The sequence below is a fragment of the Pseudomonas sp. LAMO17WK12:I1 genome (assembly GCF_900177315.1).
GTDB classification, from domain to species: domain Bacteria; phylum Pseudomonadota; class Gammaproteobacteria; order Pseudomonadales; family Pseudomonadaceae; genus Aquipseudomonas; species Aquipseudomonas marginalis.
Map to the genome: position 1 here is coordinate 1 of NZ_FWZV01000002.1, position 112,315 is coordinate 112,315.

The window sequence follows — 112,315 nt, forward strand, 5'->3', positions numbered from 1 at the left end:
CGGTCGCCCTGGATCATCAGGCGGTTGCCGGCGACGATATCGGGGCCGGGGCGGTCTTGCATGAGCAGGTTGCCGGCCGGGGTGTGGCCGAAGCGTTCCTGCAGGTCTTGGGAGTGGTCGGCGCGGGTGAGGCGGCCTAACGGGTCGTAATGGTAGTGGTGTTCGCCTTTGCGCGTATCGAGCAGGCGGGTGAGGTTGCCGGTTTTGTCGTAGTCGTATTGGCGTTGGTAGAGGTGGTCTTGTTGCTGGGTGATTGCGTGGGCGTGCAGGCGGTGCTGGTCGTCGTAGTGGTAGTGGCTGAGGAGTTGGCCTTGTTGGCGTTGGTGTTCCTGGCCGGCCTTGAATAGGTGAGACGTCAGTAGCGTGCCATTTAACTCGACGGTGGCGAGGTGGCCGCCTTTGCTGTGGTTGAACACCAGGCGGTTGTTGTCCGGCAGGCGCAGGTGTTGAAGCTGGCCGCAGGCGTCGTAGCCATAGCGCGAGGTGCCCCAGCCCTGATGTTCGGCGGTGAGGCGGTTTTGGCGGTCGTATTCGTAGGCCAGCGCCCAGTGGCCGTCGTCGACGCTGAGGAGGTTGCCCTGGCGGTCGTAGGCGTAATCGACCTTGTTGCCATCAGGCAGGTTTTTTCGTACGAGGCGTCCGGCGTGGTCTCGCTCGTAACGGGTAACGAGCTGACTACCATCGTCACCGTGTTCGGTTTTTTCCTGCAGGTTGCCATTGAGGTCGTAGACGTAGGCCGTACGCTGCCCGTCAAACCCGGTTTCCTGCTGGATCAGGCCGTTGGGGTGATAAGCAAGTCGGTAGGTCTCGCCAACCTCGTTTTCGATCTCGGTCAGCAGTAATCGCGCATTGTCGTAGCGGTACTTGACCTGGCTACCGTCGGCGTTGATACGGCGGCTGATCAGGTGCAACCCGTCGGCGTATTCGTAGCGGGTGACGTGGCCCAGTTCGTCGCGTTCGGCGGTGATTTTTCCGTAGGGGTTGTAGCTGTATTCCCGACATGCACCGCCTGGTAATACGACGCGAACCAACCGGCCCACGCTGTCCCACTGATACTGGGTCAGCGCGCCATGCTCATCCTCGCGGGCCACCGGCCGGCCAAGATCGTCATAGCGATAACGCTTGATCCCGCCATTGGGCAACTGCTCCTCAATCAGTTGCCCCCGCTCATTCCACACCAGCCGCTGACAACTGTGGTCCGGGGACCAAACCCCAACCAGTTGCCCGTATTTGTCGTAGCTGTAGTCGGTGATATTGCCGTCGGGATCGGTCTTGCGGATGACATCGCCCTGGTCGTTACGCTCGTACTTCCAGACCGCCAGACCCCGCCTTACAACCCGTACGAAGCCATTGTCATGCTCGTAGGACGTCGGCTCATCATCCCCGGGAAACAACGCCACCAAGCGTCCGGCTTCGTCGTACTGATACGCCGTCACCGCCCCCAGCGGATCCTGCTCAACCGTCAGCCGGCCTTTGGCATCGTAGGATTTGAAATGCTGTGCACCGTCCGGATCAATCCGCTGCACCAGCCGCGCCCGGTCGTCATGGACGTACACTTCCTGACTGCCATCGGCGTTATGCAGCGTGACCCGGCCGTCGTCCCCCCAGGCATACCGCGTATCCATCTGGGAAAAACTGGCCCAATGCCGGACACATCGCGCCGCTTTGCCGGACCGTTCCCACGCCCAGAAGAAACTCGCCCCACCGGCCAAGCCCCGCTCAAGAATGACGTGCTGATCGTCGTAGCGATAAACCTCGCTTTCACCTACCGCATTGGTCGCCGAGACCAGTCGGCCAGCGTCGTCATAGGCGTAGGAAACGACGTTCTGCTCCGTCACCCATTCGTAAGGCTCATACCCCTTGGCCCGCTGCACCTGGTAGTCCACCGCGACGATGCGTGCCGACGCATAGCGCAGGAACAGCGCACACCCCGCACCGTTATCCAGCCGCTCAATCCGCCCCAGAAAATCCCGAGAAATCCGCAGCCGGTTGTCGTACGCATCACTGATCGAGACCAGCACACCGTCGCGAAAGTGATAAAACCGCGACGCCTGGGCCAGCACCAGTTCATCCGGCGACGCGCCCAAATAGATCGCGGCTTCGGCCAAACTATTGGTGATGGCGGGTCGAGCAACAGTCGGCAGTGGAAACCCAATCGAGCGGTTCTCATGGTCCGTCCACACCACCGAATCGCCCGACACCGCAAGCCGATGCGCCAGCGAATGACTCCAGCCAAACCCCAACCCGCCATCCACTTCCACCGCACTGGTGCGGTACAACCGTGTCCACTCGAACGGCAAGATTCCATCCAACGTGCCGTCGGTGAGGGTGAGCAATTCCTCCCCGGTAACCATCGACACCGGGCAGCCGTTGGTGACGGTCTTATCCGAAGGGGCCGCCGCATCCCCATTCGGGTTTTTCCCTGAAACCGGCACATCATCGACAGGCTCCTGGCGGACCAACACCGTCTGCTGAGTCTTCCTGCGAGCCGCCGGCACCGGGTTCGAAACCACATGCTCCCCAACCTTCAACGGCGCAACCGGCACAGTCTTGATCGCTGTCGCCGGGCCACCGAGCAGCAAAGGTTTCACCGCTTCGACATGCGGCGCCAACCCCGGCTCTACAAGCTGCCTGGCCAGCAACTCCAACAACTCCCGCGCGCGCTTGGATTTGATAGCGCTCAGCACTTGAGCCCCCAGCCGCGCCACCACCCCCATCGCACCCAATACACGAATCAACAGCAGATTGATCAGGACCTCGCCAGTGATCTCACCCCACAGTTCATTCATCTGCGGCGGTGGCAGAAGGCGCATCCAACTGACCATCGCCGACAGGTAGATAAACAACAGCGGCTCATCGCTGAGCACCAGCAAACCGTTGGCAATCGTGTCGTTGCCGAGCTTCAGCAGTTCATCGAGTTCGGCCTGGGAGAGGTAGGCCAACAGCTTTTCGCTGTTGGGCTTGAGGTCCGCCAGCAGGTCAGACAACTGCGTAACGTTGTCCCACACATTGAAGAGGGCTTTTCCAAGGCCGCTGAAAAACGCTGCTTCCAGCATTCGGCGCCGATCGAGGGGCTTGGCTTCGGCATAGTCTTTCCACTCATCCTGGAAAGTGCGGGCCCACTCTTCACGCAGGCGAGCCTCCAACCCCGCGATCACCGACTGATAAGACCCATACAGCGCCTTGACGTGATCCCTGGAAACGTTGGGGTAGAAACTGATTCGGTACGGCTGGTTGCGATCACACTCGGTGATTTCGAGAAGGCCGCTGGGGCCGATGGTCTTGTGGATCGGCTCGCCCAATGGGCCGCCATTGGGATCGACGCGCTGCAGCATCACCGGCGTGTCGCCGATGGGCACGAAGCGCGTGCTTTGGAACATATGCACCAGCGTCAGGGTGCCATTGGCCGGGCACGTGGCGACGGTGCTGCTGGGGATGATTGAGCGATTGATCGGCGCGACCAGCGCCACCTCATCGCCGACCTTGAAGACCTGCTCGACCTCCAGCGCCGAGAAGCGCCAGAAGCTTTGCGCCCAGTCATCGAACGTATTCAGGCATTCGCGAAAGTCACGGAAGACGCTTTCAACGTCGACCGTCTTCACATCCATCGGGGTCAGGGCCAGCCTGCCAATGGCCGGGTTCAAGAGGCCGCCCCTTCAACCAGGGCTTTAACGAAAACAACCATCTGCAATCCCTCGCACTGTGTATTCAGGCGAGGGACTTTGCAGCGGTTTTCAGGCAGGGGCTGTAGAGCTTATCTTGCCGTTACGTGGGAGCTTTCAGCGGCTATCGTCCCTTTTTGGCGACGTATCAAAAAGCCTTCAGCGCTGCGCGAACGCCAGGTTCAACCCTGGCTGGCGAGAAGGTGAGTTGGCGAACCCGCGTTAGACTTACTGGTCCATATCCGCAACGCCTGGCCCATCGTCCTCAAGGAAGCCCCATGTCCCCACGCTGCCTGATCCTCTGCCTCACCTCATTGGTGGTGCTGGCCGGCTGTTCCACGTCACGCGGTCCGCAGCAACCAGCGCGCAGCGAAGCCGAGGTGAAGGCCGAGATCGTGCGTTTGCTCCCGGCGAAGGTTCCAGACCGCAACGGCTGGGCCCAGGACATCTACACCGCCTTTGACACTCAAAAGATCTACCCCAGTACCGAGAATATCTGTGCCGTATTGGCGGTGACCGAGCAGGAATCCACCTATCAGGTCGACCCGCCCGTGCCCAACATGGGCAAGATCGCCCAGGATGAAATCCTGCGCCGTGCCGCCAAGGTGCATGTGCCCGCTTTTGTGGTGCGCAGCGCCCTGCAGCTGCGCTCGCCCACCGGCAAGTCCTATGCCGACCGTTTGAGTGCCGCGCGCACGGAGAAGGACCTGAGTGGCATCTTCGATGACTTCATCAGCGTGGTGCCCCTGGGCAACACCCTGTTTGGCGGTTTCAATCCGGTGCACACCGCCGGTCCCATGCAGGTCAGTATCGACTTCGCCCAGAAACAGGCGCGGGGTTATCCCTACACGGTGGATGGCACGATTCGTCGGGAAGTCTTCACCCGGCGCGGCGGCATGTACTTCGGTATCGCCCATTTGCTCGGCTATCCGGTGAGCTATGACCAGCCGTTGTATCGCTTTGCCGACTTCAATGCGGGGTGGTACGCCAGCCGTAATGCGGCGTTCCAGGCGGCGGTCAGCCGCGCGTCGGGCACTGAGTTGGCGCTGGACGGGGATTTGATTCGCTACGGCTCATTGCTGCCCGGCACCACCGAACTGGCGGTGCGCTCATTGGGCGCGAAGCTGGACATGCGCAACCCCAGCATTCGCAGCCAGCTGGAACAGGGCGAACAGCTGGATTTTGAAGACACCACCCTCTACAAGCGCGTGTTTGCCCTGGCCGACCAGGCCGCCGGCAAGCCGATGCCCCGTGCGATCCTGCCGGGCATCGTGCTCAAAAGCCCGAAGATCACCCGCAACCTGACCACGGCATGGTTTGCCAAGCGCGTGGATGAGCGATACCAGCGCTGCATGAAGCGCTGATCAGCTGCGGCGCCGGACAAATGTGCGCCACAGCCACACCCACAACCACACCACCGGAAACGCCAGGATCACGAACGGCAGCACATAGCTGGCGCGTTCCAGGGCGTCTGCGGTGCCGTCCACCAGGTTGGTCCCCAGGTTGCTGAACATCCGGCTGAAGCGTGACGGTTGGTTGGCGCCGTCGGCAGAGCGGAAGTTGAGGGTGACGCGGTTGGTATCCAGGCGACGCTGCTGGCCGGCGGCGACCTGGGCGAGTTCCTGCAGTTCGTTTTCAATGCCTGCCTGCTCCTTGCTCAAGGCAATCAGGTCGCTGACGCTGATATCCTTGCGCTTGGCCAGTTCATCGAGGCGCTGTTGCTGGGCTTGCAGGCGATCCTGGCGGCGACGTACATCGGCGACCGCGTCGGCCAGGTCTTCGGCGGTGGTGATGCGCTGGCCGAGTTTGCCGCCTTCAGCGGCCATGGCGACCATCGGTTCGACCCCGGTGGGCGCGATCCGCAGGATGATCTCGCCGCCGTTGCTGTCTTCGGTGATGCCAAGGATATTGCACGCGCCAAACCGCGCCGACTCACAGGCCTCGCGGGTGGCCTGCATGCGCGGCGCGAGCAGGGCGCCGGGCAGGGCCAGGGTCAGTTCGTGCTCATAGGCCAGTTGCGCACCGGCCCGGCCTTGTTCGCCATTGATCACCGTGGCGCGGGAGTGGTCCTTGGGTGAACAGCCGACCAGGGCCAGGCCGGCCAACAGGATCAACAGGGGCGCGCGAAGCGATTGAAGGGTGCCGTCCGGATGGCGCATTGCGGTTCCTTGAGGTGTGCGGGGCATTGGCGGCGATTAAAGCGGGTCCGGCGAATTAACGCAAAGTATCCTGCAGGATTTGCAGGGCTGATGGTGGTCGCGGAGTGGATTACCGTGCGCCTAAAGAAGAACGCGGTGTATCAGACACTCTGTAGAGGCTGGTTTTGGGGCTGCTTCGCAGCCCAACGCGGGACAAGCCCGCTCGCCACAACAGCGCTTTCTGCCGGGGGAGGCAGCGTTTAGACAAAGTTGTGTAGATACCTATGCTCATCGGGGGCAAGCCCCCACACATTTGGACTGTGTTTGTTCAGGGAAACCGCATAAAGAAAAGGCCTGGCTTTTCGTGGAGCCGGGCCTTTTCCGTGTTGCTCGTTTATCAGCTGCGCTCGAGGGCCAGGGCTACGCCTTGGCCGCCACCGATGCACAGGGTCGCCAGGCCTTTCCTGGCATCGCGCCTGATCATTTCATGCAGCAGGGTGACCAGCACGCGGCAGCCTGACGCGCCGATGGGGTGGCCGATGGCGATGGCGCCGCCGTTGACGTTGACCTTGTCCGCATCCCACTCCAGCTCTTTGCCTACCGCCAGGGATTGCGCGGCAAAGGCTTCGTTGGCTTCGATCAGGTCCAGGTCGCCCAGGCTCCAACCGGCTTTGTCCAGGCAGCGGCGGGTGGCCGAGACCGGGCCGATGCCCATGATTGCTGGATCCACGCCCGCGTTGGCGTAGCTGGCGATACGGGCCAATACCGGCAAGCCGAGGGCCTTGGCCTTGTCGGCACTCATCAGCAGCACCGCAGCGGCGCCGTCATTCAGGCTGGAAGCATTACCGGCGGTGACGCTGCCGTCTTTCTTGAACGCCGGCTTGAGCTTGGCCAGGGATTCGGCGGTGGTGCCGGCGCGAGGTTGCTCATCGACGGCGAAGGCAATCGGGTCGCCCTTGCGCTGGGGAATCAGGATCGGCGTGATCTCATCGACAAAACGCCCGGCCTCGATGGCGGCGGTGGCTTTCTGCTGGGAGGCGGCGGCGAAAGCATCCTGGGCTTCACGGCTGATACCGTATTTGTCCACGAGGTTCTCGGCGGTGATGCCCATGTGATAGTCGTTGAACGCATCCCACAGGCCGTCGGTGATCATGCTGTCGATCATCTTGGCGTGGCCCATGCGCAAGCCCGTGCGCGCAGCAGGCAGTACGTAGGGTGCCAGGCTCATGTTCTCCATGCCGCCAGCGATGATGACCTCGGCGTCACCGCAACGGATGGCCTGGGCGCCCAGGTGCAGGGCTTTCAGGCCCGAGCCGCAGACTTTGTTCAGGGTCAGGCTCGGCACGGCGTGGGGCAGGCCGGCGAGGATCGAGGCCTGGCGTGCGGGGTTCTGGCCGGAACCCGCGGTGAGTACCTGGCCGAGGATGACTTCATCCACTTCGGCCGGGTCCAGGCCGGTCTGCTCCAGCAGGCGACGGATCACGGCGGCGCCCAGCTCCGGTGCCGGAATGGTGGCCAGTGAACCTTGAAAGCTGCCCACGGCGGTGCGGGTGGCAGCAACAATCACGACGTCTTGCATGGAATCTGTCCTCACTGGAAGTGCATTTCTGGAACGTGGTCCGGGACGATCAGTTTACCGGCGGTCTTGCTCACAATCTCTTCAACGCTGACGCCAGGTGCGCGTTCCTTGAGGACAAAAGCGCCATTTTCGATTTCCAGGTACGCCAGGTCCGTCAGTACGCGCTTGATGCAATTGGCGCCGGTCAGCGGCAGGCTGCATTGGCTGAGCAACTTGGACTCACCGTCCTTGGAGGCGTGGGTCATGATCACGATGATGTTTTCTGCACCGGCCACCAGGTCCATGGCGCCGCCCATGCCTTTGACCAGTTTGCCGGGGATCATCCACGAGGCGATGTTGCCGTGTACGTCCACTTCAAAGGCGCCGAGCACGGTGAGGTCGACGTGGCCGCCGCGAATCATCGCGAAGGATTCGGCGGAGGAGAAGATCGAGGCGCCGATGCGCGCCGTCACAGTCTGTTTGCCGGCGTTGATCATGTCGGCATCGATGGTGTCTTCGGTAGGAAACGGACCCATGCCGAGCAGGCCGTTTTCCGACTGCAGCATGACTTCCATGCCTTCGGGGATGTAGTTGGCCACCAGGGTCGGAATGCCGATGCCCAGGTTGACGTAGAAACCGTCCTGCATTTCGCGGGCGACGCGTTGAGCCATTTGTTCGCGGGTAAGAGCCATTTTATGAGTCCTTATTGTTCGGGCTGGAGGCGGATTATTTGCGCACGGTGCGCTGTTCGATGCGCTTCTCGAACGTGCCGCAGATGATCCGGTCGACGTAGATGCCAGGGGTGTGGATCTGCGCCGGGTCCAGCTCGCCCGGTTCGACGATTTCCTCGACCTCGACCACGGTGATCCTGCCGGCGGTGGCGGCCAGCGGGTTGAAGTTCTGGGCGGTGTGGCGATAGATGACGTTGCCGAAGTGGTCGGCTTTCCAACCTTTGACGATGGCGAAGTCGCCGGTGATGGATTCTTCCATCAGGTACGGGCGACCGTTGAATTCGCGGGTTTCCTTGCCTTCGGCCACCGGAGTACCGACGCCGGTGGCGGTGAAGAAGGCGGGGATACCGGCGCCGCCTGCGCGCATTTTTTCCGCCAGGGTGCCTTGGGGGGTGAGGACCACTTCGATTTCGCCGCTGAGCAACTGCTTCTCGAACAGGGCGTTTTCACCGACGTAGGAAGCGATCACCTTGCTGATCTGCTTTTCTTCCAGCAGCACGCCCAGGCCAAAGCCGTCGACGCCGCAGTTATTGGAAACCACGGTGAGGTCACGGGTGCCTTTGCGCTTGATCTCATTGATGAGGTTTTCCGGAATGCCGCACAGGCCGAAACCACCGGAGAGCACGGTCATGCCGTCTTCCAGGCCTGCCAGTGCTTCCTCGTAGGACGCCACGCGTTTATCGAAACCTGCCATATGCACCTCTTTTATTGTTTGTGGGCCAGCCAATGAATCGAGTGTTGCGCCGACGGATTGATTTGTTAAGTTGTTTTTTAAGGTTGATTGATTTAGAAAACAGCATAGTCAACCCGCCGCCCGGAGTAGCGCCATGACCGTTAAACAGATGCGTGCCTTTCTGGCCGTGGCCCAAAGCCTGAGTTTTGCCGCCGCCTGCGAGCGCCTGCACCTCTCTCAATCGGCGTTGAGCCTGACCATCAAAGGCTTGGAGGAAGGGTTGGGCGGGCGCTTGTTCAGCCGCAATACGCGCAACGTGGCGCTCACGCCCGAGGGCGAATCCCTGCTGCCCCTGGCCCGTCGGCTGATGGCCGATTGGGACAATGCCGAGGACGAGCTGCGTCAGCTGTTCACCCTGCAACGCGGGCGGGTGACCGTGGCGGCGATGCCGTCGTTTGCCGGCAACCTGCTGCCGCCGATCCTGAAGATATTCCGCGCACGTTACCCCCAGGTGAACGTGACGGTGCATGACTTGATCAACGAGCAAGTGCTGGAGATGGTTCGCGACCGCCATGTGGAACTGGGCGTCGCGTTTGAACCCTCGGAAGGCTCGTCGCTGGCCTTTACGCCGTTGTACCTGGACCGCTTCATTGCGGTGGTGCCCGGTGATTCACTGCTGGCACAGTGTGCCGAGGTCGACTGGAAAACCTTGCTGGAGCACCCGTTCATTACGTTGCAGCGGCCTTCCACGGTGCGGGTGATGCTGGAGGAGCACCTGGGGGCCTTGAAGATGAAGCTGCCGGTGGCCTTGGAGAGCCATCAATTGGCAACCGTGGGCAAGATGGTCGCCAGCGGCCTGGGTGTCAGCGCCGTACCGGCCTTGTGTGCGCAGCAGATGCAGGAGGCGGGGGCGCATTGCATCACCTTGACCGATCCGGTGATCGAGCGGCCGATTGGTGTGCTGACCAAGCCTGGGCATGAACTGTCAGCGGCGGCGCAGGTGTTGTTTGATATTTTTCGGGATGAGGCGGGGAAGGGCAGGTTTCCGGCGGTGTTATAAAACAGGTATTAAAAAGCCCGCTCGAATAGACCAGCGGGCTTAAATTTAAAGGTGCACTGTTATCAGCAGTATCTATCAATCACTTTAACGTGCGATTGGCCTTTGAGGTTCTGCCATTCGGTATTAAGTGTGTGGAATACTTGCTCGATAAAGTTGCGATCGGCCGCGGCCTTCTTGCCGACATAACCCTGGCCACGGCGGTACATCTTCAGGCGCGCCGCCAGTTCACGGTTATTGCGGTCGAACTCGGCTTCTTCAGTGTGGGGCGCCAGGCAGTCGATTTGCACTTCGCCCGATTTGCCAATCCACAGGATATGGTCGTCGAGTGTGTCTTTCTGCGCTGCGAACATCTCAGCCAATTCATCGATAGTTGGTTGGTTGTTCAGATTCATGTGTAAGCCCCTTGACCAGTTGGCGATCTATCAGTTGATTCCGTTAAAACTGCCTAGTTGTCTCCGGCTTGGAAAACCGGGCGTCAGTGACGGTCTGCCGAATACGGGCAGGGTCTTGAACCTGATGCATGTAGTCTTGCTGATGAACTGCTACGCAATGGTTTCATAACGAAGACAAGCCGCATTTGAGCGCCTTGTACCGATCCTTTCGGGTCGGTCAGCTTCATCAATCTGCCTTGTGGGCAGTGCACATCCGGAAAAAACAGCTCGGCGGTCAGACGAGCTTGTTCAAAACGCTTGTTACCAACGCTCCCGATCCGGGAGACGTCTAGATCATGCAAGGACAAAAAGGTTACGTCAACGCTTATGTAGTGATTATTTTTGATCACTACATAATTCGTCGTGGCTATGGGGAGATACGGCAAATGCGTGACTCGAGCGTCATTTTTTGCGCTGGACGGTCGCTATGGCTGAGGAGGGGTTGACTGCAGGCGGTCTGCCAACAAGGGCAGAAGCTGTTCGCACGAGGTTTCGATCTTTACCTGCAACAACTCATCACCCCGGGTCTTGCCCAGGTTGATGGCGATCACCGGCTTGCCCTGTTCGACCATTGCCTTGCACAGGCGAAATGCGGAGTAAGCCATCAGCGATGAACCTACCACCAGCAGCCCCTCGGCATGCGCTACCGCCGCCATCGCCCTGGCCGCCGTCGCCGGTGCGACGTTCTCGCCAAAAAACACCACGTCCGGTTTCAGTCGCTCACCCTGGCAATGGGGGCAGCGGGGGACCTGGAAGCGCTCTTCAAACGCGGGGTCGAGCAAGGTGTCACCATCAGGCGCCTGTACCGCATGGACTTGCGCCAGGTACGGGTTATCGATTTCCATCTGGCGCTGGATCAGGTCGCGCGTGCTGTGCAACTGGCAATCCAGGCACAGCACCCGGTGCAGGCTGCCGTGCAATTCGATCACGTCATGGCTGCCGGCCTGGTCATGCAAGGTGTCGACGTTTTGCGTGATCAGGCCGCTGATGTGCTGGCGTTGTTGCAAGGTCGCCAGTGCCCGGTGAGCGTTGTTCGGCTGGGCGATACGTACCCTCGGCCACCCCAGCATCGCCCGTGCCCAATAGCGCCGCCGCGCCTGGGCAGTGGCGAGGAACTCCTGGTACATCATCGGCGCCTTGCCCCGGCGCACGCCTTCGCTGTCGCGGTAGTCGGGGATTCCCGAGGACGTGCTGATGCCCGCACCGGTCAATACCAGGAAGCGCCGTTCGGACATGGCGCGGTGCAGGGTGTCGAGGTGGTCCTGTTGATGTTCCAGGGTGTCGAGCATGGGGGCCCCTATTCGCCGCGGATGTACTGCTCCAACTGCTTGATCAGGTCTGCCTGTTCGGCGATGGCTTCCTTGACCAGGTCACCGATGGAGAGCAGGCCCAGCAGTTTGCCGTCTTCGACCACCGGCAGGTGGCGCAGGTGACTGTCGGTCATGATGTTCATGCACGCTTCGACACTTTTATGGGTATCGACGGTTATCACCGGCGAGCTCATGACCTCATGGACCTTTGTAGTGACCGACGACAGGCCCTTGAGCATGATTTTGCGTGCGTAATCGCGTTCGCTGATGATCCCTACCACCGTGCCTTCCTTGACCACCGGCAAGGCGCCGACGTTTTTCTCCGACATCCGCACCAGCGCCTCAAACACAGTGTGGTCCCATTGGATGGTGTGGACGTCCTGGTTTTTCTGGTCCTTGGCTTTGAGCAATTGTGCGACGGTTTTCATGGCGGCCACTCCGGTGTTGTTGTTATCCCCTACAGAATCCTAGACGGCCCGCGTCGGGGCAAGGTCCAATGCGGCGTTAAACCCGTCGAAAAACGTCATTCGCCGGTTTTTTTCGCCTTTCACCCGGTTTTTTTCGGTTTCCTGGCGCGCTCTGGGCCAGTGGCGGTCTTGCGAGGGGCCGCCTTGCGCTTCTTTTTCCACGGCGCAGCACCTCGGCCCGGCGGGCTGGCCGGCCCGGTGATGGTCATGCGCATGCCGTTGCAACGCGCCACTTGCTTGCTCATCCACGCCGCTTGCTTGGCGACGAATTCTTCCAGGCTCATCTCACCGCTTTGCACCATGTCCAGCGCCTGCTCCCAGATCGCGGTGGTGCCAGGGTCGGCAATGGCGCGGGGTACCGCGTCGATGAGGCTGAAGGCTGCCGGGGTGGCCGACAGCGCCTTGCCGTTCTTCACCAGGTAACCGCGGTCGAGCAACCCCTGGATAATCCCCGCACGGGTGGCTTCGGTGCCGATGCCGGTGGTGTCCTTGAGCTTTTGCTTGAGCAGCGGGTCTTCCACCAGCTTGGCGACGTTTTTCATCGCCTTGATCAGGTCACCTTCGGTAAAGGGCTTGGGTGGTTGGGTCCACAGGTCCTTGAGGTTGACCTTGGCCACCGCGTAATCCTGGCCCTGCACCAGTGTCGGCAAGGCCTGGGGTGCCGGTGCTTCACGGCCCTTCGCCGGAGCCAGGGCTTCGGGCAAGGCACGTTTCCAGCCTGGTTCGATCACCACTTTGCCCACCGCACGCAACGCCTGGCCCGCACAGTCGAAATCCGCCTGGGTGCGATCGTATTCATGGTTGGGCAGGAACTGCGCCAGGTAACGCGCGCGAATCAAGGTGTAGACCGCACGGTGCTTGCCGTTGAGTTGGCCGACGTCCTTGCCGGCGCCGGTGGGAATGATGCCGTGGTGCGCGCTGACCTTGGCATCGTTCCAGGCCCGTGAGCGGCGTTGGGGATCGATATGCGGCATCAGCTCATGGACTGCCGCATCCCCACGGCCCAATGCGGCGAGAATCTTCGGCGCCTCGCTGTGCTGGCTCAATGGCAGGTAACCACAGTCACTGCGGGGGTAGGTGATGACCTTGTGGGTTTCGTAGAGGGATTGGGCGATATCCAGGGTTTCCTGGGCGCCGAGGCCGAGTTTCTTCGAGCAGATCTCCTGCAGGGTGCCGAGGTCGAAGGGCAGGGGGGCCACCTCGCGCATGCGTTCGGTGCGCAGCTTGATCAGGCGTGCGCCGGCGGCGTTGGTCATGGCGTCGGCAGCGTCCCGGGCCAGCTGCGGGTCAAGGCAGCGGCCCTGGTCGTCACAGGCATCTTCAGTCGCGCGCCATTGTGCGGTAAACGTCATGGATTGGTGGCGCAGGTCCACATCAATGGCCCAGTACGCCACGGGCACGAAGTCGGCGATGCTGCGGTCGCGGTCCACCACCAGGCGCAAGGTCGGTGTTTGCACCCGGCCCACCGGCAGCACGCCCTGATAGCCGGATTGACGCCCCAGCAGGGTAAACAGGCGACTCATGTTCATGCCGATCAGCCAGTCGGCGCGGGAGCGGCCCAGGGCCGAGTGGTACAGGCTGAAGGTTTCGGCGCCGGGCTTGAGCGCCGCCAGGGCCTTGCGGATGGAGGCATCGTCCAGCGCCGACAGCCACAGCCGCTGGATCGGCCCGCGATAGCGGCAATGCTCGACCAGTTCGCGGGCGATCATCTCGCCTTCACGGTCGGCGTCGGTGGCGATCACCAGTTCCTGGGCTTCCCCCAGCAGGCGCTTGACGGCCTTGAACTGGCTGGCGGTCTTGGGCTTGACCAGCATCTTCCATTTTTCCGGGACGATCGGCAGGTCGGCCAGCACCCAGCGTTTGTATTTGGCGTCGTAGGCGTCGGGTGGGGCGGTTTCCAGCAGGTGGCCGATGCACCAGGTGACGGTGACCCCATTGCCCAACCAGCAACCGTCGCCACGGCGACCGGCGCCGAGCACGGCCGCAATGTCCTTGGCCTGGGAGGGTTTTTCACAGAGGTACAGCCGCATGGTCATCACATCAGATCGGGTTGATGCTTTGCAGGATGCTCAGTCAGAGGAATTTGAGCAACTATTATCTGTATGGATGTACAGCAATTCGTGTAAGCGTTGCGGAAATAAATGTGGGAGGGGGCTTGCTCCCGATAGCGCCATATCAGTCAACGCAACTGTGACTGAACCACCGCTATCGGCAGCAAGCCCCCTCCCACAAGGGATCTCCTGTGTTCAGGCGATCGGTTTAATTGTTGTCGAGATCCACATGCCGCGTTTCTTTAAGGCAAAACAATCCGACAATCAGGCTCACCCCCGTCACCACCACCGGGTACCACAAGCCATAGAAGATATCCCCGGTGTACACCACCAGCGCAAACGACACGGTTGGCAGGAACCCGCCAAACCAGCCGTTACCGATGTGGTAGGGCAGGGACATCGAGGTGTAGCGAATACGCGTTGGAAACAGTTCCACCATCAGCGCCGCCAGCGGGCCGTAGCACATGGCGGCGATCAGGATCAGCACCACGATCAGCACCACCACCATGACCTTGTTGACCTGGGCCACATCCGCAGAAGTCGGGTAGCCGGCCAGGGCCACTGCACCGCGCAGCGCTGCCTCGTCGAAGCCGTCGATGCGCACTTCACCCACGCTGACCTGCACCGGGCTGCCAGCTGGGGCGGCGGCACTGCTGTAGGGCAGGCCTTGCTTGACCAGGAAGGTCTTGACCTTGTCGCACGGGCTGTCAAATTTTGCCTTGCCTACCGGATCGAACTGGAAAGTACAGGTGGCCGGGTCGGCCAGCACGGTGATCGGTGCCTGGCGGCTGGCCTGGTCCATCGCCGGGTTGGTGTAGTGTGCCAGGCCTTTGAAGATCGGGAAGTACAGCGCAGTGGCCAGCAGCAAGCCAAGCATCAGCACCGGCTTGCGACCCACCTTGTCGGACAGCCAGCCAAAGAAGATAAAGAACGGCGCGCCGATCACCACGCTGATAATCAGCAGCATGTTGGCCAGGGCAGGGTCCATCCGCAGGAACTGCGTGAGGAAGAACAACACGTAAAACTGCGCCGCGTAGAAGGTCACCGCCTGGCCGCCGTTGATGCTGAACAAGGCGATCAACACGACCTTGAGGTTTTCCCACTTGCCGAAGGATTCACGGATGGGCGCCTTGCTGGCCTTGCCTTCCTCTTTCATCTTCAGGAACGCCGGCGATTCATGCAGGCTCATGCGGATCCACGTCGAGATGCCCAGCAGCACGATGGAGAACAGGAACGGTATACGCCAGCCCCAGACTTCGAACTGATCGCCGGTGAAGTACCGGCATGCCAGCACCACCAGCAACGACAGCAGCAAACCGAGGGTCGCGGTGGATTGAATCCAGCTGGTGTTGAGGCCGCGTTTGCCGGCCGGCGCATGCTCGGCCACATAGGTGGCCGCACCGCCGTACTCGCCGCCCAATGCCAGGCCTTGCAGCATGCGCAGCACGATCAGGATGATCGGCGCCGCGATGCCGATGCTGGCGTAGGTTGGCAGCAGGCCGACGCAGAAGGTCGCCACGCCCATCAGGATGATGGTCACCAGGAACGTGTACTTGCGCCCGATCATGTCGCCCAGGCGGCCGAACACCAGCGCGCCGAACGGGCGCACCACAAAGCCGGCCGCGAAGGCCATCAAGGCAAAGATAAACGCCGTGGTGTCGTTGACCCCGGCAAAGAACTGCTTGCTGATTACCGCCGCCAGGGCGCCGTAGAGGAAAAAGTCATACCACTCGAACACCGTCCCTAGGGACGAGGCGAAGATGACTTTTCTTGATTCGTTACCGGTGCTCGCGTTGGTGGCCGAGCCCAGGGTTTGAGCATGTTCTGACATCGGGAAGCCCTCACAGTGATTATTTATTGTTGTTCCACTGTCGGCGCCAGGTTTGGCGCCGCTATTCAGATTGCATGAACCAGTTCTTTCTCCGGGGCGAGACTCCTTGTGTTCGGCGAAAGGATCAGCTGCGCGGCTTTTTCCGCGATCATCAGCGTCGGTGAACAGGTATTGCCGGAGGTAATGCGCGGCATGACCGAGGCATCGGCGATACGCAGGCCGGGCACGCCATGCACGCGCAACTGGGCGTCGACCACCGCGTCTTTATCGCTGCCCATGCGACAGGTGCCGACCGGATGGAAGATCGTCGTGCCGATACGCGCGGCGGCTTCGTGCAGTTGTTCTTCGGTTTGCAGCGAATCACCCGGCAGGTATTCCACCGGCTTGAACTGGCTCAGGGCCGGTGCGGCGACGATGCGTCGGGTCAGGCGAATCGCGTCGGCGGCCACCCGCAGGTCCTCCGGGTGGCTGAGGTAGTTGGGGCGGATCAGCGGCGCATCCGCCGGGTTGGCCGAGCGGATATCGATGCGGCCACGGCTTTGCGGGCGCAGGTCGCAGACCGAGGCGGTAAACGCCGGGAACCCATGCAGCGGTTCGCCAAAGCGCTCCAGGGACAGCGGCTGTACATGGTATTCAAGGTTGGCCGAGGTCTGTTCCGGGCCCGAGCGGGCAAACGCGCCGAGCTGGCTGGGCGCCATCGACAGCGGTCCGCTGCGGTCGTACAGGTAGCGCAGGCCCATGCCCATCTTGCCCCATACGGTACCGGCGATCTGGTTCAGGGTGCGGGCGTTTTCCAGCTTGTAGATCAGCCGCAATTGCAGATGATCCTGCAAGTTGCCGCCGACCCCTGGCAGTTCATGCAGCACATCGATGCCCAACGGCTTGAGCACGCTGGACGGGCCGATGCCCGAGCGTTGCAGGATGCCCGGCGAGCCCACGGAGCCGGCGCACAGCACGATTTCCTTGCGCGCCTTCCAGCTCACTGGCTGGCCGTTTTGACGCCCGATCACGGCCGAGGCGCGGCCGTTTTCCAGGACCACGCGGTCTACCTCGACCTCGGTCAGCACGGTGAGATTGGGACGCTGGCGAATCGGCTTGAGAAACGCCTTGGCCGCGTTCCAGCGCACCCCGGCCTTCTGGTTGACCTGGAAGTAGCCGCAGCCTTCGTTATCGCCTTGATTGAAGTCGCTGATACTGGAGATGCCGCTTTGCGCTGCCGCCTCACGAAACGCATCGAGGATCGGCCAGGACAGCCGTTGCTGCTCAACCCGCCATTCGCCGCCATCGCTGTGGAATTCCGAGCTGCCGGCAAAGTGGTTTTCGCTCTGCTTGAACAGCGGCAGCACGTCTTTCCAGGCCCAGCCATCGTTGCCTGCCGCCGCCCAGCCATCGTAATCCTGGGCCTGGCCGCGCATGTAGATCATGCCGTTGATGGACGAGCAGCCGCCGAGCACCTTGCCCCGTGGGTAGCTCAGCGCACGGCCTTGCAGGCCTTCCTGGGCTTCGGTCTTGAAGCACCAGTCGGTGCGCGGGTTGCCGATGCAGAACAGGTAGCCGACGGGGATATGGATCCAGGGATAGTTGTCGCGGCCACCGGCTTCAAGCAGCAGCACGCGGTGGGCGGGGTTGGCGGACAGTCGATTGGCGAGCAGGCAGCCTGCGGGGCCGGCGCCTACTACCACATAATCGTATTCAGCAGCTGCAATGGGCATCTGAGGTCTCGCTTGTTTTTCTTATTGGCTCCATCCTAGTTGTTAGTTTTCGTCTTAAAAATGTTAGTTTTTACCCAGCTGCTGTGCGTTTTTAAACAGCGCTGTCCAGGCCATGCAATGGAGGCGACATGTTCGACTGGAATGACCTGCGGTATTTTCTGGAGTTGCAGCGCAGCGGCCGCCTGCTCACCGCCGCGCAGCGCCTGAAAACCACGCATGCCACGGTGGCCCGGCATATCGAAGCCATCGAGAAGAGCCTCGGCACCGCGCTGTTCGTGCAGCACGCCCAAGGCTACGAACTGACCCCCGCCGGCGAAGCCCTGCTCAAACACGCCGAGGCCATGGAAAACGTCGCGCTGCTGGCCGAGGACGAATTGACCCACGCCGCTGCGCCCCTGGGCAAGATCCGCCTCGGGGTGGCCGAAGGGTTGGGGGTGATGTTCCTTGCCGGCCGCATGGGCGGGCTGTTCGAACGTTATCCCGGCCTGGAAGTGGAACTGCTTGCCGTGCCGCGTTTCGTCAGCATCCTCAACCGCGAGGCGGAAATCAGCATCCACCTCGAACGCCCCAGCGTCGATCAACTGGTCACGCGCAAACTCACCGATTACCGCCTGGCGCTCTACGCCAGCCGTGCCTACCTGGCGCGCACCCCTCCGATAGAAAAACGCGAAGATCTCGCGGCCCATTCATGGATCGATTATGTCGACGACCTGCTGTTCAGCCAGGAGCTGAAGTTCCTCAGCAGTTTCTGCCGTAACCCCAAGGTGGTGTTCCACAGCACCAGCGTCATCGCCCAACACCAGGCCGCGCGCTCCGGATTGGGGATTGCGGTGTTGCCGTGCTTCATGGCGTCGGGCGACCCGCAGTTGGTGCCGTTGCTGCCGGGGGAGGGGATCCAGCGCAGCTACTGGATCAGCTCGCGCCGGGAGTTGCACAAGTCGGTGCGGTTGCGGGTGCTGTGGGACTACGTGGTGGAATTGTGCGCGCGGGAGCAGCCACTGTTGCTGGGCGAATCCAACGGATGAAACCCTTCCATAGTGATCTGCGGTGTTGGTTGAATCGGGTTAATCCCTCAATTCGAATTCGGCACTGCCCAATCGCTCTCCATTTACCAGCACATGCACTGCATGCCTGCCGGGATAGTGCTTGCGTGTGGTCAACGCGCGAATATGCTGCTCGCGGCGGAGGTTCTGTCGTTCACCCGCGCCCAGCGTAAACGCCTTGAGCTTGAACACCTTGGCCGCGCTGTGCCCGGCGCTTTTGACGTAATCGATGGCGTAGTCCACCACCAGTTTTTGCGCCGTGGCGGCGGTGGATTCCAGGCTGAACGACAGGGTGATCCGCTCGCCCAGGGTGATCACCGCCGGCGTCACGCTCAGGTGATGGAGCTTCACCTCGGCCTTGGCGCCTGCGCCCATGATCGTCAGCGCGCGGGTGTTGCCCTGCTTGATCAGGCTGCGCAGCGCATGGCGGACGATCCAGGCGGTGTGCGGGTTATCCAGGTTCCAGCCTTCGATCAGGCTGAGCACCCAATCCGGGTGGTCCTTAGTGATGTCGTTGAGGTGGTTGGCCACGGATTTACGTACGTAGAGGCTGCTGTCGGCCTTGAGGTTGTCGAGGATCGGCGCACACAGTTCGGGGTTGGCCTGCACCTTGGCCAGGCGAAACGACCACGGCAAGCGCGGACGCGAGCCTTCGCTGGCGAGGCGGCGTACGTGATCGTTTTCATCCAGCGACCAGGTTTGCATGACCGCCAGGGTGCGTTCGAAGTCGTGGAGCAAGAAGGGTCTTATGGCGAACTCAGCCGAGCCGAAGGGGGTGAAGTATTTGAGCGCGGCCATGGAGCGCGTGAAGTCAGCCAGGCCGTAGCTCGCCACGTAGTGCGGCAGGCACAGGCTGACAAACCCGCTGTTCAGGCGCGGCGCCAGGGCGTAAAGCAGCTTGAGGGTCTGGGCATAGTCCAGCGGGATCACCGCGTGCAGGCTTTCGCTGACCCGCGCCACACGCTGCATTACCGATAATTCGGCGAGCCCGGCCTTGGCGTGCTGGAGAAACCCCTTGGCGTCGAACGCCGGGTACACCGCTGTCATCTCGCTGGCGATGTGTTGCAGGCGTTCGAGGTTGAAGATGTCCTTGAGGGCCGGGGCGCTTTGGTCGGTCATCGGTTATTCCGTCGTTAGAGAAACCAGCGGTATTCCCGCGCATGGATCTCTTGTTGAAAGGCCAGGTGATCCTGGCGTTTGTTCTCGCAGTACACGTCGACAAATTCGGCGCCCAGCTTATCGCGCACTACCGGCTGATGCTGCATGGCGCGCACGGCATCGAGCATTTCCACAGGGAAATCGGTGCCGCTGCTGCGGTCCTCGTTCAGTGGCGCGATAGGTTCTTGCCTGGCTTCAAGACCATGTTCAAGGCCGACCAGGATCGCCGCCAGCACCAGATACGGATTGGCGTCGGCACTGGCCAAGCGATGCTCGATCCTCAGGTTGCGCGGGTCTGACTCGGGGATGCGCACGCACGCATCGCGGTCTTCAAACCCCCAGCAGGCGCGGGTGGCCGCGTTGACCGTACCCCCCAGGCGGCGGAAGGCATTGTGGTTGGGCGAGAAGATCGGCATGCAGTGGGGCAGCAATTCCAGGCAACCGGCCACGGCGTGGCGCAGGGGTTGCTGCTGGTGCGCCGCGAGCAGGTTGTTACCCGCGCCGTCATACAGGCTGACATGCACATGCATGCCGCTGCCGGGAAATTGCAGGTAAGGCTTGGCCATGAAGCTGGCGCGGTAGCCGTGCTTGAGCGCCACGCCGCGGGTGCTGCGGCAGAACAGGGCCGCCCAGTCGGCGGCGCGCAGGCCGTCGTCGAGGTGGCCGAAATTGATCTCGAACTGGCCGGGGCCGAGTTCGGCGGTGATCACTGTGATGTCGATGCCCTGGTCCTTGGCGGTCTGCGCCATGTCGTCCAGCACCTCGCTGAAGCGCGACAGCCGTTCGATATGCAGGTTGGGCTGGTCGTCGGAGTCATCGCTGAGCGGGTCGCGGGCGAATTGCGGCAGGCCGTTGTCGAGTTTTTTGTCGAACAGGTAGAACTCCAGTTCGAAGGCCACCACCGGGTGAATGCCTTTGTGGTGCAGGCGCTCCAGCACCTTGGCCAGGACTTCGCGAGGTTCGAATTCGATCGGCGCCTCGGTGCCGTCCGAGGTGATCAACATCTGTCCCAGCGGCTGCGACTCCCAGCTCACCGGCTTGAGCGTGCCCGGTACCAGGCGGCGGTTGGCGTCCGGGTCGCCATCGTGGAAGCAGTAGTCGCCGATCTTGAACAGCCCGCCCTGAACCCCCAGCAGCACGGCGTTCTGCGGCAGCTTCAAGGGGCTGCCGGCGGCGACCTTTTCCAGCATCTCGATGGGGTAGCGCTTGCCGTAGAAATGCCCGGGGATGTCCAGGGCGATCAGGTCGACATAGCGCACGTCGGGATGGTTCTGGCGAAAGGTCCGTACTTCGGCCAGTAACGTGGAGGCTTGGCTTTTCACGGGTGTTGCTCCTAGTTGTAAACCCACAGCACGCGGGCGGGCAGGTCGGTGAGGTTGGCGTAGCGGCAGTGGGCGAAACTGGCCAGGTGGAAGCTGTCACCGGGGCCGAGGGTGACCGAATCGGCCTCGCCCTCTACCCACAGCGTCAATTCGCCTTCCAGTACAAATCCGGCCTGCTCGGCGCGGTCGCTCATGGTCTGTTCACCGCTGTTGGCGCCGGGTGCCAGCAGGCTGTCGAGCATCGAGAAGGCGCCATTCATGCTGGGGGACACCAGGATGTCGGTGATGCCGTTGGCGTAGTACACCGTACGACGTTCGTTGGGGCGGGTGACCCAGCTCACGGCCTTGGGTTTGGACAGGCTGTAGAAATAGGTGGTGGGCACGTCGAGGGCATGGCTGATGGCGGTGAGATCCGCCACGGTCGGACGCGACAAACCCCGTTCCACCTGGGACAGGAAGCCCACCGAACGCTCGATCTTCTGTGCGAGTTGGGCGAGGGTAAGCTTCTTGTACTTGCGCAGGTCGTGGATCAGGATCGCCAGGGCGTCGAGTTCTTCTTGCTGGTTCATGAAATTTATATCTAATAATTTCATGAAAAATTACAGGATTAATTTCATAAGGGCAATGGGGGCACGCGTAAGTCCGCTCACCACAGGGAGATTTGTCAGGGTCTGAAAAGTTGTGTAGATACCTATGCTCATCACAGGGGATCAAGGTTCAGCAGGCTGAATGATTTCATGCGCCTGCGGTCGGAACCTGGGTACGCATCATTCATTGAAGGAGCACCCATGAAGTCCAAAACCCTCGCTGCCTGTGTCCTGGTCGCCGCCAGCCTGTCCACCGCCAGCTTTGTCGTGCAGGCCGGCGATACCCCCCAGGAAACCGTGCAGCCTTCGAACATCAATACCCGTGATTTGAAAGAAGGCGACCGTGCCCCGGACATCCTGATGCGCAAGGAGTCGGCGGTCAGCGACTGGAAGAAACGCGGTCTCAAGCAGCCTGAAGCCGACAGCCAGTGGGCCCGTGTGGGCGACAGGTTCGTGCTGCTCAAAACCACCAACGGCACCATCCTGGAGATCACGCCCGTCAAGAAATGACCCGCGTTTTTTTTCGGCTCTTGCGGTAAGGTAACCGGCCATCAAGACCGTGTTACCTTCAAAGAAAGAGAGCAGGATGCTTGCCACAATAAGAAACTACCCCCGCGCCGTGAACCTGCTGTTGTCCGCCACGTTGCTGCTGACGCTGGCCAAGGCGATTACCTTTCCCTACCTGGTGATCTACCTCACCCGCCAATTTGCCCTCGACATCACCCAGGTCGGGCTGGTGATCGGCAGCTCGTTGATCCTTGGCTCGCTGCTCAGCGTATATGGCGGTTTTCTGGTCGACCGCATCAACAGTTATCGGCTGTTGCTGGGGTTGAGCGTACTGTTTGGGCTGGGGTTTATCGGTACGGTGCTGGCGCAGAACATCTGGGCGTTCTACAGCTGCCTGATCCTGATCAACCTGGCCTACGCGGTCATCGATATTGCGGTAAAGGCCGGTTTTGCCAGCTTGCTGCCGGAAGATGCACGCAGCGAAGTTTTTTCCATCAAGTACACCCTGACCAATATCGGCTATGCCGCGGGGCCGTTCTTTGGGGCGATGGTGGCCAAGCTGGACATCAGCCTGCCGTTCATCCTGTCGGCGTTGTTGGGGGCGGGGTTTTTCCTGCTGTACTGGCGCTGGGGCGATCGCACCCTGGCGACCATCGATGTGACGCAAAAGCCGGTGCCGTTCCTGGCCGTCGGCCGCGTGCTGCTGCGTGACCATCGCCTGGTGTGCTTCACCCTTGGGGGTGTGCTCAGCGCCGTGGTGTTCGGCCAGTTCACCGCTTACCTCTCGCAGTACCTGGTCACCACCACCAGTGCTGAATACACCTACACCGTCATCAGCGCCGTGCTCACCACCAACGCCGTGCTGGTGATCGCCTTGCAGTACGTGATTGGTCGACGTATTTCCCACCGTTACCTCAGCCAATGGCTGATCGCGGGCCTGGGTATGTTCATGCTGGGCTTGATTGGTTTTGCGTTGTCCACCAGCGTGCTGTGGTGGGTGCTGGCGATGGCGGTCTTTACCGTGGGGGAAATCATCGTGTTTCCGGCCGAATACATGTTTATCGACCGGATCGCCCCGGACCACCTGCGGGGCATGTACTACGGGGCGCAGAACCTGTCGAACCTGGGGGCGGCGCTGGGGCCGGTGTTGTGCGGGCTGGTGCTGGCCAGCCTGCCGGCCCACTACATGTTCTACATGCTGGGGGCGTTCATCGTCGCGGGCGGGGTGTTCTATTTCATTGGTTCGTCGTTGAAGGCGCGTCTTCCAGCGTGACCTTGCCCATGTTGTTGCTTTGCAGTTCGTAGCGCAGTTCTTCCACCATCTTTTCCACGTCTTGCGGGGTCTGCAGCCGGTTGGTGCTGATCCCCGTCACCACCAGGTCCACCCGGCCGGTGTCGGCGTCGTAGACCTTGAGGGTCAACGACGCATCCCGGCACAGGGTGAACTCGCATGTCAGCGGCGCGAGGCCTTCTTCGATGCAATTTCGCAGTTGAGAGAGCGTAAACATGTGGGTTCCTTCAAGGTGTCGTTTTACGACGGCACAGGTTGAAAGCCCTGTACTCACACCTTGAAGGTTAGGGATTGGGACTGCGCGGGATAAGGCGAATTCGCACTAGCCGCACTAGTGCATTTGCACTTTTATCGGGTTTTCTTAACCCGCAGTTCACCGGCAAACAGCCCGCGTTCACGGGCCCAGACAATCGCTGCACTACGGCTATGCACCCCCAGTTTCGAGTACACCGTGGCCACATGGTTACGCACCGTGTTGGGCGCCAATTTCAGGCGTGAGGCGATCTCCTTGTCGGCCAGGCCCTCGCAGATCAGGCCGAGTACATCGCGCTCGCGGGCGGTCAGGTCGGTGAAGGCCACGTTCGGCAGGTTGGGGCTGTTGACGCTCTTGGCATTGGCCAGTTTCTCGATCAGGGTCTGGCTGAACCAGGACGCGTCCTGCATCACTTCCTCGATGGCCGCCACCAACTCCAGCTCCGAGCGCTTGCGTTCGGTGATGTTCATCATCACCAGCAGATAGCAGGGCACATCCTCAATGATCACCGTGTCCGCCGAGACCACGCAGTCGATGACCTCGTTGCCTTTCTTGCGCACCTTGAGGTCCTGGCCATCGAGGTTGCCGGCTTTCTCCAGGGTGGCGAACAACTGGGCGGCCGCCTCCTGGCTGTCGATGAAGTTGATGTCTTCGATGGATTTACCGATCAGCTCTTCGCTGGTGTACCCGGTAATGGTCATGAACGCTTCGTTGACATCCACCACCTGGCGGTTGGCGGCGCTGCACACCAAGGTGGGCACCGGCGTCAGTCGAAACGACTTGGCGAAGCGCTCTTCACTCTGGCGCAGGGCAATCTCGGCCTTGCGGCGTGGCTCTAGGTCGGTGAAGGAAAACAGCATGCAGTCTTCCTCGTTCATGTCCAGCGGCTGGCCGGCGACAATCACCAGTTTGCTGCCGCCTCCAGGCAGTTTCAGCTCGGCCTGCATCTGCGGGATGGTCGCGCCTTCCCCCAGGCGCTGAATGGCCAGCTCCCTGCGTTCGGCATGCTCCAGCACGTCCAGTTCATACACGGAGCGGCCGATCACCTGGTCACGGGTGTAGCCGGTCATCTCCAGGAAGCCCTGGTTCACTTTGATATAGCGCAGGTCGCTCAGGCGGCAGATCACCGCCGGCGCCGGGTTGGCGTTGAAGGTTTTCTCGAAGCGCTGTTCGGCGCTGGCCCATTCGGTGGCGTCGCTGAGGATCAGCACCAGTAATTCAGGCGTGCCGTGGGAATCGCTGATGACCAGGCTGCGCAGGCGGTGCACCCAGGTTTTGTCTTCATCGGCGGTGGGCATGACCTCCACTACCACGTCACTGAATTCATCGCCTGCCGCCGCGCGGGCGAGGGGGTAATTCTCCAAGGGCAAGGGATGATTATTGCGATAGCGCAGGCTGAAGCGTTCGGCGTATTCCTGGGTATTGGCACCCAGTGCCGTGACGTCCTCCACACCGTGCATGGCCAGCGCGGCTTCATTGGCCCAGAGAATGGTCTGGTCGACTTCGGCCAGGATGATCCCGTCGGACAGCCCGGAGATAATCTGCTGCAGCTGGCGGCGGTTGGTTTCTTTGGCGAGGACATCCTGGGTCATGGTTTCTCCGGGTTTTAGACGCATGAAAGTACGACAGCCCGGTGTCAGGATAGTGCAGGGTAATTGCGCGGCGTGGGGTGCGAATGCACCAGATGGCCTGGTGCCTTTGCGCGAGGATGAGGAGTTGAAGCAACAGGCCGAGTATAAAACCCGTGAAGTGGCGCCCAAGCAGCTGTCGCGTGCGACGTTGAGTTTCTTTGTGGGGCGAATGGCACTGACGATGCGTCGGGTGCCGTTGGCTTGATCGATTATTGTTGTGTTCAAAAGTGGTTAGGGGGGCCCTAACCACACCTTTCAAGTTGCCAGCCAACCTACGATCGGCACAATCATCAACGTACTCAACGCCATTGAAACTACATTGCCAATGTACGGATGAAAATGGGCAGGCAGTCTCGCCGCAATTGCACAGGCCAACGGCGGTGCGATCAGTGCACCCAGCAATGCACTTGAAGTCACCACCATCCAACTGCCACCGTGGGTCAACACTGCTGCCGGTACCACAGATACCAACGGTACATAGGTGGGATACCAACCCCGTTTTATCCATTGATGGCGCCAGATCACTACGCCAAAAGCCGACGTCAGTGCCTGTGCTCCTACCATGTGCAAAAGCAGGCCGGCGCCATAAGCCGGGCTCATGGGGTTGAGGGCATAGGCAAGCAACACGCCTGCCAACAGTCCGAGACTGGCCAGCTCATTTCCAAAAAAAGGTGCTTCGGAAAAGTCCGCCAGCACTCGGCGCAGGCTCCAGAACACTCCGTAACTGGGCGGGGTAACAGGTATCGGTCGGTCTGGAGCGATAGAGTCCGAACGCACCAGCGAGGGCACCCGACGACACAGTGCAAATGCAATGACGCTTCCGATAGCCATGCCCAGCACATTACCGACCACGGCTGGTAAACCCAGTGGCACACACACCAGATTGACGATCAACAAGCACAGTGGAGTAACCAGTAAAGCTCCCAGCACTGCACCATTGAGGGCGACCTTCCAACCGCTGCCAAACATGAGCACCATCGCTGCTGGCAATGAAACAAACGCCGCAAACGTAGGCTGCCAGGTTTCGGCGGTAACGCTCCAACCCCACAGCAGGTTGCTCAGCAACAGCCCGATCAACGAACTGGTCACCACCCAAGGCCACAATCCGGTGCCATAGCAAATGGAAAAGCCCTGCCAGGCTTTGCCACGTTTGTTTGCCCACCATGCCAGATAGGCACCACTCAATAGGCCCAGTGACGCGAGTTCATGCTTGTAAAAGGCAACTTCGCTTATATCCCCCACTACCCACCGCAACCACGCTAAGGGTTGGGGGAGGGCCGTCACCATCTCGTTGTATCCTGGCCATGAACCTTGATGACTGGATACAACCCATACCGCGAGCAAGGTAGCGACGAGTCCCAGTACAACAACTGTGATATCCGCTCGTGAGCGGGTTGGCGTTTTCCTGGCAAACAACGTTTCCATAGATTGCCCTCCTCTCAGCGAGGCAGGGCAGGGTGCTGGGAATACCCGAGCATCTGATCATAAAGATCATTGCGACGGTCCCGTTGCAGATCATTGAGGCTGTTCCAGATCGGCGCGCTGCGGGCGCTGGTGATGTCAATGTCGGCGAACAGGATCTCCTGGCGATTGGCCGAAGCCACGGCGCCGATTGGCCAGCCATTTGTCCCTGCAATCAAGGAGCATCCGAGATAGCGGGCATCCCGCTCTTCACCAATGCGGCTCGCGGCCGCGATAAATACGTTGTTCACATGTGCAGCAGTCATCGTCAGGTACGACGCCATGCACTTTCCTGCCTCATCGAACAACGGCGGAGGTGTCCACACCCAATTGTTCAAGCTGCAAATGATATCGGCGCCTTGCTGGCTCAAAATGCGCGGTACCTCCGGAAACCAGATGTCCCAGCAGATCAGCAGGCCGATACGACCGATCGGCGTTTCAAACACTGGAAAGCCAGAATTCCCCGGGGTGAACCAAAGCTTTTCCAAGTTCCATAAATGGGCTTTTCGGTATTTGCCTATGAACCCGTCGGGCCCCAGCAATACGGCTGTGTTGAACAGCTGCATACCATCGATTTCGCTAAGACCGGCGACCAGATACACCTGGTGCTTGCAGGCAAAATCGATCCATTCCCGCACACTCGGTCCGTTCGGCACTGCCTCTGCATGATCAAACGCGTCCTGGCGGCTGCTGAAGAAATAGCCGCAGTTGGAAAGCTCCGGCAGCACGATCAGATTGGCGCCGCCGTTTGCTGCTTCAGTCGCCAGTAGAAGACTTTGATGCAGGTTGTCGCTTCGGTTGGCTATGCCGACCTGTGGGTTGAACTGAATGACGGCGACGCGGGCAGGGCTTGTTGGTTCGTTCATGGGGGTGACCTCTTATTGTTATGCAACCAGGTTTGGTTGGATGTTTATAAGAGGTGACGAAATGTTCGAGGAGAAGTCGGACGGTTCCTGCTGCGTTGTAGTTAAATTCTCTAACGCTGCTTTAGCTGTTTGTGCTGAAACACCATGCCGAGCAGTGAGGCCCTAAGGTTAGAGAGGTCGTTGCTAAGTAATGGGCTGCTGTGCAGCCCAACGGGAGCAAGCTCCCTCGCCACAGAAACCGACTGTGCTTTTAGCGTGGCAGCACACACTCCAGTGACCGGTCCACCATCACACTGGCCATGTCCACCAAGTGCATGACCGAAAGCACCAGCGTGCGCGAAGGACCGTCCAGTTGATCACCTGCCGTCTGTGCGGCAACGGCGGCGCAACGCAGCACACTGCTGGCGTGGGCCAGGGCGTCTTCGAAGCTGAGGTCTGGGGTGGTGGTGAAAAATTGCCGTTCTGGGGCGGGTGGCGCGGGGACGAGTTTGTCCATTTTGAAGCTCCTCTAGTCAGTAGGAGCCGACACCATCGCTGCTAAACGATTTGGGGTGGCGGCCATGCGCAGGTTAGCAGACCGGTGACTAGGAACCCGGTGCACCCGAAGGTGCCCTGCGCACGGCCACCATGAAGCACGGGCCGAAAAAAAGCGCCCTGCAAAAGGTGGCGCTTTGCGCCTAGTCATATCGGCGGGCTGCTAAACCCGGTCACTGAATTGGCAGTGACCGCCGAAGACTAGCCACGTGATTTGAGCGGCGCAAGCGCTTGGGATTCTCTCGGAAACGTCCTGCAAGTTAAAGGGAAATGTCACGGCTGCGACTGTTCCTACACTTGCCAAACCCCACCGATTCTGGGAAAACCCCAGCCTTTACGCCTTCAACGAGAACCACCATGAGCCCCGACGAACTCCAGATCACCGACACCCGCCCAGGCACCGGCAAAGCCGTGGTCAAGGGCGCGCTGATCACCACCCAATACACCGGCACCCTGGAAGACGGCACGGTCTTCGATTCGTCCTGGGAGCGGGGCAAGCCGTTCCAGTGTGTGATCGGCACCGGGCGGGTGATCAAGGGCTGGGACCAGGGTTTGATAGGCATGCAGGTCGGCGGGGTGCGCAGGTTGTTTGTGCCGGCGCACCTGGCCTATGGCGAACGGTCGATGGGCGCGCATATCAAGCCCAACAGCAATCTGCGCTTTGAGATTGAGTTGTTAGAAGTGCTGACGCGGGATGATTGAGTCGTTTCGACGCAAGGAGGCTGCATGAACATTCTTCACGCAATACGCGACAGCTGGGGTTGGGCGGGCATTGACCCTGTTGAGGTCGTAGGCGCTACGGCGTTTGGCAATTTGATGGTCGAGGACGAACAGGGTCGCTACTGGCGAGTGTGCCCCGAGGCACTTTCCTGCGAAGTGATCGCCCAGACCCGTGAAGCCTTGGACGAGGTCTCCAGGGATCAGGCCTTTCTGCACGACTGGTACCTGCAATCGATGGTGGATCAGGCCGAGGAGATGCTGGGGCCGTTAGCGCAGGGCGAGGTTTACCATTTCGTTATTTCGCCGGTTTTGGGCGGCAAGTACGCCATCGACAATGTGCGTCAACTTGATCATATCGAGCAGCTTCGGTTCTGCGGTGATCTGGCACGTGAGATCAAGGATTTGCCCGACGGCGCGCAAGTGAAACTCAAGATTGTGGATTAGTCGCTTGTAAGGACAGCACCTCATGGATGTGGATTGCATGACTCAACTTCCTCTGAGCACCTTCCCCGATATTCGAGTCGTGGCGCTTACCCTGGCTGACGAAGCTGAGCTACAGCAGTTTTTTGAGCAGGCGCCGGATTACTTCATCGCGGTCAACGGCGAGCCTGCCACGCTGACCGAAGCGTGCGACGAATTGTAGGTGCAATTGCCGGCGGGGTGGGCGTGCAGTCGGATGCACTGGCTGGGTTATCGCGGTACGGACGAGGCGCTGGTCGCCGTGGTGAATATCGCGGCGGATCTGCTGGCTGATGGGGTGTGGCATATCGGTTTGCTGCTGGTCGATTCGCGCTGGCATGGCACCGGGCTTGCCCAGCAGCTGCATTCAGACCTTGAACGATGGGCGGTGGAAAATGGCGCCCAGTGGCTGCGGCTGTCGGTGGTGGTCGGCAATACCAAAGCCGAACGCTTCTGGCCCAAGCTTGGGTATGTATCCGTGCGCACGCGGGACGGGATCACGATGGGGCGGCAGGTGAACAAGGTGTCGATTCAGGTTAAGGCGTTGGCGGGTGGACAGGTTAAGGATTACCTGGCGTTGGTTGAGCGGGATCGACCCTGTACACCGTAAGTGTGGGAGGCCCCGCTCGCCACAGGAATGCGGTCGACTGAAATGGCTGACCCTCCTTTGATCTTCGCCAGGTTCAGGATGACCGCTTCCTGAACCCTCCCTGAAGAATCCTCTTATTCACCATATGGAAACTTTCCTACGGTTTACTCTCCTTAAATCGGGGCGTAAGCTTCGCGCGTTTTCATCAATAGCGGAGACCCTCAGTGGGTACTTGTTCGAGTGACAGTTGTCGGCCGGTCTCGGTAACCGGCACATACTTGGCAAGATAACGCGCATTTTTTGATGCCGTTGTCTCGCCACCTAGCGAGAAGCGGCATCTCGACAGTGGCCAGTCCTGGCCCCTGTCCGATCCCTCTCATCGACGCTGACCAGCACCCGGTTGACCTCGGGATGCTACGGACGCGCCTGCCTTTTACGGCAGGCGGGCCGGGCTGACTGTGCCTATGAAGCGGGCACGGTGGGGCAGGCAGTACCTGCACGAAGGTTTTTTCCTCGCGCAGGAGTAACACACCATGAACCTCACTCTGTTGAAAGAGTTCTTCGCAGGCTTCCTGCGGACCCGGCATATCGCCCGGCATTTTCGCCGCCTGGCGATGCTCGAAACGGTCACCGATGCCAGCGTCAGCCGCGAAGTGCCGCCCACCCTGGCGCAGACCCTGGTGGTCGCGGCCAACAGCAGTGCAGTGCAATTGCTCGGTAGGTTGGGCAGCCATACCGAGGGCTTGAACAGCCTGGAAGCCGACGCCCTGCGCGTGCAATACGGCCTCAATGAAGTCGAGCACGAGCAGCCGCTGCCGTGGTGGGTGCACCTGTGGCATTGCTACAAGAACCCGTTCAACCTGCTGCTGACCTTGCTGGCGGTGATCTCCTGGCTGACCGAAGACATGAAGGCCGCCACGGTGATTTTCTCCATGGTGGTGCTCTCGACTCTGCTGCGCTTCTGGCAGGAGGCCAAGTCCAACAAGGCCGCCGATGCCTTGAAAGCCATGGTGAGCAACACCGCCACGGTGCTGCGCCGGGAGGATGCCAAGCGCATTGAATTGCCCATCAAGCAGTTGGTGCCAGGCGACCTGATCGTGCTCTCGGCCGGGGACATGATCCCCGCCGACTGCCGCGTGCTCAGCGCCAAGGACCTGTTCGTCAGCCAGGCGGCGATGACCGGTGAATCGATGCCGGTGGAGAAGTTCGCCCAGCAGCACGACACCAACACCCGCAACCCGCTGGACCTGGAGAACATCCTGTTCATGGGCACCAACGTGGTGTCCGGCGCCGCGACGGCGGTGATTCTGACCACTGGCAACAGCACCTATTTCGGTGCGCTGGCTCAACGCGTGACCGCCACCGACCGTGCGACCACCTCGTTCCAGCAGGGCGTCAACAAGGTCAGCTGGCTGTTGATCCGCTTTATGTTCGTGATGGCGCCGCTGGTGTTGTTCATCAACGGTTTCACCAAGGGCGACTGGACCGAAGCGCTGCTGTTCGCACTGTCGATTGCCGTGGGCCTGACCCCGGAAATGCTGCCGATGATCGTCACGTCCACCCTGGCCAAGGGCGCGGTGTTCCTGTCGCGCAAGAAGGTCATCGTCAAGCGCCTGGATGCGATCCAGAACTTTGGCGCGATGGATGTGCTGTGCACCGACAAGACCGGCACCCTGACCCAGGACCGGATTTTCCTGGCGCGTCATGTGGACGTGTGGGGCGAGGAGTCCGACGACGTGCTGGAGATGGCTTACCTCAACAGCTACTACCAGACCGGCCTGAAAAACCTGCTGGACGTGGCGGTGCTCGAGCACGTGGAAGTGCATCGCGAACTGAAGGTCGGCACCGCGTTCCAGAAGGTGGATGAAATCCCGTTCGACTTCAACCGCCGCCGCATGTCGGTGGTGGTGGCCGAGCAGGGCCGGCCGCATCTGCTGATCTGCAAAGGTGCGGTGGAGGAGATCCTCTCGGTGTGCAACAGCGTGCGCCATGGCGAGGTCAACGAAGCGCTGACCGACGAGCTGCTGGCGCGCATTCGCCAGGTCACTGCCGCGTTCAACGAAGAAGGCCTGCGGGTGGTGGCCGTGGCTGCGCAACCGATGGCCCCGGGGCGCGACACTTACAGCCTGGCGGATGAAAACAACCTCACGCTGATCGGCTACGTCGCGTTCCTCGACCCGCCCAAGGAAAGCACTGCGCCCGCTCTCAAGGCGCTGAAAGCCCATGGTGTGGCGGTCAAAGTGCTGACCGGCGACAACGAGCTGGTCACCGCCAAGATCTGCCGTGAAGTGGGCCTGGAACAACAGGGCCTGTTGATGGGCAACGACATCGAGGACATGACCGACGCCCAGTTGGCCAAGGCCGTGGAAACCACCAATGTGTTCGCCCGCCTGACGCCCAGCCACAAGGAACGCATCGTGCGCCTGCTCAAGGCCAACGGGCATGTGGTGGGCTTTATGGGGGACGGCATCAATGACGCACCGGCGCTGCGGACGGCGGATATCGGGATTTCGGTGGACAGCGCGGTGGATATCGCCAAGGAAGCCGCCGATATCATCCTGTTGGAAAAGAGCCTGATGATCCTGGAGGAGGGCGTACTGGAGGGCCGGCGCACCTTCGCCAATATGCTCAAGTACATCAAGATGACCGCCAGCTCCAACTTCGGCAACGTGTTCTCGGTGCTGGTGGCCAGCGCGTTTATCCCGTTCCTGCCGATGCTGCCGATGCACCTGCTGGTGCAAAACCTGCTGTATGACATCTCGCAGATCGCGATCCCGTTCGATAACGTCGACGAGGACATGCTCGCCAAACCCCAACGCTGGCAGCCGGGGGACGTGGGGCGGTTCATGCTGTTTTTCGGGCCGATCAGCTCGATTTTCGACATCACCACGTTCGCACTCATGTGGTATGTGTTCGATGCCAACACCCCTGACCACCAGACGCTGTTCCAGTCCGGCTGGTTCGTGGTGGGGCTGCTGACCCAGACGCTGATCGTGCACATGATCCGCACCCCGAAAATCCCGTTCCTGCAAAGCCGCGCGGCGCTGCCGTTGATGGTGATGACCGGCGTGATCATGGCCGTGGGGATCTTCCTGCCGATGGGGCCGCTGGCGCATTACTTCAAATTGCAGGCGCTGCCGTCGCTGTACTTTGTGTTCCTGCCGGTGATCCTGCTGGCGTACATGGCGCTGACCCAGGCGGTGAAGGGCTACTACATCCGTAAGTTTGGCTGGCAGTGAACAGGGACGGTTTCCCATGCAAGCAATCGACAACATCAACCTCAACTCTCTGGTCGATACCCTGGTCAGCCTCACCGCCGCGTTTATCCTCGGTGGCCTGATCGGCTTCGAGCGCCAGTACCGCCAACGCACGGCGGGCCTGCGCACCAACGTACTGGTGGCGGTGGGGGCGGCGATTTTCGTTGACATGGCCAACCGCCTCGGCGGTGCGGAAGGCGCCGTGCGGGTGGTGGCGTATGTGGTGTCGGGCATCGGCTTTCTGGGGGCCGGTGTGATCATGCGCGAAGAAGGCAATGTGCGCGGTCTCAACACCGCCGCCACGCTCTGGGCGTCGGCGGCGGTGGGGGCGTGCGCCGGTGCCGACCTGGTCCTCGAGGCGTTGTTGGGCACGCTGTTTGTGCTGGCGGCCAATACGCTGCTGCGGCCCATCGTCAATAACATCAACCGCCAACCGCTGGATGTGGTGTCGGCGGAGGTCACCAACGTCCTCTATGTGATTGCCCGGCGCACCCAGCAAACCGCGGTATTGGCGTTGCTGGAAGCCGAACTGGCGCGCTGTAACTACCCGGCCAGCGATGTCGATGTGCGGCCGTTCGGCACTGAGGAAGTTGAAATCGAAGCCACCCTGGCGGTGACCTCGGTAGACGGTGACGAGTTGGACGCCCTGGTGGCGCGAATTTCCAGGTCGACCCTGGTGGTTCAGGCCTTCTGGAGCCCCAGCACCACCGAGTAGCTTTGGAGAGTTCCGAGGAAAAGTCCTACATTTAGTCGAGATTATCCCTTCATTGGCAAAAACACGCGGTTGCTAAGGTTGCGCGCTTGCGCCTGTTCAGGAATCAAGGCGTGGCTTCACATGTTTACTGTGTTTTTCAAAAGGAGGGGCCTGTACTGCCTGAGGTGTTTGACTGAGTAATCAGTGCCGCTTGTCGGAACTGTTACTTTTCACAGGTAGTGGGGTCTCGAGTGATATGTAAGCGTACTGATCTTCCCAGGGGAGTCTTATGAGCAACAAAGCTTTAATCGTGGATGATCACCCTTTTATACGCGCTACCGTGAAGTATCTATTGAGGCAGGAAGGTTTCGATACTATCTACGAAGCGGGTAATGGCGCTGATGCCATGCAGATTGCTCGCGAAGAACGTCCGGACCTGGTCATTCTCGACCTGGCGATGCCCAAGCTCGGTGGGTTGGAGGTGATCAGCCGGATCAAGGCGCTGGAGTTGCCCTGCCGGATCCTGGTGCTGACCTCGTATCTGGCGGTGTTTTTTTCCACTCGCTGCATGCGCGCCGGGGCGATGGGTTTTGTTGCCAAGACCGGTGAACTGGATGAGCTGCAAAAGGCGATCAGGGCGATCAGGTCCGGCTACAGTTGCTTCCCCAGCCTGCCCACCAGTTCGGTGCGTCGCGACGACCTGCAATCGACCGAGCAGGAGTTGGTGGAGGCGTTATCCGATCGCGAATTGACCGTGCTGCAGAAGCTGGCCCTGGGCCTGGGCAACAAGGATATTGCCGAGGACATGCTGTTGAGCCACAAGACTATCAGTACCTACAAGACGCGGCTCAAGGAGAAGTTGCGTATGTCGTCGGTGGTGCATCTGTCCAAGTTCGCCCAGCGCAATCATCTGATCTGAAATGCTCACCTCCCGGCGGGTGAAACGCGCGGCCATCCTGCTGATGGGGCTGTTGCCCTGGGCGGTGATGGCCTTGGAGGAATCCCACGATCTGAAACTGCTGGGTCACTCCACTCTTGAAAATCCCTCGGTGGTGTTGGACGAAGCCGACTGGCGCTGGCTACGCGAGCGCCGCACGCTCCTGATGGGGGTGTCGGCCCCCGACTACGCGCCCTTTGACTTGAGCAACAATGACGAGCTCGAGGGCATCACGGCCGATTTTGCGGCACTGGTTGCCGAGGCGCTGAATATCACCATCGACGTGAAGCGCTACGACACCCGTGATGAGGTGATCGAAGCCCTGAAGACCGGCGCCGTGGATTTTGTGGGATCGGCCAATGGGTTCGAGGCGGCCGACCCGGAGCTGGTGCTGTCCCGATCCTACGCCAATGACCAACCCGCGCTGGTGACACGCGCGGGGGAGAATCAGGTGCTGAAGGCTGACCTTGCCGGCAAGCGCCTGGCGATGCTCTACCACTACATGCAGCCCGAGGCCGTCCAGGCCTTTTACCCCGATGCGCAATTGCTCTTGTTTGCCTCGACCTTCGAAGCCATTGGTGCCGTTGCGTTCGGCCAGGCGGATGTGTACCTGGGTGACGCCATCAGCACCCGCTACTTGATCAACAAGAACCACCTTAATAACGTGCGCATGGCGGATTTCTCCGCATTGGAGGTCAACCCTTTCGGGTTCGCATTCGCCAAGGACAATACCCGCCTGTTGGGCATCATCAATAGCGCACTGGCCGCCGTTCCGGCCAACCAGCAGATGGAAATCCTGCGCCGTTGGAGTGCCGGCGGCAGCGGGTTCCTGGAGGCGGAGCAACTGCGCTTGAGCGCAAGTGAACAGCGCTGGCTGGAGAAGCACCCGCGGGTGAAAGTGGCGGTGCTCGATAAATTCGTGCCGTTGTCTTTTTTCAACGAACAAGAGCAATTCGAGGGATTGAGCTCCGAGGTTCTCTCGCGTATCAGTCTGCGTACAGGCTTGCGGTTTGATGTGGAACGGGGCAGTTCGCTGCCGCGGCAAATTGAACAGGCCAGTGCCGGTCGCGTGGACATGCTGGCGGTCGTCACCCCCAGTGTCGAGCGGTCCGAAAAGATCCGCTTTACTCGCCCTTATCTGTCCAGTCCCTATGTATTGGTGGTGCGCACCCACGACGAGCATCTGGTGACCCTGGAAGATATGCCTGGCAAACGCATGGCGCTTATTCGCGGCAACAGCCTGGCCGGGCAAATCAGCCGGGACTACCCGGGCATCGGGTTTGTCGACGTGGAGAACCCGGAGCAGGCCATGGAATTGGTGGTCAACGGCATCGTCGATGCGACTGCGGTTTCACTGATGAGCGCGCGCTACATGATCGCCCGCAATTACCGCAAGCGGCTGCGCATCACCAGCACTGTCGGGAGTGAGCCTGCACGCATTGCCTTTGGGGTCAACCGCAGCCAACTGGAGCTGTACTCGATCCTCGACAAGGCGTTATTGAGCATTACTCCAGAAGAAATGGACGAGCTGACCAATCATTGGCGCAGCGAGATCATCATCGAAGACAACTACTGGATACGTCACCGCAACATCATCCTCCAGGGGTTTGGCTTGGCCGCGCTGCTGCTGCTGGTCACCCTGGGATGGGTGTTCTACCTGCGCAGCCTGATTCGCAAGCGCACCCAGGCCGAGCGTGCGTTGAGCGACCAGATGCGGTTCATGAGTGTGTTGATCGACGGCACGCCGCACCCGATCTATGTGCGCGATCGCCTGGGGCGCCTGATGGCCTGCAACAATGCCTACCTGGATGTGTTCGGCTTCAAGTTGGAAGACGTCATCGGTAAGACCGTGGTGGAAACCGACACGGGGAACCCGCCCCAGGCCCAGTCGTTCCACGCCGACTATTTGCGTTTGATGGCGTTGGGCGAGCCGCAGGTTCATGACCGCGTGCTCAAGGTGCCCGGCGGCGAGGTGTTGACCATCTACCAATGGATGCTCCCGTACCGTGACAGCAATGGCAGCGTGGTGGGCATGATCGCCGGCTGGGTGGATGTCAGCGAGCGCCAGCGCTTGCTGGGGCAGTTGCAGGAAGCCAAGGAGGAGGCCGACGCCGCAAACCGTGCCAAGACCACCTTCCTGGCGACCATGAGCCATGAGATCCGTACCCCCATGAATGCCGTGATCGGCATGATCGAGCTGGCCCTGAAAAACGCCGAGCAGGGCGTGGCTGACCGCGATGCGCTGGAGGTTGCGTCGGTGGCGTCCCGGAGCATGCTGGAGTTGATCGGCGATATTCTCGACATTGCGCGAATCGAATCCGGCCACCTGTCCCTGAGCCTGGAACCGGCCAATCTGCACGAACTGCTGGCCTCAGTGGCGCGGGTGTTCGAGGGGCTGGCGCGGGACAAGGGCCTGGTGCTGCAGGTGGAACTCGACCCGTTGATCGACCGGCCGGTGCTGGTTGACCCGCTGCGCTTCAAGCAGGTGGTGTCCAATGTGTTGGGTAACGCGATCAAGTTCACCGCCTCCGGCCAGGTGCGCCTGGGCGCCCAGGGTGCACCGGTATTGACCGACGACCAGTTGCACCTGCGGTTGTGGGTGGAGGACACGGGTATTGGCATCAGTGCCGAAGATCAGCAGCGTTTGTTCAACCCCTTTATCCAGGGCAGCAATAACGAACAGCCGGCGCGAAGCGGATCGGGCCTGGGGTTGGTGATCAGTCGCAACCTGTGCGAGATGATGGGCGGTCAATTGCACTTGAGCAGTGTGCTGGGCAAGGGCACGCGGGTGGATGTGACGTTGACGCTGGCGCTGACCACGGCCATGCCTGCCAATGTACCGGTCCCCCACGTTCCGCCAGCGCGCGGGTTGAATATCCTGGTGGTGGATGACTACCCGGCCAACCGCTTGTTGCTGGCTCGACAGCTGAGTTTCCTGGGACATCGCATCACCTTGGCCGAGGACGGCGCCCAAGGATTGTCACTGTGGCAGGCCGGGCATTTTGACGGCGTGATCACCGATTGCAATATGCCCTTCAAGGACGGTTACGCATTGGCGCGTGATATTCGCGCACAGGAACGCCAGCGTGGGCTGGCGCCGTGCCTGGTCCTCGGGTTCACCGCCAATGCCTTGCCGCAGGAAGCCGAACGCTGCCGGCAAGCAGGCATGGACGGTTGCCTGTTCAAGCCGACCGGGCTTGAGGACTTGCGCCTGGCCCTGGCATCACGGACCGCTGGCGCGCTGACGGATGAAGTGGAAGTGGCGTTTGATTTAAGTTCACTGATCATGCTGACGCAGGGTGATAAGGATGCTCTCAACGAGCTGCTGACGCCGTTGCTCAAGAGCCTCGAGGAAGACCGTGCGCTGTTGCCGTCCCTGACATCGCCGGCTGATTTCGCCAAGCTCCATGACTTGGCTCACCGCGTTAAAGGGGGCGCGCGCATGGTCAAGGCTCAGGTGTTGATCACGTGCTGCGAGACATTGGAAAGCGTGTGTGAGCGGCATGACAGCGATGCATCGGACGCTGCGGTAGAGGCGGTAGCTTCGGCCATCGAACAGTTGCATCACAGCCTGGGCCGGTATGGCAATCAGGCTTGACTGCGGGAGCTGGCCATTCGGTTGATTTGGGAGAACTCCTACGCGAAGGGGGAACATGCCTGATTTTGTCTTCGGGATATGTCTGGAAAATGGGCCTCGCTCACTGACGAGCGCTGCCTGCCCAGGGGTTTGCCATGCCGAACAAAGCACTGACCATCCTGATTGCCGATGAACAACACCTGCAACGGTTGTATATCGAAAAAATGCTCAATCAGTTGGGGTACCACCGGATCGTGCCGGTACAAACCTTCGAGGAAGTCCAGATACTCACGGCCATCCCGGCCGAACCCTTCGACGTGCTGATCATCAATGCGGGGCTGACGGCCCAGGCCCGTGGGCCCCAGCCCCAGGTGCGCCATGTATTGGTCTACGATCACCTGGATGTGGGCGCACACCCCGGCGTAACGCCGGCGGTGCTGGTGCGGCTGCCCGGCGTGCCGGACAACGTCAATCTCGAACACTTCATGGACATCATCGATCCCCCCGAGGCCACTGCCGGCCTGCGGGTGTTGCCATGGCTGCGCGAGTTATCCCGCACACCGGTGGCGGGGGGTTAATCCCACTTCGGCGCGATGCCCTTGGGGCTGGTCAAGCGCTGGCCCCGTTCCAGCCCGGCAATGTGCGCCATGTCAGCAGCGCTCAAGGTCAGTTGCAGGGCCTTGAGGTTGCTTTGCAGGTTGGCACGCTTGGTTGAGGACGGGATGACCGCATAGCCCAATTGCATGGCCCAGGCCAGGGTCACTTGCGCCGGGGTGGCCTGATGGCGCTCGGCGATCTGCTGGATCACCGGGTCCTTGAGCACTTCACCGTAGGCCAGGGTCATGTACGAGGTGATCTGGATACCGTTGGCGGTTGCGAAATCCACAACCTGCCGGTTTTGCAGATAAGGGTGCAATTCGATCTGGTGGGTGGCGATGTGCTCGGCACCCACGGCTGCGATGGCCTGCTTCATCAGGGCGATGGTGAAGTTGGAAACACCGATCTGGCGTGTCAGGCCCAGGCGTTTGGCTTCCAGCAACTGCCCCATGAATTCGGTGACGGGCACCTGGTCTTCCGGCGATGGCCAGTGGATCAGGGTCAGGTCCAGGTAATCGGTCTCGAGCTTGCGCAGGCTTTCCTTGAGGCTTGGGATCAGCCGGCCTTCAGCAAGGTTGGCGATCCAGATCTTGCTGGTGACAAACAGCTCGTCCCGCGGGATGCCGCTGGCGGCGATGGCCCGGCCAACGTCTGCTTCATTCTCGTAGATCTGCGCGGTGTCGATGACACGGTAGCCCAGTTCCAGGCCGGTGCTGACGGAATCGATCACCACCTGGCCTTGCAGGCGAAAGGTGCCGAGGCCGAAGGCAGGGACTTTTGGCGTGAGGGTAGACATCGGTAACTCCAATAGGGCCGTAGGCAATGGCGTTGAGTATCCCCTCGTCGTTGCTTCGGAAACACCGTCGACGCCGAAAAGGACTCTTGCCTGCACGTCACGAATGGCCTGTGTGCCGCAGGTTCTCATGAGGCGCTGTACCTGCGGCAGCAGCGCCTCGATCCATCAGCCTTAAGCGCGCAGGCGCTCGGCAGCCGCACGCAGCAACTGCTCGGTGGCGGTCCAGCCCAGGCAGCCATCGGTCACCGACACCCCGTATTTCATCGACGGGCTCAATGGCTGGCAGCCTTCGAACAAATGGCTTTCGAGCATCATGCCGATCAGCGAGGTATCACCCTGCAAGCGCTGCTCCAGCACATCGTTGAACACGGCCGGTTGGCGCAACGGGTCCTTGTTGCTGTTGGCATGGCTGCAGTCGACCATGATCCGCGGGGTGACCTTGGACTTGGCCAGGTCGTGTCTTACCCGCGCCACGCTCTGCACATCGTAGTTCGGCCCGTGATGCCCGCCGCGCAGCACCAGGTGGGTGTCGGGGTTGCCCGGGGTCTGGATGATCGCCGGATGGCCTTGGCTATCGACGCCGAAGTGGCGGTGCGGGTGAGACGCCGAGCGCATGGCGTCACAGGCAATCGCGACGCCGCCATCGGTGCCGTTCTTGAAGCCCACGGGCATGCCCAGGCCGCTGGCCATCTCGCGGTGGATCTGCGACTCGGTGGTACGCGCGCCAATCGCCACCCAACTGAGCAGGTCATCGAAGTAGCCGGCGGCCATGGGTTGCAGCAACTCGGTGGCGACCGGCAGGCCCAGGCGCAGCATTTCGCGCATCAGCTCGCGGGACAGGGTCAGGCCGGCGGCCATGTCATCGCTGCCATCCAGGCGAGGGTCGTAGGCCAGGCCTTTCCAGCCGATCGTCGTGCGGGGTTTTTCGACATAGGCGCGGATCACCAGCAGCATCTGGTCGCCGACGTCGAGGGCCAGCTTCTTCAGGTTACGGGCGTATTCCATGGCCGATTCCGGGTCATGGATCGAGCACGGACCGACAATGACCAGCAAGCGTGAATCTTCGCCATTGAGGATGGCGCGCACGGCTTGGCGGTGGGCGTGGATCTGTTCGTTGAGGAACGGGCTGAGGGGCAACTGGTGCTTGAGCTCAAGCGAGCTGGGCAGGCGCTGGGTCAGGGCTTCATTGGCACTGTTCAAGGCAGAGAGGGGCAGAGCGGCGACGGAGGAGTTCATATTCAAGGTTTCCTGGGCAAGCGGCGGGCTATTCCCGCGCGCTCGGCCTACTGGGGTGTTCGACAATTCGCCGTATCGGCGACGTGTGTTGGTTTGCCACCGATAGGTGACCGATCGGAGGCGGCAGGCTGTCCCGAGCGGAGCTGGCTAAATCGCCATGCAGTGCACATGTCGTAGCGGTAATAGGTGGCGTAGTTCATGTCGTGATTCCTCTAAGTGTTCTTGATCAAGTTGAAAAGTTTATGGAGACCTGAAAAACAAAACCCCCGGTCGGGGAGCCGACCGGGGGTTAGATTTCTCTGGTAGGCGACCCCTTGGTAAGTGGGCGCTGATTTCAGGTATCAGGCGCGCCAGTGGCTAAACCAATACCCAAAATAAAAGCTGACCAGTGCGCTCGAACCGTTCACACGGGTAGCCGACACCGAGCGCTGGGCGCTGGCAGCAGGGCAAACCTGAGTGTGGGTGAGTTGCAACATGGTGTGTCTCCAAATGTATGGGGGAGCTTACTCGAGGCACGCAGGCAGATTCAATCAGTAATTTCTATTGCGGTGGGGGACTTACGGCTATGGGGGGAGTGCCGATATGCTGTTTGCACTTTGATACTGATTGCTTGGACGCGACCATGACTGCCTTCACCCTTGCTGCTGCTCAATCCATTTCCATCGCGGGCGATGTCCCAGCCAATATTGAACGGCACCTCGTATTTATGCGCACGGCGGCGGAACAGGGTGTGCAATTACTGGTGTTCCCCGAGTTGTCGTTGACAGGGTATGAGCCGTCGCTGGCCGCTGAATTGGCGATTGCGCCGTGGGACAAGGTGCTGGCACCCCTGCGCGAGATGGCGCGTGAGTTGCGACTGACGGCGGTGGTGGGAATGCCGATCCGACTGACGCCAGAGGCGGGCGTGCTGATCGGTGCGTTGGTGCTGGGAGCGGATGGCTCCCTGGCGGTCTACACCAAGCAGCATCTGCATGCCGGCGAAGAGGCTGTGTTTGTCCCAGGGCAGGGCGGTGCGGTCCTTGAGCGTGGGGATGAACGGATTGCGCTGGCGGTGTGCGCAGATTTTTCCCAGGCCAGCCATCCCCGTGCCGCGGCGCGAGCGGGCGCCACGGTGTATGCCGCCGGGGTGTTGATCAGTGAAGGCGGCTACGCCACGGACAGTGCGCTGCTCCAAGCCTATGCCGCTGAACATGGCCTGCTGGTGTTGATGGCCAATCATGGCGGCCCGTCGGGTGGCTGGGCCTGCGCCGGTCGCAGTGCGATCTGGGCCGCCAATGGCCGTTTGCTTGCTGCTGTACCTGGCGTGGGGGATGCGTTGCTGATTGCCCGTCGCGATGGCGGGGGTTGGGTCAGCCACGTGATGGCTGTCTAATGGCTTTTCACCTGCGCGCTGCAACGGACCAGGACCTGCCCTTTGCGCGGAAGTTGACCCACGAGGCCATGGCCCGCTACTACGTGCAGTACGGGTTGTGGTGGTCCAACGACGGCTTTGATACGGCCTGGGCCGATCGGGAAAACTGGCTGATTTGCCGGGACGACAGTGTCTTGGGCTTTATCAGCCTGAGCCGCGACAGCCGGGCCCTCTATATTCGCGAGTTGCATCTGCTCGAGGCGTATCGCGGGTTGGGTGCGGGTGGCTGGGTGTTGGAGCAGATGGCGCTCAGGGCGCAAACGTTGGGACTGTTGCGTTTGACCGTATTCAAGACCAACCCGGCCAGGAGGCTCTATCAGCGCATGGGGCTCAGCATCGTAGGTGAAGAAGACTGCTTCTGGCGTATGGAGCGTGTTTGTCGCTCAAGCTAAAACGTGCACCCACTCCTTATAAGCGCATACTGGCCTCAGGCGCCGACTTCCTGATCGTTGTTCAGGTCTCCCGTCTCAGCAAGGATGATCCCTTCTTTCATGCCCAAAAGGACCGCTACCTTATGGGCTTCCCCACGCCGTCCCTTTTTGCGCCCAGCGAGCACTTGATAGGTGGTTGCCGGATCTACGCCATGTTCACGGGCGAACGCTTGAACTGACTTTCCTTGATGTTCCAGCCAGGCCTTGGCTTGTGCAGCGGTACGGATTCCGGGCATAGTTCAAAACCGTTCAAGTTTGTTTAATAAGAGATGAATGTGTCACCTCTTGGGGTGTGCCAAATAGGATCATACATCCAAATGAGTGGAATCGGTTCGCGTTTACGGCAAGAAAGGGAGCGACTTGGCCTGTCGCAAAAAGTGTTTGGTGAAATCGGAGGCGTTGAAGCCAACGCACAAGGTAAATATGAAAGTGGAGGGCGTGCGCCTAAAGCGGATTACCTGTCTCGTGTCGCCGAAAGAGGCGTGGATGTACTTTACGTGTTGACCGGCGCAGCCACGCCGATTCAATTGGAGAATCTGAGCCAGATTGAAGAAAAAGTCCTCGGGGATTATCGCGCAATGTTCAAGGAAGACCAGGCTGCGATCCGTCGCCTGACCTCGACGTTGGCCGAGCACTCGATTGCGATGAATGGAAAACCCAAGCCACAGCCCCAGGATTCCTGACCCTTCGCCCAGCAAATTGAGCCATCTGCCGCCCGGCGGATGGCTGTCGCTCAATCAATCTCTCTCTATATGACGCGTGCTATTAGGTCTGTGCCTTGGTTTTTTGCTAAGGTGTTCAGCAACCTATAAGACCATTTCGCGAGGTGTCTGCTTGATTAGGGTGCTAGTAGTCGATGACCATGATCTCGTTCGTACAGGCATTACACGAATGCTGGCTGACATCGATGGCCTGCAAGTAGTCGGTCAGGCCGAGTCAGGCGAGGAATCCCTGATCAAGGCCCGGGAGTTGAAACCCGATGTGGTGTTGATGGACGTCAAGATGCCTGGTATCGGCGGTCTTGGCGCGACGACCAAATTGCTGCGCAGCCATCCGGACATCAAGGTCGTGGTGGTGACTGTGTGCGAGGAAGACCCGTTTCCGACACGCCTGCTGCAGGCTGGCGCTGCCGGTTACCTCACCAAAGGTGCGGGCCTGGCGGAAATGGTCCAGGCCATTCGGCTGGTGTTTGCCGGCCAGCGCTATATCAGCCCGCAGATCGCCCAGCAATTGGCTATCAAGTCCTTCCAGCCCACCAGCGACTCGCCGTTTGATGCGCTGTCGGAGCGGGAAATCCAGATTGCCCTGATGATCGTCGGTTGCCAGAAGGTACAGACGATCTCCGACAAGCTGTGCCTGTCGCCCAAGACCGTCAACACCTACCGCTATCGCATCTTCGAGAAGCTCGCCATCAGCAGTGATGTTGAATTGACCCTGCTCGCGGTGCGCCACGGCATGGTGGACGCCAGCGCCTGACATGACCACACCGTTTGATCCGAGTGCCTTTCTCTCAACCTGCAGTGGCCGCCCTGGCGTGTACCGCATGTTCGACAGCGAGGCACGCCTGCTGTATGTCGGTAAGGCCAAAAACCTCAAGAGTCGTCTGGCGAGCTACTTTCGCAAGACCGGTCTCGCGCCGAAAACCGCCGCCCTGGTGGCGCGTATCGCCCAGGTCGAAACCACCATCACTGCCAACGAAACCGAAGCGCTGCTGCTTGAGCAGACGCTGATCAAGGAATGGCGACCGCCCTACAACATTCTGCTGCGTGACGATAAATCCTATCCCTATGTGTTTTTATCCGACGGCAACTTCCCGCGCCTGAGCATTCACCGTGGGGCGAAGAAGGCGAAGGGCAAGTACTTCGGGCCTTATCCCAGCGCCGGGGCCATTCGGGAAAGCCTGAGCCTGCTGCAAAAAACCTTTTTTGTACGCCAGTGCGAAGACAGCTTCTATAAGAACCGCACCCGGCCCTGTCTCCAGTACCAGATCAAGCGCTGCAAGGCGCCCTGTGTGGGGTTGGTTGAGCCGGCCGAATACGCCGAGGATGTGCGCCATTCGGTGATGTTCCTCGAAGGGCGCAGCAATGCCCTCACCGATGAGCTTTCCACCGCCATGGAGCAGGCGGCCAGCACCCTGGATTTTGAGCGGGCCGCAGAGCTGCGCGACCAGATTTCGCTGCTGCGCCGTGTCCAGGACCAGCAAAGCATGGAAGGCGGCACCGGCGACGTCGACGTGATCGCGGCCTTCGTCAATCCGGGCGGTGCCTGTGTGCACCTGATCAGCGTGCGCGGTGGGCGAGTGCTGGGCAGCAAGAACTTCTTTCCGCAGACCGGTATTGACGAGGAGGTCGCCGAAGTCATGGCCGCTTTCCTGGGCCAATACTACGTGAGCAGCCCCGAGCGCGACCTGCCGTCGGAGTTGATCGTCAATGTGGTGCACGAAGACTTCCCCGCGTTGATCGAAGCCATCCACGAACTGCGCGGTCGCGAGCTGGACATCAGCCACCGCGTGCGTGGCACCCGCGCACGCTGGCAGCAACTGGCGGTGACCAACGCCGAGCAAGCCCTGAGCGCGCGCCTGGCCAACCGACAGCACGTCGCCGCCCGCTTTGACGCCCTGGCTGAAGTCCTTAACCTGGAGGAGCCGCCCCAGCGCCTGGAGTGCTACGACATCAGCCACTCCAGTGGCGAGGCCACGGTGGCATCCTGCGTGGTGTTCGGGCCGGAAGGGCCGATCAAGTCCGATTACCGGCGCTACAACATCGAAGGCGTCACTGCCGGCGATGACTACGCCGCCATGCACCAGGCCCTCACGCGCCGCTTCAGTAAGTTGAAGGACGGCGAGGGCAAGTTGCCGGATATCCTCCTGGTCGACGGCGGCAAGGGCCAGCTGTCCATGGCCCGTGACGTGCTCAATGAGCTGGCGGTGCCTGACCTGATCCTGCTGGGCGTGGCCAAGGGCACGACGCGCAAGGCGGGTTTCGAGACGTTGTACTTGAATGATGCCGCCCATGAGTTCACTTTGAAGGGCGACTCACCCGCGTTGCATTTGATCCAGCAGATTCGTGACGAAGCCCACCGTTTCGCCATTACCGGCCACCGCGCCCGCCGTGGCAAAACCCGACGAACCTCAACCCTGGAAGGGGTGGCAGGGGTTGGCCCGACGCGACGTCGCGACTTGCTTAAACATTTTGGTGGCTTGCAGGAGCTGTCCCGTGCCAGCATTGACGAGATAGCCAAAGCACCCGGTATCAGTAAAAAGCTCGCTGAGTTGATTTATGCGAATCTGCATAGCGAATAGAATGCCTTTCCACCTCGTAGCCAGTTGTGCCGATGAATATCCCTAATCTGATCACCGTTCTACGCGTCCTGCTCATCCCTATTTTCATTTTGTTGTTCTATTTGCCGTACGAATGGAGTTATCTGGCGTCCAGTTCAGTGTTTGCCTTTGCCGCCGCCACCGACTGGCTCGACGGCTACCTGGCGCGCCGCCTGGAACAGAGCACGCCCTTCGGCGCGTTCCTCGACCCGGTGGCCGACAAGCTCATGGTGGCCGTCGCTTTGGTCCTGCTGGTGCAGGAACACGGCAACCTGTGGCTGACCCTGCCGGCAGCGGTCATCATCGGCCGCGAGATCGTCGTCTCGGCCCTGCGCGAATGGATGGCCGAAATCGGCGCCCGCGCCCACGTGGCCGTGTCCAACATGGGCAAATGGAAAACCGCCGCGCAAATGCTCGCGCTGGTTATCCTGCTGGCCAACCCGTCGGACTTCTCGTTCTGGGTCCTCACGGGTTATGCCTTGCTGCTGATCGCCGCGGGCCTCACCCTGTGGTCGATGCTCCAATATCTGCGCGCCGCCTGGCCGCATCTGCGCACCACCGTTGAAAAGAAATAAAACTTTTTTGAATCAAGGGGTTGACGGGTGCTGAGGATTCTATAGAATGCGCATCACCAAGCGGGAATAGCTCAGTTGGTAGAGCACGACCTTGCCAAGGTCGGGGTCGCGAGTTCGAGTCTCGTTTCCCGCTCCAAATATTGCGCTACAGAGTTCCATTGAATTCTGTAAGTGATTGAAATTAGGGCCTTTAGGCCCTTTTTTCGTTCCAGCGGAAACCACAGAAATCCAGTACTATCCGGTGCGTTTAAGTCCAGAATTGAGTCCAGGATTCTGATGAGTACCGAATCGGTTTAATGCTGGAGCAGATTGTGTAGCGAGATGAGCATCTGGCCCTGACTCTGTTCAGGAGCTCGCGATGGCACTCTCAGAAATGACAGTTCGGCATGCCCGAATCACTGGTAACGACTACACCCTCGGCGACAGTGATGGTCTCACACTCAATGTGACGGCCAGAGGCGGCAAAGTCTGGCTCTTCCGTTACTACTGGGCAGGCAAGCAGAAGCGCATGTCCCTCGGTAGTTACCCCCAAATTGGGCTTAAAGAGGCCCGCACCCGTCGTGATGAAGCCCGTACCTTGGTTGCCCAGGGCATCAACCCCTACGAGCATCGTAAACAACAGCGACTTGCTGTTCATGCTGCGAAGGAACACACCTTCGAGGCCGTGTTCAATCAGTGGGTAGAGTTCCGCAGGCTAAGCCTGAAGGAAGGGCGCCAGAGCACGCTCTCGCAGATCTTGCGAATCTTCAATAAAGACGTCCTGCCCATCCTGGGTGGGCGTTCTATCTACGATATCAATCGTCACGATTTGCTGGATTTGTTAAGCAGGATCGAACAGCGCAAGGCCTTAACGACAGCCGAGAAATGTCGGACCTGGTTCAACCAATTGTTCCGCTATGCGCTGGTGAAGATCGAGGGGTTGGAACACAACCCGGCTTCAGACCTCGATGTGGTCGCACTTCCCAAGCCTCCCGTGACGCACAATCCGTTTCTCCGAATGGACGAACTCCCGGGGTTAATGGCTGCGCTTCGAAACTACGGCGGTGCCGACCAAACTCGGCTTGGCCTTCGGTTGTTGTTGCTGACCGGTGTCCGTACGGGCGAATTGCGATTGGCGACACCCGACCAGTTCGATCTGGAGAAGCGCTTGTGGGTCATACCGGCGGAAGTGGTGAAACAACTCCAGCTAGCTATGCGGAAGCCAGGTAAGCAGATTCAAAATGTACCACCCTACATTGTCCCGTTGTCGGTTCAGGCGCTGGAGATAGTGCGTCGCTTGTTGGATCAAGTTGTCCCCGCTCAACGTTACTTGTTTACGCATCGAAGCGACCTAAGCAAGCGCATCAGCGAGAACACGCTGAATGGCGCGTTACGTCGGATGGGGTATGCCGATCAACTCACCGGTCATGGCATGAGAGCGACGATCTCGACGGCGTTGAACGAGATCGGATATCCGAAGGTGTGGGTGGATGCCCAGCTTTCTCATGCTGATCCGGATAAGGTGAGTGCGGCTTACAACCACGCGGAGTACGTTGAACAGCGCCGGACCATGATGCAGGACTGGGCGAATCGTCTGGATCTGTGGGGACAGGGCCAGCTGAAGGCGGCAAGCTCTCCGTTGACTATCCGTTTAGAGGGTGCAGCTTCGTTACCTTCGTTGGAAAGCGCGAACGCAAACGCCGTTCTATACAACGAAGGCCTTCCATCGTCGGCCACTTCGGCGACGATGGTGGTCAATAGCGCGCATGTCCACATTGGGTCCAAGTATTCGCCAGTCGAGCCGGAACCGGTTCAGGCCGGGAAATCTCAGAACTCTTACGTGTCCGATATTCAGCGTGAGCGTGCCGAAATGCTGGCCGCGTTTGAGACGCAGAGTAACTTGCCCCTGCTGGTTTTCGCCAGATTAGCAGGCAAATCCAGAGATCAAATCAACCGCGATATCAAGGCTCGGCGCTTGCTGTCCCTGAGCCTGGGTAATCGTGGCCAACGTATCCCCGACTGGCAGCTTGATCCGTTGCGGCACAAGTTGGTTCTTGAAATCTTAATGCGATGTCCCGAGGTGGATGCATGGAGGCTTTATCGGACGCTCTGTGAGCCTCACCAGCGACTGAAAGGTCATTCGCCAATCAATGGGCTCACTATGGATAATTTCGAAATTACTGCACGGATTGTTTGCAGGGCCCTAGATGCGAGTTTGAGTAAATGCGTATGACCAACATTATTTTTTTCCTTGCTGGCTCTTCACTGCTCCGGGCTCGCGTCAAATTCAATTGGAGCCTAGGATCATCGTTGCGCCAGCCGCCGCAGGAAGGCAGCTTTCATGGATCCTAGGCAAGTGAACCCCAACCTAGACAGGCGATCTCGCTGACGGTTGGTTTCATCTGGGTGGACCTCCGTTTGGTGCTTTACCCTTCGGAGACAGAGAGATGGCGGTTGTGCACTATGGTAGGATAGCTGATTTTTGGGTCGCGCTGCCGCCTAAGGGCCTTTGATGATCGAGTTTGATAATGTTTAGATATTTTGGTTCCAAAGCATCGACAGCTTCGCTAGTAGCCGACTTGGCTTTAGATGGTATGGGGCTAGCAACAGCGGCAGACGCTTTTGGCGGGCTTGGTAATATAGGAGCCGAATTCAAAAAGCGAGGTTGTGCGGTAACAACGTGCGACGTATTAAGCTTTCCTAATGCATTTCAGCATGTGCGAATTTCATGCATGTCTGAGCCTGACTTCAGCTATCTGAAGCGAAAATTGGGTGTGTCACACAATAATGAACTATTGATGCAGCTGAATAATACCGTTTCTACCTCGCCTTGGTTTGTACGAGAGTATTCGTCAAAGAGGGCGTTCTTTACTGCTGGGAATGCCGCAAAAATTGGGGGGGCATGGCGACAGATTGGCATTTGGAAGAAGATGCAATGGATCAATCTCAATGAGGAGAAATATTTGGTTGCGTCTCTTCTTAATAGCATGGATTCTGTTGCAAATACGGCAGGGACTTACTATGCCTACTTGAAAGAGTGGGATCGAAAGTCTCTCAGGAATTTTTCTTTTCAATGGTTTGATGGTGTTACGGATGGGATTCCTGGTACCGCTGTACAAGCGGATGCTCTGAGCTATTTATCAGGGAAAAGTTTTGATGTGTTATATCTTGATCCTCCGTACAACAATAGGGACTATTCGAGATACTACCATCTGCCAGAAACACTTGCCAAATTGAAGCCCGTCAAAATTGATGGAGCAAGTAAGTCGGGGCTACCTTTGGTCCGACCTTCTGAGGGGAAAGAAATAAGAGATGCTATGAAGCTGCCGTATCTCCTTGAATTGATAAACTCAGTTTGTTGGTCTCGTCTTGTGTTGCAGTATGCTGATGGTGCCTATATATCAATTTGCGATTTAGAGAAAGCACTATCGCAGCTTGGAAGTCTGAGAATTCATCAAGTTTCAGCTCTTGGTTATCAGTCAACTAACGGAACAAGGCAGCAGGTCCATCATGTATTCGTTATTGACAAATAGTCCAAAACCTCTTCCGGACGCCCTATGCGATCCAAGCGAGTTGTTGCCATTTGCAAAGGTGAAACTAATCGCGTTTGATTTGGATGGAACGTTGATATTGCGACCTCAGGATCCACTAGGAAATCGCTTAATAAAATTATTCTCGTTGCTAAGCGGGCCCGGCCGAAACTTACATTTGACATTGGCGACTGGGCGCACTCTCACTGGAGTATCTGCGACCGTAAAACAATTGGGTGGCTTTAGTAAGGTTCCTCTTGTTTTATATAACGGGAGTGTCGTGATGCAACCTGAAAAACAAGCGCTTGTTGCTCATGAGGTAATAGCCCAAGACGTTGTAGCTAATATTCTCCAATTGATTTGCGAGTTTCATAGTGCTGCGCTATTTATTTATACGGTTGATCCAGAAGCGAAGCTTATAAGCGATTATTCATCTACAGAAAGCGTCTTCTTTAAAGGTAAAGCCCCAAAGCCTGAGCTGGATTTTAACGGAATGTCAGTGAGGGATTTCTCAGAAATAGATTTCTCTTCTGATAAAGTGGTAGCTATGTTGATAGCGGTCACATTGCCCGAAGAGAAAAAAATCATAGTATCTCGATTGAATTTACTACCTGGCGTTTCAGTCACGGCTAGCGGGTCCGTCTATATTGAATTGCGACCTATAAGATCTTCTAAAGCGCTGGGTCTGAAGGTGCTTTGTGATAGATACGGAATATCACCTCAACATGTATTAGCTGTTGGCGATAATGATAATGACGTTGAATTGCTGACCTGGGCAGGACTCAGTGTATGTGTAAAAAATTCCTCTGATGCGGCCAGGGCGTCGAGTAAGTTTTACTCTGTGCATGGCGCAGGTAAGGCCGCAATTGATGTACTTGAAATTGTCCGTCGCGCTCAGCGCTTATTTGGGAAGGCAAGGAAAGCATGATTCTGAAAAGTCGTGGATCGAGAGACCCAATCGCGAAGCTGAAAAGCGACGCAGTAAATTATTTTATTTCTCCCGCCGAGCTTGAGCAGCGTTTAAATGAGGTTGAACAAGCGTTAGGTTTATCTAAACTAGGGCTCAAGGTTACGATACAAGACGTAGCTCACGAGTGGGGAGAGTGCAGTGGTAGCCCTTTTGTTATAGATCGCATAAACAGTGCTGGCGTCACTATTGAGTTGTACATCACTGATAAGTCTCAATCGGCCGACCTCAATGTACAGCAGAAACTGCATCAGCTTTTTGGTTCTCTAGTTGAAGTTTGGGGGAGTGAATACAGGAATAATCATGGTGGCCTTTATTTGAAAGCTGCCGGTGCAGAGGAGATGTTTAAAAATTCCATTGTGCCTATGTCCAGTCTAAGTAATGTCCCTCGGCTGTCTGTAGTCTATATTGATTTGGATAAATTTAAGTCTGTTAACGACCAATGCGGCCATGACGAGGGTGATAGAGCAATACGTCAAGTATACGCTGAAATGCACAAAGTGTGTCGAGCGTTGGGCGGTTTAGCGTTCATTGATGGAGGTGATGAGTTTATTTTAGTGTTGCCGTGCGATAGGCCTATGGATATTAGCGCACGGCTTTGGGAGTTAAGGACAAAAATACATAGCCTGTCTTTTGGGGAGCAAAAACTCAAAATTGGAATGACGGCTGGAGTGATCAGCAAGAGTATCGATGAGGTGTCTAAGGATATTCATGGTATTAAAAAAACATGTGAGGCCCTGACGAAATCAGGAGGTGACCATAAAGAAAAAAAGCGAGGAACTATTAGTTTTGAGCGTTCAGAAGAGCAGTTTGATTCCGTAAAGTATCCAGTCTCACTATCTGATTTTTTCAAGCTCGGTTTGTGTTTGTCAAAAAGTCGGCAGTTCTTTGAGAATTGCTTTGTTGACGAGCGACTTAATCTCATAGTGCATCAGGTGTCTTTGCTGACGAGTTTTCCGCCGCAGCCTAAGGAAGTCGAGGCAGCAGTCGCTGATGTGATCTCGTGGTTTGGTGTAACTATTACCAGTGAGTGTGACGAAAGATATTTGTTGAATCGATCGGGGGACGGACTTTGTATTTCTCAAAGCTCCATTACCCTAGCGGTGATGCATGCCTTATCTAGAGCAGCGATAAATCATAAGTGGCCAGCAAGTGCGGGCGAAACCCTATCAGTGATGTTTGATGAGTCCTCAGTACGTTGTGCCGTGCATATCGATGAGATAAAGGTTTGGGGTGATCTGAATGAGTGCGGCCACGACAGTATTTTATTCGGGAGTCTAGTAGGAAAGGGCTCCGACAATGAAAAGGAGGGTGTAGCTGTAGGAGTGCAAATCGGCTTTGATCAAAAGCCGAGGACGCCCGGTGGTGCTAAGCTACCACCCGATTTTTTTATTGACCATGTCAGGGTTGATATTAGGCCTCGGACGGGTGGAGGACTGCCAGATTTTTGGCAGGCAGCCCTCGCTCAGGTAGTATCAGCGTTAAATAAAGCTAAAAATCCTGCGCCTGTCTTGGTGTGGGGAGATACGCCTGAAAGCACCGAAATTTTCAAGCGCCTCAATGATCTTGGAGCTTGGTCGAATGACGAGATTGCCAGTCTAACCGGTCTTGCCACTAGCCAGGTTGCCAAAATAAAGGAGCGGCTGAACGGCAACGTCTTAATTGTCAATAATAGTGCGCTGCTTGATGCCTTATATAACTGCTACTTGTCCTTTTCTGGTGAGGAGCGTTTAGATGCTAAGGTTGCGCATCGAGACGATTACTCTCTCAAGAGGCCAATGATTTCTGCCGCGCCGCTTGATCAGAGTGAGGGTATTGTTTGCAAAACTTCGCGCGAAGGCTACCCGATTATTATTGATACGCTTAGAAAGACCGAGAAAATTCGGTTTGCAATAGATGATTCAGGGCAAGAACAAAGAGAACTGATCGCCTTTAAGCTTAAGTTGATGTTTCCTCTTATTGATCGTGTTCCGGACTATCTAGCCGATCAATTGCCAAATTTGGAGCAATATGCGAGCACGGTACTACTGTCTGATGATGGAATTATCCGTAAAGGGCTTGAAAGCTCTGGACAGATCGATGCTTTCGTATCGTATTTAGCTCGCTATGTTGGTCATCACAAAAAATCCAGATCTACTCGACGTGCTTGCATAGTCGTTCCTCATGTCCCAGATGAGCATGGTGAGCCTAGGCCTCTTGGTTTGATATCCGTTTGGGCCACGCCACGATTTGCCTCTCCATCCGCAACTTTCTTAGATTTTGTTTTTGTTTGGCGAACAGTTGAGGCGTTTATCGGTTTCCCTTACAGCCTCTATGGGTCGATTAAATTGGCCGAAGACTTGATTAACAGAATAGCGAGTACTGCCGGAATAGCGGTATCTTCAGACGGACTCCAGTTGGGTGAACTTAATTATGTTGCTTTAAGCCTGCACATCGGTAGCGATGAGTTCCACACCCGAGTAGCTAAACAGATTGTCGACTCCGCGAGCGACTGATGCTTGCTTTTTTTGGTGTGCGCAAAAGCAGAGTTCCATTGCTAAAATGGATTCCTTTGTTCGATCTTCAGAAAGCAGGTCAAAGTCAAAATTTTTATCTTTATCAGATTCCCGTCAGTAAGAGCGGTTTGCCTCTGGAGTGTCTTGTACAAGTAGCAGAAAGTGGGTTTGTTAGAATATTTGAATCCTGCTATATAGACTGCATGGATGAAACTGATCTGCAACAGGAGGTCGTTCATTTGTTGTTCTCTATAGTAGCAGGTGATGTCTACAACGATCTGATAGATGCGAAAAGAAATGTCTCTTGCTACAACGAGCTATTCGATGGTGCGCAGAGTAGAAGTGCGCGACCTCTGAAATCTATTTTAGATTTTGGATGTGGGCCTGGGACAGTGATGGCTAGCTCTCTTGCTCGCGAAGGAGTTTTGCTGCGAGGTTACGATTTTGTTGCTGAGAACAGAGAGTTGGCCAGAACGAACGGTCTTGATGTCTTTGAGGTAGCAGAACTTGAGAATCTATCTATTGGAACGTTCGACCTAATATTGAGTTGTTATGTCATGCACTATGAGACAATTGCCGCTGCGGAAATAATAAAGCTTTCCGAGTTGATTCGAGCAGGTGGCCTGTGGGCGGCGAATTTTCATAAATCAAAAGGGTTTACGTCTTTTAAAAAAACGCTTAATAAGGCAGGCTTGTATGAAATCGAAACTTGCATGTCACCTTTTGGATTGTTGGTGTTTGCGACTAAAATAGGTAATAGAGATGAGTGAGTGCCATCATATTTCACCCGTCAACGTCAAATCACTTGAGCATCCTCTCACTGAGGATGAGAGTATTTGGCTTTCGAAAAAGATACTATGCACCATTTTAGGTACTGATCGAGCATTGTACCCTGTGGCTCAGGTTAAGATTTTATCTGCTCTTACTAATTATGCGAGGACGTTGAACTATAAGAATCCCCACCCCACAAGCCTGTTTCCGTCTACTGAAGACTTACCGTTAGGAACGGGCACAGTTATAAGCGCTGGACTAGCTGGAGAGGATGTTGAAGTAGAAGGGGATGAAGTTTTTCTTCAACTTCTCCCTCATTGGATTGAGCAAGCTGAAAAAAACAGCAGTGATTTTGAGTCCGATAGTTGGCAGCAAGAGTTACTGGGTGCTATTGAGGTGACAACCAAGTCGAAAGAATTAATAAAAAGGATTCGTCTGGCCAAGTCACGTGTATCCTTATCTCTTAGCTCGCGTGTCACTCAGTTTTCACGATCAGCACACTACATGGGGTCAAAAGCATTTTTGGGACCATATCTTTCTGAAATTATGCACACCTTTTTTTCTCCAGAAACTATAGTTTTGGATTTGATGTGTGGTTCCGGTGCTACTTCTGGGATTTTTAGTAGAGAGTGGCGCACATACGCTTCTGATGCTCAGAAGTTTTCAACTCATCTAGCGATGGTGCAAGGTGGCGGTCTTGGAGCGGACGAAGCAACCGGTATTGCGGAAACTGTTTTAAGTGTAGCTAGAGAGCACTACGAGTTGGTTCCTGAATATATAAAAAATCAGATTGATTTGGAGAGTGATTTCTTATCGTCTGAGCTTTCCTCGGAAATGCTGGCTGATTTCGGTCGATGGATAGTCGGCTATCCTCGCATAAATAACGCTGAAGCTAAGCCTGATGAGTATTTGGAGGCTTTAATCGAAGCTCGTAAAATAGCGCCAGCCACACATCCATATATGTTATTTAGTATGTATTATGCAAACCTTTTCTTTGGCGTGCGTCAAGCAGCGGAAATTGATAGTTTGCGATACGCTATCGATCAAATTCAAGATGATTCGCAAAGATCTTGGGCGCTAGGTGCTCTTATTTGTGCTGTCAGCTCTTGCGCTTATTCTTATGGGGGGCATTTTGCTCAACCTAAATTTGATGGTAGTGCCTCCGATAGGCTTGAGGCTCTAGCGCCTGACCTTGTCGTTTGTCGAGGCTTGTCGGTCGCACACGAATTTTTCATTCGACTCACGAGTCTTGGGGCTGAGAGCTCTAATATAAAGTATCCAGTTATTCCAATTAAGGGGCCTTGGCAGGAGGCTGTTGCTACCGCAGATGAGCTTTTCCGAGGGGAGCAAGTTTGCGTATATCTGGATCCTCCATATACTCGTGACGAATATAGTAGATATTATCATATACTAGAGACTTTGGTTCGTTATGATTATCCAGAGGTTAGAGATAAGGCCTCAATGCCCAAAAGAGGTGATCCTGGGCGATTTGCATCTGCATTCGCGACAAGAAATACTTCACAGATAGAGGTTTTAATAGCTCAGATAATTTCTGAGTGCTTGGGTAGGGGGTGGAGTTGTCTTTGGAGCTATTCAAGTACTGGAGTTGCCTCGATAGAGGTGGTCATTGACTTGGTTTCTCATTTAACCCAAGAGGTTGAGTTCTTTGCTGTAAATCATGTATACAAAGGCCAAGGTAAGCATAAATCTAAGGGTGTTAGAGAGTATGCGTTGTTGTTCAGATCGTAAGTAACTAAACAGATGTTTGCGTCGTCATTAGTCAGAGGCTTGATGAAGAGTAAGAAACGGATTGTCAGGATATGGCATATTTGGTAAGAGGTCGGATCGCTCAAGGATGTAACCTTTGAGTGTCGATTTTTTACGATTACCTGCTACCTGACAGGTCCAGATGTTCAACCCGCTTTCAGTCTTTCTATGGAGTTGTAACCTTTCAAACTGTTTCTGGACTTGCCGCCAACCAGCGCTTGCACCTCGGATGCCTGGGGCATCTGGGAACTCTTGGACGTAGCATTGGAATAGACTAGGGCTTACCAGAAATAAGTTGCCGTTGACCGTGTGGATTTTGGCCTTGCTGTCATTGATGATCAGCTTGTGGCTCAGAATGCCTTCCTTGACCCAATTCAGGAATGCCTGGCCTGGGTTATCCGATTGAAGCGTTGAAGTATCGTCAGCACTTTCTGACAGTGCGTCGCTGGCCTCAGGCTCTTCCAACTCGAACATGTCCAGTAGCGTGCCGAGGTGATCGGCATCCTCTAGCTCCATCGGATCCGGCTGCGGTTGGCTTTGACATGATTCTGCGCTGACTGCGTCGGGCGCTGGTGTCGGTACCGGGGTGTCAGCTGAGTGTTCATGAGCCGCAATACTCACCGTTCCGCTGAAAGCCTCAGGCCGGTCTTCGTTCCCCCAGATCAACGCCGGTTGAAGGCGCAGAAAGGTAAAGCTGTGCTGCCAGTCTCCCTGGGCGACTAATGCAGTCCAGATCGCTTTACCTTCTGGAGTCGACTCGACCAGCCCATGCGATTGCAGTTCATCAAACACCGCGAGATTGGACGAGGGAATACCCTCAATCGATTGCGACAGCAGATAGGCTCGCAGCTTGTCTGTGACCGTCTTGCTGACGAGCCACAGTGAATCGTGGGTCAGCCATCCCGCGGCGCCTGGCTGGTTGAGTTTCAGTTCGTGTTGAACCAGATGACGCAGCCCGCTAATCAAATGGTGTTGCAGCGAATGAGTTGGCGCTTGCAGTGCCTTGCTCGGATTACCACCGATGTTCTGTGCGGTGGAAACACGGTCTGCCTGCATCACCAGCTCCCCCAGCACGCCGGCACGTTCGTACTGACCCGCCAGGACATACAGCAGATTGGCCCACAATGGCGGAAATCCACTGAGCCAATCAAGGATTGGCCGGTCGAGAATCTGGGTGTAGAGCAAGCCCGCGGCCGCGCCGTGCAGGTGGTAGTCGCGACCCTTGAGGTAGCGAAAACGGTAGGGCTGATCCAGGGATCCCTGCCAAGGATGCCAGACGCTACCGTCTTGGCGTTCGACCAGCAAGTCCACGGCGATCTTGCCGATGTCATGCAGCAACGCGCCATAGGCGATGCCAGCGGACCAAGCGTCGGTTTGGGCTGCTTGGTCTTCGGGCGCAGCGCCCGTGGGAAGCAGATACGACTGACGCAGTTTCAAACTACAGGCGACCAGCTCCAGACCATGGTCGAGCATGCCGCCGAGATAAGCATGATGGTGCGTCTCGCTGGCTGGAAGCTGCTGGACCAGCTCGGCGTATCGATGGATCGGATTTAAATAGAGCTGGCTGAATTGCGGATGGGAGAGGGCGGTGTACTGCCAAATGCGATCAAGCAACTGGCGGCGATGCTCGGCTGCTAACAAGCTCTGGGACGATTCGATGGACAGGTACCCATCGGCGACGTTTACGGTGGGTGGCGGAGGAGGCTTTTGCCTTTTGTGCCGAAACAGACTGAGCATCATGGTCCTCCTGGGAACTGGCAGAGTCAGTGGCCTTTTAGCCTTTTCGGATAGGGCTCTTACCCTTGCCTCCCCCATTCCCTTCCAACCCTTACCGGTCCTTTTGACGCGTTTCCCTTTGTGCGGCAATCGGAATATCGATTTGTCCTGGTGCCGTTTTGTTGGATGCGCATGCTGGTACGAAAAAGGAAAGTGTCGGTACACTGCGGTGCGAATTTTATTGGGTCTTGTCATGAATCTCACTGACGCCACGCTCGTGCTGCTGCTCGCGGCACGTATCCATGGGACAGACGAAGCTGTCAGGGCCTCGGCGAAGAGCGTGGTCAAGAAGCTGCCGCGCAGCAAACGCGATCTGATCTACAAGGTGATCGACAGCCGAAGTCCACTCGAGCTGGTGGATTACCTGGCTGAGAATCTGGATACGTAACGGTGTACTGCGGTTACGGGATTACCTCATGTTCTTTGCGTCAGAGCTCCGCAGTGTGGGGATTTTTCTGGGCATAGAAAAAGGGTCCAACTCGTGTTGGACCCTGTGAAGCGATTGCAGCAGTGAGGTAACGATCAAGCTCCATCGTTCATGCACAGCGAATTATCCATTACCGTCTGCTTCTGTTGCTGCTCCAGGTCGAGCACATACTCCGAGGCGCATCGGGCCTGGCCACTGGCGCGGAAAATCGCGCGGTTGTCAGACTTGAGCAGGTCGAGCCAGGAGTCGATATAGCCCTCGTGCCGAAGCTCTCCCCGTATACCGCCGTAGGCACATAAAAAAGCGGCGCCCATTTCGGCGATCAACTCTTCAAATGCATAGCCTGGCGAGCCAAATGGACACGGAGAGGTCACGCCTTCGCGCTGCAGTCGAGAGTGGTGGCCGGTCCAGTGCGTCAGCTCGTGAAGCGCCGTGGCGTAGTATCCACCTTGATCGTGGAATTGCGTTTTTGTTGGCAGTTGGATGAGATCCCTGATCGGGTGGTAAAAGGCTTCGTCGACTAATCGATGAATGATGTTTGCACCTGAACTTAACAACAGATTTTCCGCGGCGCCGTTGGGGAAGAAGGGATCGCTCGGTTCCGTCTCGAGCAAGGTTTCGTTGAGCGTTTCGAGCCCCTCCGTTTGCTCGATGTTGAACAGAAAATGCGTCCTGAGAATGCCAAAGTGAGCCACCTTGGGCTGACCGTTTTCATCGAGTACGGGTTGGCCTGACTCGGTCTGTTCCTCGCGCTCCATCGGCTTGTAGAGCACTGCCAGAGTGCTGTGCTCACCCTTACGGATGTGCCCGCCGGCTTTTTTGGCTTGGTTGAAGGTCAGCCAACGGTCTTGAGTGAACCCCTGCAACCTGGCCTCGGCCCAGAGCAACGGTAAATTGATGCCCGAATAGGGACGCTGCGTGATGGCGTTGATGGGATAGGGCTGGTGATGAGCTACGTCAGTTGAGCCATTTGAGGACCAGGGTTTGATCCAGGGCGCTACGCCTTGGTCTAACGCGGTAACGATCTTGTCTGTCACGTCTTGGTAGATATTGCGCATGGCATTTCCCTCGAAAAACCGGAGGAACGCCTTTCCCGTCGGGGAGGGTTCCCCGGTGGGTGTTGGTTGGATTGGTGCAGGACTGCGTATAGCCTGAGTTGGATCAGTGGCCAGGGATGGCCGTTTGCGTTTAGCGTTGCTGCTCTTCCGCAAGCGCTATCAGTAAGGCGTTAGGTTGGCCTGATGCCTGAAGTAGGCTGAGGCTCAGTCGCAGCAATGGTTCATGTTCTGCATTACTCACTGAGCCGAACTTGGCTATCTCGAACACCACGTAGGGTGCGTTTGGATCGGCCAGGTGAGCTTTGAAGGCTGCGCGTACGACGTTGCTCAGCCTATCGAGCTGCAGTTTTTCAGGATGATTTGAACCGTCGAGCAATACCGCGTGTTGCCACGCGTCTGGAGTGAACACAACGGGCAAGGGCAGAGTGTTCAGTGCTTCGCTTGTGAGTGAGTCGGACATGGTGTGCCTCCGTTGAAAGCGCGAAGAAACCTGTCCCATAGGGGAAAGAATTTCCCCGCGGCGGGTTGAAGAAAAGCAAGAGGGTTGGGACGAGCCGAGCTCGAAAGACGCTCGGGAGAGCAGGAGGCGTTCATCACCGTGAAACGTGACCGTGCGAGCCACCGAACGCTAATCGCACTTGGGAGGAACCATCACCGGAGTGACGTAGCTTTGAAGGCTCTGGCTACCTGGGAAGGTGCTGTCGATAACAGCGATCCGTACCCTCTATGTAGCTGGATGATATGGATGGGTCAACGGCCATAGAGGCGCTGGTGCACGAGCTGCGTCTGCTGTCTTCCAGTGAAGGTTTTTCGGCTAGGTAAACTGATAAACGGTCAGGCATGGGCGGTTTTCGGTAGTAGGCTATTACTCCTCTCTCAACCATGAAAACGCTCAGAAGAGGGCGAGACCATGCCGACTCAAAACCGTGTTGAGGTTTCCCGCGTCCACCACTGGGCATATACCTGTGGCATGTCGATAAAACGCGGGTATCGCAAGTTGAAAGGGTTTGAGTCCCGCGTAGCTAAACGTGCGGTGACGGCAGGTATGCCCGCAGGCAAGCTGCTTGTTCGCGGGAGTTTTTTAATCTTCAAGTTGGCAGTTGCTGCAGGACTGCTTCTAGTTAGCTTATGGCTCACAGTGTCGGTGATAATCCTTATCGCCTTGTGTTGGGCCATCGCGAATGGAACACCTATCAAACCTAAGGATGCTCTCCGTTACAAAGCATATGGCGATCCATATGGTGAGTATGAGTATGGTCGCGCACCCGGTCAGCCTGATTTAAAAGACCTTTAGTCGAGCTCTTCGCTCACTACTTTAAGGCCTTTCCAGCAGACATCAGAGCTCCAGTGCCCCTTGCACCAGCGTCCTGCGCTTGAGCTGCTCCTTTGCTAAGCATGCCGTCGGCGATTGAGCCAACGCTATATCCTGCCCAGCTCATTGCAGCCAAAAACAACATCGGAAGCACGACGAACATTGCCCCCATCACATACTCAATCACCTGTGCCGTGACGGTCCCATCCATGAAGCCAGATGTGGGCAGCGACAAGAGCACCTGATTGGACGCAGACACTTGGTTGTACAAGGTATCGAGCATGCTGGAGTCGACCCAGCGGGCTAACTCCCACCAGAAGGTCAGCATGTGCAGCGCGAACAGCGCGAACGTCACCGTCATGACGGTTTTCAATTGGTAGGTACTGACCAGCAGGATCAGCGGCAAACTGATGATGACGCCCATGATCAGGAAAGCCTGCACCATGGGCAGGGCAGCGCGTAGTGCATTCATTGCCGGAAAGTTGCTGAAAGAGCCGAGGGCCAGCCCAGTGTTGGTGGCTAAGTTGTTGAGTCCCTGATTGATCGAGCCGCCGCGAGCACTGGAGCCGTAGTCCTGATACACCTGTCCTGGCGACATGGACATCGATTGCTGGCGCGGGCTGACCAGTTCGCGAAGCGTGGCATCCTCAATCTCGTTACTCGAACGGCCAGTCAACCAACCTTTTAGCTGAGTCAGCAGCGAAGGATCGACTTGCTCGATCAAGCGCTCACGCAACCCGACACCACTGTCGCTCCACCACTGTTTGCAGGTGGGATAGCCTGCACCACTCTCCAGCCGTGGCAATGAAACATCGCGGGTTTCATCATAGGGCCAGCTGACACGCGGTGTCCGTGAGCGATCGGTGTCGTAGTAGCCCGGAGTGTCGAGAAAATAGCTTGAGCCGACCCAGGACGCATCATGACTTTGTTCCTTGTCCAACTGCGGGCGATTGGTGAACAGCCGAGAGCGGGAATAGCCGTAGCAGTCGCGAGTAAAATCGGCGACTTCCTGTAGCAACACTTGGTTATCAATGCGAGAACTGTCGATCTCCATGCGCATCTGTCGGATGTCCGGTGCGCAGGGAATGGAGGCGGTGGCCGCTGCGGTCACTCCTTTACTCAAGGCGTGCACCAGAAACCACCAGATTGGCACGTTGGCAGAGCGTTCACCGATGGTGTTGAACGTGGTGCCCCAAGCGGTTTCCGCTGGCTTGGCCACGCTGACACCGCAGCGTTGGCTCGCTGCATCGTCGAACGCCATTGAAGCGAGGTTTAGCGGAAAGACCGGCGCACAGCCGAACAATACGACAATGTAGGCCAGCCAAAGCCGGTTCTCGATTCGAGGTACCGAGAGCAATCCTTTGTTGCCTTCATCCGCGCCTTGCTGACGGGCCGACAACCATTCTTGCAAGATGATTGCACCAAAGGGGGCGGCGAACAGGCCAGTATCGGACAGGACGTTCCAGATACCGTTGTTGATGATCCAGGCCAGCAGCGAGAGGTAAAACTCCAGGTAGCTGTTGGTGCTCATGAGCATGGTAGTGACCTCACAACCGATTGAGCTCGACGCAGGTAAAGAGCAAGAGCCCTAATGTCCCGGCGCGCTTCACGCGCAGTCGGTCCTGAGGTCGATGTCGATAGCGCCTCAGCAGGTCCCACCAGAGTGCTAATAGGACGCCGTAGAGCAAGGCTCGCCACCACCGCAGGTAAGGCCGTATCGATTCCAAGGCTTGCTGCCAGACCTCGAAACTGCCCAGCGCAGTGCGGCCGATCCAGGCGATCAGTGCGGCGGTCAGGATCATCCCTGCGGCGATCCCTAGACTTGAAAGCAAAGTGAATAGCAGTGAGCGTTTCATGGCTCACTTGCGCCTGGCGTCAGCGTCGTTGAGTCGGCCAGGTTCGGGGTCGCCTTGCTCGACGGTGCGCGACGCATCGGCACCTCCGGCATGCCGATCGAGCACGAGGCTGGCGGTATTGGTTGTGAGCATCTGCCGGACCTGCAACTCGGTTTGTAGCAGGCGTATCTCGCGCTCCAGTGTGTCGATGTTTTTCGTCAAGGCCGTTTGGGCCGGTTCGGCGGAAGCGATGTTAGGTTCGTGGCTGCCTGCCAGCAGCGTGCGCAATAGCAGGAGCGCTTTGTCGAGCACGCTGGACAGGGCCGTCTCACTGGCCAGGCGCCGCGCCAAGAGTTCCTGATCAGGATCGTCGCGCAGGGCTTCGATCACACCACGGGTCACCGGCAGCATCGGGCTGGAGGCTTTGCCCAGATTGTCAGGGTTCGGCGGTAGAGATCCGGACAGTAATCCTTGCAGGGTTTTGAGGTGTTCGCTGTAGGCCTCTTGGATCAGCGGCGTCAGTCCGCTGCCAGCGGTAGCCCGCAGAGTCTCGCAGGTGTCGCAGGTTGCGACTTCGGTCTCGCCCAACACTCGAATAGCCCATTCGGATTCCTCTTGGGGTGAGGTCCATGCCTGGCAAATAGCGCCGCCCAGGCAATCACTGCTACTGATCGAGGCGCTGTCACCCACGGACCGGTTATGCAGCAGGTTGTAGCCCGTGCGCACCACATCGGAGGTTGCCCGGATGGGTGTTTGTCCGCTACCTCCAGCCTTCTGCCCGCCGACCCATGACACCCCATTATTGCCGTTATGGGCCTCGGTGTTTTTCACCGCGGCCACCGCATCACCGCCGGTTTGTTCGAGGTTGCCCTGCATCTCCTGGTTCTTGGCCAATGCGCCCCAGCCGGCTTGGCCGACCTTGTCAGCCATCTTCTCGGCCATGGCCTGGCAGGTCAGTTTGGAACGGTCGAAGTCGATGCGCCCTTGCATCACCCCGTTACTCAACAACTCATAAAGCCCGGGGTTGGCGCGCTGGATGATCAACGCAGGCAGCGACATCACCGCTTGGGTCGCGTTCTGCATAATGCTGCCCATGATCTGCTGGAACCCTTCGGTGACGCCGTTCAACTGGTTTTGCAAGGTGTTGGTGAGGCTCATGTTTCCGCACATCATGTTCGCCTGCCAGGACCCGCCGACACCGAGTCCGTTGGGGCGATAGAGCGAGCTCGGCGAGCCCGCTGCCGAGCCGCCACCAATGGTGTACATCACCCGATCGTCGAGCACTTCACCTTGAGTGCCTAGGCGGTAATCGTCCTCGACTGCATGAGCATAAGTGGCCACTGCGAGCAGTCCACAGAGCAACAGACTCATCGCGTCGAACGAGGATCGTGTGAGAAGCAGGCTCATGAAGCACCGCCTTCGAAGTCGATGCTGAACAAAAAGGTCTGTCCTTCACGCTTGCAGCAGCTATAGGGACGCCACAGCGACCAGGCGTAGCCGCCATCCGCGCTCTGCACCGAATCGCTGGGGAAGATGGTACATGTGGGTTGAACCACGGGAGAGAGCAATTGCCATTTGTGGGTCGAAGCGTCGTTTTCAACGATTGGGCCAGGCGGCCAATAACCCTCGCGTGGTACGGGTGTGAGCGGGACATACACGTGCGGTTGCCAGTTGCGGGTAATGACATCACCCGCCCGCTGCGCCATCACCGCAGCGGCTTTGAAATCGTCGGGTTGCACCAAAAATCCTTGCCGGGGATAGACGTTGCCCCACATGTTTCCCGCGAGCTGACGACCGATTTCACGGATCCCAGGCACAAGCGACTCGGGGTAGAGGCTTTCCGGGATGCCATGACGCCAGGCCAGTGAGTCCAAAGTGCTCAGGTAATAGGGCATGAACGCAGTGGCGCCGCTGGCGCAGGCGTAGCCGGATTGCGAGGCAAGTTGCGTGGCGGCCCAGCCACCGGGATGGCCGATGCCATCAACGTTTTTGAAACGAGGCAGGTTGTCGCGTTGCGTGTTCGGCGTGATCAGGTTACCACCACCTTCCGCACCGCTGATGGGAGAGGAGAGTGCGGCCATCTCGGTCCAAGGATTGGCACCGGTGGTGGCATAGCTCGAGACCACCAGTTCAGGAATGAAATGACGAACCTTGGTCGAGGTTTTAACCGTGCAGCCGAAGGGGGTACAGAGTAACCAGAAGCAGAGGCCGACGACTTTGTACTCGAGGCAGTCTGGAGAAAGTACGGAGGCGGTAATGCTGCCGGTATCCAGCGCCACGCTCGACCCGGATGCCAGCAGAATGCTCAGCACCAAAGGATGTAACTTCTGGGGCGAAATATGCGGGCAGGCAGCAGACATGATCCAGGCTCTGGGCGTATGGCCTGGACAGGTTCAATAATCGAGAGAGGGGTGTCAGTGAGAAAGCCGAACGCAGGATAGTCGGTTTACAGCGACCTTCTAGATCAGCAGATAGTCATTCAGCGCTCAGCGTACGAGCAAGCGCGTCAGACTCGATGAGCAACTGATCCGTTTTGATTTCGAAAATGTTGGCGAGTTTGCAGAGGACCAATAACGATGGGTTGCCTACCCCTCGTTCGATTTGACTCACGTAGGTACGATCCACCTCGGCCATGAGCGCCAATTGCTCCTGGGTAAGGTTCTTCACGCGTCGCATCGAGCGGATATTTTCCGCGAGTTGCAGACGGAGCTGTTCGAAGTCTTGAGTCATGCGCGCAAACTGCGCCTTGAGGGACTCTCAATCCACGGGATATAGTCTACATTGGCTCTGATTCAGGCTTTTTTGATGCTTAAGCCGAATGTCAGTTTTGTTTCTATGCTGCTTAGAACAGACCGAGCATTAATAAATAATCGAAAGCTAAGGTGTCTATGGACGAAAATTACGTTTCAATTCCGGCGGCGGATGGTTGCCCGAGCCTTCTGACGCCGTGGGGCAGCGAATTTGCGCCTATGATCGAACGTGGCGTGCAATGCGCCCAGGCCTGGCTTAATACACCCGGTAACGTACCGCTGTGGTGGGAACTGGCGCAGGCACGGAAGACTTGTCCGGCAGGAGAATCTCAGGATGCTTTCGAAGCAGGATTTTTATTGAGAATTCAGCAACGGCTTCAAGGCGTTTCACCGTAGCCGTGCGGCTCCAACCCTGACGATATGGCCTACACGGGAAAATTTACTGGAAGGTATGGTTCCAGGCTCCATTCCTCTAGAATGGAGATCTGACAGAAGTGGCGTTGGTCTGTGATAAACAGATTTACGTAGCTAGGATTCTGATAAGTGCAGATTCTGCACGCTCTGAGAACGTGGAGCGCGATATGAAAGCCGACCAAGTGTTGAGTGACGATCTGGTGAGCCGACTGGAGGGTAAAATCCCAGCCATGGCTGAAGGTGCGATCAATACGGCCTATATCAACGCGCTGGCGGCCGGACGCAGCGTGATGGAAGTCATGGACGGCATGCTCGTTGAGACGACTGCTGATGGTAAGCACAAGGTTATTCGAGTGGCCAAGCCCAAGCATAAAGTGACCTTGGGCGGGATTATCAAGGTGCACCGCTGCTCATGACCGTCCCTCGGCTGAGGATGTTTGCCGGTCCTAACGGTTCCGGCAAAAGCACGATGAAGAGTGCCGTCCCTTCCCACCTGATCGGTATCTATATCAACCCGGATGAAATCGAAAAGGCTGCCAAAGGGGGCGGGCGCCTGGAATTCAGCGATTTTCAGCTGGAAACCAAAGGTGATGAGGTTCTCGGTTTTATCAAGGCGCATCGCCTGATCCGGTCGGCCCAGCTTGATGAAGAGGCGGCCAAAATAGACTTCAGCAGCAACGGCCTGAATTTTCAGACCGTGGCAATGAACTCCTATTTTGCTTCCGTGCTCTCTGATTTCATGCGGCACAAGCTCCTTGAAGCCCAGTTGTCTTTCACCTTTGAAACGGTGATGTCTAGCGAGGACAAAGTCGCTTTTATGCTTAAGGCAAAAGCGTCGGGATATCGAACCTACCTCTACTTTGTCGCCACTGAAGATCCTGACATCAATATCAACAGGGTCAAGAACCGTGTCGCGGCAGGTGGGCACCCAGTCCCCACGGAAAAAATTGTGCAGCGCTACGGTCGTTGCCTGAACCTATTGCCAGCAGCCATCGCAGCCTCGAACCGGGCTTATATCTTTGATAACTCCGGCGCTGATCTGGTGCTGCTCGCTGAAGTAACAGACGGGACTGACCTTGAATTCAGGGCTGATGAGATCCCTGACTGGTTCATGCAAGCCTACGTGGAGAAGGTTTTCAAGGATTTGCTGCCGGGTTGATCGAAACCTAGGATCAGCTCCGTTTCACTTAATTCCTCGCATCCTATCGATCCGTTCAGCTACCCGGTAAGCCGCCTCCAGTTCCGAGCAGCCGGTGCTCTGCATCAGTGTCCAGCGTTCGGCTTTTTCCTCGGGCTCCGTCATGGCCAGGGCGAGATAAAGACTGGGCGGCACGGCCCGAAACAGCGTTTCCAGCTTCTTCGACAACACCACTCCTTCGGTGTACTTACCCGGCTCCTTGCTGGCGGAGAGCAGCAAGGCTTTCTGTGCCGGCGTGAGTTTCTTGAACCGTGCGATTTCTTCGATTTCCGCGGGCGGCATGTTCAAGCAAATCCACCATTCGATCATGTTGAGCATGGTCTGCGCGGCGGTGGGGAAGTCGGCAAGGTTTTGCGTCGCCAGCCAGAACCACGCGCCGAGCTTGCGCCACATCTTCGTGCCCTTGACCACGAAGGGTGCCAGGAGCGGGTTCTTGGTGATGATATGGCCCTCGTCGGTGACCATGATGATCGGTCGGCCCAGGTACTGGTCTCGTTCGGCAAGGTTATTCACGGTGTTCATCAGGCTGATGTAGCTGATGGACATCTGTGCCTCGTAGCCTTCGCGAGCGTAGGTGGCCAGATCGACAATGGTCACATCGCTCTCGGGCCAAGGCGTGCCCTCGCGATCGAACAGTTCACCCTCGAAGCCCTGGCAGAACAGGTCGATGGACTCGCCCATTTCCTGGGCACGCTCGCGACGTTTCTCTGGCAGGTGCGGGTCGGCGGCAACACGCAGCAACGCGTCGCGCACGTCGCGGGTCAGCACCTGGCGGTTCGCTGCGACACAGGTCTGCGCCGCATCGAGAATGCACTCGCGAATCAGGCTGCGATCGGCTCGACTCAGGCGCGCCTCTTCCTTGGCCTCGCCGCCGGTGATCATCAGGCGAGCGGTGATTTCCAATTCGCCGAGAACATCGCGCTGGTCTTCGCGACTGGCTACCGCCTCATCGTCCAGCTCATCGATCGACAGACTCGCCACCTGATCCGGCTGCTCGACCAGGCGCCAGGCATCGGCGAACGGGGCGAGACTGACCGAGGCGCCAGGTTTCAATTGGACTTTGTTGACCGACAGGCCTTGTGTTGCGAAGTAGTCGCCCTGCAAGCCGAATGAATTACCGGCCTCGACGATGAACAGGCGAGGGCGGTACACCGCCATGACCTGCATCAGCAGGGTGACCAGGGTCGCCGACTTGCCGGCACCGGTGGGGCCGAACAACAGCAGATGACCATTCATGGCCCGATCCAGGCGTGACAATGGATCAAAGCTCAGCGGCGAACCGCCGCGGTTGAACAGGGTGATGCCCGGGTGGCCGGTGCCGGTGCTGCGGCCCCACACCGGAACCAGGTTTGCCAGGTGTTGGGCGAACATCAGGCGCGTGTACCAGTCGCGCGTGTCGCGGGCCGGGTTGTAAGCCATCGGCAACCAACGCAGGTAGCTGTTGCAGGCGGCGACTTCATCGCCTTCGCGTACGGGTTGCAGGCCCGCACCCAGTAGAGCGTTAGCCAGGCTGACGGAGCGCTGGTGCAATTGTTGTTCATCGTGACCGCGTACGTAGAACGCCAGGGTTCCTCGGTACAGCTTGTGCTGGCGGCCGATGATCGCGCGAGCCTCTTCGACATCCTGACGGGTCTGGGTCGATGCCAGGTTTTCACCGATGGCTTTGCGCGCCAGGCGGTTCAACTGATCCTCAAGTACATCCTGCGGTTTGACCACCAAGGTCAGACTCATCACCGTGCCTTCAGGTAACTGGTCGAACAGGGCATTCACCGCGTCGCCCTTGCGGGTTTCTCCGGTGAGTTGACCAATCAAGGGCGCCCGGCGAAGCTTGTCCACCACCATGACCCGGTGGGGCTGATCGTCAAAAAACCAGAGTCCGTACTGCACATCCGAACGCGGTTCGTTGAAGAACAGCCGCTCGGCAAAGTCATGATCGAAGGGCAGTTCCAGCGACTCGCCGTCGCCAGAGTCCGGATAGGCCACGCGGCGGTAGAACTCCTCGGGTGCTTCATTGGTGAGCGTGGGCGCAGGATTGAACCAGGGCACTAACCAGGCATAAAGACCTCGGCCATCGACTCGTGTCGATTGCACCCCGCACGCCTGCAACGAAGCCGCGATACGTTCGCAAGCCTGATGAAGGGATTGCACCGGGGTGAGCCCTGTCTCCTCAGCGTCAGACTCAAGCCAGCGATAGACCACCAGGCGCACCCGTCGGTTATTGCCACGCCAGGGCAGGCGCGTCACCACTTTATCCTCAAACAGACCGCCAGGCTTGGCGATGGCCTTCAGATGATGGCGGCTGAGCTCCAAATAGGCCTCGGTGAAGGCCGTGCCTCGTGCTCTATCTTGGATATAGTCGGTGAACCGGGTCAGGTAGGGGGTGAAGTCGTTGTCGTCCTGGCAGAAAAACTGCGCAACCCAAGGCGCTTGATCCAACTCGTCAAAGCTATCCTGCAGGGCATCCTCGAGGGCATCGCGGGCCGCCATCAGCCAATCGGGTTCGCGCCCTTCGGTGCCGATGGGCAACAACTCGAACACCGCACCCACCGAGCGATTGTCATCCAGCAGAAAACACTGTTCGGTGTCGAGATATTCGACCCAAGGCAAGTAGTCGGTGAAGCTCGGGTTGTGCGCATAGAGTGCAGCTTCATCGGCCAAGGTGGCGCGCGGGCGCAATGGGTGGCGCCAGGCTTTCCAACCAGAAGTGCGGTTGCCCGCATTGCCGGTACGCACTACAAGTCTTCCTGACGTTCACCCGGCAATGCGTACTGCACGCGTTGGTAAAACGGAAAGACGGTCGAGTAACCCGGGACCGGTGCCTGCTCAGTACCACTCAAATGCGGATACACGTACAGCACCAGATCGGGATTGGGCAGGCGGGGGAACAGACTGTGGATCTCGTTCGCTGCGGTGCGCGTATACGGTTCCTGGAGAGGCGCGGAGAAGTCCGCCTGGTCCAGCGGACGGCGTAACTGGTGCCGAGCATCCAGCAGTTGCTGCTGAGTGCCTTGCGAACCAGCACCGTTCCAGATGTCCAGCATGGTTTGCTCGCCATGGGGCAGCAGCGTCTCCTTGTCGGTGGAACACCCCGCCATGACCCAGCAGAGCAAACTAATCCAGGGCAGGCAGAGAGGCTTGGTCTTTTTCATGGCGAACGCTCCGGCCCTTCGGCTCGTAGTCGATGGTGATCTCATGGTCGAGGTGCAGGGCGACCTGTGCCGCCGGCGGCACGTACACGGCGGCAAAGGTCTCGCCATACAATTTGTTGATCCACTCGCGAATGTCGCTGACGCCACCACTGAGAATTGAATTCAGCGCGCTATTGCCACTGCTGCTGGTGACCCCGAGCGTACTGCCGCCCGAACTGATCACGCTGCTGTTGTTGCGCTCATCCCCGAGCAAGGCGGCAACACCGGCACCGGCCGCAGTGATCAGACTCTGGCTGCCGAGGTATTGCTGGGCGTTCGAGCGGCGTTCGCCGGCGATGCAAGGAATGCCATACGGATCGGACAGGTAACCGAGTCCGCCACGGATCTTGTCGGTACCCGAACTCTGGGTGGTGGAGGCATTACGGCTGGCTACCGCCTTTGGCTGAGGTACCGTGCGGATGGTGCCATCGGTAAACACAAAGGTGATTGACTCGACCTGTCCGCGTACGCAAGACAGGGTCCAGTCACCGGACGCCGTGCCGCTCATCACGGCGCCCGCGACGTCTGGCAGGTCGATGCCGTTGGCAGTCAGGTTCTCCGGGCCGACCAGAACCTTGAAGGGATAGGGATCATTCACTGTGCCGTCCACCGGGACTCGGCCGATCAGCGCAGTCATGGCGACCGATCCCATCAGCGTGGCGTTTTCGGGAATGGTGTAGATCGGCTTCGCACCTTCGGTACGCTCAGCGGAGCGTGTCAGGTCACGTTCACCCTTGGTAACCTCGCGTAACTGCTTCTGGCTGCGGTCGATGGCATTGTCCTTCAAACCCTCCAGTGAGTTGAAGGCAGTAGGCAGACTCAGGGCGGACGCGGTCTTGGTTTTGCTCCGGGCGTCGGTGGGCGGAGAATCCGAGGGCTCAATCCAGTGCAGTGCATCATTAGCAGGATGCTGCCCTTCGAACTGAGCACTGTCGCCCGGCTCAAGCCCCAGTCCGATCGGCATATCCTTGTCTTTGCCGGTCAGCCCCGACAACTGTTCCTGCAATTGCGTCAGCAGACCGCGAGCCTGACGACTGTCTTGTTCTGCTTTGAGTCGGGCTTCGTTAGCTTGTCGGCGGCCTTCGTCGACCTGTTGGGTCACACTGCCAAGCGCCGTTTGGATTCGCGAGTCAACACTGTTTTCCCTGTCCCGCAGACGATTGTTTTCCGCCTGCAGCGAATCGTTGTGTTTCTTCAAACCGAGCATGTCGCTACGCATGGCCTTCACTTGGCCGATCAAGGTGGCGACCGTATCGCGTGGAGTGTCGCCCGCAACACCGAGCGACTTGGCTTGCTCGGCGGATAACTGAATATTGTCCTGGTCAACTGGGTGCTCTGGAGGGGAGGTACTACCCGCTATCCAGGTTTTCAGGATGATGAAAGCCACGCCCAGCAGCACAGCTGGTACTAGCCATTTAAGTAAGGCGTTAGCTTTCATCGTCGGCACCTTCTGAAACAGGCAGGAGCAGCACGGCGTGTTCAAGACCGGCGCCGCGGGTGACGAGGTAGGCAACCGTAGTGTCTTCGGCGCTGCCGACAGGTCCGAGGAAAGCATGCTGGAAGGCCGCGGCAAACAGTTTGGCCTGAAGCCGACGCGGATCGAGTTGCACCGTCTCTGGACCAAGATTGCGCAACTTCACTGCCGTCACCCAGCAATCACCGAGTCGCCAGGCGGCGATGGGCGTGCTGGACACGTTTTCCGTCGGCAGCAGGGTCGGTAGTTCGGTGCGTAGCTTGAGCGGGACGCGGCGTACACCGGGCAGGGACTCCACGGTGCGCAGCGGCGCGTACAGGCTTTGCGCGGCGTAGCGCGTCAAAGCGACCGGGATCGGTGTACGTTCTGGAACAGGGACGGTGCTGGACTCAGCCTCGGTAGCTTGCACCGGAACATTCTTGAGGATACGCAGGGGCTCCAGCGGTTGATCACCAGGCGTGGCCGCGATATCCAGCAGGATGACCTCACCCGTCGCGACCGATTGCAGTTGCAGGCGGGTCGGTGCAATGGCTTCCGACGCGCGCAGGTACAGCGTGCCGCCGGTTGATTGCACGCGCAGCTTGCCCGTCAGGGTTGAGGGCACACCGACTCGAACATCCTCATCGATAAAGACCACCCGCTCTTGATTGATCACCAGTGGGACCGCGAGCGGGAGGCGTTCCCAGTGCATCAGTTCGACGGCCTGCGCCGCAACTCCCCATAGCATCAGTGCGACAGTGAGTCCCAGGGTCGAAATCCGCTTCATGGCTCAACTCCAGGCAGGGCGATTTTTTGCGGCGTGCCCTGATAACAATCCAGTGCCAGCCCCCACTTGTTGCGTTCGGGATCCAGGTCGAAACGCACCACGCGTAATGGATAACGCACCACCACCCGTTTCACCGGTTCGGCGGCGTAATACTCATCGGCGTTGAGGTCGAGCTTGACCAGCCAGCTGTCGCGATCGAGTTGCTTGACCCTGAGTTCCGGATCCTCGCTGTAGCCTCGACCCAGAATTTCGTAGACGCCACGCACCCGCTGGCGCAGTTCGCCGGCGGCCTTGCGGTACTCGTAGTCGCCATCAAGAAACGCCTTGCAGGAGGGTGTCAGGTAGGACTGCAAACCATAGATAGCGCGGCGATAATCCTGCTCGCCATCCGAGGGCCAGCGGTTGAGCTGACCGAAGATGTACAGGGCAAAGGCATAGACATTCTCCGAGGGGATATCCCACCATTTGCGAGTACTGCCTGAACGCAGATCCGGGGGGACATGAACGGTCAGATCGGTCGGTGCCGAGCGCCAGCCGTACCAGAGCCCGGCACAGACCAGGGCCAGGATCATCACCGCCAGACGCAGGCTGAAGATATGGGCCTGTTGGGCATCGACCTTGTTTCGAAAACGACTCATGGCTGCCACCGGGACAGGGCAGGACGCAGCCGACGCGAACGGCGAACCGTCCAGGCGCCGGAGTGAAGGATCAAACTTCCGCGACCCAGGCGCCAACGGCTGGCGAGTATCCATTCGAGCTTGCGGTACAACCAGGTCTCGGGACGGGCCCGTTTGGCTCGACGCAAAAGCGTGCCACCGGCCAATAACACCACGGCCATGCCTGCGATCATGCTGGTCGGCGCCACGGCAATGGAGGCGGTAGCGATCGCTAGAGGAACGCCCAGCACTAGGCCGGTAAATGCGCCAGCACCGAGCGCCACCCACATCTCATCATTGGTCAACCCGCGCAACACGGCGGGATCACGATTGAGTCGCTCAGGCAGAAAGACCAAGGTGCCGTCTGGAAGGCATTCGATGGTGTCGTTCATGTCGATCTCACAGAATCGCGGCTGCTTTGGTCAGGAACCAGATGATGATTACCACCAGCAAGGCACCGATGCCGACCACTGCACCCAAGTCCTTCCAGGTCTTGCGCTGGTTTTGCACGTCGGCGTAGACGGTCAATGAGTGCCAGGCCACCCCCAGGAAAGCGAGTAAGGCGATCAGCAGACCCAGCAGGATGCCGCCGTCGTAGGCATAGTTTTTGATCGTCTCGATCAATCCGGACCCTTCGCCGCGAGAGGGGGCTTCCATAGTGGGGAGCTCGGCGAAAGCTAGGCTCGGACCAAGCACCAGCAGCAGACCGATCAAGCGCTGGCTCGCACGATCGCGTAGGTTTTTTTTCAGGGAGACAAGGCACTTGAGCATGACGGCGAACTCCTGCATTAGGACAAGGTGAAGAACATCAAAACTAGCAAGGTGAGAAGTACGCGCGCGGCACTGCCGCCAAACGCGCCGAAGCGCACACTGCCGGACGCCCAACCTCGGTAAGCCGTCCACATCACCCAGGCACACCACAGCAAAGCCAGAACGAGAACCAGGGACAGCCAGAGCGTGGAACTGCTCTGCGGTGAGAAACCGGAGGCGTTTTTGAACGCTGCGATTTGGGCGTCAGTCATGCTCATGGCGAGGACTCCACGGACGGGGTATCGAGGCGGTAATCGCCGACCAATTCAGCGGGATCGCGGGGTTGAGCACGGGAAGGGGAGAGATAGCCCTGCACACCTTGGCGGATGCGCTGGATGTCTAGGATCATTTGGGGGTAGTCGAAGCGGTAGCGCTCATTCGGTTGAGCGTTGCTAGATCTCTCGGCTTGAGCGGTCAGGCGTTCGATAACGTCGAGCTGCTGCCGGACTAGACTGAGATGTGCCTGTTCATCAGCTGGTGCGGCATCACTGTTTAAATGGATAGTCGCTAGCACAAACAGCAGCGAACAGCGGATCGGTGTCGTTGGCATGATATTGGCTCTAGTAATACGTATCTAAAAAGTCTCACCAAACAAGCCCGGATTCAGTCGAAAATATGGAATGCTACCAATCGGTTTTTCTGTATTTGGTGATATTGTGTTTGTGATTTTTTGATCGGTGGGGTTTAGCCTAATTGGGAGGGCGGTAGTGAATCGAATAGCCGGTGTCACCGAAGAGTACTGGGGCGCTCTTAATGAGGATCATCGTTTTAAATGGAAGCTTTTTAATCGTGCTATTACCTTTGCTGGGGCGTTGATCGTAACAAAAACCGGCTTAAACTATGCGGACTGGGTTTTGGCTGCTGTCGCGGCATTGCTGCCAATGCTCTTGATTGAAAGTCAACGCAGTTATAGGCGATTTAGCTCTCGGCTGCGAAAGCAGATAATTCGAATTTTTATAACGCTAGGAACTTGGTGCTTAGTGGTTCTTGGGATGGCCTTCTTTATACAGGTGGGGCTAATTTCAACTGTGAATGTTTTTATTTCAATGGTTGGTTCTTCTCAAGCAGCAGTTGATAAGATTTCGCCTCTGGCACTGGTGTTGATATTTGCCGTTTGCGGAATCGTCGCAATGGTTAGGGTTTTTAAAGAGCTAGGATTTTGGGAGCTGATTTATCACTTGCCACGTCGGCAGCTGAAAAAACTGCTGGTTTACAAGGTTTTTAAAGCGGACTGTTTTGCGTTGTTTGCATGGTTTGAGATAACGGTGATTTTGGTGGGTTTCTTATATGTAAATACGGCTGCTGAGATATTTAAGTTGTTCGTGGTAATGTTTAATGCGGCTGTGCGGCAGTAGTGGGGATAAAAAAATAGCCGTAAAGGTGTCCTGGGTATGAGGTTTTCTCATACTTTGCATGGGTTCAACTCATGCTCTAAGGGGAGCGGGTAAATGACTCTAAAGTCGGGTTATATGAGGGATGGCGACAAAAAATATAAAGAAGACCGGTTTTTAAAAGCGGTGCCTTCTGCCGAGCGCATAAATGAGGTTTTCTATGCCCATAATTTGACCGGCGCTAGGCTTGAACTCGTTAGGCAGGTATGTATTGATTTTGAGAAGGAATTGTCGTATCTGAATGAGCAGCTTGCAATTCATCGGCTAGACCCCGCTGGTTGGTCATTGGTTTACAGGTTCTTGAGTCAGGATAATTTCTACGCGGAAGTCGGTAAGTCTGCGTATGTCCCCAAGAATTATGAAATCCGAATATCTTTAGGGGTGCCAGCGACTGTTCTGTCCGTGGCTATAGAATTAATATCTCTACAGGTTGACAGTCAATCAAGTAATCTTGGATGTCAATATGATGGTTCGAGTTGCTCTGTAGAAAATTTTTTCCCGGGTGTGACTTCCGTTTCTGAAGTCGGCGGGGCTGCTACCAATTTAGCTTTGGATGTATGCTTGTTGCTATACTTCCATGAAGTGTCGCACATGGTTTTTGGGCATTGTGACTATTGCCCTAGAAATTCCAAGGAAGTGCGTGCGCTTGAATTTGATGCGGACTTTAATGCGGGATCTATTTTCGGATCTTGGGTTATGGGCTTGCCTAGTGCAATTAGAAGGCCGTCTAGCTCCAGAGAGTTGGTTGAGCGATTAATTCGTGCAGCATTTGTTTTGGGTGTTATTTTTAAGGCGGTTTCTCGGGAGTCTGAAAATTATCATTATCCAAGTGTTAGGGTCGCAAGCTTTATGTCTGGTGGTGTGTTTTCGATGACAAAAAATGGACATGCTCCAGAGTTTAGTGACGATGGTGAGAGCGATAAGTATTGGGAGCGGATTGTGCGTGATGTGCAAGCACCTTTATTGGATGCCCTGAGGCGCTCTTCTCTTTCGCGTTTTTCAGGGACTGAAATTGAAATTCAGCGAGACTGGGATGAGTTGAATTCTGTTACGTACAAAGTGCGTAATGAACTCAAAGATGGTCCTTTGGCTACGCTCAGAGTAACTCCGTAACAGGGGGGCGTTACGTGTGGAACGCGCCACTTAAGGTGGCGCTATAGGTGTTTTTTGAAGGTCGCCGCCGTGATTGTCGTTATTACGCAAAGCATCGCAGCGCAAGGTAGAAAAAAGGCAATCGGGTTGATCGAAAAGGGCAAAGATAGGTAAACGATCCAAGGCATAACCAATATCGGTATCAGAGTACGTTTGGCGCGGTGATAAACGAAGCTACTTTCTCGGCCAGCTCCAAATTTGCGTAGGTCGCGGCGCATCAAACCATCGACAAAACCAGTGAACATACTCAGCACGAACAGCGGCAAGGCTAGGACCAGAATTATCAGCCGCACCACAAAGGTGAAGGTAACGTAGACTGCGGCCAGTACGAAATTTTCGATGCTCACGTAGAGCAGGTTGGTCCAGCTCCAGAAGCCGTTGCCTTGGCTCGACACTCGCGCCTGCCGGGCAAAATCCACAAATCCAGTCTTGACCAGCAGCCACTGATTTAGAAAATCCAGCCACTGGGCAATCGCCTGTCCGGGTCGCTGGATGAGAAGTGAATATTTGAAGTGCTCGCTGAGCCAGCTCAATTCGCTATTCAGCATGGCCTGACTATGTCGCCAGCCTTGATCACTCCAGAACAAGAGTAGACCAGTCCACTCGATCAGGATTGAGAACAACAATGAGGCAATGAGCATTCCGATGAGGCGCAGGACCAGGCCGATCACGGAGATGATCAACCCCGGACGCTGGATCGGTTGTGGAGGTGTGTTCTGGACGGAAGTCGCCATCATTCACTCCGTTGTGCTCTGCGGTGTTGATATCGTCACGACGTCTGATGGATAGTTTTCCGCTGAAACCTGTGGCGGGGCCGGGCTACCCCACCTGATCCAAATTGAAGTTGGTAGTTGGACCGCCACCACTGGCGCTCCACCACTGCCCCGCTTGCGCGTTGTAGGCTGCCCTCATCCGTTGAGTGAGTTCCTGCAGGTCTTTAGGCATGGCGTCGTCGTTGGAGGGTTTTGGCAACGGCATGCGGACTTTCCAGAGCTGGCCACCGGCCTGGAAGGAAAACATTTGTCCCTTGGGCAAACTAACGATGTGCGCAGACTCGATCAGCGGCACGCTGGTGCTGCTGACACGGTCCTGTGAGGACGAGGTGAAGTCCGTATTGGCCTCAGGATCGGAGGTGTCGGTGGCGCCCGACACGAGGGTTTTGGTCAGCACGTTAACCTTGGGCAATTGCTGGGTGAGCAGTTCAGCTGTGTCGGTTTCGCGCACGCGGAACATTTGCAGGGTGTTGAAATTACCAATGACTTGGCCGGCCTTGGCGCGGTTACCTATGCGCGCTTCGATATCGCTGAGGGTCTGGGTGTAGGCCGTCACCTGGATGCCGGCACCGCCACCCTTGTTGATCAGCGGGATGAACTCATCGCCCATCAACTCGTTGAACTCGTCAGCGTGCAGGTTGATGGGTAGCTTGGCGCTGCTGTTGTTGCCCGATTGGGGCAGGCCATGGTCAATGCCGTGTTTGTAGATGTGTCCGGCGACCGAGACTAAATCAGCGAACATGGAGTTGCCCACGGCAGCAGCGACCTCAGCATCGGTCAGCGCATCGAGGCCGACATAAACAATGCCGCGTTTTCGGATGACTTGCATCCAGTCGAAGATCGGCCGCGGGTCATCCAGGTCTGTGTAGTTGGGAGCCAGTAACTGGGCGGTCTTGCCTGTGGTGAGTTTCTCCAGCAGCGGCAGTAGCGAGGCCACGATTTTGTCGAAGTAAGTACGGTCGTAGCGTACCGCCGAACGCAGCCCGTCCAGAACCGGATCAAATACCCGTTTCACTGCCAGGTACTGCTCGATGGCCACCACGCGCTTTTCGCGTCCCACCATATGCCGGGGAATATTTTTCTCGGTGAGCTTGCCTTCAAGCTGTACGATCACTTCCCACGCTTTCGGATCGGTTCTGGCGAAAAACTGCTGGGCGTACTCGATGAACAATGCATCGATGTTGACCACATGCCGTTGGATCTGCAGGTAGTCCGGACGTCGGCCCAACTCGATCAGGGCGCGGGCGATGATGTTGACGAAGCGCCAGGCGAACTCACGGAAGGCCGCCGAGTTACCTTCTCCACTGAGCTGCCCGGCGATGCGTGATGCCACCTCGGAAATACGTCCGAAACGCCCCACGGCATTGTAGCGCGCGGAGATCTCCGGCCAGCCCAGATGGAAAACATAGAACTCCTTTTCCCGACCGGCGCGTTTGGCTTCAACGTACATGCGTTTGAGCAAGTCGGCATCGCCCTTCGGATCGAAGACGATGACCACCTCATGGTCGATGCGATGAATGTCCTGAGTGATGTACACCTCGGCGAGTCGCGTCTTGCCGACACGGGTAGTGCCCAGCACCAGTGTGTGTCCGACCCGTTCGCCCAGCGGCAGGCTGACTTCCGTTTCGTCGGGCTCGACCCCATGCAACAGCGGCGAGCCACCGACCGGGGGCAAAGGGCGCAACGGATTGAAGGCGCTGTCCCAGGCCGTGACACGGGCCAGTGTCGAGAACGGAAACGGTGCATGTTCCAGGCGACGTTCGAGTCCGCGTGCCAGCCGGTAATGGGTCGGTTGGTCGACGTAGTGAGCGACGGCCGGATCCTGGGCCTCGACTAAGCGCTGGGTGTGCAGGCGGGTCCAGCGAAAGCCTCGGCCCATGAACAGACGTTTGCGGCTCACCGGAATCTGCCGGCTGGTCAGTTCGTAGCGGGGCAGCCGACGGATATTGCGCCGATAGCGCAGAACCTCCCAGGCTTGTCGCAGCCGGATCAGGCCGAACAGGGCGTAGGCCAGCGCCGCAACCAACCCGATCTCGGGTGATAGGGCCACCGCCCAGGGCGAGTACACGCACAACACCCCGGCGGCGATGCAGACTGCTACGGTGTACAGCTCCACCGCTGGCCGGAGCTTGGACTCCATCGCATGCTCGGCCATGACCTGGACTCACTGTTCCAGCGAGGTGGCGGTGATCAAGACGGGGTAGTGCTCAATCTGCAGGCGGGTGGCGATGTCGTTGCCGTTGACCGGCAGGATGGTGATGCCCGGGGCGGCTGCTCGAATCCGGGCCAGGGCTTCAGTATCGGCCACTTCGACGGCGAGGCCGGCCGCGCCCATTTCTTGCAGTTCCGTCGCACGCTGATGCAGCCAAACCAATGATTGGGGATCCTCCCCGACCAGGAAAAATGGCCGCAAGCCCGGCATGTCCAGGGGGCGAGTTGTGATTTGGCCTGGGCTCAAGTGAGAGCTGCGCACGGGCAGTATCCAGGTTTCATCGGCAAATGCAGATAGATCTGCATGTATGGCCCGAGCAGGCTGAATCTGGTTGTTTATTGGCGGCCTGGAAGCTTCAAACTGGGGGCGGGTGGAACCGCCTGGCTGAACTTCTGCAAACGACAGTCCCGGCTGGGCGAGCGCAGCCAAGAGCACGGCGAAGTAATACGCACTGGTAAGTCGCTTCATGGTGGTGTGCCCTGTTTGAAGGAAAGCTTGTCGAGTTGGCGGGTAAAGCCGGCGCGGTAACGCGCGGCCGGCGTTCCTCCTGCCGGGCGGTGATACCGGCCAGCAGCTAACACCCAATCACCAGTAGCGGCGTGATGCTCCTGCAACAGTGCGGCAGTCACGGCGAGGTTTCGGTAAGGATCAAGGGCTTCGCAAGGGCTGGAAAAACGTTGTCCGTGGTAACCCAGATTGGTTTGTCCAAGACCGATATCAACCCGCTTGGCGGCATGTCGAATGAGTGCTTGAAGCAAGGCGTGACAGGCGGCCGCTCGGGTGGTGAATCGGTAAGGTATTCCGGCGATGTTCAGGGTCCAGGGCCAGGGCAGCAGTTGATCACGGACGCGGATACCACTCTCCTGCAGCGCAATCGCGAACAACACCGTTGAAGGGATGCCAGCGTCATGCGCCGCTAGTTGATAGGCAGGCGGCGGAAGCTCGTCAGCCTGGGCTGCGAGCATCGTCAGCATGAGCGCAAGTCCACTCAGTCTAGGCGTTGCCATTGTTCACTCACTTGCTGAAATTTGACGGGTAGCGGTCTCGGGGCACCTAGGCTGAACCAGCGACCACGATCATGGTTCAGGGTGATTTGCCGGCGTTGAACCTTGCTCGGATCAATGCCTGCTTGCCGGGCCCAGCCACGGACATGTTCATCCTCACCTTGGCTACCCACCAGGTAGATATCGAAGGCCGTATTACTGCTTTGCAGACGCTGTGCTTCGGCGGTGCATGCTGGGCAATGGTCCTCGACAAACAGCGCTTGGCGCGGCTCTAGCGATGAGCTGGCAGGATGCGGGGATGCCATACCCTGAATCGGCAACAGTCCAGGAAACAGCTTGGCCCAAGCTGCGGTGTAGGCGTTTTGGTAAGCCAACTCGCGCTCGGCACGTTTGGCTTCCAGCGCTACCTGCAATTCGGCATAGCGCTGACGCGCTTGGTCGTTCTCTGCTTCGACGCCGAGTGCAGTCAGCGGATCGAGATTCGGGCTCCAGTAACCACGCGGACCGGCTTGGATCTGTTCGAAGCGTGTCCACTCCTGCTCCGTCAGACCCCAGCTTGCCGCCTGTTCAGAGTGCGAACGCTCCAGCGGAGCAGACTGCGTGTCCTGGGTCCGTGACGGTGTCGTGACGGGGCTGCCTAGCGCAGCGCCCGTGCTCAGCAATGAAACGAAACAGACGATGGGGCTTAGCAGCGCTCTGTTCATGATCGCTTCTCAAGGGAGATGCACGGTCTGGTCTGGGTGAGCGGTCACCGCGAAGATAGCCGCGTTCGGCTCCAGCACCTTCAGTTGCCATGTGCCGAACTGCTCGCCGTTGTGCAGCAACTGAATATCATTGAGCGAGCGACTGTCAGGAGGTGCGACCGCCAGAAAGCGCTCGCCACCGCGGTACTCGACGCTCAACACTGAAAATGGCGGGTGTAGCGGGGCAGGCTTGGGCTGAGCGGTTTTTTTCGGCTTGGCCGAGGAAGGCGTCGGTGGTGGGAGTGGTGGCTGGCTCTTGACGTCCAGGAGTCGCTGCTCAACGTTCTCAAGTCGTGCGCGTAGCGCGATCATGTCGGCTTCGGTGGCACGGTCTGCCAGACCGTCGCGTAGCTCCTGTATCTCTTGCGCCCATTGATCCAACATCGGATCGAGGGTATTGGCCTGTTGTTCACCGGTATCGACCATCTGCTTCAGGTCTTTCAGTGCGTACTGCAGCTTTTCCTGTGCATCCATGAGCGTGTTTGAGTCACGTTGCAGGGTGTCCAGGGCCTGTAGGCGTTGGGTGTTCGCATTTTCCAGCTCGGTCACACGTTGATAATGGTTATACAAACCACCACTCAGCCCGGAGACCGCCAGGCAAAGTGAGCCGACAATGAGGGTTTGAAACGTCGAGGCTTTCATGGGCGTGCCTCCGGCTGATGGGCCGCGCTGGGTGCGAGCCGCACGACGGCAGCATCATTTTTTAGCCGTTCGAAGCAGACCGAACGGCTGACCTCATCGACCGTGAGTTGCCAGGCGGGGCCAGCCAGTACTTGTAGCGCGTTGCGAAGTGAGATCGGGCCGAGCCGGTAATGGGCGGCGGGCAGAGGCCGGGTAAACAGTATTTTTACTGGTTCGGCAGCAGGGCAGAGCGAATAACCTGAGCGCTGCAGCACGTAGTGCATCGCTTCCTGTACCGAAGGATTCAGGTTGGACGGAATGCTCACGTCAATGATTTGAGCGAGAAGATCACGTTGCTCAGTGGTGGGCTCGGTGCTGACCAGCGTATAGCGGCCATAGCGGAGCTCTGACGGATGGCTTTCGTCGGCCCGGCTCCGCGACAACTGGGGCCGATTGGAGCTACTGTCAATCTCCGGCTTAGTCGGCAATGGGGTTGGGATTTGCGCCGTGCAGGCACTCAACAAGCCCAGCAGGCAGACAGGCGTGAAAAAACGCTCCATGGAAAAACCTCATGTCAGATTCAGTGCAGAACCTGACATGAGGTGAAGGAGCGATTCAGTGAGTAAGTTGATTCAAGGTGGATCGTCTTAACGCTGAACGCGTTGCTATTCAAAAATCGCGAGTCCATCCAAGACGGCGGCGTCGGGGTCGAAGATCAACAATCGCACATCGGCCAGTGCAGCCAGATACAGCAGGTTGACCAGGGCTTCCGGTGTGCCAGCGTCGAGCTGCTCCTGCCTCAGCGATGCGTAAGGACGGCCCTCGATCTTCATCAGGTTATCGTCGGTCCAGGGCGTGCCGATCAGCTTACACCCGACGCCATTGCAGTCTGTCAGGGCAAAGGGTTCAAACAGCAGTCCGGTTGGCTTGGAGTCGACATTGCCAACTCGGCTTTCCAAGTGGCGCAGTGCTTCGTCAGTGAGGTGTGCGGTACTGATCTCCCAGCCTCGACTGTAGTGTCCTGTGTCGAAGCTCAAACGATGGACCATGGCTTGGGCTTCTTCCAGGGAGTACAGGTCACCGACGTGATGTCGCTCATCGAGCATTTCGCCAGTCACGGCATAGACTACTTGCCGCACCAGCCCGGTGGACGGAAAGCATTCTTCCAATTCATCCGGAATGGATTGGCCTTCGCTGATCAAGGCGGCGTCGTCATTGAACACGCAGGGAAACAGTTCTAACGCATCGTCGAGTAGATGAGCTTGTGACTCGTCTATGGAGCGAAAGCAGGGAGGGAAGTCGTTTGCGTAGGTGATCAGTAGCCGCCGCTCGATATGCAAGTTGTCGTAGCCACGAGCAAATGGGTTTGAGGTTTCCAGCAGAGCTGGGGGTTGGGGTGAAGGGTTCATGAGGTTTCTCCAGAAGGAAATGAACAAGGCGCCCGGAGGCGCCTGTAAGGGTTAAAGCCAACCGTATTCGGCAAGAGAAAGTGGGCGACCTTCACCCACGATGAAGTGATCCAGTACGTGAACCTCGATCAACGCCAAGGCCTCCTTCAACCGTGCGGTCAAGACGCGATCTGCCTGGCTGGGTTCCTTACATCCCGAGGGGTGGTTATGAACAAAAATGGCAGCAGCTGCGTTATGCGCTAAGGAACGCTTAACGACTTGGCGGGGGTAAACGCTGGCGCCATCGATGCTCCCGTGAAAGAGGATCTCGAATGCCAGAACGCGATGGCGGGCATCGAGAAAAATCACACCGAAAACCTCATGCACTTGTGGCGCAATATGCAGTTTTAGGTACGAGGCCACGGTGTAAGGTGAAGTCAGGCCGGGGCCGCGGGTGAACAGCCGACGATCCAGAATGTGCAGCGCTTCGTCGATCAGTTGGTTTTCCTGGGCGATACGATCAGCCTCGACATCCGAGGTTTCAATCAGGGTGAGTGGGGTGCTCATGGGGTACCTCCGAAGGGAACAATCCGGGGGTACACCCCCGAGGGGAGTGGCGTCCCCGAGGTGGATATAGAGTCACGGGCATTGCCCGATGACGCGCTGTTTGTCCGTGCAGGTGTGAATCACAACCGTCGCAGGGCAATGGGGAGAAGGGTCTTATTCCACGGCCAGTTTCGAGATCGAAGTCGGCACTGATGGGCATTAGCCGAGCCAGCCCAAGATGGAGGCCAGCAATGCGTTTCGCGATCTCATCTGTCGTGTAGTAGAGCGATAACGTGCTGTAGTCCTCGTAAGCCGCAGCGAACAGGCAATCGTCGCAAAGCCAGAAGGATTCCATATGGGTTCTCCTGTGCTGATTGAAGAAAAGGCGCTCGATTGAGCGCCTTGATGTAAACATCGTGGATTGTTCAGGCGGACTGAACAGTACGTGTAGCGACACGGCGGGCCGTGCGGGGAGTGGTTGCAGATTCAGGCTCAGTCCTGGACTTTGTAGGGTTGTCGGTATCCTCAGCTTCGATATCAGCCGACGTTGGGGATGGCTGACTGTTTGGCGCTTGCTCAGCAGGTGCTGTTGCCTCCTGCCTGGCAGGCGCTTTGTACTCGAATACGCCGTTGACTTTGATCCAGTCGATGAAGAGCAAACGACCTTTCAGGCTGGCGCCCGGTTGGCCTTGTTTATCGCCTTTCTCATAAAGAAATGGGTCAATCCACAGGTCGCCGATACGGAACGACAGCAAGACCTTTTTCTCGGCTTTGACGGCGTCCATATAGAGGCGAATCAAGCGTTCAGCTTCGCCTCCAGCGACCTTGCAGTCGAAGCGGGTGTACTCGACTGCATCGGCGGCACCGTGCAGGGCGGCGATATCGCAGGCCATGAACGGCTGGCCGCGACGGACTTGTACTTCACGAACACGGTTGAGGTAGCCGATACCGACGGTGTGCAGATTGAAATAAGTAGTCGCTTCTTGGGATTGGTTGGCGTGGGCCATGGTGGTTCTCCTGTTTCAAGGGAAAACGGCGACGCACAGCCCCTGACGGGGAAGTGAGCCCCGTCAGGGTGGGTAAAATGAAGGCGAGCGATGAACGACTCGTCACCGGCAAGCCGATGACCATCAGATCGATGCGCCTGGAGAATAGGGGGTAGCAGAGGAGAAATCCGCGGCAGATCTGCGGATCTAGAGTAGTAGGCATTCATCACCGCTGAAGCGGTAATCGTGCGAGCCTCCGAATGCTGATCGCACTTGGGTAAACCACCACAAGCGTGGCGTAGCCTTGAAGGTTCAAGCTACCTGGGCTGGGCTGTCAACGACAGCGAACCACGCCCTTTGTATAAGTCTGTCACAGGAGAGCGTCAAGACGCCGAAAGCTGATTTTTTATAGCCGGAATACAGTGGACATTATTGGACTGAAAAAAATGAAGAGCAGGCCTGGCGGGTGCCAGGCGAGGAATAAAAAAGCCACCTTTGACGGTCTGACGCAGTCGACAAACTCCTCGCAAAACTTGATTTAACTGCGCCATGATTCGCCAACCGACCCTTATCGTGGCCTGGGTCGGAATACGCTGGCACACATCCGCGCACAAAGGGTGCCCAGTGTTTCCCCGGCGAGCTCCGGGACTGAATGCGATTGCCGTAGCGGATGACCGCTGATGCCTGGCAGAGGCAACAGTGGTCATCCGCCACATTGATCCGGTCGAGCACAAAGCGAGAATGAAATTCCGCAGAAGAGCAGGCTCCGAACTCTAACAGTCCGACCGAGCTACCCGGAGCGAATCGGTCTTGGGTCGCCGTAAGCGATGATCCTGAGACACTACAACAGAGGGGTGGGAGGACGTCAAGCCAGTGTGCTAAGAGGTTATTTGCTACTGAAATGAGCGGCCAGCTGTTCGACGGTCGTCAGGATAAAGGCACGGTCGCTTTCTTGAAGGCCGCTCAGCAGGCCCGCGATCATCTGGCCCTGGTCGTTGGGGCGACTGCTCGACTCCGTCAGCAGTTCATCCATCCGGCAGTCGAAGATGTCCGCCAGTTGCATCAGCTTGACCACGGAAAGCTCCACCACACCCCGCTCAAGGCGCGAAATGGCTTCGCTGCCGATCCCCAGGCGTTCAGCCACCTCTTCCTGGGTCAGATTACGCTGAGTGCGGTGTTTCGCGATCATGCGCCCGATTTGGGCTTGGGTCGGATGTTTATGTGCCAAGTGATGAGTTCTCCAATTCAACCCGAATGGTTGAGCAAAGACCCATTGACATGAACATCCCTAAAGGTTGAGTATCGACTTAAAAGGTTGTTATAGTGACTGAAATAGCTGTTTGTCGCGACGTGACATCTGTTCCTTCAGGAATCAGAGGCCGAAGTGACCAGCGAGAGTAAGCGGTCTGATAGGGCCAAACGGAGGAAAGGTTGAGCATGGATGAGCAGCGCGAGAATGTCATGGACGTGATCTGGGATCGAACACTGGAGCTGTTCATCAAGATCCATGACTGTCCTGATAACCCCGAACACCTCGACAGCCTTGTTCATTGGCTCAACGAAGATCCTGCGCACCTGAAAGCGTTCAACGAACTGGGGCAGATATGGATCGCGACAGGCATCGCCTTGGCCCGTGAAATCGGACAACCGCTAAGCGACTTGGAGAAGGGTCAGGTGCCGTTGATGATGCACTGACCCATCACCTCAAGATTCATGTGGACACCAATGGCGCCTCATGGACGACGCGGGCCCTTGATTGCCCGGTGAAGCCGATGGAACAGCTTGGTCTCCAGGTATCTTCCAACAACCGGATTTGTTTGCTGACGGCCGCCTGGGTCACGCCCAGCTCTTGGCGGCAAGGGTGAAACTGGCCGGCCGCGCCACGGCTTCGAATTCCAGCAAGACCGTCATCGACGGTATCAGCCGCCGATAGCCCTTGACCTTTTTATCGATATCGCTGGGTTGCATAGGTGTGTTCCAACGCCGTTACCGGGATCAATCAAGCCACCGAAGATTCCATTGCGGGTTCAGCAAGCACAGGCTGCGACAGGTTATGCCCCAGCAGTGCCCGATACAGTTCACCGTCGCCCAGGATGCCCAGGACGGTACCGGTCTCATCCCGCACGATCAAGGGATGGCCCGTTTCATAGCGAATCTGCAGGGCGTCGCGCATGGTGGTGATCGGCGGCACGCAAGTGGGTTGTCGCGCCAAGGTGTCGATTCGCTCGGTTGGACTCCATGATTGGACGTGTGCGGCGCTGGCGCCTTTTCGAACGCTGGTCAAATGACGCTGCGGGTTCACCATCATCCACAGGTTTTGAGCCGTATCCAGGCAATATTCGTCGCGGACGAAAACGCACTGGTCCAGTGGGGTCATCAAGCTTTTCGCGCACAGCACATTCAACGGGTTGGTGTGGGCGACGAAGTTGCGCACGTAGTCGTCGGCCGGGTTGAGTACGATCTCTTCGGGCTTGCTGTACTGGATGATCTTGCCGTCTTTCATGATGGCGATGCGTGTGCCCAGCTTCAGGGCTTCGTCCAGGTCATGGCTGACGAAGACGATGGTCTTGTTCAGCTTGCGTTGCAGATCGAGCAACTCATCTTGCAGGCCTTGGCGGATCAGCGGGTCGAGGGCAGAGAAGGGTTCATCCATCAGCAGGATGTCGGCGTCCATCGCCAGGGCGCGAGCCAGGCCGACGCGCTGCTGCATGCCGCCGGACAGTTCGTCGGGCTTCTTGTTGCGCCATTGGGTCAGGCCCACCAGCTCCAACTTTCCATCCACCAGCGTGCGGCATTCCTTTTCCGACCGGCCCTGCATTTCCAGGCCGAAGCTGATGTTCTCGCGCACCGTCAGCCACGGCATCAGGGCGAACCTCTGGAACACCATGGCGATGCGCTGGGTGCGCATCATCTTCAGTTCGGCGGGGGGGCAGGAGGCGATGTCGATCTGTCGGCCTTCGTGTTCGACGAACAGCTTGCCGCGGCTGACGGTGTTCAGCCCGTTGATGCAACGCAACAAGCTGGATTTACCGGAGCCGGACAGGCCCATGAGCACGCAGATCTCACCTTTGTTGATCTCCAGGTTGGCTTTCTCCACGCCGACGATCAAACCGGTTTTCTGAAGAATCTCCGTCCGCGAAATGCCTTGGTCGAGCAGATCCAGGGCGGGCTTCGGACGGGCAGAGAAGATGACGTCGACGTCTTCAAAACGGATGATGCTCATACGTCACCTCTTTTTACGGCTTCGCGTTGTTTGCAGATTCGGTCGAGGATGATCGCCAGCAGCACGATCGCCAGGCCGGCTTCAAAACCCATGGCGATATCGGCGGTGTTCAGCGCGTTGACCACGGGTTTACCCAAGCCATCGGCACCCACCAGTGCGGCGATCACCACCATCGACAACGACAGCATGATGCATTGGGTGATGCCGGCCGCGATGCTCGGCATCGCATGGGGCAGTTCAATGCGCGCCAGCAGCTGGCGACGGGAGCAGCCGAAGGCCTTGCCAGCGTCCATCAGTTCGTCCGGAACGTCGCGAATGCCAAGGTACGTCAGGCGGATGGGCGCAGCAATCGCGAACACCACCGTGGAGATCAGGCCTGGGACCACACCCAAACCGAAAAGGGTCAGGGTAGGGATCAGGTAGACGAAGGTCGGTACGGTCTGCATCAGATCAAGTACCGGACGCATCAGGGTGTAGAACATCGGCTTGTGCGCGGCCACAATGCCCAACGGTACGCCGGCGATCACGCACATGAGTGTGGCGAACGTCACTTGCGCTAGGGTCTCCATGGTTTCCTGCCAATAGCCAAGGTTCAATATCAGCAAGAATGAGAAGGTGACGAAAAGTGTCAGGCTGACCCTGCGTTGGATGTAATAAGCGAGGAACGCAAATATCGCGATCAAAGCCAGGGGGTTGAACCAAAAAAGGACGTGAGTCAGCGCAGTGATGGTCCCGGACAGCGCCAGCGATATCGCGTCAAATACGTCTGCGCCGTGCTGCGTCAACCATTCGACATACCGGGCAATCATTTCGCCCAGGGGAAGTTTTTCTTGGGTAATCCACATATCACTGATCCGGCTGATGGAAAGAAATCGAAAGCCAGCGATCGTCCGGACGCAATTTCGCGTGCCAGGTTTGCAGGCAAGACAAAGCGACTGCGCGAGGCGTCGCGCGAGCAGTTATCGATGTTTGGGCAGGGGATGAGTAACAGCAGAAACGTGTGACAAGGCCAGTCGTTCCGGTATTCTTTGGCCGAATGTGAAGGGATTTACAGAGGTGTGCACTGCAAGATTCATAATGGCGGCTCGTTGTTGTTTTGGTTTGGAGTCCTTTGCCTGTTAAAGATAGTCGTCCAGGTGCCTTTCGCTGACAAATCATTTTATGTCAGTACGTCATGATTTTTTATCATCAATGATTCGCCTTTCAGCAGCTGAAAAAGTCAATTAAATGTACTTTGGTGTACATTTAGACGCCATCAGCGTACATTTGCGTCACGCATTATTGAAAAGGTAAGCAGGATGCCCCGGGTAAGAAAGGCGCATGGAAAGGCTCAGGATGCAGGTTGGCGGGGCTCACCGGAGGGGTGGCTGGAAGCGGCCTACGAGGCCCTCAAGGAGTCGGGAATCGATGCGGTTCGGGTCTTGCCGCTGGCCAAGCGCCTGGGCTTGTCACGCACCAGCTTCTACTGGTTTTTCAAAGACCGCGAGCAGATGCTGGATGCGTTGCTTTCGCGTTGGCGAGAGACCAACACGGGGGCGCTGATACGGCAAAGTGAAAGCTATGCCGAAAGCATTTCCGAGGCGATTCTAAATGTGTTCGAGTGCTGGCTCAACCCGCAATTGTTCGACTCGCAGTTCGAGTTCGCGGTGCGCAGCTGGGCGCTTCAGTCCGCTGAAGTGGCCCAAGAGGTGGCTGTGGTGGACGAGCAACGGATGAATGCCCTGGCGAGTATGTTCAAGCGCTTTGGTTACGACACCCAAGGGGCTGATGCGAGGGCTCGAACAATCTATCTGACGCAGATCGGTTACATTACCATGAACGCCACTGAGTTGATCACCATACGCTTTCAGCGCATCCCACATTACGTAAGCATCTTCACCGGTAAAATCCCCAAGCCGCGTGAGCTGGATCGTTTCTACGGGCAGTTCGGTTATGCCGAAAAAGAGCCTGGGATCTTTGTTCCTTTGACCGAGACGTTCGAATGTAACGGCGATGATCAATGAGGCCGTGGGGATCATTGGCGGCACTGGCTGGTTGGGCGGCGCGATTGCCAAGGCAGTCCTGACGAAGGGATTGGTGCCCGCGGGCAACCTGATCATTTCCAATCGCTCGGGCAGCCACCCGTGGGCACAACAAGGCCCTTGCCTGGTCACGAACAACCAGGATCTCGTCGATCGCAGCGATGTAATCATCATTGCGGTTCGCCCCGAGCATTTCACCAGCCTGAATATCAATGCGGCTGGCAAGACCGTTGTTTCCCTGATGGCCGGGATCAAGGCACAGGCGATCATCGAGCAGACCTCGGCTGCGATGGTCGTGCGCGCGATGCCCAACGCGGTGGTGGAAATCGGGCAGTCATTCACGCCTTGGTATTGTGCTGGAGAGGTAGAGGCGAAAACGAGAAACCTCATGCAACGCGCGTTCGAATGCGTGGGCACGGCAGCTGAGGTTCTGGAAGAGGACTTCATTGATTATCTCTCGGCGCTCTCGGGCACCGGTCCGGCCTTTCCGGCTTGTTGATGACGGCGCAGGCCAATCAAGCGATGCTCGCCGGCATCCCTGGCGACATCGCGCAGCTTGCGGCGAAAAATGTCGTAGTCAACAGCAGCCAATTGCTGGCGAGCCGCGATGCCCAGCAAATTATCGATGCGTTGGCCGTCTACGGTGGTGTGACAGCCGCTGCCTTGCAGGCGATGAGTGAGGGGCATTTCGAAGAACAGATTGGAAGGGCGTTGCAGGAAGGCGCTGCGGTTGCTCGCAAGGGCTTCAAGCTTGATAAAACGAAGCCCTTTTAAGGGGGCTTCGTTAGGCGTCGTATTTATTCCGCTTTGAAGCAGTACACCGCCAACTTGTTCCCATCCAAGTCACGAGCATAAGCTGCATAAGCATTGTCAGCCCAGCCTCGCGGGCCTGGCAGGCCTTCGCAAACGCCACCGTTTGCCAATGCGGTTGTATGGAAGGCATGGACCGCCGCGCGGTTCGGTGCTTCGAAACTGACGGTGACACCGTTGCCGATGGTGGCCGCACTGCCGTTGGCCGGGTTGAGGACAAAGAACGACGCTTTGTCGACGCCCCAGATGGAGCCGGTATCGGCGAGATCGGCAACACGCTTGAGGCCGATCTCTTTCAAGGTGGCGTCATAAAACGCACGTGCTTTTGCCAGGTTGTTGGTGCCGACGGTGACATGGGTAAAAACGGACATCTTGGTTTCCTTTTCTATGGGAGTACTTGGATGATCGACCGAAACTCAGAAATGAATGACGGTGCGAATGCTTTGCCCGGTGTGCATCAACTCGAAGGCGTCGTTGATCTTGTCCAAGGGCATGTTGTGAGTGATGAAGGTTTCCAGCGGGATTTCCCCACGACTGGCCTTTTCCACATAACTGGGTAGCTCGGTGCGGCCCTTCACGCCGCCGAAGGCACTGCCGCGCCACACGCGACCGGTGACGAGTTGGAAGGGGCGGGTGCTGATTTCCTGGCCTGCACCGGCCACACCGATGATGATCGACTCGCCCCACCCCTTGTGGCAGCACTCCAGTGCTGCGCGCATCAGTTGCACATTGCCGACACACTCGAAGGAGTAGTCCACGCCACCGTCGGTGAGTTCGACGATGACGTCCTGGATGGGCCGGTCATCGTCCTTGGGATTGATGAAGTCCGTCGCGCCCAGCGCCAGGGCGACGTCGCGCTTGGCTGGGTTGATATCGATGGTCAGGATGCGACCGGCATTGGCCATCTTGGCGCCGATGATCGCGGCCAGGCCAATACCGCCCAGGCCAAAGATCGCCACGCTGGCGCCGGCTTCGACTTTTGCCGTGTTGAGTACCGCACCAATCCCCGTGGTCACCCCACAGCCGAGCAGGCAAACCTGGTCCAGTGGCGCGTCCTTGGAAATCTTCGCCAGGGAAATTTCCGGCAGCACCGTGTACTCGGAAAAAGTCGAACAGCCCATGTAGTGGAACAGCGGCTGGCCTTCGTAGGAGAAGCGCGAGGTGCCGTCGGGCATCAGGCCTTTGCCCTGGGTGGCCCTGACGGCCTGGCAGAGGTTGGTCTTGCCCGAGAGGCAGAATTTGCATTGCCGGCATTCCGCCGTATAGAGCGGGATCACGTGGTCGCCGACTTGCAGCGAGGTCACGCCTTCGCCGATGGACTCGACGACACCACCGCCTTCATGCCCCAGCACCGTGGGGAAAATGCCTTCAGGATCGCTGCCCGACAGGGTGAAGGCGTCGGTGTGGCAAACGCCGGTGGCGACGATGCGCACCCGGACTTCACCGGCCTTGGGCGGCGCCACATCGATGGTGACCAACCGCAAGGGTTCATTGGGCGCGAATGCGACCGCAGCCCTTGATTTCAAGGTCTGTGCTGACATGGAAGAGCCTCGTGTCGAATAGGAAAAATGCCCCTGATCCAGGATCAGGGGCATGACTTCAGATGTCCTTGACCAGTCGCAACGCATCGTAGATGGCCGCGTGGGTATTACGCGCCGACACCGCATCGCCGATCCTGAACAGTTGGAATTGGCCTTCGGGGTTGGTCACGATGTTCTGGGTTTTCCCGGCGATCAGGTTGTGCTGTTCCACCGCGCCGTTGTTGCTCGAATGCGGGCGCAGGTCGAAGTACAGGTCGTCCAGGGGCAGCGTGCCGTGGTTGACCACCACCTGATCGACTACGCGTTGTTTGTGCACCTGGCCGTAGTCGCTGCCGAAGTTAGCCACCAACTGACCGTCGCGCTGCTCCACGGAGTCGACCCGGTAGGTGACCGTGAAGGTGACGTTCAGGTCTTGCAGGCTGCGCATGTACGGCACCAGGTTCATCGCCATCACCTCCGGCGCAAACGACCGGTCCGGCGTGACGATCTCTAGCTTCGCACCGCTGTTGGCGATGACCTCGGCCGCTTGTAGCGCCGCGTGGTCGCCCGCGTCGTCGAAGATCAGCACGTTCTGGCCGGGCTTGATTTCGCCGGAAATGATGTCCCAGGTCGACACCACCAGGTCATTGCCGTGCTTGAGCACTTCGGTATGGGGCAAGCCGCCCGTGGCGACGATCACCACGTCCGGCGCCTCGGCCATCACGGTCTCGGCTTCGGCCCAGGTGTTGAAATGGAATTTCACCCCCAGCCGTTCGCATTGCGCCATGCGCCAATCGACGATGCTGATCATCTCGCGCCGCCGCTCGCTCTGGGCAGTCAAGCGGATCTGCCCACCGGGCTGATCCGCCACTTCGAACACCGTGACGTCGTGGCCGCGTTCGCCGGCCACCCGTGCCGCTTCCAGGCCCGCCGGGCCGGTGCCGATCACCACCACCTTGCGCTTGACCGACGCCTTGGGAATTTCGTGGGGCATGGTGGTTTCGCGGCCGGTAGCGGCGTTGTGGATGCAGTACGCGGCGCCGCCCTGATAGATGCGGTCCAGGCAATAGTTGGCGCCGACACAGGGGCGGATTTCCTCTTCACGCTTTTCGATGATCTTGCGCACGATGTGCGGGTCGGTCATGTGCGCCCGGGTCATGCCGATCATGTCCACCTTGCCCGAGGCGATGGCGTGTCGTGCCGTGGCGACGTCCGGGATCTTGGCCGCGTGGAACGTCGGGAAACCGGTGGCCGAGCGGATCTCGCCGGCAAAATCCAGGTGCGGCGAGTTGCGCATGCCCTGGATCGGAATCACGTCGGTGAGGCCGGCATCGGTATCGATGTGCCCGCGCACGACGTTGAGGAAGTCTACCAGCCCGCTGTCCTTGAGCATGTGGGAAATCCGGAGGCCGTCGCTGGCACCGAAGCCGCCGGGCAGGTCTTCATCGCCGGTGTAGCGCACGCCGAGCAGGAAGTCTTCGCCACAACGCTGGCGGATGCCGCGCAGGACGTCGAAGGTGAAGCGCATCCGGTTTTCCAGCGAACCCCCGTAGGGGCCGTCGAGATCGTTGGTCAATGGCGACCAAAACTGATCCATGAGGTGCCCGTAGGCCTGCAGTTCCAGGCCATCAAGGCCGGCGGCCTTCATGCGTTCAGCGGCATCCACGTAGTCCTTGATAATCCGGTCGATGTCCCAGTCTTCCAGTTTCTTCGGGAAGGCTCGGTGGGACGCTTCGCGGCGGTGGGACGGCGAGACGACCGGCAGCCAGTCGGCCTTGTCCCAGCGCGTGCGCCGTCCCAGGTGGGTCAGTTGGATCATCACCGCCGCGCCGTGTTCGTGGCACTCGTCAGTCAGGTCCTTCATCCATTTGACCACTTCGTCCTTATACGCCAGCACGTTGTTGAACACCGGCGGGCTGTCCCGGGAAACGGCGGCGGAGCCCGCCGTCATGGTCAGCGCCACACCGGCCTTGGCGCGTTCCACGTGATAGGCGCGGTACAGGTCCTTCGGCATGCCGTCGACAGGATAAGCGGGTTCATGGGAGGTGGTCATGATCCGGTTTTTGAGGGTCAGGTGTTTGATCTTATAGGGCTGCAGCAGAGGATCGCTGGACATGGTGTTGCGCTCCGGGAACAGAACATCAGGCTTGGTTTTGACATGACGGTATGTCGAATGTTCATCCATGTCAACGATATGGAACACGTGTGTACATTTTTTCTTGCGTGGCGGAAAAACCAGGATTACCATCCAGTCAAAACAGGGGTAGCCCGGCTCGTGCGGCCGGCCATCCCGCATCGATCCAGAGTGCAAGGGGGCTGTGCGAAGAACTATGAAAGTGCTCGTTGCGGTAAAGCGCGCCATCGACCCGAATGTGAAAGTCCGGGTGAAAGCCGACGGTTCAGACGTCGAGCTCAATGGCGTGAAGATGGCGTTGAATCCGTTCTGCGAAATCGCGGTGGAAGAGGCGATTCGCCTTAAGGAGAAAGGGCTGGCATCCGAAGTGGTGGTGGTCTCGGTGGGCACTTCGGTCGCCCAGGAACAACTGCGCACGGCATTGGCACTCGGTGCGGACCGGGCGCTGCTGGTCGAGACGAGTGCGGTACTAGAGCCGCTCAACGTCGCCAAGTACCTGAGCGAAGTGATCCATCAGGAAAAGCCGCAATTGATCCTGTTCGGCAAACAGGCGATTGACCAGGAAAACAACCAGGTCGGGCAAATGGTCGCGCAGTTGATCGGCAGCGGTCAGGCCACTTACGCTTCAGCCGTCAATCAGGTCGACGGGCAATGGGTCGTCGAGCGTGAGGTCGACGGTGGCAGCCAAGTGGTCGCCCTCGCCATGCCGGCAGTGGTGACCTGCGATCTGCGCCTGAATCAGCCGCGCTACGCTTCGTTGCCAAACATCATGAAAGCCAAGAAAAAGCCACTCGAAATCATTGCCGCTGACACCTTGGGCGTGAGTGTGAAGGAACACGCTCGATTATTAGCGGTTGTTGCCCCTCCCGTTCGCAAGGCGGGCATAAAAGTCGGTTCGGTAGCCGAACTGGTGGATAAATTGAAGAACGTTGCGGGGGTGATTTGATGCGCACATTGGTGATCGCCGAGCACAACGCCGGTCAGATGACGGCAGGTACGTGGAGTGCTGTGACCGCCGCAATGGCGTTGGGTACCGAGACGGATTTGCTGGTGATGGGCGGGACGGATGCGTCGACGGCGGCGCAGCAGGCGGCGCTGATCCAGGGCCTGGATCGGGTGCTGCTCGCACAAGGGACGATGTTCGAAAACGCCCTGGCGGAAAATATCCAACCGCTGATCACTTCACTGGTGGCCGAGGGGTATACGCACGTCGTTGCCGACGCCAGCAGCATGGGTCGCAATGTGCTGCCGCGAGTAGCGGCCAGCCTGGATGTCGGTATGCTGTCCGACGTCACCCGGATCGTCTCGACGGACACGTTCCAGCGGCCTATTTATGCCGGCAATGCCATCGCCACGGTGCAGTCCCTCGACCCGATCAAGTTGCTCACCGTCCGCGCCTCGGCATTCGTCCAAGCCTTGGCCCATGAGCATCGCTGCGAAGTGGTGGCGGTGGCGGGCGGACAGAGCGTAAGCAACGTTCGCTTCGTCAGCGAACAACTTACGGCCAGCGAAAGGCCCGACCTGGCGAGCGCCCGCGTCGTCGTGTCCGGTGGCCGCGGCATGCAGAGCAAAGAGAATTTCGACCTGATCGAACGCGTGGCCGACAAGCTCGGCGGTGCCGTAGGGGCCTCCCGCGCTGCTGTGGATTCGGGGTTTGCGCCCAACGATTTGCAGGTCGGACAGACCGGGAAAATCGTCGCGCCAGAACTTTATATCGCCGCAGGTATAAGCGGGGCCATTCAGCATCTGGCGGGCATGAGTGGTTCAAAAGTCATCGTCGCGATCAACCAGGACGCTGAGGCGCCGATTGCGCAAGTGGCGGATTACATGCTGGTGGCGGACCTGTTCGAAGCACTGCCTGCGCTCGAAAAGGCGTTATGAGTGCTTACATCCTTAAGTTCCGCCAGAGGGCGGAGGAGGTCCGAACGACCTGGATACAGAAAGGTTTTATCCATAACTAGGACTTATCCACGCTTAACATAAAATCCCAGGGTGTAGTGGCACTCTGCTCTGATGAGGGAACGTTAATTCTTCTGCTGCCCTGCCAATAACTATTAATACAGTACGCGGAGATGCACCATGATGACGTTATCCAGTAAAACTTGTATCGGCTGGCTTGCCGGCCTGGCGATGGCCGCCGGCAGCCTTGTGGCCCACGCCGAGGAGCCCACGCCTATCCGCATCGGATGGGTGAATTGGTCGGATACGGAAATCGCTGTAAAGCTGGCGGATACAGCACTGCGCGACCACTTGAAGCAACCGGTCAAATTGGTGCTCGCCGATATTGGCATTCAGTTCCAGGCCTTGGCCAACGGCAATATCGACCTGATCCCGATGGTCTGGCTGCCGAGCACGCACAAGGCGTTCTACGACAAATATCAGGACAAGCTTGAAGACCTCGGCGTGCTGTATGAAGGTCGGATCGGCATGGCCGTGCCAACCTCTATTCCCACCAGCGAACTCGCCAGTGTCGAAGACCTCAACAAGCCTGAAGTACGGGAAAAACTCGGCGGCAAGATCCTGACCTCGGAAGTGGGTAATGGCCAATACAAACTCACGGAAAAGGCCATCAAGGAATACAAGCTCGATGGCTACAAGATGGTCGCCTCTTCAGAGTCTGGCATGTTGAGCGAGCTGGATCGCAACATCAAGCGTGACAAATGGGCATTGATCAACGCCTGGAGCCCACACTGGATGTTCGCCAAGTGGCCGCTGCGCTACCTGGATGATCCGAAGCAGGTTTTCGGGGGCGCCGAACAAATTCACGCGATTGCCCGCAAAGGCTTCAGTGCGGAACATCCCGATGTAGCCCGGTTCTTCGCTAACTTCAAGATCCCCAAGGCCGATCTTGAGAAATTGATGTCGAGCGCCCGTGACAGTTCGGCGGATAAGGTGGTTGCCGAGTACTACGCCGCCAACAAGCCCCGCTTCGAAGCGATGTTTGGCAGCCAGACCGCTTCGGCGACACCGGCCCAGTAGTGGCTGTTGCTGTCCAATAGTTGTGTTGTCGTCCGGTGCCCTTGGTGGAGGGCATCGGATGCATTCATCGCGTTGGTGCCTGTGAAGCTGGCTCTGCTTGGAAAGGCGCAAAACAAGATGTTGAGATAAGCTAACGGGGTCTTAAGTCAATCACAGATATACAACCCAAGTGTGTTAGTCATCCAATTGGTGGGAGCTACCGCTCCCAATACCTGTCTCGAGTTGTATGGGGCGGTTGCTACCTTGGTTAGGCGGGGCTGAGTAAATGCCTTGGCCGGACGGATACTCATGGACGACGCGTCCCTTTGCTGATCGGCATGGTGCCTTTGCAGTCCGGGTAGTGGGAGCATGACCAGAACGGTCCTGATTTTCCCTTTCGCCTATGCATTGAGGCGTTGCAAATGGGGCAGACTGGCCCAGCTTCGGCCGGTACCGACAAGGTGAGCGCTCCGCAGTTTGCGATCAACTGCGTTATCCAGTACGCCTGCTTGGCAACGAATGCATCCAAGGTCAGACGTCCTGCTTCGATTTCATCCAGAGCTTGCTCCCAGATCGCTGTCATACCCGGGTCGGCGACTGCAGCGGGTACCGCTTCGATCAAGGTATGGGCCGCTGCGGAGGCCGTTAATGCACGTTTTTTCTTCAGCAAGTAACCGCGATCAATCAACCCTTTGATGATGCCAGCTCGTGTGGCTTCGGTGCCGATACCGGTGGTGTCCCGAAGTTTCTGTTTGAGGCGCGGATCGTTGACCAGCTTGGCGACGTTTTTCATCGCCTTGATTAGATCGCCCTCGGTGAGCGGTTTGGGAGCAGTGGTGCGCATGGACTTGAGTTCGACGTCGTCCACTGCGCACTGTGTACCCTGTTGTAGGACGGGCAATACCTGGGACTTTTGACTGGGTTCATCGTCTTCGGCGTTGTCGAAGAGTAAGCCTTTCCAGCCTTGAACCAGGATCTGCTTGCCAACAGCGGTTAGCCGTTCTTCGCCACACTCCAGTTCGACCTCGGTTCGATCAAATTCGTGATGTGGCAGAAATTGCGCGAGGTAGTGGCTACGAATCAACTCGTAGACTTGGCGCTCTTGATCGGACATCCGCGTGAGATTCGCCGGCTCGGTGGTGGGGATAATGGCGTGGTGCGCAGTGACCTTGCCATCGTTCCATGCTCGTGAGCGCAGTGATCGATCGATGCTTCCGAGCGCTGGGCGTAACGCGGGATCCATTCTGAGCAGGGCATCGAATACCGCGGCTACCTCGTTAAACATGCTCTCTGGCAAATAGCGGCAATCGCTGCGCGGATAGCTGGTGGCTTTGTGGGTTTCATATAAGGCTTGGGCGATGTTCAGCGTTTCCTGAGCGCCGAGTCCAAACTTGCGTGAACAGACTTCTTGCAGAGTGCTCAGGTCGAAAGGCAGGGGTGGCGCTTCGCGCAAATGCTCAGTCTGCAGCGAGACTACGGTGGCGGTCTTGCTGCTAGAAATCGCTTGGAGGGTTTGACTGGCAAGCGCCTGCTGCAGGCAGCGACCGGCTTCGTCACGTCCTGAACTTGGTGGTATCCAAGATGCGATGAAGGGGGGCCCCATTGAGGACAGGTGCACATCCACCACCCAGTACGGCATAGAGACGAAGCTGGCAATCGCGCGATCTCGATCAACCACCAAGCGCAAAGTGGGCGTTTGGACGCGTCCAACCGACAGTACGCCGTCATAGCCCGCCCGCCGGCCTAGGAGGGTAAACAAACGGCTGAGGTTCATACCAATCAGCCAATCGGCGCGGCTGCGGGCGAGGGCTGAGTGATAGAGCGGGAGGGTCTCCTGACTAGACTTCAGTGAGGACAGTGCCTTGTGAATTGATGCCTCGTTGAGTGCGGACAACCAGAGGCGCTCAACAGGGCCTCGGTAGTTGCAGCGTTCCAGTAACTCGCGGGCAATCATTTCACCTTCGCGATCGGCGTCGGTGGCGATGACGACGGTGGTAGCTTCGTTGAGCAGGTGTTTGATGATTTTGAACTGCGCGACAGTCTTGGGTTTGACCTCAATCTTCCACTGCGCGGGAATGATCGGTAGATGATCCAACGACCAGGTTTTGTACTGATCGCCATAGGCTTCAGGTGGGGCCGTTTCCAGCAGGTGACCGATACACCAGGTGACGGTTGTCTCGGGACCGATCAAGCAACCATCGCCACGTCGGCTGGCTCCGAGAACCTTGGCGATGTCACGACCTTGGGAGGGTTTCTCGCAGAGAAAGAGACGCATAGAACTGCTCCGGGTTGAGTTCGGAGCAGCGTTGTTGGAAACAGCAATGGCGAGCTATGAGAAACCTGAATGGCAGGCCTCTCATATTAGTCGGTGAGGGCAGTCTTGAATGGGGGCGAGGCTGCTAGGTTGCAGTCAGGTGGACGACAGTGCTTCACGAGCAGCGAGTAATGACAGGCCAGGAACTTCGCGCAAAGGCGCAATTTTTATGCCTCAAGCCCGTCATGCCGATGGTGGCTGCCCTCTGCGCTTTTTGGACTTCGACGCAGGCGAGCTGGCCTGATCTGTAGCCTGCCCGACGGGAGTCGCAGACGAGACTGATTCACTTGAGCGCTCCCGCATGACCACGTTCTGCACACGATGAGGCAGGATGCCGACACGACGCGCTTCGATCTTGAAGGTGACCCGGGCATTGTCTTCACTGTCCTCCCACTCATCGCGCACGGTGCGGCCCTCTACCAACACGCGCGTGCCTTTCTGGTACAGCGTGCTCCAGTGTTCAGCCTCGCGGTGCCAGAGCTCGACCGGCGCCCAATAGCCGCCTCGATCCTCATAGCTGCCATCGCGTGGCACGGGGTTGTCGAAGTACACATTCAGGCGCAGCAAACGCCGTGGCTCGTCATTGCCTGATGGAAATTCCTGGAATTCTGGCGAACTGCCGATGTTGCCTTCGCCGACGAAAAAAGTACTCATCGTGATATCTCCGCTGCTGGTGTGAACTGGCGCAGCAGCCGTTCGGCGCTGGCCATTTTGATCGCGCAGGTTGAAGCCTGACGGTAGAGCGAATGCACCACGCTCATCTGCAAGTTCAGTGCAATGCGCGCGCATTCGAAACGGTGCAATTCCTCACGTACGGCTAGCGGCAAGGCCTTGTTGGAGGCTTGGCGTTCCCAGACCGCAACGCCCATACGGGCGAAGTCACGGGTGCGCCATCGCAAAAAGGTGCTGCCCGCACTGGTGTTCTGCAGCACCAAGCGAATATCCAGCAGCGAGTAAGGCGGTTGTCCGGCCTGCTGCGCCACAGCGTCCATCAGACGACGTAACTGCGCCTCGGTTTCCCTCGCCACCTGCGCCAGGTATGCCAGCTCCCCCTTACCCTTAAAAGGTTTTAAAAGGCCTTTTAGGGAGGCAGCGTGTTCGAGCTGTCGATAGGCATCCGGTGTTAGTGTTTCGAGGGGCATTGGTTGAGTCGGGATTAGGGGCCTCATACTTCGTCCTCCGGCTCATCGACTGTTGCAGATGGCTCGACTGCTTCCTCTGCCAACGCGCCAGCGCCATTCACTGCCACAGCACCACGACGAATGATGGGTGGCGCGAACTGGGAGCGGCGATGCCCCTCAAGGATGTCCATAGGGGGTAATCCAAACTTCTCCATGGCCGCTAGAGCACGAGCGTTGTTCGCCGCCATGTCATCACGGGTGACGCCAGCATGCCGATATCGCTGCGCCTGGCCAAACAGGCTGCGCAGCAGGTGGGCGCCGTCGTCGATCCAAGCTTCCATGTCCCTGCGACCGATCAATGCGGTGTGATGGGCCAACAGGGTATGCCGCACCAGCGTGTCGTAGTCAGTCAGCAGGTAAACGGCGAGAAACCCCAGTTGGCTGCCGATGTACAAGGGTAAGGTGACGGGGTGGATATTGAGGTTATCGCTCATGTCGATCTGCGTCGGCAGGTCCTGTCTGATCCGGTCCAACTGCTGGGTCAGTTCCAGCATCCCCGCCTTGGCCTGCATCAATTTTTCTTCGAGCTGCACGATCGCCCAGTCGGCATAAGGATCGTCCTGCGCTGCGGCCTGTTTGATCAGGTTAGTGACGCTGATGTAGCCCGCCATGCCCATGATCGAGTGGACGCCTTCGCGTGCGGTCCGGCCTTGCCAGATCCGGGCGGCGTGGTGGGTATGCAGTGTCAGGGTGATGCTGCTGCGCAATGAGCCAAGGTTGAGCTGATAGTGATCGGCCACGGTGTCGTCCTCACATAGGCTTGGACGGGAACGTTGCGACAGATGAAGGTCAAGGACAGCCGAAAAGCTGAATGCGGTCTGTTCGATTTGGTTCGAGACGGTTGATTTTCGACACGCTTGACAGTGATGCCAGTGGCATCAAATCTACTGACGTCCAGGGCGCTTACCACGTAGCTGGCGCAGTTCATCCAAGCACGCTTGGGCGAGGGCAGAGGCGGGTTCGCCCTTTTTCCTAAGTTGGCGCGGGGGAGCGGGTGACGGTTCTGCAAAGGGTAACGATTCAGCCTGACCTGCCCAAGGGCGGAAATCGCCTTTCAGCGCCCGCCGGATCAGGCCCATCAGATACGCCGCGGGTTTGCGGACGTTTCCTGCCGCACATCGCGCGCCCGCTTCGTTGAGCACCGCCTGCCGATCTGCTGGTTTTAGCTTGTTCAGCGTCACGGTGACGGCCTGCCGCTCGCTCAGACTCAGGTGCAACGGATCAGGCCAGTGCAGTTTATCCACTGCTGGGGTCGCGCGCGGAACAGTACATATACTTTCTTTTAATACAGTACAGGCGGCATTCGGATTCCGAACGCTGCCGAAAACATGGGCGTTCAGACCCGGTTCGGAATCCGAACAAGGTCCCGCACGATTCCGAACGCGGTGATCGCCACCCAGTTCGGAATCGTGTAACGCTTCATCGGTCGTCTGATCCAATCCTTGTTGTGTCCAATGGTCGCTCCAACTGTCGAGCCGAGAGGGGAGTCGACCTAGATCGATATTCGTGTCTTGGCGAATTTCTTCCAAAACATGCTGAGCGACGATTCGCACGGCCTTGGTCGCATGAGAGAGGGCATGTCCGACCAGCTCCAGATAATCCTGATCCAGCTCCATGGCTTCGGCGGGAGTTAACGGTTCATCGTGCAGGACGTACAGAGAACCTTGCAGGCGCCCGCTGAGCTGATCGCGGCCACGACTCACCAAGCTAAGCCAGCGTGTCAACCTGAGCATCGTCAAGACGCGAGCGATGGTCTCACGGGAGGCTGACGCACCGTAGGGCACGCTCGACAGATAAGGCTGCAGATCTTCATAGCGCGGTGTGACGACGCCCTGACCGTGTAGCATGAGTCGAAACACCTGCCAGGCATTCCGTTCCAATGGCGTTAGCCGACTATCCAGCAGCAAGCGACGCGGCACGACTTCGTGAGATTGGCCACTGAACAAAAAACCCGCCTGCAGAGCCTGGTTGGAAGGAGGTTCAGTGGTGGGGCGTGCGGGCCAACGTTCACTTAGTTGTTGGGTGCATTGCTGCAAAACACGCTGCCAGCGACTGGAAGGGGTAGTGTTCATGTTCCGTTGCTGTAATGGTCGATCTGCTGCCAAACGATGGCCAAGCTGATCTGTTGCTCCTCCGCCAACATCATCATGGCGTCGAGCTGATTCTCAACACCTTCCTGATCGCGTAGTTGGCACCAACGCTGCCAGAGCGCATGTTCCTGCTCTTCGCTCAGGTTCTGTGGGCGGCCCCTACGGGTTTCTATCTTGAGCAGACGTCGACGCAGGGCGGTTTCCGAATGCGCCAAACCGAAGTACTGGTACATTATGGTACTGCTGGCACCGAGCTTGAGCGCTCGGTTGATCAGGCGCTCGTTCTGTTCGTCACGTTCGGCCTGGTCGATCAACCGATGCAACACCGGCGAATCAATCTTGACCTCAACCCAGGGGACAGTGGCATGGGCCAGGCGTGACAGTGTGGTCGGCGGTAATGATTGCAACAGGTAGATGTCCTCTTCACCCAGTCCGAGTGCTTTGCAACGTTGCAGATTACCCAGGCGTACCTCGTGAAGGACCTGGGTCAGCATGGCCTGGTTGAGCACATTGAAGGACAGGTTCATGGCAGCTCCCTTGGTGAATCGTCTTCATCGGTAAGCGTTAAGTCGGTCAGGCGCCGGGCTAAGCGAATGAGGCGATACAGTTTGATTAACAGATAATCAGGCAGTCGCTCCAGTCCTACGTCCACGGCGGGACGATCGGCCAGCGGGAGTTGATAGACCCCCAATAGCAGTTGCCCGAACAGGGCTGAGGGTAATTGCTTGCGATCCTCCCAGTTCACTTCGTCTTGGGCACGCAGCAGCGCCAAGAGCATTAGGTGAACGCCGGCCGCACGAGGCGCTGCAAGATCAAGTTGCTCAATGCTGAGGGTGAAGCCCAGGCCATGCTTCTGGTCGATGATGCTCTCGGGGCGTCCGGCATAGGCCGCCATTTCCCGAGCCAGGCCGGCAATGGCTAAGCGCAGTTGTTCGGGGGTATCCAGTGTGGGTGCTATGATCCAGATGTCGTCGATCGGACAGGTTGCGACGGTTTTTGTTGGTTCGGTGGCAGTGGCGCGATCAATCTGTTCGCGGATCTGCTGGACACGTGACGGAGGACTGATTGCTGATATGACATTCGTTACGGGCAGCGTGAGCTGCTGCTCTTGTTCTGTTTCGGTCTGCATCCTGGTTTCAGCTGATTTGGAATGTGACTCGGAAGAGGGAGGCTCGGCTGCGGGCTCATCGACGCTCGGCAGAAGGTTGTTCTGCGGGTGCGTGACGACTACGCCGGGCGTCCGGACGACCCGTTGGGTATCGCCCAATTCCAAGGCCAACATGCGGTAGGACTGCCCGAGTAATCGACTCATGCGTTCGAGCAGTTCATCCTGGATTTGCTCAAGGTCGAAGGACTCTGGGTCGGCATCAAATTGCCCTAAGGTGTCGAGCCAAAACTCGGGAAAAGCGATGGCGTCGGTTGGATAACAATTCCAGGTTCGTTCAGCCTGGCTACGCAGACCAATCAGGCGTTCAATTTTTGGTTTCCCCAATCCGGCATATAGGGTTTGTGGAATGGCGGGCAGTAAATGTTCAAGGGTGTCGAGCATCCGGCTGATGTGCGACTGCGAAATCGGATAGCCTCCAGCTGCAAGACGTCGCGCCAGCTCACGTTGTGAGAGCACAGGTCCATCTGCTTCGAGCATGGTTTTTAGTTTGGCTACCGCCAGAGCCCGTTCGATGAAAGTGAGTTGGCCGTGCAGATCGCTTTCGGCCAGATGGCCGAGTAGGGCGGTGATTTCATTGCTCCAGGGGCGGAACAGGCAATGAATGCGGAAGAAACGCTCGTCGCGGGTTTCCTGCCATAGCTCACCGAGAATCGCCAATCGCGTATTGCCGCCGTTGCGGATAATGAAGTAGGTTTCACCCGGGCGGCGGGTAATCGGCGGCGGTTGATCCAGTCCGCGTTCACGGATCGAGGCTTTTATATCGTCATAAAGTGGATTGCGGATGAAGCGTGGGTTGTGCTCGTAGGGACGCAACTGTTCCAGCGTGACCAGCATGGGGGTGTCGATGACTGGATCGGATAGTCGCTCCAGTTCTGGACCCCGAGGAAAATGGTCCTGGTGCAGTTTGTCGGCGATCTCCTCCTGACTGAGCTTTTTCATTTGAACAGCCTCAGTTAACTCCGGTTACGCAAATGGTCACCGACCTCGAGCTTAACGATCTCGGCTCTTCCCGAACCTTCGAAATACCGACACAATTCCGTGAGAAACCAACCCATGGCCGAACGCCCATGCTGCAGGCGAAAGACCACAGTGCAGTATTCCTCGCTAGGTGGATGATCTTGTCGAATGGATGGCTGAACGACGATGGGAAACTGATCCAACATCAAAAAGACTCCTCGCCAAACGCTATTCCTCAGGGTTGAACAAACAAAATGATTTGGCGCGAAATTCAGTCTTCGAAGTTCGCCTTATCGGACCTCTGGGTATCTACTCACCTTAGAAATCGCCTCGTGCCATTCCGGAAACAACTCGATGGCCAGCGCTTGCATGGTTTCCAGTGCTGATTGCGAGCGTCGTTCACGTGGCTGGCGAGTCTCGATTCGGTGGGCTGGTAGACCAAGGGAGGCGGCATTGAGGTAAGCCACTCGGTCTGGAACTGCGGTGTCTAGAACTGAGATGTTGGGAGCCCCAGCGAAGGCCTCGTGCAGGCCACGGATGATCATTCGTGTGTCTACTCGGATGCTATTTACCTGGTTCAGCAGCAGTCGCAACGGTGGCAGCGTAATACCCAGGTGACGAAATGGTTCGAGTTCACTGAATAGCCTCAAAGTGCCGCGGCGTAGTTCGCGGGCAGCTAGCATTTCCGGTGTGATGGGAGAGAGGGCGATATCGCAGGCGAGGATGGCCACCTCCAACAGCACGCTACGTGCGCCTTGGGTGTCGATCACAAGCAGGTCATAACGGGGGCGAAAATCGTCTAGCAAATTGCGTAGCCGTAATCGCCCGTCAGGGGCGTGTAGCAGTAATGTACTCAACTGGCCTTGAGCGTCGTTGGAGATGATGAGGTCGAGCCCTGCAATCACGGTCTTGGAAACAATCTGTGCAGGCGTTGTTAAGTTGAGTGCAATAAGCTCGTACGCGCCAGCGACAGCTTTCTGGCTCAAGGCGTAATAGCTGGAGAGGGTGGGTTGGCTATCCAGATCGAGCAGTAGCACGCGTAGACCCGCATCCGCCAGCAGACCGCCGAGATTGGCAGCCACTGTTGTTTTGCCCACTCCACCTTTGGTAGACACCACTGATACCACACGCATGGCATCAGGCCTGCTGCGCCAAACGCTCATTGATCCATTGTTCGATCTCCAGCGAGTCCCAGCCGACTGCGCGTAGTCCAATGCGTCTGGCTTGGGGGAATTTTCCTTCCTTCATCAAGCTATAGATGTGTGCACGCTTGAAGCCGGTTTTACGCTCCACCTCCTCACGCCGCATGATGTGATGCTCGATCAGCGGTTGAGGCATTTCAGCGATGGGGAAGGCTTGACTGGACATGCTGGTCACTCCTGGCGCTAATTGGCGCGTGATGGGAAGTGACCTGAATTGAATAGCAGAAGTGGCTGGGAGTCATTGCGTTGCAATCTGAGGGATTGCAGCGCAACGCATCGATTACGTGTGTTTTTTTAGGCTACGGTTGGCCGCGGCAAATTTTTCGTCCAGCGTTCGTTTGCTAAGGCCGGGCACGTCTCTGTAGCGCGCGAGAATTGCATCGACGATTGCGGCTTGGTTTTTGAACACGGAGAGAGGCTTACCTGCGGGTGAGTGGCCCAAGAGCAGGCTGACTAAAACGCCAATGATATTCTGATACGTAATTTCGCTACGCTCACTGACGTGGTCGTGTGTTTTGACCAATGCATTGAGCTCATCCCGCTCTAACCCGATCGCTTGAAGATCTCTCAAGAGGGTTTGATGGTGTTGCTGTAGTGTATACAGCTCCCGCAGAACAGTGTCTCGATCGGCTTTAAGTGCAAGGAACGCCCCTAGGCTAACTTTTTCATCATGATCTTTGCTGGACTCAAACAGAAAGCTAGGCTTTTGGTCGGGATAGTGAGTCTGCATCCAGCGACGCAAGTCAGAGTGGCGTATGGTTAATTGGTAGGGCTCCACGTAAGTTCCTATAGGAACGGAAATGCCAAGACATCCGTAAGGCAACTCTCCATTACGCACTGCGTCGTAAATTGCTTCGGTAGTCACACGTAAACACGGCCATTGTGGAAAGAGTTTTCCAAGTTTCTCCGGGCAGAACTCATCGGCTCGAACTATCTCTGCTTCATGATGAATGAGGTTGCACCACCGTAATGCTGCGTCAATAGGTCTATAGAAGATTTTAGTATTACGATCAAACGTATGCTCAGGCATATAGGACGGACCTCCATTCCCGTGGAGAGGGCCTCCCGCGAAGCATCTCTTTATCAACAAGCAGACGGAAGCTGCTGTTCTTTTGGATTCCTCGCTTGGTGAGGTCGTTCCACCTACCAATGATTCCGATAAGACCGAAAAAAAACTGTGGTCGATATATTGACTTTATTGGTCGTTAATGGCCAGTAAAAAAGAGATTGTGAGTGCTTCTTTTTTGCTTGCTCATCAGCGCGAAGCTTGCATCGCATGATTCCGGCCGGTGTGATGCTTTAAGCGATCTTTGACGGAATTCAAGTGCGGGAGAAGAGCAATTTCATTCCAGCGGCTCCAAAAACTATTGCGAGCGTACCTTCAATCCATCGACGAGCCCTACGATATCCTCGAATCATCGGAGCGGTGGAGAAGACAATTGCGTAGCTGCAGAAGATCGTGACGCTCAGCACGGCGCAGCCGACCAGGATGATTGCGACGGTAACAGGTGTCGCTTGAGGTCCCAGCCCGAGTGTCATTGTCGCGATCCAGCCTAATAATGCTTTAGGGTTTGTGAGGTGCATAAGCAGGCCGCGCCGGTAGAGGCTGAAGCTAGAAGCAGCGGGGCTGCTGCCATTTCGTTTTCAAGTTGGGCATTGGAGGTAATGGCGGAACGGCCGGCTTTAATAGCGAGGTAAAATAGGTACATTCCTCCCGCTATTTTTAACACAACAAGTGCCTGAGCATATTGCGCCAGGATGGCTGAGACGCCTGTAGCTGCCATGGATCCCCAGAAAAACGAACCGCTGATCACGCCTGCCGCCAGCACAAGTGCAGGCTTACGGCCTTGATGCATTGCCACGCCCATAATCCGCATGTTGCTGGGGCCGGGGCTCGCAGCTCCAACGATGTAGGCCGTGAAGACGAGGAGCAAGTGATGAAGATCAAATGACATGAATAACCCCTTGATAGCGTCACATACTGGCCAGCATTCTGAGTGTCGATAATGTGCCCCCAACGCGTTAGCTGTCCAGGCGCCAGCAACTCACTGTCACTATCTATCCTGCAACTTCTGCTTCCAGTTGCAGTAAACAACCTGAGTCAGGTGCGCCTCCGAGCACTTCCAGCATGAGCTCTTGGCGGGAACTGGTGATGTACAGAGTGGTGCCCTCGTTGCCTGCGAAGCATAGGTCGGTGGGGCTGGGTACTGGAAGGCGTATCATTCGGTCCAGATTGCCCTCTGCATCGAAGCGCGCAAGACTCCAGCCATCAGCTGTGTTGTCCACACACCGCCCTGTGCATCCAAAGTCAAGCCGCTTAGGCTTCCCCCTCCGCGTGGCAAGGTAGCCAGTCGGCGCACGCTGTTGCTGCCAGGCTGCATCCTGAGGATGTCGCCTGTCCCTGATGCGATGGCGTATAATGCTGTGCCGGTAGCATCCCATCGAAAGCTACTGACTTGTTCGCTCAAGCTCCAGCCATGGTGCAGTTCTCCGGCGGGAGCACAGGAGATCCTGCGTGGGATGCTCCGCGCCTTGCCAATCGATCAATGACCAGCCTTCTGCGTGGGCGACCGACAACCCATCATGGTGCATTTCCATGGTGCGCACAGGGAAGTCCAATCGGCTCAGAATGCGGCTGCTGCGACCCAGCAATGTATTGTCGCCCAATAAAGCCGTTTTCGCTCGGCGTGCCATCGCGGGAAGGCACCATGGAAAGCTCATGGCCCGGCACTACATTCGTAGGGCTGGTCGCGTGGGCTGGTGTGAGGTTAGATGCCTGCCTTAGGGCCGCTGTTGATTATTGGAGATTTTTAGCCCCGTTACGAATTACAGAGGGCCAGTCCCACTGTTTTTAAGGGCGGCAGAGACCGCTATTGAAAGTGAGGTAGTGGCTCTGCCTAACAGCCTCGAGAGCTGGTGGCTGTCGTCGAAAAGTGCACCCTCGGATGCGCTGACATCGTATCCGGCGACGGCGCGGGCCAGTGGTTCTGGTAGACCAAAACCCGTCAATGCATGGGCATAATCCGCCTCAGGCAAATTTTGGTAAGGGATAGCCTTTCCGGTTTGACGAGAGATTTCTGCAGCAAGCTGAGACAGTGTCCATGCAGTATCGCCAGCCAGTTCGTAAGTTTTACCCTCATGACCTTCACTCGTGAGCACAAATGCTGCAGCTTGCGCGTAGTCTTCGCGGGTTGCCGCCGCAATCTCGCCAGCCCCTGCGCTGCCAATAAAAGCACTGGCAGCAAGCGCCCCGGGGATAAAACCAGTGTGGTTCTCGGCGTACCATCCATGGCGCAAAATGGTGAACTCAATACCCGAGGCTCTAAGTTCAGCCTCTGTTTGGCGGTGCTCTTCGGCGAGGCTTAATGGTGAGGTATCTGCACGCAGAAGACTGGTGTAAACGATGCGCTTCACTTTTGCCTGCTTTGCTGCATTGATGACGTTTTGATGCTGTTCCACGCGTTTGCCGATTTCGCTTGATGAAATCAATAGTAGCGTGTCAACTCCAGCGAGGGCTGCGACAAGAGTTTCAGGCTCAGCGTAGTCGGCTGCACGAGCCGTTATGCCTAGGTTGCTCGCCTTTTCTGGGCTGCGAACGAGGGCGACGATATCGGACACGGGTGTTTTCTGTATGAGTTTTTCAACAACGAGTCGGCCGAGTTGGCCAGTCGCACCGGTGATGGCAATCATGAAGAAGCTCCTTGTACAAAAAATGTGTGTGTAGGCAGAATATTTGCCTAGCAATATTTTTGTAAGTACGCACCTGAAGGTAAGTATGTATGTCTGATTCCATACCATATGAAGTCTTTAAGCGATCCACTACCGTGGCTAACCAATTACGGAAGGGTCAGCTATTTGACGCAGGTTGCCCTTTAAGGATCGTCCTTCAACATGTCACGAGCCGTTGGGGCGTCTTGATATTAATCGCATTAATTTCAGGTACGCACCGCTTTAGCGATTTGCGTAGAAAAATTGGAGGCGTGAGCGAAAAAATGCTTGCACAAACACTTCAGCTTTTGGAGGTCGATGGATTTGTTGTACGTAAATCATATCCGGTAGTGCCACCTCATGTTGAGTATAGCCTTACTCCTATGGGGCTTGAGGTAGCGAACCATGTTGAAGTTCTCGCAGATTGGATCGAAGCTAATCTACAAAAAATTATGGATGAACGTAGTTCGCGGGAAGGCTAATAGGAAACTTTCATAAATTTCTGCTCTTAAAGCTTGGATGTCCAGATCAATTCGTCATGTTCCTACGAGTCGCTGTATTTCAGTCGGGACATGATTGACGTGGATATCCGCCACGGCACTGCGAACTGGCCAAGTTACGAAGTCCGCACCGTCCAGAACGAAACCTTCGCGGTGCTCGCTTCGCCGAAATTGCTCGCGCAATGCCCGATCCTCCGGGCGCCAGATCTGTTGGATCGTGACCCTGGTGCTTTCAGAAGCCACCCTGCTCAAATGGCCGCAATGGTTCGCACAGCATGGCCTGGCTTTTGGACTTGGGCGAGGTGAGCGATCAGAACGGATAGGTGCGAGGTTCTCCTTGAACCGTCACCCACTGGGTGGTCGTGAATTCGTTGATCGCCCATTCACCGTTGAAGCGGCCGATACCGGAATTTTTTTCACCACCAAAAGGTACGTTGGGCGCATCAGCTACAGGAATGTCGTTGACGTGTGCCATGCCTGATTCAATACGTCGAGCGAAACGCATACCCCGAGCTAAGTCAGCGGTAAACACTGCGGCTGATAGACCAAACTCTGTATCATTGGCTAACCACAATGCGTGCTCCTCGTTGTCAGCGCGCAGGATGCCAACAATCGGTCCGAAAATCTCTTCCCGCGCCAAGGCCATTTCAGGAGTGACATCTACGAACACGTGTGGGTGAAATAACTGGCCTTTTGGTTCGCAGCCCAGCAACAGTTTGGCGCCTTCGGCCTTGGCTTGCTCGACCTTGTGCAGGTGGCTTTGTAGCTGTTTGACGTTTATCACTGGGCCGACGGCTGTGTCATGATCCTTGGGGTCGCCGACCTTGAGGTTCCGGACTTGTTCGACGAAGCCTGTGATGAACGCGTCGTAGAGGGGAGCCTCGACAATGATGCGATTGATGGCCATGCAAATCTGCCCTTGATGCAGAAACTTGCCAAACACCGCGGCTTTAACTGCCTGCTCCAAATCAGCGTCGGCAAGCACTACGAATGGGTTGTTACCACCCAACTCAAGGACGACATGCTTCAGATGTGCACAAGCTCCGACCTGCTGAGCAATATTCTGTCCTACAGGGGTCGAGCCAGTAAATGAGATCAGCCCTGGTACCGCATGGCGGACGAAGGGCCCGCCGATTTCGCTCCCGGCGCCTACTAGGACACTCAGCACTCCTGGCGGTAAACCGGCTTCCTCAAACACTTTGGCCAGGAGTAGACCTCCTGATATCGGTGTATCACTGGCCGGCTTGATGACTACTGCGTTGCCAAGAGCCAAGGCCGGCGCCAGAGATCGTTGGGTAAGGTGGAAGGGGAAGTTCCACGGGCTGATCAGGCCAACCACTCCAAGTGGTTTGCGGTAAATCAAGCTCTCTTTGTGGGGAGTGTCCGATGCCACTATTTGTCCATGCGCGCGATTGGGAAAGCTTGCAGCTTCCAAGGTGATGGCTCGAGCGGAATGCAGCTCAATTTCGGCTTTGATCCGGGTGCTACCTGATTCGCGAATGATCCAGCCAACCAGCTCCTCATGACGTTCATCAAGTATTTGAACCGCACGCAACAATACTGCCGAGCGCGCACTTGGCCCCTGTGCTGCCCAATTCCTTTGCGCCTGGCGGGCAGCATCATAGGCTTGGTCCACATCCTTCTCGTTCGCCATGGTGATTTCAC

Annotated in this window: 108 protein-coding genes, 1 tRNA gene and 5 pseudogenes (1 of these 114 cut by a window edge); 42 read left to right on the top strand and 72 right to left on the bottom strand. The window is 57.7% G+C overall.

Going from position 1 to position 112,315, the window contains the following annotated elements; all coding sequences use genetic code 11:
* Positions 1–3,608, bottom strand: a 3,608-nt coding sequence (locus tag B9N88_RS02590) for a DUF6531 domain-containing protein (RefSeq protein ID WP_371918174.1), incomplete at its 3' end; no start/stop codon positions are given.
* A 332-nt stretch (positions 3,609–3,940) separates the two neighbouring features.
* On the opposite strand from B9N88_RS02590, the gene B9N88_RS02595 reads away from it, so the two are divergent.
* On the top strand, positions 3,941–5,026 hold the full coding sequence (locus B9N88_RS02595) for a DUF1615 domain-containing protein (protein ID WP_027603170.1): 1,086 nt from the start codon (positions 3,941–3,943) through the stop codon (positions 5,024–5,026).
* Here the strand turns inward: B9N88_RS02595 and B9N88_RS02600 are convergent, their stop codons facing one another.
* The 4 genes from B9N88_RS02600 to B9N88_RS02615 all read right to left on the bottom strand — a co-directional run bounded on the left by B9N88_RS02600 (position 5,027) and on the right by B9N88_RS02615 (position 8,783).
* Positions 5,027–5,821 (bottom strand): DUF4349 domain-containing protein, encoded by a 795-nt coding sequence (locus B9N88_RS02600; protein ID WP_027603171.1) that lies wholly within the window; start codon positions 5,819–5,821, stop codon positions 5,027–5,029. It abuts the gene before it with no gap.
* A 376-nt stretch (positions 5,822–6,197) separates the two neighbouring features.
* On the bottom strand, positions 6,198–7,379 hold the full coding sequence (locus tag B9N88_RS02605; RefSeq protein ID WP_027603172.1) for an acetyl-CoA C-acetyltransferase: 1,182 nt from the start codon (positions 7,377–7,379) through the stop codon (positions 6,198–6,200).
* A gap of 11 nt (positions 7,380–7,390) precedes the next feature.
* A complete protein-coding gene (locus B9N88_RS02610; protein ID WP_027603173.1) occupies positions 7,391–8,050 on the bottom strand; it encodes a CoA transferase subunit B in 660 nt (219 codons plus the stop codon).
* A 34-nt stretch (positions 8,051–8,084) separates the two neighbouring features.
* The gene (locus B9N88_RS02615) at positions 8,085–8,783 is read right to left on the bottom strand and encodes a CoA transferase subunit A (RefSeq protein ID WP_027603174.1); all 699 of its coding nucleotides are present in this window, start codon (positions 8,781–8,783) and stop codon (positions 8,085–8,087) included.
* Positions 8,784–8,916: 133 nt separating this feature from the next.
* Between B9N88_RS02615 and B9N88_RS02620 the strand changes: the two genes are divergently transcribed.
* Positions 8,917–9,822, top strand: a complete 906-nt coding sequence (locus B9N88_RS02620) for a LysR family transcriptional regulator (RefSeq protein WP_027603175.1) — start codon at positions 8,917–8,919, stop codon at positions 9,820–9,822.
* 62 nt (positions 9,823–9,884) lie between these two features.
* Here the strand turns inward: B9N88_RS02620 and B9N88_RS02625 are convergent, their stop codons facing one another.
* From B9N88_RS02625 to B9N88_RS02650, 6 genes are all read right to left on the bottom strand, one after another.
* Positions 9,885–10,214 (bottom strand): hypothetical protein, encoded by a 330-nt coding sequence (locus B9N88_RS02625; protein ID WP_016977362.1) that lies wholly within the window; start codon positions 10,212–10,214, stop codon positions 9,885–9,887.
* Between the two features lie 464 nt (positions 10,215–10,678).
* On the bottom strand, positions 10,679–11,542 hold the full coding sequence (locus B9N88_RS02630) for an NAD-dependent protein deacetylase (protein WP_027603176.1): 864 nt from the start codon (positions 11,540–11,542) through the stop codon (positions 10,679–10,681).
* Positions 11,543–11,550: 8 nt separating this feature from the next.
* On the bottom strand, positions 11,551–11,991 hold the full coding sequence (locus B9N88_RS02635) for a CBS domain-containing protein (RefSeq protein ID WP_027603177.1): 441 nt from the start codon (positions 11,989–11,991) through the stop codon (positions 11,551–11,553).
* 119 nt (positions 11,992–12,110) lie between these two features.
* Positions 12,111–14,060, bottom strand: coding sequence for a DNA topoisomerase III (locus tag B9N88_RS02640; protein WP_043293257.1), 1,950 nt, complete (start codon positions 14,058–14,060; stop codon positions 12,111–12,113).
* Between the two features lie 229 nt (positions 14,061–14,289).
* A complete protein-coding gene (locus B9N88_RS02645; protein WP_027603179.1) occupies positions 14,290–15,912 on the bottom strand; it encodes an MFS transporter in 1,623 nt (540 codons plus the stop codon).
* A gap of 65 nt (positions 15,913–15,977) precedes the next feature.
* Positions 15,978–17,624, bottom strand: a complete 1,647-nt coding sequence (locus B9N88_RS02650; RefSeq protein ID WP_027603180.1) for a GMC family oxidoreductase — start codon at positions 17,622–17,624, stop codon at positions 15,978–15,980.
* Between the two features lie 128 nt (positions 17,625–17,752).
* Between B9N88_RS02650 and B9N88_RS02655 the strand changes: the two genes are divergently transcribed.
* On the top strand, positions 17,753–18,649 hold the full coding sequence (locus B9N88_RS02655; RefSeq protein WP_027603181.1) for a LysR family transcriptional regulator: 897 nt from the start codon (positions 17,753–17,755) through the stop codon (positions 18,647–18,649).
* A gap of 39 nt (positions 18,650–18,688) precedes the next feature.
* Here the strand turns inward: B9N88_RS02655 and B9N88_RS02660 are convergent, their stop codons facing one another.
* The 3 genes from B9N88_RS02660 to B9N88_RS02670 are packed head-to-tail and all read right to left on the bottom strand — an operon-like array spanning position 18,689 to position 21,716.
* Positions 18,689–19,786: a DNA alkylation repair protein gene (locus B9N88_RS02660; RefSeq protein ID WP_027603182.1), complete on the bottom strand. Its 1,098-nt coding sequence runs from the start codon at positions 19,784–19,786 to the stop codon at positions 18,689–18,691.
* Positions 19,787–19,800: 14 nt separating this feature from the next.
* On the bottom strand, positions 19,801–21,147 hold the full coding sequence (locus tag B9N88_RS02665; RefSeq protein WP_027603183.1) for a glutamine synthetase family protein: 1,347 nt from the start codon (positions 21,145–21,147) through the stop codon (positions 19,801–19,803).
* An 11-nt stretch (positions 21,148–21,158) separates the two neighbouring features.
* On the bottom strand, positions 21,159–21,716 hold the full coding sequence (locus tag B9N88_RS02670; protein WP_027603184.1) for a helix-turn-helix domain-containing protein: 558 nt from the start codon (positions 21,714–21,716) through the stop codon (positions 21,159–21,161).
* A gap of 219 nt (positions 21,717–21,935) precedes the next feature.
* On the opposite strand from B9N88_RS02670, the gene B9N88_RS02675 reads away from it, so the two are divergent.
* Together B9N88_RS02675 and B9N88_RS02680 are read left to right on the top strand one after the other, a co-directional pair.
* Positions 21,936–22,244: an RcnB family protein gene (locus B9N88_RS02675; RefSeq protein ID WP_027603185.1), complete on the top strand. Its 309-nt coding sequence runs from the start codon at positions 21,936–21,938 to the stop codon at positions 22,242–22,244.
* Between the two features lie 76 nt (positions 22,245–22,320).
* Positions 22,321–23,514, top strand: a complete 1,194-nt coding sequence (locus B9N88_RS02680) for an MFS transporter (RefSeq protein WP_027603186.1) — start codon at positions 22,321–22,323, stop codon at positions 23,512–23,514.
* On the opposite strand, the gene B9N88_RS02685 is transcribed toward B9N88_RS02680, so the two are convergent.
* On the bottom strand, positions 23,477–23,749 hold the full coding sequence (locus B9N88_RS02685; RefSeq protein ID WP_027603187.1) for a DUF1652 domain-containing protein: 273 nt from the start codon (positions 23,747–23,749) through the stop codon (positions 23,477–23,479). The genes B9N88_RS02680 and B9N88_RS02685 overlap by 38 nt on opposite strands.
* Before the next feature lie 131 nt (positions 23,750–23,880).
* Positions 23,881–25,377, bottom strand: coding sequence for a PAS domain S-box protein (locus tag B9N88_RS02690; RefSeq protein WP_027603188.1), 1,497 nt, complete (start codon positions 25,375–25,377; stop codon positions 23,881–23,883).
* Between the two features lie 22 nt (positions 25,378–25,399).
* On the opposite strand from B9N88_RS02690, the gene B9N88_RS02695 reads away from it, so the two are divergent.
* Positions 25,400–25,621, top strand: a complete 222-nt coding sequence (locus tag B9N88_RS02695; protein WP_143491232.1) for a hypothetical protein — start codon at positions 25,400–25,402, stop codon at positions 25,619–25,621.
* Between the two features lie 50 nt (positions 25,622–25,671).
* Here the strand turns inward: B9N88_RS02695 and B9N88_RS02700 are convergent, their stop codons facing one another.
* The 3 genes from B9N88_RS02700 to B9N88_RS02710 form a co-directional block, all read right to left on the bottom strand.
* Positions 25,672–26,841, bottom strand: a complete 1,170-nt coding sequence (locus tag B9N88_RS02700) for a hypothetical protein (RefSeq protein ID WP_027603190.1) — start codon at positions 26,839–26,841, stop codon at positions 25,672–25,674.
* A gap of 14 nt (positions 26,842–26,855) precedes the next feature.
* Entirely contained in the window at positions 26,856–27,743 is an 888-nt protein-coding gene (locus B9N88_RS02705; protein ID WP_027603191.1) for a nitrilase family protein, read from the bottom strand.
* Between the two features lie 250 nt (positions 27,744–27,993).
* On the bottom strand, positions 27,994–28,239 hold the full coding sequence (locus B9N88_RS02710; protein WP_027603192.1) for a DUF6124 family protein: 246 nt from the start codon (positions 28,237–28,239) through the stop codon (positions 27,994–27,996).
* Positions 28,240–28,634: 395 nt separating this feature from the next.
* Between B9N88_RS02710 and B9N88_RS02715 the strand changes: the two genes are divergently transcribed.
* The 8 genes and pseudogenes from B9N88_RS02715 (at position 28,635) to B9N88_RS02750 (ending at position 39,088) form a co-directional block, all read left to right on the top strand.
* Positions 28,635–28,979: an FKBP-type peptidyl-prolyl cis-trans isomerase gene (locus B9N88_RS02715; protein WP_027603193.1), complete on the top strand. Its 345-nt coding sequence runs from the start codon at positions 28,635–28,637 to the stop codon at positions 28,977–28,979.
* A 24-nt stretch (positions 28,980–29,003) separates the two neighbouring features.
* The gene (locus tag B9N88_RS02720) at positions 29,004–29,441 is read left to right on the top strand and encodes a T6SS immunity protein Tdi1 domain-containing protein (protein WP_027603194.1); all 438 of its coding nucleotides are present in this window, start codon (positions 29,004–29,006) and stop codon (positions 29,439–29,441) included.
* Between the two features lie 22 nt (positions 29,442–29,463).
* Positions 29,464–30,066, top strand: a pseudogene (locus B9N88_RS02725) (GNAT family N-acetyltransferase).
* A 512-nt stretch (positions 30,067–30,578) separates the two neighbouring features.
* A complete protein-coding gene (gene mgtA / locus B9N88_RS02730) occupies positions 30,579–33,284 on the top strand; it encodes a magnesium-translocating P-type ATPase (protein WP_027603195.1) in 2,706 nt (901 codons plus the stop codon).
* A 16-nt stretch (positions 33,285–33,300) separates the two neighbouring features.
* Positions 33,301–34,017, top strand: a complete 717-nt coding sequence (locus tag B9N88_RS02735; RefSeq protein ID WP_027603196.1) for an MgtC/SapB family protein — start codon at positions 33,301–33,303, stop codon at positions 34,015–34,017.
* 268 nt (positions 34,018–34,285) lie between these two features.
* Positions 34,286–34,915 carry a response regulator transcription factor gene (locus B9N88_RS02740; RefSeq protein WP_027603197.1) on the top strand — a complete coding sequence of 210 codons (630 nt, stop codon included), beginning with the start codon at positions 34,286–34,288 and terminating at the stop codon, positions 34,913–34,915.
* Between the two features lies 1 nt (position 34,916).
* Positions 34,917–38,531: a transporter substrate-binding domain-containing protein gene (locus B9N88_RS02745; protein ID WP_027603198.1), complete on the top strand. Its 3,615-nt coding sequence runs from the start codon at positions 34,917–34,919 to the stop codon at positions 38,529–38,531.
* Between the two features lie 134 nt (positions 38,532–38,665).
* Positions 38,666–39,088 carry an ANTAR domain-containing protein gene (locus B9N88_RS02750; RefSeq protein ID WP_027603199.1) on the top strand — a complete coding sequence of 141 codons (423 nt, stop codon included), beginning with the start codon at positions 38,666–38,668 and terminating at the stop codon, positions 39,086–39,088.
* On the opposite strand, the gene dkgB is transcribed toward B9N88_RS02750, so the two are convergent.
* Both dkgB and B9N88_RS02760 read right to left on the bottom strand, forming a co-directional pair.
* Positions 39,085–39,903 carry a 2,5-didehydrogluconate reductase DkgB gene (dkgB, locus tag B9N88_RS02755; protein WP_027603200.1) on the bottom strand — a complete coding sequence of 273 codons (819 nt, stop codon included), beginning with the start codon at positions 39,901–39,903 and terminating at the stop codon, positions 39,085–39,087. The two genes, B9N88_RS02750 and dkgB, sit on opposite strands and share 4 nt — an antisense overlap.
* Positions 39,904–40,074: 171 nt before the next feature.
* A complete protein-coding gene (locus B9N88_RS02760) occupies positions 40,075–41,139 on the bottom strand; it encodes a 3-deoxy-7-phosphoheptulonate synthase (RefSeq protein ID WP_027603201.1) in 1,065 nt (354 codons plus the stop codon).
* Positions 41,140–41,761: 622 nt separating this feature from the next.
* Between B9N88_RS02760 and B9N88_RS02765 the strand changes: the two genes are divergently transcribed.
* Together B9N88_RS02765 and B9N88_RS02770 are read left to right on the top strand one after the other, a co-directional pair.
* Positions 41,762–42,511: a carbon-nitrogen hydrolase family protein gene (locus B9N88_RS02765; RefSeq protein WP_027603202.1), complete on the top strand. Its 750-nt coding sequence runs from the start codon at positions 41,762–41,764 to the stop codon at positions 42,509–42,511.
* Positions 42,511–42,942: a GNAT family N-acetyltransferase gene (locus tag B9N88_RS02770; protein WP_027603203.1), complete on the top strand. Its 432-nt coding sequence runs from the start codon at positions 42,511–42,513 to the stop codon at positions 42,940–42,942. The genes B9N88_RS02765 and B9N88_RS02770 overlap by 1 nt, the downstream gene beginning before the upstream one ends.
* Positions 42,943–42,977: 35 nt before the next feature.
* Here the strand turns inward: B9N88_RS02770 and B9N88_RS02775 are convergent, their stop codons facing one another.
* The gene (locus B9N88_RS02775; protein ID WP_065947535.1) at positions 42,978–43,217 is read right to left on the bottom strand and encodes a DNA-binding protein; all 240 of its coding nucleotides are present in this window, start codon (positions 43,215–43,217) and stop codon (positions 42,978–42,980) included.
* 81 nt (positions 43,218–43,298) lie between these two features.
* On the opposite strand from B9N88_RS02775, the gene B9N88_RS02780 reads away from it, so the two are divergent.
* From B9N88_RS02780 to B9N88_RS02835, 11 genes are all read left to right on the top strand, one after another.
* Complete coding sequence (locus tag B9N88_RS02780) at positions 43,299–43,664, top strand: helix-turn-helix domain-containing protein (RefSeq protein WP_027603205.1); 366 nt, start codon at positions 43,299–43,301, stop codon at positions 43,662–43,664.
* Positions 43,665–43,815: 151 nt separating this feature from the next.
* Complete coding sequence (uvrY, locus tag B9N88_RS02785) at positions 43,816–44,457, top strand: response regulator transcription factor GacA (RefSeq protein WP_003190387.1); 642 nt, start codon at positions 43,816–43,818, stop codon at positions 44,455–44,457.
* Position 44,458: 1 nt separating this feature from the next.
* Entirely contained in the window at positions 44,459–46,282 is a 1,824-nt protein-coding gene (gene uvrC, locus B9N88_RS02790) for an excinuclease ABC subunit UvrC (RefSeq protein WP_027603206.1), read from the top strand.
* Positions 46,283–46,314: 32 nt separating this feature from the next.
* A complete protein-coding gene (gene pgsA / locus B9N88_RS02795) occupies positions 46,315–46,875 on the top strand; it encodes a CDP-diacylglycerol--glycerol-3-phosphate 3-phosphatidyltransferase (RefSeq protein ID WP_027603207.1) in 561 nt (186 codons plus the stop codon).
* A 60-nt stretch (positions 46,876–46,935) separates the two neighbouring features.
* Positions 46,936–47,011 (top strand) — tRNA-Gly (locus tag B9N88_RS02800).
* Positions 47,012–47,233: 222 nt separating this feature from the next.
* Positions 47,234–49,087 carry a tyrosine-type recombinase/integrase gene (locus B9N88_RS02805; RefSeq protein WP_027603208.1) on the top strand — a complete coding sequence of 618 codons (1,854 nt, stop codon included), beginning with the start codon at positions 47,234–47,236 and terminating at the stop codon, positions 49,085–49,087.
* Positions 49,088–49,382: 295 nt separating this feature from the next.
* The gene (locus B9N88_RS02810; protein ID WP_081744343.1) at positions 49,383–50,387 is read left to right on the top strand and encodes a DNA adenine methylase; all 1,005 of its coding nucleotides are present in this window, start codon (positions 49,383–49,385) and stop codon (positions 50,385–50,387) included.
* Positions 50,365–51,312 (top strand): HAD-IIB family hydrolase, encoded by a 948-nt coding sequence (locus B9N88_RS02815; protein WP_081744344.1) that lies wholly within the window; start codon positions 50,365–50,367, stop codon positions 51,310–51,312. Before B9N88_RS02810 ends, B9N88_RS02815 begins: the two co-directional genes overlap by 23 nt.
* On the top strand, positions 51,309–53,846 hold the full coding sequence (locus B9N88_RS02820; RefSeq protein WP_027603209.1) for a GGDEF domain-containing protein: 2,538 nt from the start codon (positions 51,309–51,311) through the stop codon (positions 53,844–53,846). Before B9N88_RS02815 ends, B9N88_RS02820 begins: the two co-directional genes overlap by 4 nt.
* Positions 53,846–54,616, top strand: a complete 771-nt coding sequence (locus B9N88_RS02830; RefSeq protein WP_143491233.1) for a class I SAM-dependent methyltransferase — start codon at positions 53,846–53,848, stop codon at positions 54,614–54,616. Before B9N88_RS02820 ends, B9N88_RS02830 begins: the two co-directional genes overlap by 1 nt.
* Positions 54,609–56,366: a DNA adenine methylase gene (locus B9N88_RS02835; RefSeq protein WP_177327721.1), complete on the top strand. Its 1,758-nt coding sequence runs from the start codon at positions 54,609–54,611 to the stop codon at positions 56,364–56,366. The genes B9N88_RS02830 and B9N88_RS02835 overlap by 8 nt, the downstream gene beginning before the upstream one ends.
* A 27-nt stretch (positions 56,367–56,393) precedes the next feature.
* On the opposite strand, the gene mobH is transcribed toward B9N88_RS02835, so the two are convergent.
* Entirely contained in the window at positions 56,394–58,121 is a 1,728-nt protein-coding gene (mobH, locus tag B9N88_RS02840; protein WP_027603210.1) for a MobH family relaxase, read from the bottom strand.
* 232 nt (positions 58,122–58,353) lie between these two features.
* Between mobH and B9N88_RS02845 the strand changes: the two genes are divergently transcribed.
* The gene (locus B9N88_RS02845) at positions 58,354–58,548 is read left to right on the top strand and encodes a DUF7740 domain-containing protein (RefSeq protein ID WP_025214500.1); all 195 of its coding nucleotides are present in this window, start codon (positions 58,354–58,356) and stop codon (positions 58,546–58,548) included.
* A gap of 134 nt (positions 58,549–58,682) precedes the next feature.
* On the opposite strand, the gene B9N88_RS02850 is transcribed toward B9N88_RS02845, so the two are convergent.
* The gene (locus tag B9N88_RS02850) at positions 58,683–59,645 is read right to left on the bottom strand and encodes an ArdC family protein (RefSeq protein WP_027603211.1); all 963 of its coding nucleotides are present in this window, start codon (positions 59,643–59,645) and stop codon (positions 58,683–58,685) included.
* Between the two features lie 130 nt (positions 59,646–59,775).
* Positions 59,776–60,105 (bottom strand): hypothetical protein, encoded by a 330-nt coding sequence (locus B9N88_RS02855; RefSeq protein WP_027603212.1) that lies wholly within the window; start codon positions 60,103–60,105, stop codon positions 59,776–59,778.
* Positions 60,106–60,555: 450 nt separating this feature from the next.
* Here B9N88_RS02855 and B9N88_RS02860 point away from each other — a divergent pair, with 450 nt between their 5' ends.
* Positions 60,556–60,939, top strand: a complete 384-nt coding sequence (locus tag B9N88_RS02860) for a DUF3742 family protein (protein WP_081744345.1) — start codon at positions 60,556–60,558, stop codon at positions 60,937–60,939.
* A gap of 16 nt (positions 60,940–60,955) precedes the next feature.
* On the opposite strand, the gene B9N88_RS02865 is transcribed toward B9N88_RS02860, so the two are convergent.
* The 5 genes from B9N88_RS02865 to B9N88_RS02885 form a co-directional block, all read right to left on the bottom strand.
* Positions 60,956–62,494, bottom strand: a complete 1,539-nt coding sequence (locus B9N88_RS02865) for a conjugal transfer protein TraG N-terminal domain-containing protein (protein WP_027603213.1) — start codon at positions 62,492–62,494, stop codon at positions 60,956–60,958.
* A 10-nt stretch (positions 62,495–62,504) separates the two neighbouring features.
* The gene (locus tag B9N88_RS02870; RefSeq protein WP_027603214.1) at positions 62,505–62,813 is read right to left on the bottom strand and encodes a hypothetical protein; all 309 of its coding nucleotides are present in this window, start codon (positions 62,811–62,813) and stop codon (positions 62,505–62,507) included.
* A 3-nt stretch (positions 62,814–62,816) separates the two neighbouring features.
* On the bottom strand, positions 62,817–64,199 hold the full coding sequence (locus B9N88_RS02875; RefSeq protein ID WP_027603215.1) for an integrating conjugative element protein: 1,383 nt from the start codon (positions 64,197–64,199) through the stop codon (positions 62,817–62,819).
* Positions 64,196–65,152 (bottom strand): TIGR03756 family integrating conjugative element protein, encoded by a 957-nt coding sequence (locus tag B9N88_RS02880; RefSeq protein WP_027603216.1) that lies wholly within the window; start codon positions 65,150–65,152, stop codon positions 64,196–64,198. The genes B9N88_RS02875 and B9N88_RS02880 overlap by 4 nt, the downstream gene beginning before the upstream one ends.
* A gap of 115 nt (positions 65,153–65,267) precedes the next feature.
* Positions 65,268–65,522 carry a helix-turn-helix domain-containing protein gene (locus tag B9N88_RS02885; protein WP_027603217.1) on the bottom strand — a complete coding sequence of 85 codons (255 nt, stop codon included), beginning with the start codon at positions 65,520–65,522 and terminating at the stop codon, positions 65,268–65,270.
* A gap of 158 nt (positions 65,523–65,680) precedes the next feature.
* On the opposite strand from B9N88_RS02885, the gene B9N88_RS02890 reads away from it, so the two are divergent.
* The 3 genes from B9N88_RS02890 to B9N88_RS02900 all read left to right on the top strand — a co-directional run bounded on the left by B9N88_RS02890 (position 65,681) and on the right by B9N88_RS02900 (position 67,115).
* On the top strand, positions 65,681–65,938 hold the full coding sequence (locus B9N88_RS02890) for a LasR-specific antiactivator QslA (RefSeq protein ID WP_081744346.1): 258 nt from the start codon (positions 65,681–65,683) through the stop codon (positions 65,936–65,938).
* Between the two features lie 185 nt (positions 65,939–66,123).
* Positions 66,124–66,372, top strand: coding sequence for a hypothetical protein (locus B9N88_RS02895; RefSeq protein ID WP_027603218.1), 249 nt, complete (start codon positions 66,124–66,126; stop codon positions 66,370–66,372).
* Positions 66,369–67,115, top strand: coding sequence for a zeta toxin family protein (locus B9N88_RS02900; RefSeq protein ID WP_027603219.1), 747 nt, complete (start codon positions 66,369–66,371; stop codon positions 67,113–67,115). Before B9N88_RS02895 ends, B9N88_RS02900 begins: the two co-directional genes overlap by 4 nt.
* 24 nt (positions 67,116–67,139) lie before the next feature.
* On the opposite strand, the gene B9N88_RS02905 is transcribed toward B9N88_RS02900, so the two are convergent.
* From B9N88_RS02905 to B9N88_RS02945, 9 genes are read right to left on the bottom strand one after another with little or no spacing between them, the layout of a single operon-like run.
* On the bottom strand, positions 67,140–69,887 hold the full coding sequence (locus B9N88_RS02905) for a conjugative transfer ATPase (protein ID WP_027603220.1): 2,748 nt from the start codon (positions 69,885–69,887) through the stop codon (positions 67,140–67,142).
* The gene (locus tag B9N88_RS02910; protein ID WP_043293212.1) at positions 69,887–70,303 is read right to left on the bottom strand and encodes a TIGR03751 family conjugal transfer lipoprotein; all 417 of its coding nucleotides are present in this window, start codon (positions 70,301–70,303) and stop codon (positions 69,887–69,889) included. The genes B9N88_RS02905 and B9N88_RS02910 overlap by 1 nt, the downstream gene beginning before the upstream one ends.
* A complete protein-coding gene (locus B9N88_RS02915; RefSeq protein WP_027603222.1) occupies positions 70,266–71,780 on the bottom strand; it encodes a TIGR03752 family integrating conjugative element protein in 1,515 nt (504 codons plus the stop codon). Before B9N88_RS02915 ends, B9N88_RS02910 begins: the two co-directional genes overlap by 38 nt.
* The gene (locus B9N88_RS02920; RefSeq protein WP_027603223.1) at positions 71,770–72,582 is read right to left on the bottom strand and encodes a TIGR03749 family integrating conjugative element protein; all 813 of its coding nucleotides are present in this window, start codon (positions 72,580–72,582) and stop codon (positions 71,770–71,772) included. The genes B9N88_RS02915 and B9N88_RS02920 overlap by 11 nt, the downstream gene beginning before the upstream one ends.
* On the bottom strand, positions 72,579–73,220 hold the full coding sequence (locus tag B9N88_RS02925; RefSeq protein ID WP_027603224.1) for a PFL_4703 family integrating conjugative element protein: 642 nt from the start codon (positions 73,218–73,220) through the stop codon (positions 72,579–72,581). The genes B9N88_RS02920 and B9N88_RS02925 overlap by 4 nt, the downstream gene beginning before the upstream one ends.
* A complete protein-coding gene (locus B9N88_RS02930; protein ID WP_027603225.1) occupies positions 73,217–73,630 on the bottom strand; it encodes a TIGR03750 family conjugal transfer protein in 414 nt (137 codons plus the stop codon). The genes B9N88_RS02925 and B9N88_RS02930 overlap by 4 nt, the downstream gene beginning before the upstream one ends.
* A 7-nt stretch (positions 73,631–73,637) precedes the next feature.
* A complete protein-coding gene (locus B9N88_RS02935) occupies positions 73,638–74,009 on the bottom strand; it encodes a TIGR03745 family integrating conjugative element membrane protein (RefSeq protein ID WP_027603226.1) in 372 nt (123 codons plus the stop codon).
* 17 nt (positions 74,010–74,026) lie between these two features.
* Positions 74,027–74,266 (bottom strand): TIGR03758 family integrating conjugative element protein, encoded by a 240-nt coding sequence (locus B9N88_RS02940; protein WP_027603227.1) that lies wholly within the window; start codon positions 74,264–74,266, stop codon positions 74,027–74,029.
* Positions 74,263–74,598, bottom strand: a complete 336-nt coding sequence (locus tag B9N88_RS02945) for an integrative conjugative element protein, RAQPRD family (protein WP_027603228.1) — start codon at positions 74,596–74,598, stop codon at positions 74,263–74,265. The genes B9N88_RS02940 and B9N88_RS02945 overlap by 4 nt, the downstream gene beginning before the upstream one ends.
* Positions 74,599–74,755: 157 nt before the next feature.
* Between B9N88_RS02945 and B9N88_RS02950 the strand changes: the two genes are divergently transcribed.
* A complete protein-coding gene (locus tag B9N88_RS02950; protein WP_027603229.1) occupies positions 74,756–75,403 on the top strand; it encodes a hypothetical protein in 648 nt (215 codons plus the stop codon).
* A gap of 93 nt (positions 75,404–75,496) precedes the next feature.
* Complete coding sequence (locus B9N88_RS32215) at positions 75,497–76,552, top strand: hypothetical protein (RefSeq protein WP_143491234.1); 1,056 nt, start codon at positions 75,497–75,499, stop codon at positions 76,550–76,552.
* Between the two features lie 41 nt (positions 76,553–76,593).
* Here B9N88_RS32215 and B9N88_RS02955 read toward each other — a convergent pair whose 3' ends face one another.
* The 12 genes and pseudogenes from B9N88_RS02955 to B9N88_RS03010 all read right to left on the bottom strand — a co-directional run bounded on the left by B9N88_RS02955 (position 76,594) and on the right by B9N88_RS03010 (position 86,092).
* A complete protein-coding gene (locus B9N88_RS02955) occupies positions 76,594–77,325 on the bottom strand; it encodes a TIGR03747 family integrating conjugative element membrane protein (RefSeq protein ID WP_027603230.1) in 732 nt (243 codons plus the stop codon).
* Positions 77,326–77,410: 85 nt separating this feature from the next.
* The gene (traD, locus tag B9N88_RS02960; protein WP_027603231.1) at positions 77,411–79,519 is read right to left on the bottom strand and encodes a type IV conjugative transfer system coupling protein TraD; all 2,109 of its coding nucleotides are present in this window, start codon (positions 79,517–79,519) and stop codon (positions 77,411–77,413) included.
* A gap of 9 nt (positions 79,520–79,528) precedes the next feature.
* Complete coding sequence (locus B9N88_RS02965; protein ID WP_027603232.1) at positions 79,529–80,044, bottom strand: integrating conjugative element protein; 516 nt, start codon at positions 80,042–80,044, stop codon at positions 79,529–79,531.
* Entirely contained in the window at positions 80,041–80,583 is a 543-nt protein-coding gene (locus B9N88_RS02970) for a lysozyme family protein (RefSeq protein WP_027603233.1), read from the bottom strand. The genes B9N88_RS02965 and B9N88_RS02970 overlap by 4 nt, the downstream gene beginning before the upstream one ends.
* Positions 80,565–81,284 carry a TIGR03759 family integrating conjugative element protein gene (locus B9N88_RS02975; protein ID WP_027603234.1) on the bottom strand — a complete coding sequence of 240 codons (720 nt, stop codon included), beginning with the start codon at positions 81,282–81,284 and terminating at the stop codon, positions 80,565–80,567. The genes B9N88_RS02970 and B9N88_RS02975 overlap by 19 nt, the downstream gene beginning before the upstream one ends.
* Positions 81,285–81,293: 9 nt before the next feature.
* Positions 81,294–81,965 (bottom strand): chemotaxis protein, encoded by a 672-nt coding sequence (locus B9N88_RS02980; protein ID WP_027603235.1) that lies wholly within the window; start codon positions 81,963–81,965, stop codon positions 81,294–81,296.
* Positions 81,962–82,504, bottom strand: coding sequence for a PFGI-1 class ICE element type IV pilus protein PilL2 (locus B9N88_RS02985; protein ID WP_027603236.1), 543 nt, complete (start codon positions 82,502–82,504; stop codon positions 81,962–81,964). The genes B9N88_RS02980 and B9N88_RS02985 overlap by 4 nt, the downstream gene beginning before the upstream one ends.
* A 105-nt stretch (positions 82,505–82,609) precedes the next feature.
* Positions 82,610–83,353, bottom strand: coding sequence for a DUF5983 family protein (locus tag B9N88_RS02990; protein ID WP_027603237.1), 744 nt, complete (start codon positions 83,351–83,353; stop codon positions 82,610–82,612).
* A gap of 51 nt (positions 83,354–83,404) precedes the next feature.
* Positions 83,405–83,899: a JAB domain-containing protein gene (locus B9N88_RS02995; protein ID WP_027603238.1), complete on the bottom strand. Its 495-nt coding sequence runs from the start codon at positions 83,897–83,899 to the stop codon at positions 83,405–83,407.
* 85 nt (positions 83,900–83,984) lie between these two features.
* A pseudogene (locus tag B9N88_RS32800) lies at positions 83,985–84,233 on the bottom strand (hypothetical protein); the annotation flags it as partial.
* A gap of 70 nt (positions 84,234–84,303) precedes the next feature.
* Positions 84,304–84,885, bottom strand: coding sequence for an STY4534 family ICE replication protein (locus B9N88_RS03005; protein WP_027603239.1), 582 nt, complete (start codon positions 84,883–84,885; stop codon positions 84,304–84,306).
* A gap of 865 nt (positions 84,886–85,750) precedes the next feature.
* Complete coding sequence (locus B9N88_RS03010; RefSeq protein ID WP_027603240.1) at positions 85,751–86,092, bottom strand: helix-turn-helix domain-containing protein; 342 nt, start codon at positions 86,090–86,092, stop codon at positions 85,751–85,753.
* Between the two features lie 209 nt (positions 86,093–86,301).
* Between B9N88_RS03010 and B9N88_RS03015 the strand changes: the two genes are divergently transcribed.
* A complete protein-coding gene (locus tag B9N88_RS03015) occupies positions 86,302–86,559 on the top strand; it encodes a hypothetical protein (protein ID WP_027603241.1) in 258 nt (85 codons plus the stop codon).
* Positions 86,560–86,615: 56 nt separating this feature from the next.
* Here the strand turns inward: B9N88_RS03015 and B9N88_RS03020 are convergent.
* The 3 genes and pseudogenes from B9N88_RS03020 to choW all read right to left on the bottom strand — a co-directional run.
* Positions 86,616–86,832, bottom strand: a pseudogene (locus B9N88_RS03020) (LysR family transcriptional regulator); the annotation flags it as partial.
* A 31-nt stretch (positions 86,833–86,863) separates the two neighbouring features.
* A complete protein-coding gene (gene choV / locus B9N88_RS03025) occupies positions 86,864–88,087 on the bottom strand; it encodes a choline ABC transporter ATP-binding protein (RefSeq protein ID WP_027603242.1) in 1,224 nt (407 codons plus the stop codon).
* Positions 88,084–88,932 (bottom strand): choline ABC transporter permease subunit, encoded by an 849-nt coding sequence (gene choW / locus B9N88_RS03030; RefSeq protein WP_027603243.1) that lies wholly within the window; start codon positions 88,930–88,932, stop codon positions 88,084–88,086. Before choW ends, choV begins: the two co-directional genes overlap by 4 nt.
* A 453-nt stretch (positions 88,933–89,385) precedes the next feature.
* Here choW and B9N88_RS03035 point away from each other — a divergent pair, with 453 nt between their 5' ends.
* Positions 89,386–90,090, top strand: coding sequence for a TetR/AcrR family transcriptional regulator (locus B9N88_RS03035; RefSeq protein ID WP_027603244.1), 705 nt, complete (start codon positions 89,386–89,388; stop codon positions 90,088–90,090).
* A pseudogene (locus tag B9N88_RS03040) lies at positions 90,080–90,882 on the top strand (pyrroline-5-carboxylate reductase family protein). Before B9N88_RS03035 ends, B9N88_RS03040 begins: the two are co-directional and overlap by 11 nt.
* 23 nt (positions 90,883–90,905) lie before the next feature.
* On the opposite strand, the gene B9N88_RS03045 reads toward B9N88_RS03040, so the two are convergent.
* From B9N88_RS03045 to B9N88_RS03055, 3 genes are read right to left on the bottom strand one after another with little or no spacing between them, the layout of a single operon-like run.
* Positions 90,906–91,289 carry a VOC family protein gene (locus tag B9N88_RS03045; protein WP_027603245.1) on the bottom strand — a complete coding sequence of 128 codons (384 nt, stop codon included), beginning with the start codon at positions 91,287–91,289 and terminating at the stop codon, positions 90,906–90,908.
* Positions 91,290–91,334: 45 nt separating this feature from the next.
* Positions 91,335–92,459: an S-(hydroxymethyl)glutathione dehydrogenase/class III alcohol dehydrogenase gene (locus B9N88_RS03050; RefSeq protein ID WP_027603246.1), complete on the bottom strand. Its 1,125-nt coding sequence runs from the start codon at positions 92,457–92,459 to the stop codon at positions 91,335–91,337.
* A gap of 58 nt (positions 92,460–92,517) precedes the next feature.
* Positions 92,518–94,554, bottom strand: coding sequence for an NADH:flavin oxidoreductase (locus B9N88_RS03055; protein WP_027603247.1), 2,037 nt, complete (start codon positions 94,552–94,554; stop codon positions 92,518–92,520).
* A 214-nt stretch (positions 94,555–94,768) separates the two neighbouring features.
* Between B9N88_RS03055 and B9N88_RS03060 the strand changes: the two genes are divergently transcribed.
* The 3 genes from B9N88_RS03060 to B9N88_RS03070 all read left to right on the top strand — a co-directional run bounded on the left by B9N88_RS03060 (position 94,769) and on the right by B9N88_RS03070 (position 97,551).
* Positions 94,769–95,518 (top strand): electron transfer flavoprotein subunit beta/FixA family protein, encoded by a 750-nt coding sequence (locus tag B9N88_RS03060; RefSeq protein ID WP_027603248.1) that lies wholly within the window; start codon positions 94,769–94,771, stop codon positions 95,516–95,518.
* Entirely contained in the window at positions 95,518–96,453 is a 936-nt protein-coding gene (locus B9N88_RS03065) for an electron transfer flavoprotein subunit alpha/FixB family protein (RefSeq protein ID WP_027603249.1), read from the top strand. The genes B9N88_RS03060 and B9N88_RS03065 overlap by 1 nt, the downstream gene beginning before the upstream one ends.
* A gap of 198 nt (positions 96,454–96,651) precedes the next feature.
* A complete protein-coding gene (locus B9N88_RS03070; RefSeq protein ID WP_027603250.1) occupies positions 96,652–97,551 on the top strand; it encodes a glycine betaine ABC transporter substrate-binding protein in 900 nt (299 codons plus the stop codon).
* Between the two features lie 286 nt (positions 97,552–97,837).
* Here the strand turns inward: B9N88_RS03070 and B9N88_RS03075 are convergent, their stop codons facing one another.
* The 14 genes from B9N88_RS03075 to B9N88_RS03140 all read right to left on the bottom strand — a co-directional run bounded on the left by B9N88_RS03075 (position 97,838) and on the right by B9N88_RS03140 (position 110,132).
* Complete coding sequence (locus tag B9N88_RS03075) at positions 97,838–99,805, bottom strand: DNA topoisomerase III (RefSeq protein ID WP_027603251.1); 1,968 nt, start codon at positions 99,803–99,805, stop codon at positions 97,838–97,840.
* Between the two features lie 222 nt (positions 99,806–100,027).
* On the bottom strand, positions 100,028–100,498 hold the full coding sequence (locus B9N88_RS03080; RefSeq protein ID WP_027603252.1) for a single-stranded DNA-binding protein: 471 nt from the start codon (positions 100,496–100,498) through the stop codon (positions 100,028–100,030).
* Entirely contained in the window at positions 100,495–101,013 is a 519-nt protein-coding gene (locus tag B9N88_RS03085) for a DUF3158 family protein (RefSeq protein ID WP_027603253.1), read from the bottom strand. The genes B9N88_RS03080 and B9N88_RS03085 overlap by 4 nt, the downstream gene beginning before the upstream one ends.
* The gene (locus B9N88_RS03090; RefSeq protein WP_027603254.1) at positions 101,010–101,765 is read right to left on the bottom strand and encodes a PFL_4669 family integrating conjugative element protein; all 756 of its coding nucleotides are present in this window, start codon (positions 101,763–101,765) and stop codon (positions 101,010–101,012) included. The genes B9N88_RS03085 and B9N88_RS03090 overlap by 4 nt, the downstream gene beginning before the upstream one ends.
* Positions 101,766–101,909: 144 nt before the next feature.
* Positions 101,910–103,097: an STY4528 family pathogenicity island replication protein gene (locus B9N88_RS03095; RefSeq protein WP_027603255.1), complete on the bottom strand. Its 1,188-nt coding sequence runs from the start codon at positions 103,095–103,097 to the stop codon at positions 101,910–101,912.
* Entirely contained in the window at positions 103,094–103,642 is a 549-nt protein-coding gene (locus tag B9N88_RS03100; protein WP_027603256.1) for a DUF2857 domain-containing protein, read from the bottom strand. The genes B9N88_RS03095 and B9N88_RS03100 overlap by 4 nt, the downstream gene beginning before the upstream one ends.
* Positions 103,639–105,222 (bottom strand): ParB family protein, encoded by a 1,584-nt coding sequence (locus B9N88_RS03105; RefSeq protein WP_027603257.1) that lies wholly within the window; start codon positions 105,220–105,222, stop codon positions 103,639–103,641. Before B9N88_RS03105 ends, B9N88_RS03100 begins: the two co-directional genes overlap by 4 nt.
* A 308-nt stretch (positions 105,223–105,530) precedes the next feature.
* On the bottom strand, positions 105,531–106,373 hold the full coding sequence (locus tag B9N88_RS03115) for a ParA family protein (RefSeq protein WP_027603259.1): 843 nt from the start codon (positions 106,371–106,373) through the stop codon (positions 105,531–105,533).
* 4 nt (positions 106,374–106,377) lie between these two features.
* On the bottom strand, positions 106,378–106,608 hold the full coding sequence (locus tag B9N88_RS03120) for an AlpA family transcriptional regulator (RefSeq protein WP_027603260.1): 231 nt from the start codon (positions 106,606–106,608) through the stop codon (positions 106,378–106,380).
* Positions 106,609–106,722: 114 nt separating this feature from the next.
* Positions 106,723–107,472, bottom strand: a complete 750-nt coding sequence (locus tag B9N88_RS03125; RefSeq protein WP_027603261.1) for a hypothetical protein — start codon at positions 107,470–107,472, stop codon at positions 106,723–106,725.
* 290 nt (positions 107,473–107,762) lie between these two features.
* Complete coding sequence (locus B9N88_RS32805; protein WP_256221040.1) at positions 107,763–108,026, bottom strand: LysE family transporter; 264 nt, start codon at positions 108,024–108,026, stop codon at positions 107,763–107,765.
* Complete coding sequence (locus B9N88_RS32810; protein WP_256221041.1) at positions 107,996–108,397, bottom strand: LysE family translocator; 402 nt, start codon at positions 108,395–108,397, stop codon at positions 107,996–107,998. Before B9N88_RS32810 ends, B9N88_RS32805 begins: the two co-directional genes overlap by 31 nt.
* A gap of 103 nt (positions 108,398–108,500) precedes the next feature.
* Complete coding sequence (locus B9N88_RS33135) at positions 108,501–108,884, bottom strand: SMP-30/gluconolactonase/LRE family protein (RefSeq protein WP_081744347.1); 384 nt, start codon at positions 108,882–108,884, stop codon at positions 108,501–108,503.
* 384 nt (positions 108,885–109,268) lie between these two features.
* Positions 109,269–110,132, bottom strand: a complete 864-nt coding sequence (locus tag B9N88_RS03140) for an SDR family oxidoreductase (protein WP_043293218.1) — start codon at positions 110,130–110,132, stop codon at positions 109,269–109,271.
* A gap of 89 nt (positions 110,133–110,221) precedes the next feature.
* Here B9N88_RS03140 and B9N88_RS03145 point away from each other — a divergent pair, with 89 nt between their 5' ends.
* Positions 110,222–110,632, top strand: a complete 411-nt coding sequence (locus B9N88_RS03145) for a winged helix-turn-helix transcriptional regulator (protein WP_081744348.1) — start codon at positions 110,222–110,224, stop codon at positions 110,630–110,632.
* Positions 110,633–110,668: 36 nt separating this feature from the next.
* A pseudogene (locus B9N88_RS32815) lies at positions 110,669–110,936 on the top strand (LysR family transcriptional regulator); the annotation flags it as partial.
* Between the two features lie 24 nt (positions 110,937–110,960).
* On the opposite strand, the gene B9N88_RS03155 reads toward B9N88_RS32815, so the two are convergent.
* Positions 110,961–112,315: the 3' portion of an aldehyde dehydrogenase family protein gene (locus B9N88_RS03155; protein WP_027603263.1), read on the bottom strand. The gene runs 112 nt beyond the window's last position; 1,355 of the gene's 1,467 nt are visible here — the last part of the coding sequence; its start codon lies off the right edge, out of view; it ends in the stop codon at positions 110,961–110,963.

Bases quoted from the DNA above. Each gene is read 5' to 3' on its own strand.
- B9N88_RS03115 (WP_027603259.1), bottom strand. From the start codon at position 106,373: ATGCGTGTGGTATCAGTGGTGTCTACCAAAGGTGGAGTGGGCAAAACA.
- B9N88_RS02635 (WP_027603177.1), bottom strand. From the start codon at position 11,991: ATGAAAACCGTCGCACAATTGCTCAAAGCCAAGGACCAGAAAAACCAG.
- B9N88_RS02605 (WP_027603172.1), bottom strand. From the start codon at position 7,379: ATGCAAGACGTCGTGATTGTTGCTGCCACCCGCACCGCCGTGGGCAGC.
- B9N88_RS02945 (WP_027603228.1), bottom strand. From the start codon at position 74,598: ATGCCAACGACACCGATCCGCTGTTCGCTGCTGTTTGTGCTAGCGACT.
- B9N88_RS02985 (WP_027603236.1), bottom strand. From the start codon at position 82,504: ATGGAGCGTTTTTTCACGCCTGTCTGCCTGCTGGGCTTGTTGAGTGCC.
- B9N88_RS02715 (WP_027603193.1), top strand. From the start codon at position 28,635: ATGAGCCCCGACGAACTCCAGATCACCGACACCCGCCCAGGCACCGGC.
- B9N88_RS02915 (WP_027603222.1), bottom strand. From the start codon at position 71,780: ATGAAAGCTAACGCCTTACTTAAATGGCTAGTACCAGCTGTGCTGCTG.
- mgtA (WP_027603195.1), top strand. From the start codon at position 30,579: ATGAACCTCACTCTGTTGAAAGAGTTCTTCGCAGGCTTCCTGCGGACC.
- B9N88_RS02885 (WP_027603217.1), bottom strand. From the start codon at position 65,522: ATGACTCAAGACTTCGAACAGCTCCGTCTGCAACTCGCGGAAAATATC.
- B9N88_RS02690 (WP_027603188.1), bottom strand. From the start codon at position 25,377: ATGACCCAGGATGTCCTCGCCAAAGAAACCAACCGCCGCCAGCTGCAG.
- B9N88_RS03035 (WP_027603244.1), top strand. From the start codon at position 89,386: ATGCCCCGGGTAAGAAAGGCGCATGGAAAGGCTCAGGATGCAGGTTGG.
- B9N88_RS03140 (WP_043293218.1), bottom strand. From the start codon at position 110,132: ATGATTGCCATCACCGGTGCGACTGGCCAACTCGGCCGACTCGTTGTT.
- uvrC (WP_027603206.1), top strand. From the start codon at position 44,459: ATGACCACACCGTTTGATCCGAGTGCCTTTCTCTCAACCTGCAGTGGC.
- B9N88_RS02770 (WP_027603203.1), top strand. From the start codon at position 42,511: ATGGCTTTTCACCTGCGCGCTGCAACGGACCAGGACCTGCCCTTTGCG.
- B9N88_RS02745 (WP_027603198.1), top strand. From the start codon at position 34,917: ATGCTCACCTCCCGGCGGGTGAAACGCGCGGCCATCCTGCTGATGGGG.
- B9N88_RS02865 (WP_027603213.1), bottom strand. From the start codon at position 62,494: ATGCTCATGAGCACCAACAGCTACCTGGAGTTTTACCTCTCGCTGCTG.
- B9N88_RS03045 (WP_027603245.1), bottom strand. From the start codon at position 91,289: ATGTCCGTTTTTACCCATGTCACCGTCGGCACCAACAACCTGGCAAAA.
- B9N88_RS02975 (WP_027603234.1), bottom strand. From the start codon at position 81,284: ATGAACAGAGCGCTGCTAAGCCCCATCGTCTGTTTCGTTTCATTGCTG.
- B9N88_RS03050 (WP_027603246.1), bottom strand. From the start codon at position 92,459: ATGTCAGCACAGACCTTGAAATCAAGGGCTGCGGTCGCATTCGCGCCC.
- B9N88_RS02650 (WP_027603180.1), bottom strand. From the start codon at position 17,624: ATGCCCATTGCAGCTGCTGAATACGATTATGTGGTAGTAGGCGCCGGC.
- B9N88_RS02940 (WP_027603227.1), bottom strand. From the start codon at position 74,266: ATGAGCATGACTGACGCCCAAATCGCAGCGTTCAAAAACGCCTCCGGT.
- B9N88_RS02720 (WP_027603194.1), top strand. From the start codon at position 29,004: ATGAACATTCTTCACGCAATACGCGACAGCTGGGGTTGGGCGGGCATT.
- B9N88_RS02815 (WP_081744344.1), top strand. From the start codon at position 50,365: ATGTATTCGTTATTGACAAATAGTCCAAAACCTCTTCCGGACGCCCTA.
- B9N88_RS02700 (WP_027603190.1), bottom strand. From the start codon at position 26,841: ATGGAAACGTTGTTTGCCAGGAAAACGCCAACCCGCTCACGAGCGGAT.
- B9N88_RS02980 (WP_027603235.1), bottom strand. From the start codon at position 81,965: ATGAAAGCCTCGACGTTTCAAACCCTCATTGTCGGCTCACTTTGCCTG.
- B9N88_RS02850 (WP_027603211.1), bottom strand. From the start codon at position 59,645: ATGCGCAATATCTACCAAGACGTGACAGACAAGATCGTTACCGCGTTA.
- B9N88_RS02890 (WP_081744346.1), top strand. From the start codon at position 65,681: ATGGACGAAAATTACGTTTCAATTCCGGCGGCGGATGGTTGCCCGAGC.
- B9N88_RS02970 (WP_027603233.1), bottom strand. From the start codon at position 80,583: ATGGCAACGCCTAGACTGAGTGGACTTGCGCTCATGCTGACGATGCTC.
- B9N88_RS03095 (WP_027603255.1), bottom strand. From the start codon at position 103,097: ATGAACACTACCCCTTCCAGTCGCTGGCAGCGTGTTTTGCAGCAATGC.
- B9N88_RS03070 (WP_027603250.1), top strand. From the start codon at position 96,652: ATGATGACGTTATCCAGTAAAACTTGTATCGGCTGGCTTGCCGGCCTG.
- B9N88_RS03085 (WP_027603253.1), bottom strand. From the start codon at position 101,013: ATGAGGCCCCTAATCCCGACTCAACCAATGCCCCTCGAAACACTAACA.
- B9N88_RS02930 (WP_027603225.1), bottom strand. From the start codon at position 73,630: ATGAACGACACCATCGAATGCCTTCCAGACGGCACCTTGGTCTTTCTG.
- B9N88_RS32805 (WP_256221040.1), bottom strand. From the start codon at position 108,026: ATGCACCTCACAAACCCTAAAGCATTATTAGGCTGGATCGCGACAATG.
- B9N88_RS02995 (WP_027603238.1), bottom strand. From the start codon at position 83,899: ATGAGCACCCCACTCACCCTGATTGAAACCTCGGATGTCGAGGCTGAT.
- B9N88_RS03080 (WP_027603252.1), bottom strand. From the start codon at position 100,498: ATGAGTACTTTTTTCGTCGGCGAAGGCAACATCGGCAGTTCGCCAGAA.
- B9N88_RS03125 (WP_027603261.1), bottom strand. From the start codon at position 107,472: ATGCCTGAGCATACGTTTGATCGTAATACTAAAATCTTCTATAGACCT.
- B9N88_RS02845 (WP_025214500.1), top strand. From the start codon at position 58,354: ATGAATCTCACTGACGCCACGCTCGTGCTGCTGCTCGCGGCACGTATC.
- B9N88_RS02705 (WP_027603191.1), bottom strand. From the start codon at position 27,743: ATGAACGAACCAACAAGCCCTGCCCGCGTCGCCGTCATTCAGTTCAAC.
- B9N88_RS02615 (WP_027603174.1), bottom strand. From the start codon at position 8,783: ATGGCAGGTTTCGATAAACGCGTGGCGTCCTACGAGGAAGCACTGGCA.
- B9N88_RS02620 (WP_027603175.1), top strand. From the start codon at position 8,917: ATGACCGTTAAACAGATGCGTGCCTTTCTGGCCGTGGCCCAAAGCCTG.
- B9N88_RS02630 (WP_027603176.1), bottom strand. From the start codon at position 11,542: ATGCTCGACACCCTGGAACATCAACAGGACCACCTCGACACCCTGCAC.
- B9N88_RS02835 (WP_177327721.1), top strand. From the start codon at position 54,609: ATGAGTGAGTGCCATCATATTTCACCCGTCAACGTCAAATCACTTGAG.
- choV (WP_027603242.1), bottom strand. From the start codon at position 88,087: ATGAGCATCATCCGTTTTGAAGACGTCGACGTCATCTTCTCTGCCCGT.
- B9N88_RS03075 (WP_027603251.1), bottom strand. From the start codon at position 99,805: ATGCGTCTCTTTCTCTGCGAGAAACCCTCCCAAGGTCGTGACATCGCC.
- B9N88_RS02860 (WP_081744345.1), top strand. From the start codon at position 60,556: ATGCCGACTCAAAACCGTGTTGAGGTTTCCCGCGTCCACCACTGGGCA.
- B9N88_RS02965 (WP_027603232.1), bottom strand. From the start codon at position 80,044: ATGAAGCGACTTACCAGTGCGTATTACTTCGCCGTGCTCTTGGCTGCG.
- B9N88_RS02645 (WP_027603179.1), bottom strand. From the start codon at position 15,912: ATGTCAGAACATGCTCAAACCCTGGGCTCGGCCACCAACGCGAGCACC.
- B9N88_RS32215 (WP_143491234.1), top strand. From the start codon at position 75,497: ATGACTCTAAAGTCGGGTTATATGAGGGATGGCGACAAAAAATATAAA.
- B9N88_RS02990 (WP_027603237.1), bottom strand. From the start codon at position 83,353: ATGAACCCTTCACCCCAACCCCCAGCTCTGCTGGAAACCTCAAACCCA.
- B9N88_RS03060 (WP_027603248.1), top strand. From the start codon at position 94,769: ATGAAAGTGCTCGTTGCGGTAAAGCGCGCCATCGACCCGAATGTGAAA.
- B9N88_RS02710 (WP_027603192.1), bottom strand. From the start codon at position 28,239: ATGGACAAACTCGTCCCCGCGCCACCCGCCCCAGAACGGCAATTTTTC.
- B9N88_RS02610 (WP_027603173.1), bottom strand. From the start codon at position 8,050: ATGGCTCTTACCCGCGAACAAATGGCTCAACGCGTCGCCCGCGAAATG.
- B9N88_RS32810 (WP_256221041.1), bottom strand. From the start codon at position 108,397: ATGTCATTTGATCTTCATCACTTGCTCCTCGTCTTCACGGCCTACATC.
- B9N88_RS02750 (WP_027603199.1), top strand. From the start codon at position 38,666: ATGCCGAACAAAGCACTGACCATCCTGATTGCCGATGAACAACACCTG.
- traD (WP_027603231.1), bottom strand. From the start codon at position 79,519: ATGGCCGAGCATGCGATGGAGTCCAAGCTCCGGCCAGCGGTGGAGCTG.
- B9N88_RS03120 (WP_027603260.1), bottom strand. From the start codon at position 106,608: ATGTCCAGTCAAGCCTTCCCCATCGCTGAAATGCCTCAACCGCTGATC.
- B9N88_RS03145 (WP_081744348.1), top strand. From the start codon at position 110,222: ATGTCTGATTCCATACCATATGAAGTCTTTAAGCGATCCACTACCGTG.
- B9N88_RS03105 (WP_027603257.1), bottom strand. From the start codon at position 105,222: ATGAAAAAGCTCAGTCAGGAGGAGATCGCCGACAAACTGCACCAGGAC.
- B9N88_RS03100 (WP_027603256.1), bottom strand. From the start codon at position 103,642: ATGAACCTGTCCTTCAATGTGCTCAACCAGGCCATGCTGACCCAGGTC.
- B9N88_RS02805 (WP_027603208.1), top strand. From the start codon at position 47,234: ATGGCACTCTCAGAAATGACAGTTCGGCATGCCCGAATCACTGGTAAC.
- B9N88_RS02775 (WP_065947535.1), bottom strand. From the start codon at position 43,217: ATGCCCGGAATCCGTACCGCTGCACAAGCCAAGGCCTGGCTGGAACAT.
- B9N88_RS02780 (WP_027603205.1), top strand. From the start codon at position 43,299: ATGAGTGGAATCGGTTCGCGTTTACGGCAAGAAAGGGAGCGACTTGGC.
- B9N88_RS02685 (WP_027603187.1), bottom strand. From the start codon at position 23,749: ATGTTTACGCTCTCTCAACTGCGAAATTGCATCGAAGAAGGCCTCGCG.
- B9N88_RS02670 (WP_027603184.1), bottom strand. From the start codon at position 21,716: ATGAACCAGCAAGAAGAACTCGACGCCCTGGCGATCCTGATCCACGAC.
- B9N88_RS02625 (WP_016977362.1), bottom strand. From the start codon at position 10,214: ATGAATCTGAACAACCAACCAACTATCGATGAATTGGCTGAGATGTTC.
- B9N88_RS33135 (WP_081744347.1), bottom strand. From the start codon at position 108,884: ATGGGATGCTACCGGCACAGCATTATACGCCATCGCATCAGGGACAGG.
- B9N88_RS02640 (WP_043293257.1), bottom strand. From the start codon at position 14,060: ATGCGGCTGTACCTCTGTGAAAAACCCTCCCAGGCCAAGGACATTGCG.
- B9N88_RS03065 (WP_027603249.1), top strand. From the start codon at position 95,518: ATGCGCACATTGGTGATCGCCGAGCACAACGCCGGTCAGATGACGGCA.
- B9N88_RS02735 (WP_027603196.1), top strand. From the start codon at position 33,301: ATGCAAGCAATCGACAACATCAACCTCAACTCTCTGGTCGATACCCTG.
- B9N88_RS02900 (WP_027603219.1), top strand. From the start codon at position 66,369: ATGACCGTCCCTCGGCTGAGGATGTTTGCCGGTCCTAACGGTTCCGGC.
- B9N88_RS02765 (WP_027603202.1), top strand. From the start codon at position 41,762: ATGACTGCCTTCACCCTTGCTGCTGCTCAATCCATTTCCATCGCGGGC.
- B9N88_RS02680 (WP_027603186.1), top strand. From the start codon at position 22,321: ATGCTTGCCACAATAAGAAACTACCCCCGCGCCGTGAACCTGCTGTTG.
- B9N88_RS02875 (WP_027603215.1), bottom strand. From the start codon at position 64,199: ATGAGCCTGCTTCTCACACGATCCTCGTTCGACGCGATGAGTCTGTTG.
- B9N88_RS02910 (WP_043293212.1), bottom strand. From the start codon at position 70,303: ATGAAAAAGACCAAGCCTCTCTGCCTGCCCTGGATTAGTTTGCTCTGC.
- B9N88_RS02870 (WP_027603214.1), bottom strand. From the start codon at position 62,813: ATGAAACGCTCACTGCTATTCACTTTGCTTTCAAGTCTAGGGATCGCC.
- B9N88_RS02830 (WP_143491233.1), top strand. From the start codon at position 53,846: ATGCTTGCTTTTTTTGGTGTGCGCAAAAGCAGAGTTCCATTGCTAAAA.
- B9N88_RS02820 (WP_027603209.1), top strand. From the start codon at position 51,309: ATGATTCTGAAAAGTCGTGGATCGAGAGACCCAATCGCGAAGCTGAAA.
- B9N88_RS02675 (WP_027603185.1), top strand. From the start codon at position 21,936: ATGAAGTCCAAAACCCTCGCTGCCTGTGTCCTGGTCGCCGCCAGCCTG.
- B9N88_RS02695 (WP_143491232.1), top strand. From the start codon at position 25,400: ATGAAAGTACGACAGCCCGGTGTCAGGATAGTGCAGGGTAATTGCGCG.
- B9N88_RS02760 (WP_027603201.1), bottom strand. From the start codon at position 41,139: ATGAACTCCTCCGTCGCCGCTCTGCCCCTCTCTGCCTTGAACAGTGCC.
- B9N88_RS02855 (WP_027603212.1), bottom strand. From the start codon at position 60,105: ATGTCCGACTCACTCACAAGCGAAGCACTGAACACTCTGCCCTTGCCC.
- B9N88_RS02925 (WP_027603224.1), bottom strand. From the start codon at position 73,220: ATGAGTCGTTTTCGAAACAAGGTCGATGCCCAACAGGCCCATATCTTC.
- B9N88_RS03005 (WP_027603239.1), bottom strand. From the start codon at position 84,885: ATGGCCCACGCCAACCAATCCCAAGAAGCGACTACTTATTTCAATCTG.
- B9N88_RS02660 (WP_027603182.1), bottom strand. From the start codon at position 19,786: ATGACCGACCAAAGCGCCCCGGCCCTCAAGGACATCTTCAACCTCGAA.
- B9N88_RS02880 (WP_027603216.1), bottom strand. From the start codon at position 65,152: ATGTCTGCTGCCTGCCCGCATATTTCGCCCCAGAAGTTACATCCTTTG.
- B9N88_RS02895 (WP_027603218.1), top strand. From the start codon at position 66,124: ATGAAAGCCGACCAAGTGTTGAGTGACGATCTGGTGAGCCGACTGGAG.
- B9N88_RS02600 (WP_027603171.1), bottom strand. From the start codon at position 5,821: ATGCGCCATCCGGACGGCACCCTTCAATCGCTTCGCGCGCCCCTGTTG.
- B9N88_RS02655 (WP_027603181.1), top strand. From the start codon at position 17,753: ATGTTCGACTGGAATGACCTGCGGTATTTTCTGGAGTTGCAGCGCAGC.
- B9N88_RS03055 (WP_027603247.1), bottom strand. From the start codon at position 94,554: ATGTCCAGCGATCCTCTGCTGCAGCCCTATAAGATCAAACACCTGACC.
- mobH (WP_027603210.1), bottom strand. From the start codon at position 58,121: ATGCTCAGTCTGTTTCGGCACAAAAGGCAAAAGCCTCCTCCGCCACCC.
- B9N88_RS02810 (WP_081744343.1), top strand. From the start codon at position 49,383: ATGTTTAGATATTTTGGTTCCAAAGCATCGACAGCTTCGCTAGTAGCC.
- B9N88_RS02920 (WP_027603223.1), bottom strand. From the start codon at position 72,582: ATGAAGCGGATTTCGACCCTGGGACTCACTGTCGCACTGATGCTATGG.
- B9N88_RS03015 (WP_027603241.1), top strand. From the start codon at position 86,302: ATGGATGAGCAGCGCGAGAATGTCATGGACGTGATCTGGGATCGAACA.
- pgsA (WP_027603207.1), top strand. From the start codon at position 46,315: ATGAATATCCCTAATCTGATCACCGTTCTACGCGTCCTGCTCATCCCT.
- B9N88_RS02955 (WP_027603230.1), bottom strand. From the start codon at position 77,325: ATGGCGACTTCCGTCCAGAACACACCTCCACAACCGATCCAGCGTCCG.
- B9N88_RS02595 (WP_027603170.1), top strand. From the start codon at position 3,941: ATGTCCCCACGCTGCCTGATCCTCTGCCTCACCTCATTGGTGGTGCTG.
- B9N88_RS02740 (WP_027603197.1), top strand. From the start codon at position 34,286: ATGAGCAACAAAGCTTTAATCGTGGATGATCACCCTTTTATACGCGCT.
- choW (WP_027603243.1), bottom strand. From the start codon at position 88,932: ATGTGGATTACCCAAGAAAAACTTCCCCTGGGCGAAATGATTGCCCGG.
- B9N88_RS02935 (WP_027603226.1), bottom strand. From the start codon at position 74,009: ATGCTCAAGTGCCTTGTCTCCCTGAAAAAAAACCTACGCGATCGTGCG.
- dkgB (WP_027603200.1), bottom strand. From the start codon at position 39,903: ATGTCTACCCTCACGCCAAAAGTCCCTGCCTTCGGCCTCGGCACCTTT.